The sequence below is a fragment of the Sinomonas sp. RB5 genome (assembly GCF_054063535.1).
In genome coordinates this window covers 1-108,343 of record NZ_JBSSGJ010000016.1, presented here as the reverse complement: position 1 = coordinate 108,343, position 108,343 = coordinate 1, and the positions used below count along the sequence as shown (strand labels likewise).

The 108,343-nt window shown below is 72.2% G+C and carries 87 protein-coding genes and 1 tRNA gene; 62 read left to right on the top strand and 26 right to left on the bottom strand.

Annotation, left to right across the window (positions count from 1 at the left end; all coding sequences use genetic code 11):
* The 5 genes from ACVWWH_RS16690 to ACVWWH_RS16670 form a co-directional block, all read right to left on the bottom strand.
* Positions 1–239: hypothetical protein (locus ACVWWH_RS16690; protein ID WP_457317315.1), on the bottom strand; the 239-nt coding region annotated here is incomplete at its 3' end.
* A gap of 134 nt (positions 240–373) precedes the next feature.
* Positions 374–805 carry a GNAT family N-acetyltransferase gene (locus ACVWWH_RS16685; protein WP_229710974.1) on the bottom strand — a complete coding sequence of 144 codons (432 nt, stop codon included), beginning with the start codon at positions 803–805 and terminating at the stop codon, positions 374–376.
* Between the two features lie 227 nt (positions 806–1,032).
* A complete protein-coding gene (locus ACVWWH_RS16680; protein WP_066498924.1) occupies positions 1,033–1,347 on the bottom strand; it encodes a hypothetical protein in 315 nt (104 codons plus the stop codon).
* A gap of 4 nt (positions 1,348–1,351) precedes the next feature.
* Positions 1,352–1,576, bottom strand: a complete 225-nt coding sequence (locus tag ACVWWH_RS16675; RefSeq protein ID WP_066498921.1) for a DUF3107 domain-containing protein — start codon at positions 1,574–1,576, stop codon at positions 1,352–1,354.
* A 72-nt stretch (positions 1,577–1,648) separates the two neighbouring features.
* The gene (locus tag ACVWWH_RS16670; RefSeq protein ID WP_084249517.1) at positions 1,649–2,230 is read right to left on the bottom strand and encodes a TetR/AcrR family transcriptional regulator; all 582 of its coding nucleotides are present in this window, start codon (positions 2,228–2,230) and stop codon (positions 1,649–1,651) included.
* 196 nt (positions 2,231–2,426) lie between these two features.
* Here ACVWWH_RS16670 and moeB point away from each other — a divergent pair, with 196 nt between their 5' ends.
* Positions 2,427–3,611, top strand: coding sequence for a molybdopterin-synthase adenylyltransferase MoeB (moeB, locus tag ACVWWH_RS16665; RefSeq protein ID WP_457317314.1), 1,185 nt, complete (start codon positions 2,427–2,429; stop codon positions 3,609–3,611).
* Positions 3,612–3,653: 42 nt separating this feature from the next.
* On the opposite strand, the gene ACVWWH_RS16660 is transcribed toward moeB, so the two are convergent.
* Complete coding sequence (locus ACVWWH_RS16660; RefSeq protein ID WP_457317313.1) at positions 3,654–4,997, bottom strand: glutamyl-tRNA reductase; 1,344 nt, start codon at positions 4,995–4,997, stop codon at positions 3,654–3,656.
* A gap of 108 nt (positions 4,998–5,105) precedes the next feature.
* On the opposite strand from ACVWWH_RS16660, the gene hemE reads away from it, so the two are divergent.
* From hemE to hemL, 9 genes are all read left to right on the top strand, one after another.
* The gene (gene hemE / locus ACVWWH_RS16655; protein WP_457317312.1) at positions 5,106–6,167 is read left to right on the top strand and encodes a uroporphyrinogen decarboxylase; all 1,062 of its coding nucleotides are present in this window, start codon (positions 5,106–5,108) and stop codon (positions 6,165–6,167) included.
* Complete coding sequence (gene hemG, locus ACVWWH_RS16650) at positions 6,167–7,690, top strand: protoporphyrinogen oxidase (protein WP_457317311.1); 1,524 nt, start codon at positions 6,167–6,169, stop codon at positions 7,688–7,690. Before hemE ends, hemG begins: the two co-directional genes overlap by 1 nt.
* An 87-nt stretch (positions 7,691–7,777) precedes the next feature.
* Positions 7,778–8,494, top strand: a complete 717-nt coding sequence (gene hemQ, locus ACVWWH_RS16645) for a hydrogen peroxide-dependent heme synthase (RefSeq protein WP_066498901.1) — start codon at positions 7,778–7,780, stop codon at positions 8,492–8,494.
* Positions 8,495–8,520: 26 nt separating this feature from the next.
* The gene (locus tag ACVWWH_RS16640) at positions 8,521–9,795 is read left to right on the top strand and encodes a ferrochelatase (RefSeq protein WP_457317316.1); all 1,275 of its coding nucleotides are present in this window, start codon (positions 8,521–8,523) and stop codon (positions 9,793–9,795) included.
* A gap of 2 nt (positions 9,796–9,797) precedes the next feature.
* Positions 9,798–10,784: a hydroxymethylbilane synthase gene (gene hemC / locus ACVWWH_RS16635; protein WP_066498897.1), complete on the top strand. Its 987-nt coding sequence runs from the start codon at positions 9,798–9,800 to the stop codon at positions 10,782–10,784.
* A complete protein-coding gene (locus ACVWWH_RS16630; RefSeq protein WP_457317310.1) occupies positions 10,784–11,680 on the top strand; it encodes a uroporphyrinogen-III synthase in 897 nt (298 codons plus the stop codon). Before hemC ends, ACVWWH_RS16630 begins: the two co-directional genes overlap by 1 nt.
* A gap of 18 nt (positions 11,681–11,698) precedes the next feature.
* Entirely contained in the window at positions 11,699–12,679 is a 981-nt protein-coding gene (gene hemB / locus ACVWWH_RS16625; protein ID WP_457317309.1) for a porphobilinogen synthase, read from the top strand.
* Positions 12,680–12,718: 39 nt separating this feature from the next.
* The gene (locus ACVWWH_RS16620) at positions 12,719–13,768 is read left to right on the top strand and encodes an LLM class flavin-dependent oxidoreductase (protein WP_447419351.1); all 1,050 of its coding nucleotides are present in this window, start codon (positions 12,719–12,721) and stop codon (positions 13,766–13,768) included.
* A gap of 71 nt (positions 13,769–13,839) precedes the next feature.
* Entirely contained in the window at positions 13,840–15,153 is a 1,314-nt protein-coding gene (gene hemL / locus ACVWWH_RS16615) for a glutamate-1-semialdehyde 2,1-aminomutase (RefSeq protein ID WP_457317308.1), read from the top strand.
* Between the two features lie 33 nt (positions 15,154–15,186).
* Here hemL and ACVWWH_RS16610 read toward each other — a convergent pair whose 3' ends face one another.
* Entirely contained in the window at positions 15,187–15,867 is a 681-nt protein-coding gene (locus tag ACVWWH_RS16610; protein ID WP_066498879.1) for a LysE family translocator, read from the bottom strand.
* A gap of 81 nt (positions 15,868–15,948) precedes the next feature.
* Between ACVWWH_RS16610 and ACVWWH_RS16605 the strand changes: the two genes are divergently transcribed.
* Complete coding sequence (locus ACVWWH_RS16605; RefSeq protein WP_218030604.1) at positions 15,949–16,404, top strand: Lrp/AsnC family transcriptional regulator; 456 nt, start codon at positions 15,949–15,951, stop codon at positions 16,402–16,404.
* A 94-nt stretch (positions 16,405–16,498) separates the two neighbouring features.
* On the opposite strand, the gene ACVWWH_RS16600 is transcribed toward ACVWWH_RS16605, so the two are convergent.
* The 4 genes from ACVWWH_RS16600 to ACVWWH_RS16585 form a co-directional block, all read right to left on the bottom strand.
* Positions 16,499–17,236 (bottom strand): amino acid ABC transporter ATP-binding protein, encoded by a 738-nt coding sequence (locus tag ACVWWH_RS16600; protein WP_457317307.1) that lies wholly within the window; start codon positions 17,234–17,236, stop codon positions 16,499–16,501.
* Positions 17,233–18,009 (bottom strand): amino acid ABC transporter permease, encoded by a 777-nt coding sequence (locus tag ACVWWH_RS16595; RefSeq protein ID WP_066498873.1) that lies wholly within the window; start codon positions 18,007–18,009, stop codon positions 17,233–17,235. Before ACVWWH_RS16595 ends, ACVWWH_RS16600 begins: the two co-directional genes overlap by 4 nt.
* Before the next feature lie 28 nt (positions 18,010–18,037).
* On the bottom strand, positions 18,038–18,991 hold the full coding sequence (locus tag ACVWWH_RS16590) for a substrate-binding periplasmic protein (RefSeq protein WP_457317306.1): 954 nt from the start codon (positions 18,989–18,991) through the stop codon (positions 18,038–18,040).
* 329 nt (positions 18,992–19,320) lie between these two features.
* Positions 19,321–20,028 (bottom strand): 3'-5' exonuclease, encoded by a 708-nt coding sequence (locus ACVWWH_RS16585; RefSeq protein ID WP_066498868.1) that lies wholly within the window; start codon positions 20,026–20,028, stop codon positions 19,321–19,323.
* Positions 20,029–20,132: 104 nt separating this feature from the next.
* Here ACVWWH_RS16585 and ACVWWH_RS16580 point away from each other — a divergent pair, with 104 nt between their 5' ends.
* Genes ACVWWH_RS16580 through ACVWWH_RS16570 form a run of 3 tightly spaced genes read left to right on the top strand, consistent with a single transcriptional unit; the run spans position 20,133 to position 27,195 of the window.
* The gene (locus ACVWWH_RS16580; RefSeq protein ID WP_066498865.1) at positions 20,133–20,552 is read left to right on the top strand and encodes an MGMT family protein; all 420 of its coding nucleotides are present in this window, start codon (positions 20,133–20,135) and stop codon (positions 20,550–20,552) included.
* Entirely contained in the window at positions 20,549–23,803 is a 3,255-nt protein-coding gene (locus ACVWWH_RS16575) for an ATP-dependent helicase (protein ID WP_457317305.1), read from the top strand. The genes ACVWWH_RS16580 and ACVWWH_RS16575 overlap by 4 nt, the downstream gene beginning before the upstream one ends.
* On the top strand, positions 23,800–27,195 hold the full coding sequence (locus ACVWWH_RS16570; protein ID WP_457317304.1) for an ATP-dependent helicase: 3,396 nt from the start codon (positions 23,800–23,802) through the stop codon (positions 27,193–27,195). Before ACVWWH_RS16575 ends, ACVWWH_RS16570 begins: the two co-directional genes overlap by 4 nt.
* Before the next feature lie 57 nt (positions 27,196–27,252).
* Here ACVWWH_RS16570 and ACVWWH_RS16565 read toward each other — a convergent pair whose 3' ends face one another.
* On the bottom strand, positions 27,253–28,341 hold the full coding sequence (locus tag ACVWWH_RS16565; RefSeq protein WP_457317303.1) for a phosphotransferase: 1,089 nt from the start codon (positions 28,339–28,341) through the stop codon (positions 27,253–27,255).
* A gap of 103 nt (positions 28,342–28,444) precedes the next feature.
* Between ACVWWH_RS16565 and nudC the strand changes: the two genes are divergently transcribed.
* From nudC to ACVWWH_RS16545, 4 genes are read left to right on the top strand one after another with little or no spacing between them, the layout of a single operon-like run.
* Positions 28,445–29,527, top strand: coding sequence for an NAD(+) diphosphatase (gene nudC, locus ACVWWH_RS16560; protein ID WP_084249515.1), 1,083 nt, complete (start codon positions 28,445–28,447; stop codon positions 29,525–29,527).
* Positions 29,524–31,647 (top strand): ATP-dependent DNA helicase UvrD2, encoded by a 2,124-nt coding sequence (locus ACVWWH_RS16555; RefSeq protein ID WP_457317302.1) that lies wholly within the window; start codon positions 29,524–29,526, stop codon positions 31,645–31,647. Before nudC ends, ACVWWH_RS16555 begins: the two co-directional genes overlap by 4 nt.
* The gene (locus ACVWWH_RS16550; protein ID WP_457317301.1) at positions 31,637–32,251 is read left to right on the top strand and encodes a M48 metallopeptidase family protein; all 615 of its coding nucleotides are present in this window, start codon (positions 31,637–31,639) and stop codon (positions 32,249–32,251) included. The genes ACVWWH_RS16555 and ACVWWH_RS16550 overlap by 11 nt, the downstream gene beginning before the upstream one ends.
* Before the next feature lie 9 nt (positions 32,252–32,260).
* The gene (locus ACVWWH_RS16545; protein WP_066498852.1) at positions 32,261–32,461 is read left to right on the top strand and encodes a hypothetical protein; all 201 of its coding nucleotides are present in this window, start codon (positions 32,261–32,263) and stop codon (positions 32,459–32,461) included.
* 73 nt (positions 32,462–32,534) lie between these two features.
* On the opposite strand, the gene ACVWWH_RS16540 is transcribed toward ACVWWH_RS16545, so the two are convergent.
* Complete coding sequence (locus ACVWWH_RS16540; protein ID WP_457317300.1) at positions 32,535–34,007, bottom strand: zinc-dependent metalloprotease; 1,473 nt, start codon at positions 34,005–34,007, stop codon at positions 32,535–32,537.
* Positions 34,008–34,234: 227 nt separating this feature from the next.
* Here ACVWWH_RS16540 and ACVWWH_RS16535 point away from each other — a divergent pair, with 227 nt between their 5' ends.
* The 3 genes from ACVWWH_RS16535 (at position 34,235) to ACVWWH_RS16525 (ending at position 38,705) form a co-directional block, all read left to right on the top strand.
* The gene (locus ACVWWH_RS16535) at positions 34,235–35,404 is read left to right on the top strand and encodes a YlbL family protein (RefSeq protein WP_457317299.1); all 1,170 of its coding nucleotides are present in this window, start codon (positions 34,235–34,237) and stop codon (positions 35,402–35,404) included.
* Between the two features lie 167 nt (positions 35,405–35,571).
* Positions 35,572–38,565 carry a UPF0182 family membrane protein gene (locus ACVWWH_RS16530; protein ID WP_066498850.1) on the top strand — a complete coding sequence of 998 codons (2,994 nt, stop codon included), beginning with the start codon at positions 35,572–35,574 and terminating at the stop codon, positions 38,563–38,565.
* Positions 38,566–38,631: 66 nt separating this feature from the next.
* A tRNA-Met gene (locus ACVWWH_RS16525) sits at positions 38,632–38,705 on the top strand.
* Positions 38,706–38,790: 85 nt separating this feature from the next.
* Here the strand turns inward: ACVWWH_RS16525 and ACVWWH_RS16520 are convergent.
* Both ACVWWH_RS16520 and ACVWWH_RS16515 read right to left on the bottom strand, forming a co-directional pair.
* Positions 38,791–39,582: a PspA/IM30 family protein gene (locus ACVWWH_RS16520; RefSeq protein WP_457317298.1), complete on the bottom strand. Its 792-nt coding sequence runs from the start codon at positions 39,580–39,582 to the stop codon at positions 38,791–38,793.
* Positions 39,583–39,644: 62 nt separating this feature from the next.
* Positions 39,645–41,672, bottom strand: coding sequence for a TPM domain-containing protein (locus ACVWWH_RS16515; RefSeq protein WP_457317297.1), 2,028 nt, complete (start codon positions 41,670–41,672; stop codon positions 39,645–39,647).
* Between the two features lie 255 nt (positions 41,673–41,927).
* Between ACVWWH_RS16515 and ACVWWH_RS16510 the strand changes: the two genes are divergently transcribed.
* From ACVWWH_RS16510 to ACVWWH_RS16495, 4 genes are all read left to right on the top strand, one after another.
* Positions 41,928–43,607 carry a trypsin-like peptidase domain-containing protein gene (locus ACVWWH_RS16510; RefSeq protein ID WP_457317296.1) on the top strand — a complete coding sequence of 560 codons (1,680 nt, stop codon included), beginning with the start codon at positions 41,928–41,930 and terminating at the stop codon, positions 43,605–43,607.
* A gap of 276 nt (positions 43,608–43,883) precedes the next feature.
* Positions 43,884–44,684 carry an electron transfer flavoprotein subunit beta/FixA family protein gene (locus tag ACVWWH_RS16505; protein ID WP_457317295.1) on the top strand — a complete coding sequence of 267 codons (801 nt, stop codon included), beginning with the start codon at positions 43,884–43,886 and terminating at the stop codon, positions 44,682–44,684.
* Between the two features lie 11 nt (positions 44,685–44,695).
* Entirely contained in the window at positions 44,696–45,673 is a 978-nt protein-coding gene (locus ACVWWH_RS16500; RefSeq protein ID WP_457317294.1) for an electron transfer flavoprotein subunit alpha/FixB family protein, read from the top strand.
* Complete coding sequence (locus ACVWWH_RS16495) at positions 45,673–46,473, top strand: PIG-L deacetylase family protein (protein ID WP_457317293.1); 801 nt, start codon at positions 45,673–45,675, stop codon at positions 46,471–46,473. The genes ACVWWH_RS16500 and ACVWWH_RS16495 overlap by 1 nt, the downstream gene beginning before the upstream one ends.
* Before the next feature lie 4 nt (positions 46,474–46,477).
* Here the strand turns inward: ACVWWH_RS16495 and ACVWWH_RS16490 are convergent, their stop codons facing one another.
* Positions 46,478–46,945 (bottom strand): tRNA (cytidine(34)-2'-O)-methyltransferase, encoded by a 468-nt coding sequence (locus ACVWWH_RS16490; RefSeq protein ID WP_447419332.1) that lies wholly within the window; start codon positions 46,943–46,945, stop codon positions 46,478–46,480.
* Positions 46,946–46,980: 35 nt separating this feature from the next.
* Positions 46,981–47,934: a J domain-containing protein gene (locus ACVWWH_RS16485; RefSeq protein ID WP_457317292.1), complete on the bottom strand. Its 954-nt coding sequence runs from the start codon at positions 47,932–47,934 to the stop codon at positions 46,981–46,983.
* A gap of 72 nt (positions 47,935–48,006) precedes the next feature.
* Between ACVWWH_RS16485 and ACVWWH_RS16480 the strand changes: the two genes are divergently transcribed.
* Positions 48,007–48,960 (top strand): diacylglycerol/lipid kinase family protein, encoded by a 954-nt coding sequence (locus ACVWWH_RS16480; protein WP_457317291.1) that lies wholly within the window; start codon positions 48,007–48,009, stop codon positions 48,958–48,960.
* Here the strand turns inward: ACVWWH_RS16480 and ACVWWH_RS16475 are convergent.
* Positions 48,935–49,369 (bottom strand): hypothetical protein, encoded by a 435-nt coding sequence (locus ACVWWH_RS16475; RefSeq protein ID WP_169803075.1) that lies wholly within the window; start codon positions 49,367–49,369, stop codon positions 48,935–48,937. The genes ACVWWH_RS16480 and ACVWWH_RS16475 overlap by 26 nt on opposite strands.
* A 93-nt stretch (positions 49,370–49,462) precedes the next feature.
* Here ACVWWH_RS16475 and ACVWWH_RS16470 point away from each other — a divergent pair, with 93 nt between their 5' ends.
* Entirely contained in the window at positions 49,463–50,140 is a 678-nt protein-coding gene (locus ACVWWH_RS16470; protein ID WP_457317290.1) for a helix-turn-helix transcriptional regulator, read from the top strand.
* Between the two features lie 49 nt (positions 50,141–50,189).
* Entirely contained in the window at positions 50,190–51,416 is a 1,227-nt protein-coding gene (locus ACVWWH_RS16465; protein ID WP_457317289.1) for a cysteine desulfurase family protein, read from the top strand.
* A gap of 415 nt (positions 51,417–51,831) precedes the next feature.
* Here ACVWWH_RS16465 and ACVWWH_RS16460 read toward each other — a convergent pair whose 3' ends face one another.
* Entirely contained in the window at positions 51,832–53,082 is a 1,251-nt protein-coding gene (locus ACVWWH_RS16460) for an NAD(P)/FAD-dependent oxidoreductase (RefSeq protein ID WP_066498816.1), read from the bottom strand.
* A gap of 61 nt (positions 53,083–53,143) precedes the next feature.
* Between ACVWWH_RS16460 and mnmA the strand changes: the two genes are divergently transcribed.
* From mnmA to ACVWWH_RS16420, 8 genes are all read left to right on the top strand, one after another.
* A complete protein-coding gene (mnmA, locus tag ACVWWH_RS16455; protein ID WP_457317288.1) occupies positions 53,144–54,391 on the top strand; it encodes a tRNA 2-thiouridine(34) synthase MnmA in 1,248 nt (415 codons plus the stop codon).
* Positions 54,392–54,510: 119 nt separating this feature from the next.
* Complete coding sequence (locus ACVWWH_RS16450) at positions 54,511–55,626, top strand: metallophosphoesterase family protein (RefSeq protein ID WP_457317287.1); 1,116 nt, start codon at positions 54,511–54,513, stop codon at positions 55,624–55,626.
* A gap of 233 nt (positions 55,627–55,859) precedes the next feature.
* Positions 55,860–57,491 (top strand): ABC transporter substrate-binding protein, encoded by a 1,632-nt coding sequence (locus tag ACVWWH_RS16445; protein ID WP_457317286.1) that lies wholly within the window; start codon positions 55,860–55,862, stop codon positions 57,489–57,491.
* Positions 57,492–57,574: 83 nt separating this feature from the next.
* Positions 57,575–58,663 (top strand): ABC transporter permease, encoded by a 1,089-nt coding sequence (locus tag ACVWWH_RS16440; RefSeq protein WP_066498806.1) that lies wholly within the window; start codon positions 57,575–57,577, stop codon positions 58,661–58,663.
* Positions 58,663–59,691, top strand: coding sequence for an ABC transporter permease (locus tag ACVWWH_RS16435; RefSeq protein WP_141305437.1), 1,029 nt, complete (start codon positions 58,663–58,665; stop codon positions 59,689–59,691). The genes ACVWWH_RS16440 and ACVWWH_RS16435 overlap by 1 nt, the downstream gene beginning before the upstream one ends.
* Complete coding sequence (locus tag ACVWWH_RS16430) at positions 59,688–61,394, top strand: dipeptide ABC transporter ATP-binding protein (RefSeq protein ID WP_066498802.1); 1,707 nt, start codon at positions 59,688–59,690, stop codon at positions 61,392–61,394. The genes ACVWWH_RS16435 and ACVWWH_RS16430 overlap by 4 nt, the downstream gene beginning before the upstream one ends.
* A gap of 121 nt (positions 61,395–61,515) precedes the next feature.
* Positions 61,516–61,932 carry a chorismate mutase gene (locus ACVWWH_RS16425; protein WP_066498801.1) on the top strand — a complete coding sequence of 139 codons (417 nt, stop codon included), beginning with the start codon at positions 61,516–61,518 and terminating at the stop codon, positions 61,930–61,932.
* Positions 61,929–62,945 carry a hypothetical protein gene (locus ACVWWH_RS16420; protein ID WP_457317285.1) on the top strand — a complete coding sequence of 339 codons (1,017 nt, stop codon included), beginning with the start codon at positions 61,929–61,931 and terminating at the stop codon, positions 62,943–62,945. Before ACVWWH_RS16425 ends, ACVWWH_RS16420 begins: the two co-directional genes overlap by 4 nt.
* Positions 62,946–62,960: 15 nt before the next feature.
* On the opposite strand, the gene ACVWWH_RS16415 is transcribed toward ACVWWH_RS16420, so the two are convergent.
* Positions 62,961–63,848 carry a cytochrome c oxidase assembly protein gene (locus tag ACVWWH_RS16415; RefSeq protein WP_084249512.1) on the bottom strand — a complete coding sequence of 296 codons (888 nt, stop codon included), beginning with the start codon at positions 63,846–63,848 and terminating at the stop codon, positions 62,961–62,963.
* Between the two features lie 165 nt (positions 63,849–64,013).
* On the opposite strand from ACVWWH_RS16415, the gene mtrA reads away from it, so the two are divergent.
* The 7 genes from mtrA (at position 64,014) to secA (ending at position 74,610) form a co-directional block, all read left to right on the top strand.
* Positions 64,014–64,688: an MtrAB system response regulator MtrA gene (gene mtrA, locus ACVWWH_RS16410; RefSeq protein ID WP_066498799.1), complete on the top strand. Its 675-nt coding sequence runs from the start codon at positions 64,014–64,016 to the stop codon at positions 64,686–64,688.
* Between the two features lie 36 nt (positions 64,689–64,724).
* Positions 64,725–66,746, top strand: coding sequence for an MtrAB system histidine kinase MtrB (gene mtrB / locus ACVWWH_RS16405; RefSeq protein ID WP_457317284.1), 2,022 nt, complete (start codon positions 64,725–64,727; stop codon positions 66,744–66,746).
* Positions 66,746–68,461: an LpqB family beta-propeller domain-containing protein gene (locus tag ACVWWH_RS16400; RefSeq protein WP_457317283.1), complete on the top strand. Its 1,716-nt coding sequence runs from the start codon at positions 66,746–66,748 to the stop codon at positions 68,459–68,461. The genes mtrB and ACVWWH_RS16400 overlap by 1 nt, the downstream gene beginning before the upstream one ends.
* A 258-nt stretch (positions 68,462–68,719) precedes the next feature.
* The gene (locus tag ACVWWH_RS16395) at positions 68,720–69,604 is read left to right on the top strand and encodes a ComF family protein (protein WP_457317282.1); all 885 of its coding nucleotides are present in this window, start codon (positions 68,720–68,722) and stop codon (positions 69,602–69,604) included.
* 149 nt (positions 69,605–69,753) lie between these two features.
* Positions 69,754–70,479 (top strand): ribosome hibernation-promoting factor, HPF/YfiA family, encoded by a 726-nt coding sequence (hpf, locus tag ACVWWH_RS16390; RefSeq protein ID WP_066498793.1) that lies wholly within the window; start codon positions 69,754–69,756, stop codon positions 70,477–70,479.
* A gap of 108 nt (positions 70,480–70,587) precedes the next feature.
* Complete coding sequence (locus ACVWWH_RS16385) at positions 70,588–71,847, top strand: winged helix-turn-helix domain-containing protein (RefSeq protein WP_457317281.1); 1,260 nt, start codon at positions 70,588–70,590, stop codon at positions 71,845–71,847.
* Between the two features lie 60 nt (positions 71,848–71,907).
* Positions 71,908–74,610 (top strand): preprotein translocase subunit SecA, encoded by a 2,703-nt coding sequence (gene secA, locus ACVWWH_RS16380; RefSeq protein WP_066498790.1) that lies wholly within the window; start codon positions 71,908–71,910, stop codon positions 74,608–74,610.
* Between the two features lie 76 nt (positions 74,611–74,686).
* Here secA and ACVWWH_RS16375 read toward each other — a convergent pair whose 3' ends face one another.
* Both ACVWWH_RS16375 and ACVWWH_RS16370 read right to left on the bottom strand, forming a co-directional pair.
* Positions 74,687–75,217 (bottom strand): Rv3235 family protein, encoded by a 531-nt coding sequence (locus ACVWWH_RS16375; protein ID WP_066498785.1) that lies wholly within the window; start codon positions 75,215–75,217, stop codon positions 74,687–74,689.
* A gap of 114 nt (positions 75,218–75,331) precedes the next feature.
* Entirely contained in the window at positions 75,332–76,087 is a 756-nt protein-coding gene (locus tag ACVWWH_RS16370; RefSeq protein WP_457317280.1) for a LysM peptidoglycan-binding domain-containing protein, read from the bottom strand.
* A 160-nt stretch (positions 76,088–76,247) separates the two neighbouring features.
* Between ACVWWH_RS16370 and ACVWWH_RS16365 the strand changes: the two genes are divergently transcribed.
* The gene (locus ACVWWH_RS16365) at positions 76,248–76,799 is read left to right on the top strand and encodes a hypothetical protein (RefSeq protein ID WP_457317279.1); all 552 of its coding nucleotides are present in this window, start codon (positions 76,248–76,250) and stop codon (positions 76,797–76,799) included.
* Between the two features lie 78 nt (positions 76,800–76,877).
* Here ACVWWH_RS16365 and ACVWWH_RS16360 read toward each other — a convergent pair whose 3' ends face one another.
* Positions 76,878–77,099 (bottom strand): helix-turn-helix domain-containing protein, encoded by a 222-nt coding sequence (locus ACVWWH_RS16360; RefSeq protein WP_066498778.1) that lies wholly within the window; start codon positions 77,097–77,099, stop codon positions 76,878–76,880.
* A 149-nt stretch (positions 77,100–77,248) separates the two neighbouring features.
* Between ACVWWH_RS16360 and ACVWWH_RS16355 the strand changes: the two genes are divergently transcribed.
* The 4 genes from ACVWWH_RS16355 to ACVWWH_RS16340 all read left to right on the top strand — a co-directional run bounded on the left by ACVWWH_RS16355 (position 77,249) and on the right by ACVWWH_RS16340 (position 85,765).
* Entirely contained in the window at positions 77,249–77,890 is a 642-nt protein-coding gene (locus ACVWWH_RS16355; protein WP_066498776.1) for a hypothetical protein, read from the top strand.
* Positions 77,887–79,209, top strand: a complete 1,323-nt coding sequence (locus ACVWWH_RS16350) for an AAA family ATPase (RefSeq protein WP_457317278.1) — start codon at positions 77,887–77,889, stop codon at positions 79,207–79,209. Before ACVWWH_RS16355 ends, ACVWWH_RS16350 begins: the two co-directional genes overlap by 4 nt.
* A gap of 54 nt (positions 79,210–79,263) precedes the next feature.
* A complete protein-coding gene (locus tag ACVWWH_RS16345; protein WP_457317277.1) occupies positions 79,264–84,171 on the top strand; it encodes an NAD-glutamate dehydrogenase in 4,908 nt (1,635 codons plus the stop codon).
* Positions 84,172–84,292: 121 nt separating this feature from the next.
* Complete coding sequence (locus tag ACVWWH_RS16340) at positions 84,293–85,765, top strand: sensor histidine kinase (RefSeq protein ID WP_066498769.1); 1,473 nt, start codon at positions 84,293–84,295, stop codon at positions 85,763–85,765.
* A 124-nt stretch (positions 85,766–85,889) separates the two neighbouring features.
* Here ACVWWH_RS16340 and ACVWWH_RS16335 read toward each other — a convergent pair whose 3' ends face one another.
* Positions 85,890–86,138 carry a WhiB family transcriptional regulator gene (locus tag ACVWWH_RS16335; RefSeq protein WP_066498767.1) on the bottom strand — a complete coding sequence of 83 codons (249 nt, stop codon included), beginning with the start codon at positions 86,136–86,138 and terminating at the stop codon, positions 85,890–85,892.
* 265 nt (positions 86,139–86,403) lie between these two features.
* On the opposite strand from ACVWWH_RS16335, the gene ACVWWH_RS16330 reads away from it, so the two are divergent.
* Positions 86,404–86,880, top strand: a complete 477-nt coding sequence (locus tag ACVWWH_RS16330; protein ID WP_457317276.1) for a hypothetical protein — start codon at positions 86,404–86,406, stop codon at positions 86,878–86,880.
* Between the two features lie 9 nt (positions 86,881–86,889).
* On the opposite strand, the gene ACVWWH_RS16325 is transcribed toward ACVWWH_RS16330, so the two are convergent.
* Positions 86,890–90,984 (bottom strand): FtsK/SpoIIIE domain-containing protein, encoded by a 4,095-nt coding sequence (locus ACVWWH_RS16325; RefSeq protein ID WP_457317275.1) that lies wholly within the window; start codon positions 90,982–90,984, stop codon positions 86,890–86,892.
* Between the two features lie 203 nt (positions 90,985–91,187).
* On the opposite strand from ACVWWH_RS16325, the gene glf reads away from it, so the two are divergent.
* The 10 genes from glf (at position 91,188) to ACVWWH_RS16275 (ending at position 103,972) form a co-directional block, all read left to right on the top strand.
* Positions 91,188–92,375, top strand: a complete 1,188-nt coding sequence (gene glf, locus ACVWWH_RS16320; RefSeq protein WP_066498762.1) for a UDP-galactopyranose mutase — start codon at positions 91,188–91,190, stop codon at positions 92,373–92,375.
* Positions 92,372–94,429 (top strand): glycosyltransferase, encoded by a 2,058-nt coding sequence (locus tag ACVWWH_RS16315; protein WP_457317274.1) that lies wholly within the window; start codon positions 92,372–92,374, stop codon positions 94,427–94,429. Before glf ends, ACVWWH_RS16315 begins: the two co-directional genes overlap by 4 nt.
* Positions 94,401–95,297: an ABC transporter permease gene (locus ACVWWH_RS16310; protein ID WP_066498752.1), complete on the top strand. Its 897-nt coding sequence runs from the start codon at positions 94,401–94,403 to the stop codon at positions 95,295–95,297. Before ACVWWH_RS16315 ends, ACVWWH_RS16310 begins: the two co-directional genes overlap by 29 nt.
* Before the next feature lie 21 nt (positions 95,298–95,318).
* Complete coding sequence (locus tag ACVWWH_RS16305) at positions 95,319–96,074, top strand: ABC transporter ATP-binding protein (protein WP_066502520.1); 756 nt, start codon at positions 95,319–95,321, stop codon at positions 96,072–96,074.
* 14 nt (positions 96,075–96,088) lie between these two features.
* On the top strand, positions 96,089–97,576 hold the full coding sequence (locus tag ACVWWH_RS16300; protein ID WP_457317273.1) for a glycosyltransferase family 39 protein: 1,488 nt from the start codon (positions 96,089–96,091) through the stop codon (positions 97,574–97,576).
* A 127-nt stretch (positions 97,577–97,703) separates the two neighbouring features.
* Positions 97,704–98,723: an ABC transporter substrate-binding protein gene (locus ACVWWH_RS16295; protein ID WP_457317272.1), complete on the top strand. Its 1,020-nt coding sequence runs from the start codon at positions 97,704–97,706 to the stop codon at positions 98,721–98,723.
* A 7-nt stretch (positions 98,724–98,730) separates the two neighbouring features.
* Positions 98,731–100,884: an acyltransferase family protein gene (locus tag ACVWWH_RS16290; protein ID WP_066498742.1), complete on the top strand. Its 2,154-nt coding sequence runs from the start codon at positions 98,731–98,733 to the stop codon at positions 100,882–100,884.
* A complete protein-coding gene (locus tag ACVWWH_RS16285; RefSeq protein WP_457317271.1) occupies positions 100,865–102,484 on the top strand; it encodes a hypothetical protein in 1,620 nt (539 codons plus the stop codon). Before ACVWWH_RS16290 ends, ACVWWH_RS16285 begins: the two co-directional genes overlap by 20 nt.
* Before the next feature lie 10 nt (positions 102,485–102,494).
* On the top strand, positions 102,495–103,514 hold the full coding sequence (locus ACVWWH_RS16280; RefSeq protein WP_218030572.1) for a glycosyltransferase family 2 protein: 1,020 nt from the start codon (positions 102,495–102,497) through the stop codon (positions 103,512–103,514).
* Positions 103,511–103,972 carry a GtrA family protein gene (locus tag ACVWWH_RS16275; RefSeq protein ID WP_457317270.1) on the top strand — a complete coding sequence of 154 codons (462 nt, stop codon included), beginning with the start codon at positions 103,511–103,513 and terminating at the stop codon, positions 103,970–103,972. The genes ACVWWH_RS16280 and ACVWWH_RS16275 overlap by 4 nt, the downstream gene beginning before the upstream one ends.
* Here the strand turns inward: ACVWWH_RS16275 and ACVWWH_RS16270 are convergent.
* Positions 103,953–105,992: a DUF6541 family protein gene (locus tag ACVWWH_RS16270; RefSeq protein WP_457317269.1), complete on the bottom strand. Its 2,040-nt coding sequence runs from the start codon at positions 105,990–105,992 to the stop codon at positions 103,953–103,955. The two genes, ACVWWH_RS16275 and ACVWWH_RS16270, sit on opposite strands and share 20 nt — an antisense overlap.
* A 102-nt stretch (positions 105,993–106,094) precedes the next feature.
* On the opposite strand from ACVWWH_RS16270, the gene ACVWWH_RS16265 reads away from it, so the two are divergent.
* Genes ACVWWH_RS16265 through ACVWWH_RS16255 form a run of 3 tightly spaced genes read left to right on the top strand, consistent with a single transcriptional unit; the run spans position 106,095 to position 108,188 of the window.
* Positions 106,095–106,874 (top strand): glycosyltransferase family 2 protein, encoded by a 780-nt coding sequence (locus ACVWWH_RS16265; protein ID WP_066498727.1) that lies wholly within the window; start codon positions 106,095–106,097, stop codon positions 106,872–106,874.
* Entirely contained in the window at positions 106,871–107,302 is a 432-nt protein-coding gene (locus ACVWWH_RS16260; protein WP_084249507.1) for a DUF2304 domain-containing protein, read from the top strand. The genes ACVWWH_RS16265 and ACVWWH_RS16260 overlap by 4 nt, the downstream gene beginning before the upstream one ends.
* Positions 107,292–108,188: a glycosyltransferase family 2 protein gene (locus ACVWWH_RS16255; protein WP_447419294.1), complete on the top strand. Its 897-nt coding sequence runs from the start codon at positions 107,292–107,294 to the stop codon at positions 108,186–108,188. The genes ACVWWH_RS16260 and ACVWWH_RS16255 overlap by 11 nt, the downstream gene beginning before the upstream one ends.
* Positions 108,189–108,343 lie beyond the last annotated feature (155 nt).

Sequence of the window (108,343 nt, the reverse complement as noted above, 5' to 3'; positions counted from 1 at the left end):
TGGGCGATGTTCCCGCTGAGGCGGGTGGGCTGGCCGTGGCGGCCCTCGAGGGGCTCCTCGGCGATCTCGGCGGCGAGCCGGTCGACCAGGACGGCCCGGAGGGCGGCGCTGTAGGCGTCGAAGTCGGCCAGGGCCTGCAGCGCCCGCGAGGTCCCTCCTGGGCCAGCCAGGGCCTCGGCGGAGACCTCGAGACCACCCGCGAGGACATCGGGGAACCGCGACGCGAACCCCAGCTCCACCACCGCACCCACCACGGTCTCACCCCCCCAGCACCGACTCCAGGCAAAGATTCGAAGATATGTTCTAATACTATCGTCTCGAGGGATGCAGGTCCATGGTCGGGGGCAATGCCAGTGGCGCTGGCCCGGTTCGGCTAGTCCCGAGGGCCGACCTCGCGCCGCATGAAGACGCGCGGCCAGCGGGTCAGCCGGAGCGATTCTTCCTCGGCGCGGATCCGCACGAGTCCCGGACCCAGGGCCGGGGTGTCGATCGGGCGGAAGCCGAGGCGCCGGTAGTACGGCGCGTTCCAGGGCACCGAGGCGAACGTCGAGAGCGTCAGGGCCGGGACGCCGTGGCACTCCGCCCATCGAGAAGCATGGTCCAGCAGCGTCCGGCCGATGCGCCGGCCGGCGTGCGCAGGATGCACCGAGACCTGCTCGATGTGCAGGCAGCCGTCGACGAGGCGGGCCACGAGGTACGCCACGGGTGCGTCCTCACGGTCGGCCGCCACCCACGCGAGTCCCTCCTCGCGGTAGTGGTGGAGTGCCTCGACCGTGGGCGGCTCATCGTCTGCGATCTGGGCCATGCCGCGGCCCCGGAAGGCCTCCCCGGCCGCACGCTCAATGGCCTGGAGGGCGGGTAGTTCGTCGCGTCGGACGGAACGGATTCGCATTGCTCCATCATGGCCCGGACTGCGGCGCGGAAGCCGGATCGGCAGCGGCCGCCGGGCTTCCGGCGACCCAGCGACAGCAGAGGCGCGGACGGCGGCGGGTGGCAACCACCCGCCGTCGTCCGCGCCTGCGAAAAGCCGGTTCAGCTGCGGCGGAGGATCTCCGTGAGGGCCACGACGTCCCGCTTCGTGCGGCGGCGGCCCACCAGCACCGGCACGCAGACCGCGGCGGCGATGCCGACCGCCATCGGAAGCACCCACGGCATCCACGTCAGGCCGGCGATGTAGCCCGTGCCTGCGAAGACGAGGATGATCCACGTCAGGCACGCAGACGCGACCGCGGCGCCGACCGGGAGCATGATCCCGTAGGCGTCGTGGTGGTGGTCGGTGGCCCAGGCGATGAAGCCCGCGGCAGCCACCACGAGGATCACGATGACGAGCGACCAGACCGTTTCCATGCTGTCAGAGGGCGCCGAAGCCCACGCGGCGCTGCTCCTGGGCGCCGAGCTCGACATAGCCGATGACGGCGGACGGCACGATCACCTGGCGGCCCTTCTCGTCCTCGAGCCGCAGCTGCTTGCCGTCGGCGAGCGCCTCGGCCACGAGCTTCGCGACCTCATCCGCGTCCTTGTTCGACTCGAGGATGATCTCGCGGCCGATGTTCTGGATGCCGATCTTGATTTCCACGTGACTCCTTGTGTCGGTGAAGGCTGGAACGGAACCGGGCCGGCATGGGCCGCCCGCCTCCCTATGAGTACCTTAGGCCTCTTTGGGGAAGCGCGAGATCCCCTTCCATGCGAGCCGCGCCACCAGGTCCGCCGCAACGTCGATGTCGAGGGAGGACGACTTCTCGAGCCAGTACCTCGCGCTCACCTGGGCCAGCCCCGCGAGGCCGCGGCCCAGGAGCTGGGCCTCGAGCAGCGGGAGCTTCGTGTCCGAAGCGATGACCTCGGCGATGGCCTCAGAGAATCCCCGGTTGAACGTCTCGAGGCGCGAGGCCACGTCCGGGTCGTTGACCAGGTCCGACTGGAAGACGAGGCGGTGCGCCTGATCGTCCGCGGCGATGAAGTCGAAGTAGGCGCGGATCACCGCGTTCACGCGCTCGCGGTTGTCGGTGGTGGAATCCAGCGCCGCGCGCATGAGCTCGGTCAGCGTGCCGAGATGGCTGTCCAGGAGCGCGATGTACAGGTCGCGCTTCGAGGGGAAGTGCTGGTACAGGACGGGCTTGCTGACCTGAGCGGTCTCGGCGATCTCGTCCATGGCGGCGCCGTGGTAGCCGTTGGCCGCGAAGACCTCGAGGGCGGCTGCCAAGAGCTGGGCGCGCCGCTCGTCGCGTGGCATTCGGGGCGAGCGCGGGGTCGTGGCTCGCGGTTCGGTACTCACTGAAGATGCCTTTCGGGTGGTCCGGGCCTGTGGAGCGTGGCCCAAACGGTAGTCCCACTCTACCCGGCGGTCATGACCCCACGCCGAATCGGTGACCGTCCCACCGCGTGGGCGCCGCTGGGTGCGCGCCCGCGATCGGGCCTAGATTGGGGGCATGGCCACCTCGCAGTCACCGATTCTTCCCCCGCTCGTCGAGCCGGCCGCGGAGCTCACCCCGGAGGAAGTCCAGCGCTACTCGCGCCACGTCATCATCCCGGAGATCGGCGAGATCGGGCAGCGGCGCCTCAAGAACGCCAAGGTCCTCGTGATGGGAGCCGGGGGACTGGGATCGCCCGCCATGCTCTACCTCGCCGCCGCGGGGGTGGGGACCCTCGGGATTGTCGACGACGACACCGTCGAGCTGTCCAACCTGCAGCGCCAGGTCATCCACGGCATCTCCGGCGTAGGCCGCCCCAAGGCAGAATCGGCGCGGGACGCGATCCTCGAGCTCAATCCGCACGTGGAGGTCCGCCTCCACGAGGTCCACCTCGATTCCTCCAACGCCCTCGAGATCTTCGCCGACTACGACCTCATCCTCGACGGCACCGACAACTTCGCGACGCGCTACCTCGTGAACGACGCCGCCGCCATCCTCGGCAAGCCGTACGTGTGGGGCTCGATCTTCCGCTTCGACGGACAGGTGAGTGTGTTCTGGGCCGAGCACGGGCCCACCTACCGTGACGTCTTCCCCGAGCCGCCGCCGGCGGGCTCCGTGCCCTCCTGCGGCGAAGGGGGCGTGTTCGGCATGCTGTGCGCCGCGATCGGCGCCTCCATGGTCACCGAGGCCGTCAAGCTCATCACCGGCGTGGGCACGACGCTCCTCGGCCGCGTGCAGCTCTACGACGCGCTCACGGCGACCTGGCGGGAGATCCGCGTCGCGAAGGATCCCGACGCCGTTCCGATCACCGAGCTGACGGACTACGAGGCGTTCTGCGGGGTTGCTCCCGCTGCCGATCCGGGAAGGGACCGCACGGTGACCGCAGGGCAGCTCGCCACGATGCTGGCGGCCCGCGAGGCAGGGGTGAGGGACTTCGAGCTCATCGATGTCCGCGAGCCGGGAGAGGCATCCATCGTGTCCATCCCCGGCGCCCGGCTGATCCCGCAGGGGCGCCTGCTCTCCGGCGAGGCCTGGGGCGAGGTCCCGCGGGACCGCGAGGTGGTCTTCCACTGCAAGGGCGGGGTGCGGTCGGCGAGCGTGCTCGCGGCCGCCATCGACGCGGGCTTCTCCAAGGTCCGTCATCTCGACGGGGGAGTGCTCGCGTGGGTCCGCGAGATCGAGCCGGAGAAGCCGGTCTACTGAGGCGGTACGCCGGTCTGCGGGGGCCAAGGCCCCCGTGGTGGCTCAGACGGCGCGGGAGTGGTCCACCGGGCAGTCGGCGTCCCCGGCGGAGGCCGCTGCCGGGCCGGCGCCGTTCGTCGGGGCGACCATCCCCGGGATGGCCACGCTGATGCCGTAGAGCGCCTCGAGCGCCGCGAGGTACTCGCTCTCACGGCCCTCGGCCGCGAGCTGCTTGGCCCGGACCGTCGGGGTGTGGAGGAGCTGCTTGACCATGCGGCGCATGGCGAACTCCACCTCCTCGGCGGCGGCCGTGCAGCCGTGGCGCGCGCGGACCTTCTCGATCTCGGCATCGAGCACCGCCATCGTGTGGCGGCGCAGGGCCACGATCGCGGCGTCGGCCTGGCGGGCCTGGCGCTCGGCCTCGAAGTCGGAGGCCGCGGCCGAGACGATCGCGCTGGCCTGGGCCAGGGACTCGGCCTGCTCCTCGGGCGCCGCGAGACGGACGGACTCGAGCGTGATCAGTTCCACCCCGTCGAGCGTGCCCACCCCCGGATCGAAGTCGTGGGTGAGGGCGAGGTCGATCACGACGAGCTGCTGCGGCGAGTCCTCTCGGATCGCGGCGAGCTCGACGGCCTCCATGGGGTTGTCCGAGCCGCTGCAGCCGATGAGCACGTCCGCCTCGGCGATGGCCTGCGGCAGGCCGCTGGCGTTCACGGCGATCCCGCCGCGGGCGGCCGCGAACTCGCGGGCACGGCCGGAGGAAGAGTAGACGGAGACCTGCGCGACGCCGCGCTCCTTCAGCAGGGCCATCGTGGCCCCGGCATAGGCGCCGGTGCCGAAGAGCACGGCCTTCTTGCCGTCCCAGGAGCGCTCCTCGGCGAGGTCCTCGGCGAGGTCGAGCGCCACGGAGACGATGGACAGGCCGCGGCTGCCGAGCGCCGTCTGGGTGCCGACCTCCTTGGCCGTCTTCGACGCGTTCTGGAACAGGCGCACGAGCGCGGGGCTCGCCGTCCCCTGCTCCTGGGCGGAGATGAGGGCGCGGCGGACCTGGCCGGCGATCTCGCGCTCGCCCACGACTGCGGAATCGAGCCCCGAGCTGACGGAGAAGAGGTGGCGGGTCACTTCGCGGCCCTGCGCGAGGGCGAACGCCCGGGACACCCGGTCCTCGGGGATGCCGCTGCGCGCGCTGATCTCGGAGATGATCGCGGACCGTGCGGCCTCCACGTCCTCGTGGCTCGCCGCCTCGGCGTAGATCTCGTAGCGGTTGCAGGTCGCCAGCACCACGGCGCCCTCCAGGGCGGGGGAAGAAGCGGCCCCTGCGGCCACGGAGATAGCGCCGGTGCTCAATTGGGCAACGGTCTCAAGGTCGGTGTCGGCGTGAGTCGCCGTGAGGGAGAAAACAACCACAGCCCTGCCATCATAGCTTTTCGCTCGGCTGTAGAAAACGTCGTCTGCAGCACACAACTGTGACAGCGTGTCGCCAAGGGCCTTGGAGGCGTTTGAGACAATCGGCCCATGACACTCAGCCCAGACCACCCGCTCAAGGACGGACGGACGGCGCAGTCGCCGCTCATCACGGCATACCGCGGGGGCCGGCCGAGCCGGAAGCCCGTCTGGTTCATGCGCCAAGCCGGCCGCTCGCTGCCCGAGTACCGCAAGGCCCGCGAGGGGGTGGGCATGCTCGAGGCGTGCCTGCGGCCCGAGCTCGCCGCGGAGATCACCCTCCAGCCGGTGCGCCGGCACGACGTGGACGCCGGGATCTTCTTCTCCGACATCGTCATCCCCCTCAAGCTCGCCGGCGTGGACGTGGACATCGTCCCCGGGGTGGGGCCCGTCCTGGCGAACCCCGTCCGCACCGAAGCGGACGTCGCCGCGCTCCCGCGCCTCACCGACGCGGCCCTCGAGCCGATCCGCGAGGCCGTCCGCCTCACCGTGGACGAGCTCGGCACCACCCCGCTCATCGGCTTCGCCGGTGCCCCGTTCACGGTGGCGGCCTACATGGTCGAGGGCCGCCCGTCGCGCGACCACCTCGGTCCCCGAACCATGATGCACGGCGATCCGGGAACATGGGCGGCGCTCATGGCCTGGACGGCGGACGCCTCCGGGCGCTTCCTGCGGGCCCAGATCGAGGCGGGCGCCTCGGCGGGGCAGCTCTTCGACTCCTGGGCCGGCTCGCTCGGCCTCGAGGACTACCGCCGCTTCGTGGCCCCGTACTCGTCCCAGGCGCTCGACCACGTGCGCGACCTCGGCGCGCCGCTCGTCCACTTCGGCACCGGCACCTCCGAGCTGCTCGGCGCGATGTACGAGGTCGGTGTCGACGTCGTCGGCGTCGACTACCGGCTGCCGCTGCACGAGGCGAACCGCCGGCTGGGCGGCCGCGTGGTGCTCCAGGGCAACATCGACCCCGCACTCCTGGCCGCGCCGTGGAACACCCTCGAGGCGCACGTCCGCGATGTGGTGAAGGGCGGCGCCTCGGCCCCGGGCCACGTGGTCAACCTCGGCCACGGCGTCCCGCCGGAGACCGACCCGGACGTCCTGACCCGCGTGGTCGAGCTCGTCCACTCGATCACCTACTGATGCCCGGCAGCGTCGGCCCCGGCAGCAGCGCCGCACGGCCGCCCCGCGCACTCGTGGCGGGCGGGGGCATTTCCGGCCTGGTCGCGGCCCTCGAGCTGCGGCGGGCCGGCCTCGAGGTGACGGTGCTCGAGGCCGGCACCCGCTGGGGCGGGTGCATCGGGGAGCACGAGGTGGCCGGGCTGACGCTGGACAGCGGGGCGGAGTCCTTCGCGACGCGCACCGATGCCGTCCGCACCCTCGTCCAGGAGGTCGGGCTCGGCGGCGACATCGTGGCGCCCCACCCCGCCGGTGCGTGGGTCCTGCTGCCCGACGGCCCCCGGGAACTGCCCAAGACCGGTGTCCTCGGCATCCCGGCGAACCCCTGGGACCCGGAGGTCCGCAAGGCCCTGGGCCTGCGCGGATCGGTGCGCGCCTCCCTGGACCGGTGGCTCCCCGTGCGGAAGCCGGGCGGGCAGGCCAGCGTGGCCGACCTCGTGCGGGCCCGGATGGGTCGGCGCGTCCTCGAGCGCCTCGTCGCCCCCGTGGTGGGCGGCGTCCACTCCGCGGATCCGGCGATGCTGGACGCCGACATGGTCGCCCCGGGCCTCCGACGACTCATGGCCCAGGAAGGTTCCCTCGCGGCCGCCGTCGCCGTGCAGCGGGGAGCCTCCCGGGGGCAGAAGGCCGGCTCAGCGGTGGCGGGCATCAGCGGCGGCCTCCACCGCATCGTCGCTGCGCTCGTGCGCAGGCTCGAGGCGGACGGCGTCCGCCTCGAGCTCGGCCAGCGCGTTGACCGGCTGGACCGCTCCGCGGGCGACGGCGGCGCGCCGCTGTGGCGGGTGGGCGCGGTCGCGCCGGCGGGCGACGGGCCGGAGGACGTCCCGGCGCGCCCCGAGGAGGTCTACGAGGCCGAGGTGGTCGTGGTCGCGCTCGGTGGCCCGGCCGCCGTCGAGCTCCTCTCCGACGCCGTCCCGGCGCTCGCCGGCCAGGAGCCGGTGCCCGGGCCAGAGGTCAAGCTCGTCACGCTCGTCCTCGACTGCCCGGCGCTCGACGCGCGCCCGCGCGGGACCGGGGTGCTCGTGGCGCCGCAGGTGCCGGGCATCCGGGCGAAGGCGCTGACGCATGCGACGGCCAAGTGGGACTGGCTCGCGGCCCGGGCGGGGGAGGGGACGCACGTGGTGCGGCTCTCCTACGGCCGCGCGGGGGACCCGCCGGCTGGGATCGCCGAGGCCGGGGCCGAGCCCGAGACCGACGACGAGCTGTTCGCGGCGGCCGTCCAGGACGCCTCCGCCCTCCTCGGCGTGGCCGTCTCCCCGGACGACGTCCTCGGCTGGGACGTGGTGCGCTGGGAGGGCGCCCTCCCGTTCGCCACGGTGGGCCATCGGGACCGCGTGGCCGCGATCCGGAGGCTCGTCGCCGCCCAGCCCGGCCTCGCCGTCGTAGGCGGCTGGGCCGCGGGGAACGGCCTCGCCGCCGTGATCCCGGACGCGCGCTCGCAGGCCGCGGCCGTCGCGTCCGCACTGGCGCGCACCGGGCCTGCCTGAGCCCCGCCGATGTGATCTTCGTCACTTCTACACCCTGTAGAACATTTGAATTCGATTTGGCCCACCCGAAGGAGCACACTGGTCACCATGAGCCACACATCCGTCGAATCTGTCACCAAAGCCGCGGGCGAGGGTGACGCTGCAGAGCAGCAGTTCTTCACCCTCTGGACCGTGTTCCGCCGCGTCCCGGGCGCTGCCGCCCCCGCGGGAAGCGCCGTGACCGAGTTCGAGTCGCTCGTGGCGCGCCTCGCGTCCGCGGGCGTCACCGTCCGCGGCACCTACGACGTCTCCGCGATGCGCGCCGACGCCGACATCATGGTGTGGCTGCACGGGCCGCAGCCGGAGGCGCTCCAGCAGGGCGTGCGCGATATCCGCCGCAGCGAGCTCTTCGACGGCACCGAGATCGCCTGGTCCGCCATGGGCGTGCACCGCGAGGCCGAGTTCGCCAAGGGCCACACCCCCGCGTTCTCCCGCGGGGTCGAGCCGAGCACGTGGCTGACCGTGTACCCGTTCGTCCGCTCCTACGAGTGGTACCTGCTCCCCGCCGACGAGCGCGCCCGCATGCTGCGCGACCACGGCATGCTCGGACGCGACTTCCCGCAGGTCCTGTCCAACACCGTCTCCGCCTTCGCGCTCGGGGACTGGGAGTGGCTCCTCGCGCTCGAGGCCCCCGAGTTGGTGGACCTCGTGGACATGATGCGCCACCTGCGCTACACCGATGCCCGCAACCACGTCCGCGAGGAAGTCCCGTTCTACACCGGGCGCCGCATCTCCGCGGCCGAGATCGCAGAGGTGCTCGCGTGAGCGCGGAGTCCACCGGCACCTTCGGGATCACGGTCGACGGCGCCGCCGCACCGCTCGCTGTCAGCACGGCGACGAACCCCGTCACCGAGGCCGGCCGCGCCGCTCCCGCCGAGTACGACGCCATCCTGCTGGCCTCGTTCGGCGGTCCCGAGGGCCAGGACGACGTCATCCCGTTCCTGCGCAACGTCACCCGCGGCCGGGGCATCCCCGACGAGCGCCTCGAGGAGGTCAGCCACCACTACCGGGCGTTCGGCGGGATCAGCCCGATCAACGCCCAGAACCGCGAGCTCAAGGCGGCCCTCGAGGCCGAGCTCGCTGCCCAGGGCATCGACGTCCCGGTGTACTGGGGCAACCGCAACTGGGACCCGTACATCCCGCAGACGCTCCAGGAGATCTACGAGGCCGGGCACCGCAAGGTCCTCATGCTCACCACGAGCGTCTACTCGTGCTACTCGAGCTGCCGGCAGTACCGCGAGGACATCGGCGTGGCCCTGACCGAGACCGGCCTCGCCGGCCGCCTCCGGGTGGACAAGATCCGCCAGTACTTCGACCACCCCGGCTTCGTGGCCCCGTTCGTCGAGGGCACCGCCGCCGGGCTCAAGCAGGTCCGCGAGGCCCTCGACGCCGCCGACGGCTCGCGCGACGGCGAGATCCGCGTCCTGTTCTCCACGCACTCGATCCCGACCCGCGACGCCGAGGCCGCCGGCCGTTCCGAGGGCGAGCCGCGCACGTTCGAGGGCGGCTCGGCCTACGTGGCCCAGCACCTCGCCAACGCGCGGGCGATCATGGCCGCCGTCGGCGCCCCGGAGGTGAAGTGGGACCTCGTGTACCAGTCCCGCTCGGGCGCGCCGCACATCCCGTGGCTCGAGCCCGACATCAACGACCACATCACCGCGATCGCCCCCGGCCAGGACGGCGCTTCCGCCGTCAAGGGCATCGTGATCGTCCCGCTCGGGTTCGTGAGCGACCACATGGAGGTCGCGTGGGACCTCGACACCGAGGCCCTCGAGACCTGCTCCGAGCTCGGCATCGAGGCCGTCCGCGTCCCCACCCCGGGGGTCCACCGCGACTTCGTGGCCGGCCTCGTGGAGCTGCTCCGCGAGCGCATGGCCCAGGGCACCGTGGCGGACCGCCCGCACGTGAGCGACCTCGGCCCGTGGTACGACGTGTGCCGGCCCGGGTGCTGCGCCAACTTCCGCGCCGACAAGCCGGTCATCTCCGAGGAGGGCGTCGAGCTGGGCACCGCCCACGACCCGCGCCCGGAATCGGCCGCGCTCCAGCCGGACGGCGGCGAGAGCTGAGCATGTCGGTCCGCATCGGAACCCGCGGGAGCGCGCTGGCCCTGACCCAGTCGCAGCAGACCGCGGACCTGCTCGCCGCGGTGGGCGGCTTCTCGACCGAGCTCGTGCGCATCCGCACCGAGGGGGACGTCAAGACCGGCTCACTCGCCTCCCTCGGCGGCACGGGCGTGTTCGTGGCTGCCCTGCGCGAGGCGCTCCTGGCCGACCGCTGCGACGTCGCGATCCACTCGCTCAAGGACCTCCCGACCACGGGCGAGCCCGGGCTCTCCGTCGCGGCCATCCCCGTCCGCGCCGACGCACGCGACGTCCTGTGCGCGCGCGACGGCCTCACCCTCGACCGGCTCCCCGCCGGATCGAAGATCGGCACCGGGTCGCCCCGGCGCGCGGCCCAGCTGCGCGCCCTGCGCCCGGACCTGGAGGTCCTCGACATCCGCGGCAACGTGGACACGCGTCTCGGCCGCGTCCCGGGCCTTCCGGGGAATGCGCCCGACGCACCCGGCGACCTCGACGCGGTCGTCCTCGCCGCGGCCGGCCTCGCCCGCCTCGGCCGCACCGAGGTGGTGACGGAGTACTTCGAGCCCGACACCATGCTGCCCGCGCCCGGCCAGGGCGCCCTCGCGGTCGAGTGCCGGCTCGGGGACGCGCCCGAGCGTCCCGCCCACGGCGGCGCCGCCACCGCGGAAGGGGTGCTCGCCCAGGCGCTCGCCGCGATCGACGACGCCGACACCCGCCTCGCCGTGACCGCCGAACGGGCGCTCCTGGCCCGCCTCGAGGCCGGCTGCGCCGCCCCGGTCGGCGCGTTCGCGCGGCGCAAGGGCAGCATGCTGCACCTCGACGCGATCGTGTGCGCGGTGGACGGCACGAAGTCCCTGAGGCTCGCCCGGGCCACCGACGGACTCACCGAGGTCGGCGCGACACTGCTCGGCGTCGAGCTCGCGGAACAGCTGCTCGAGCAGGGCGCCGCGGAGTTCGCGGACCTGGGCGCCTGATGGCGCCACCGGACGCAGGCGCGCCGGCGCTGGCGGGGCGCCGGGTGCTGCTCACGCGCAGCCCCGACCGGGCCGGAGCGATGGCCCGTGCGCTCGCCCAGGCCGGAGCGGAGCCGCTCCTGCTCCCCGTCATCGACTTCGAGCGCACCGAGGAGCCGGCCGCGCTGTCCGCGGCCCTCGACCGGCTCGCCGCCGGGGAGTACGCGTGGCTCGTCGTCTCGAGCATCACCACGGTGCGCGCGCTCAAGGAGGCCGCGGCCGGCCGCGGGACCACGCTCGGCGAGCTTGTCCCGGAGGCGGTGCACGTCGCGACCATCGGGCCGAGCTCGCGCCGGGTCCTCGAGGCCGAGGGGCTGCGGGTGGACCTCGCCCCGGGCGACCGGCAGTCCGCCGAGGGGCTCGTCGAACTGTGGTCCTGGCTTGACGACGGCGCTGCCGGGGCCGATGGTGCCGGTGTCGCCCGCGTCCTCGTCCCGCAGAGCAACCTCGCCGCGCCCACGCTCGCCGACGGCCTGGCGGCCAAGGGCTGGGCGGTGGAGGCGGTCACCGCCTACCGCACCGTGGACTACCCGGCCGACCCGGCCCGGCGCCTCACCGCGGTGCTGGCGGTGGCCGCGGGCGAGGGCGGCGAGGAGGCGCCCGGCGTCGTCCTCACCCCCCACGAAGCGAACGGCGAGCTCGCCGCGGGCCGGATCGACGCCGTCGTCGCCGCCTCGCCGAGCGCCGCCCGGAGGATCCACGAGACGCTGCGCCCGCTCGAGGCGGTCCAGCTCATCGCGATCGGCGAGCCGACCGCCGCGGAACTGCGTGCCCTCGGCCTCGCCGTCGGTGCGACCGCCGTGACCCCCACCCCGGAGGGGATCGCGGAGGCCGTGGCGCGCTCGCTGTACCGCTGACCCCACGAAGGAGACACCATGGGCTTCCCGACCCACCGCCCCCGCCGACTGCGCCAGACCCCGGCGCTGCGCCGGCTCGTCGCCCAGACGCGCCTGCACCCCGCCGAGCTCATCCTCCCCGCCTTCGTCCGCGAGGGCCTTTCCGAGCCCTCGCCGATCCAGGCCATGCCCGGCGTCGTCCAGCACACCCTGGACTCGCTGCGGCGCGCCGCCGCCGAGGCGGCCGAGCTGGGCCTCGGCGGGATCATGCTCTTCGGCGTGCCCGAGGAGCGCGACGCCGAGGGCTCCGCGGGCCTCGACCCAGACGGCGTGCTCAATGCCGGCATCCGCGCCGTCCGCGAGGAGGTCGGCGACTCCCTCGTGGTGATGAGCGACGTGTGCCTCGACGAGTTCACCGACCACGGCCACTGCGGCGTCCTCGATGCCGAGGGCCGGGTGGACAACGACGCCACGCTCGAGATCTACGGCCGCATGGCCGTGGCCCAGGCCGAGGCGGGCGCCCACGTCCTCGGCCCCTCCGGCATGATGGACGGCCAGGTCGGCGTGATCCGGCAGGCGCTCGACGCCGCGGGCCGGCAGGACGTGGCGATCCTCGCCTACGCCGCCAAGTACGCCTCGCCGTTCTACGGCCCGTTCCGCGAGGCCGTGGATTCCCAGCTCAAGGGCGATCGCCGCACCTACCAGATGGACGCCGCGAACCGCCGCGAGGCGATGCTCGAGGTGGAGCTGGACCTCGAGGAGGGCGCGGACATGCTCATGGTCAAGCCCGCCATGAGCTACCTCGACATTCTGGCCGACGTCGCGGCCATGAGCCCGGTGCCCGTGGCCGCGTACCAGATCTCGGGGGAGTACTCGATGATCGAGGCCGCCGCCGCGAACGGGTGGATCGACCGGCAGGCCTCGATCCTCGAGTCGGTGCTCGGCATCCGCCGCGCCGGCGCGAACATGGTGCTCACCTACTGGGCCCCGGAGATCGCCGGCTGGCTCAAGGAGTCCTGAGCCGGGAATGGACGGGACCGCTGCGGAGTTTCAATGCATATGCATGGAACCAGTGAGAAGCCTCCCGTCCTCCTCGGCCTGAACACGTTCGGCGACGTAGGCCTCGGGCCCGATGGCGCCCCGAAGCCCGAGGCCCAGGTGATCCGGGAGGTCGTCGAGGAGGGCGTCCTGGCCGACCAGGTCGGCCTGCACTCCTTCGACGTCGGCGAGCACCACCGCAGGGACTTCGCGGTCTCGGCGCCCGAGGTGGTCCTCTCCGCGATCGCCGCGAAGACCGAGCACGTGCGCCTCGGCTCCGCGGTCACGGTGCTCTCCTCGGACGACCCGGTCCGGGTCTTCCAGCGGTTCGCGACGCTCGACGCCGTCTCCTCCGGCCGCGCGGAGGTCATCCTCGGCCGCGGCTCCTTCATCGAGTCCTTCCCGCTCTTCGGGTTCGACCTCGAGGACTACGAGACGCTGTTCGAGGAGAAGCTCGAGCTCTTCGACCGCGTCCGCTCGCAGAAGCCGGTCCACTGGCAGGGCCGGCACCGCGGGCCGATCAGCGGGCTCACGGCCTACCCCCACGTCGAGGAGGGCCTCCTGCCCGTGTGGGTCGGCGTGGGCGGGACCCCGCAGTCGGTGGTGCGCGCCGCGCACTACGGCTACCCCGTGAGCTTCGCGATCATCGGCGGCGAGCCTGCCCGCTTCGCCCCGTACGTCGAGCTCTACAAGCGCTCGCTCGAGAAGTTCGGCAAGCCGTACACCATGCTCGCCACCCACTCGCCGGGCCACGTCGCGGACACCGACGAGCAGGCCCGCGAGGAGCTCTTCCCGCACTGGCTCGCGATGCGCAATCGGCTGGGCGAGGAGCGCGGCTGGGGCCCCGGCAGCCGCACGGAGTTCAACGCCCAGGCCTCCCGCCCCGGCGCGCTCTACGTCGGCTCGCCGGAGACGGTGGCCCGGAAGATCGCCGACACCCACCGCGCCCTCGGCACCGAGCGCTTCGACCTCAAGTACTCCAACGGCACCCTGCCGCACGGCGCCATGATGAAGAGCATCGAGCTCTACGGCACCAAGGTGGCACCCCTCGTGGCCGACATGCTCGCCTAGGTGCCGCACCCCACCTCGGCGAGCGGCCGGCGTCGGGCCGGACGGGGGCCCGCGGATGGAAGAATAGGGGCATGACCACCTCCGAGGACCTCTTCGCCCGCGCCCGCTCGCTCATGCCCGGAGGGGTGAACTCGCCCGTGCGCGCGTTCGGCTCCGTGGGCGGCACGCCGCGGTTCCTCGTCTCCGCCCAGGGCGCGTACGTGCACGACGCCGACGGGCGCGACTACGTGGACCTCGTGTGCTCGTGGGGCCCTGCGCTCCTCGGCCACGCCGTGCCCGAGGTGCTCTCGGCCGTGCACGCCGCCGTGGACCGGGGCCTCTCCTTCGGCGCCTCGACGCCGGACGAGGCCGCGCTCGCCGAGCTCGTGATCGGGCGCGTGCCCGCGGTCGAGCGCCTGCGCATGGTCTCCACCGGCACCGAGGCGACCATGACCGCGATCCGCCTCGCCCGGGGCTTCACCCACCGCGACCTCATCGTGAAGTTCGCCGGCTGCTACCACGGCCACGTGGACTCGCTGCTCGCCGCGGCCGGGTCGGGCCTGGCGACGCTCGCCCTGCCGGGGTCCGCGGGCGTCACCGCCGCGACCGCCGCCGAGACCCTCGTGCTGCCGTACAACGACCTCGCCGCGGTCGAGGCCGCCTTCGCCGAGCACGGGCCGCGGATCGCCGCCGTCATCACCGAGTCCGCCCCGGCCAACATGGGCGTCGTCACCCCGGGGGAGGGCTTCAACGAGGGCCTGCGCCGCATCACCGCCGAGCACGGCGCCCTGCTCATCGTGGACGAGGTGCTCACCGGCTTCCGCGTGGGGCCCGCCGGCTACTGGGGCCTCACCGGGCAGCGCGAGGGCTGGGCGCCGGACCTCTTCACCTTCGGCAAGGTGATCGGCGGCGGCATGCCCGTCGCGGCACTCGGGGGCCGCGCCGAGATCATGGAGTACCTCGCCCCGCTCGGTCCCGTCTACCAGGCCGGCACCCTGTCCGGGAACCCGGTGGCGATGGCCGCCGGAGTGGCGACTCTCTCCCTGGCCACCGATGCCGTCTACGCCCACATCGACGCCCGCTCGGCCGAGCTGTCCGAGGCCGTCTCCTCGGCGCTGTCCGCCGAGGGCGTGGACCACTCGATCCAGCGGGCCGGCAGCCTGTTCTCCGTCGCGTTCGGCACCTCCGAGCGCGGCGTGCACAACTACGCCGACGCCCAGACGCAGGAGGCGTACCGCTACGGGCCGTTCTTCCACTCGATGCTGGACTCCGGGGTGTACCTGCCCCCGAGCGTCTTCGAGGCCTGGTTCCTCTCCGCGGCCCACAACGACGCGGCGATGAACCGGATCTACGACGCCCTCCCGGCCGCCGCCAAGGCCGCCGCGACGGCGCTGCCGGGCGCGTAGCCGGCCCGGCAGGTTCTGGGCGGGGTCCGGCGCTCAGGCGAGCGCGGGGCCCACGAGCGCCACGGCCTGCTCCGCGAGCAGGAATCCGCCGATGCCGAGCATGAGCACCCCGCTGACGAGGGTCACGGCCTGGGCGCGCCGCGGCTTCGCGGCGAGGAGGCGCCGCGCGCCCACGGCGACGAGGCTGTAGACCACCGCGGTGAAGGCCAGATGGGTCAGCCCCATCGCCGTGGTCTGCGCGACCACGGGCAGGGCCGAGTCCGTCCTGACGAACTGCGGCATGATGGCGGCGAACAGGAGCAGGGCCTTCGGGTTGATCCCGCTCGTCCCGAGCCCCTTGAGGAAATCGAGCGCGGGCCGGCCCGGCCGCACGGCGTCCTCGAGCCGCTCCCCGGAGGGCAGGACCGTGCCGCCCGCCGCGGCGAAGCCCGCGCGGCGCCACCCGCGGGCGGTCGCGGCCCCGAGCCAGAGCAGGTAGACGGCGCCCGCCGCGGAGAGCCACGCGACCAGGTCGGGCCGCGCGGCGAGCAGCACGCCGAGGCCGGTGGCCACGAGCGCGGTGTGCACCACGTAGCCGGCACAGAGCCCGGCGACGGAGGGCACCGCGGACCTCGCCCGCAGGCCGGCCGCGATCGTGTATGCCCAGTCGGCGCCGGGCGTGAGGGCCAGGGTGAGGGAGATGCCGGCGAAGCCGAGGAGGGGGCTGAGGTCCATGGCGCAAGACTACGGAGATCGTCGCGAGAAGTGCTCACCGATTTGTGGCAGCCTGCGAGCTGCTCGGGATAGATTCTGATGGTGATCGACGCACTCGACAGAAGTATTTTGCGCACCCTCCAGCAGGATGGCCGGATGACGGCCACGGCCCTCGCCGCCGAGGTGGGCCTGACGGTCGCCCCCTGCCACCGCCGGCTCAAGGACCTCGAGCAGTCGGGGGTGATCCGCGGCTACCGGGCGGAGGTGGACCCGGCCAAGGTCGGGCTCGGGTTCGGCGCCATGGTGTTCGTGACGCTGCGCGAGACCTCGAGGGAGGCGATCCGGGCCTTCGAGGATGCCGTGGTGGCCGAGCCGCAGATCATCGAGGGCTACCGCCTCTTCGGCGACCCCGACTTCCTCCTCCGCTGCGTCGCCGAGGACCTCCCCGCGTACCAGCGCCTCTACGACGAGCACCTCGCCGCGCTGCCCGGGGTCGCGAAGCTGACCTCCACCATCGTGATGCGCGACCTCAAGGGCACCGGCGGCCTGCCGCTCTAAGCGCTGCCGCCGGCTGCCGGCACCACGGACGACGGCGGGGTCCCCACCCGAGTGGGGACCCCGCCGTCGTGCGCGGTGCTGCCGAAGCGGACGGTCAGAGCACGTCGCTGAGGAAGCGCTTGAGCCGGTCGGTCTGCGGGTCGTCGAAGATCCGCTCCGGGGCTCCGGTCTCGACCGCCACACCGCCGTCCATGAACATCACGGTGTCCGAGACGTTGCGCGAGAAGCCCATCTCGTGGGTCACGACCACCATGGTCATCCCGCCCTCGGCGAGGTCCGCCATGAGCGCGAGGATGCCCTTGACGAGCTCCGGATCGAGCGCCGAGGTCGCCTCGTCGAAGAACATGACCTCCGGCTTCATCGCGAGCGCGCGGGCGATCGCGACGCGCTGCTGCTGGCCGCCCGAGAGCGTCCCCGGCCGGACACCGGCCTTGTGCTTGAGGCCGACGAGGTCGAGCTGCGTCAGCGCCTCCTCGCGGGCCTGCTCCTTGGGCAGCCCGCGCAGCTTCCGCAGGGCGAAGGCGACGTTCTCGCCGACGCTCTTGTGCGGGAAGAGGTTGAACTGCTGGAAGACCATGCCGATGCGGCGGCGGAGCTCGTCCGGGTTGTCCTTCAGGACGGACCTGCCGTCGAGGAGGATGTCCCCGGCATCCGGTTCGATGAGCCGGTTCATGACCCGCAGGAGGGTCGACTTGCCCGACCCCGAGGGGCCGATGACCGACGCCGTGGTCCCGGCCGGGACCCCGAGGTCGATGCCACGGAGCACCTTGTTGCTGCCGAAGGCGAGGTGGATGCCCTTCGCCTCGAGCGATCCAGAGGAGAACTGGCTCATGCCTGGGCTCCCTTCCCGACGACGGCGGCGGCCTCGTCCGGTTCGGCGCGCTCGGCGCGGTTCTTGGCGCGGCCCGTGCGCAGGCGCGCATCGATCCAGTTCACGAGGTGCGTGAGCGGGATCGTCATGACCAGGTAGAAGATCCCGGCGGCGACGTACCCCGAGAGGTTGCCCGTGCGGGCCGCCTCGTCCTGGCCGATCTGGAACAGCTCACGCTCGGAGGAGAGCAGCCCGAGGGTGAACACCAGCGAGGAGTCCTTGATGAGCGCGATGAACTGGTTCACGAGGGCCGGCAGGACCCGGCGCACGCCCTGCGGCACGACGATGAGGCGCATCGACGGCCCGTAGGCGAAGCCCAGTGCCCGGGCTGCCTCGAGCTGGCCCTTCTCCACACTCTGGATGCCCGAGCGGAAGATCTCGCCGATGTAGGCCGCCGAGATGAGCGACAGCGCCGCGACCCCCATGGGGTACGGGCTCGTGATGCCGGTGAGCTCGCGGACGATCGGACCGAACCCGAGGCCGATCGCGAGGATGGTCAGGATCGCCGGGAGTCCACGGAAGATGTCCGTGTACACCCGGGCGATCCATCGCGCCACAGGATTCCGGGCGATGCCCATGAGGGCGAGCAGCATCCCGAGGACTGTGCCGATGATCCCCGAGGAGAGGGCGAGCACGAGCGTGTTCGGGAGGCCCACCGTGAAGAGGGAGGGCAGGACCTCGCCGATGACCTTCCAGTTGAAGAAGGTGTCGCCGAGATTGGCCAGGTAATCCATGGGGCTCCTGTCTGCGCGCTAGGCGGCGTTACTTGGCGGCGCCGACCTGGACGGCCTTGCTGCCCGGCTTCCAGCCCTCGGGCGTCTGGTCCTTGAGGGTCTTGCGGTCCGGGTACCACTGGGCGGTGAGCTTGGACCAGGTGCCGTCCGCGATCACGGCATCGAGGGCCGAGTTCAGCGCGTCCGTGAGCGGCTGGTTGTCCTTCGCCACGGCGTACGCGGTGAAGTTCTGCGTGTTGACCTTCTTCTGCGCGATCGTGGTGCCGTCACCGGGCTTGACCTGGCCCTCCGCCTGCTGGGAGGGGGCGACCCAGGCGTCGACCTGGCCGCTCTTCACGCTCGCGTAGACCGTGTTGTAGTCCGGGAAGCGGACCGGGTCGAGCTTGAGGGTGTTGGTGACGAAGTCGTCCTGGACGGTGCCCTGGACAACGCCGATGCGCACGCCCTGCTTGAGGTCGTCGAAGGACTTCACCTTGGCGCCGTCCTTGGTGACGATCGCCATGTAGCCGAAGTCGTAGCCGTTGGTGAACCCGACCGTCTGGCGGCGGGAGTCAGTGGTCGAGATCGAGGACGAGCCCATGTCGAACTGCTTCGTCTTGACCTGGGCCAGCAGGCTCTGGAACTTCGTGGAGACGAACTCGACCTTCAGCCCCAGCTTGGCCGCCATGGCCTTGAGGAGCTCGTTGTCGTAGCCGGTGAAGTTGCCGCTGCTGTCGATGAAGATGTTCGGCGGCGCGTCGGAGAGCGTGCCCACCTTGATCGTGCCAGGGGTGATGAGGCCGAGCTTGGACTTGTCGATCTTGTCCAGCGGGGTGACCGAGGCGGTCGTGTACTTGTCCGTGGACTGCTGGTCGCTGCCCTTGAGCGCGTCCGTCGGCGTGCCGGAGGCGGAGCTTCCGCCGCCGCCGCACGCGGCGAGCGAGAGGGCGAGGACGGCCGCGACGGGCGCGGCGGCAAGCCACTTGGGTGCCTTGAGCTTCATGGAGCCTTCGCTTTCTGATGTGCATGCAGGACGCGCAGCATCCACGTGCGGTCGGCACGTCGAGGGCGTCTGGGCTGCATTCCATTATGAAGGACGGGCCTTCGGGGCCCCTCTCCAGAACACATGACGAAATATTCTCGGCCGGATCGAAGGATGTTCGGCCTCGCGTGGCAGCGCAGGTGCCGGTGGCGACCCAGGGGAGGTCCGCGTGAATTACGGACGGCGGCGCACGGCGGCGCGAGCCCGCAGCGGCTCTGTGACTTCCCTCTCAGGCCCCTGGGCTGTTACATGCTGTGCTGCTAGAAGCTGTGCTCCTGCAAGCTGGGCTGCTAGAAGCCGGCCTGCCCCGCGTCATGCGGCGCGAGCACGGGCCAGTCGCCCTCGACCACCGCGGCGGGCTTCGTCCGGCGCAGGTAGGCCTGGAAGTCCGCGGCCTGCGCTGCCGACCAGTCCACCTGGCTGCGGTGGAGGTGCGCCGCGGGGCGGTCGAGCTCCGGGAACCGGCCGGCCATCGCGTCGAGCAGCTGGGCCGCGGCGAGGGCGTCCGCAGCGGAGCTGTGCGCGTCGGTGAGGATGACGCCGTACTGTTCGCAGAGCGCCCCGAGGGTTCGCTTGCCCTTGCGGTACCGCTCCACCTGCTTGTTGATGACGTACGGGTCCAGGACCGGGAACCGGGTGAGCTGGGGGAGCCCATGGCGCGCGCACTCCGCCGCCATGACCGTGAAGTCGTACGCCGCATTGAAGGCGACGACGGGAACGCCGCGGTCGAAGAGGGCCTGCAGGGTCGTCGCGACCTCTGCAACGACCTCGCGGGCGGGACGGCCCTCCGCGCGCGCCTTCTCGGTGGTGACCCCGTGGACCTCGGCGGCCTCGGCCGGGATCTCGACGCCCGGATCGGCGAGCCACTCGTGCTCCGACTCGATGCTGCCGTCCGGCCCGAGCACCACGATGCTCGCGGTGACGATGCGCGCGGCGCGGGAGTTGCGCCCGGTCGTCTCGAGATCGAACGCTGCCCTGGTCTGCGTGCTCCACGTCATGGGGAACACGCTATGCGGCAGGTCCGACACTTCTCGCGCAGGCACGCCGGGCGCCCCGGCGGGGCAGCGCGGGCCGGCGCCCGGCGGCCGTTAGGGTGGGAGGCATGCGGGAGGAGTTCGTCGAGGCGGTCCTGGCCGTCGTCGACCTCGTGCCCCCGGGGTCGGTGCTGGCCTATGGCGATGTCGCCGAACTCCTCGGCGCCGGCGGCCCCCGGCAGGTAGGCTCCGTGATGTCGCGCTACAGCGGCGACGTCGGCTGGTGGCGGGTGCTCAAGGCCAATGGTGCCGCCCCCGAGTCCCATGAGGAGCGCGCGCTGCGGCACTACCTCGCAGAAGGGACGCCGCTGCGAGGCGACCCGCACCGCGGACCGTGGCGGGTCGACATCGCCCGGGCACGCTGGGCGCCCACGGACAGCGAGCTCGACGCGGTCGAGGAGATCGCCGAAGCGCTCCAGCGCGCTCTTCGCCGGACTTCGGGCGCCGAGGCAGAACTGTCGGACCCCGACGGTGGAATGGAACCATGACAGCGATCGCCACCCCGGCCGCGGCACCCGTTGCCCGGACCGCGCCCGCGGGAGCGGCCCCGCAGCTGACCCTCCTCGCTCCGAAGGGCCGTGCGGATGCAGTGCCCTTCTCGCCCTCGCCCGACCAGGAGGCCGTGCTCGCCCTGCGCCCGGGAAGCGGTCCGGTGCTCGTGTGGGGTGCTCCCGGTACCGGCAAGAGCCGGGTCCTCGTGGAGGCGGCCGCGGCCCGGGTGGAGCGCGACGGCCTCGATCCGGCGGGAGTCCTGCTCCTCGCCCCGGCACGCGCAGCCTCTGCGCGGCTGAGGGACGCGTTCACTGCGCGCCTCGACCGCAGCCTGAGCGCCCCTCCGGCGCGCACCTGGCAGTCCTACGCCTTCGACCTCATCCGGCGGGCGCGGGCCGAGGGGCGGATCGACTGGCTCACCCGCCCCCCGCGCCTGCTGTCCGGGGCGGAGCAGGACCTCATCGTCAAGGAGCTGCTGGAAGGGCACCGCGCCTCAGGCCGCGGACCCGCGTGGCCGCAGGGGTTCGAGGCGGCCCTGTCCACCCGGGGATTCCGGCACGAGGTCCGGGAGCTGTTCGACCGGGTCACCGAGTACGGCACGACGGCGGACGAGCTCGCTGATCTCGGCGCCCGCGCAGGGCGCCCCGAGTGGGTCGCGGCCGCCCAGCTGTACACCGAGTACCGGGACGTCCTCGAGCTGCGCATGCCTGAGGCCTTCGATCCCGCAGGGATCATCACGGCGGCCCGCATGATCCTGCTCGAGGATCCCGAGCTGCTCGCACAGGAGAGGGCCCGCCTCGGCCTGATCTGCGTCGACGACGTCCAGGAGTCCAGCCCGTCGGTCCTGGAACTCCTCGCCGTCCTGGGCCAGGGCCGCGACCTCATCGCGACGGCCGCCCCCGACGTGGTGGTGCAGGGCTTCCGCGGGGCGCGGCCCGGCCTCGTGCCCAGCCTGCGGGCCCTCCTCGGCACCGTCACGGAACTGTCGCTGGGCACCTCGCACCGGCTGCCGGAGGGGATCGCCGAGGCGTGGCGGGGGGTCGCGCAGCGGATCTCCGCCGTGCCCGGGGGCCAGGCGGCCCGCCGGCTCGTTCCGCCGCCGTCCACCAGGGAAGAGGAGGGGACGGCGCGGCCCGCCGCCGAGGCGCACGTCCTGCACTCCGCACTCCACGAACTGCGCTACCTCGCCCACCGAATCCAGGAGGCGCGCCTGCTCGGCGCGGTGGAGTACGGGCAGATGGCGGTCATCGTCAGGTCCGGCGGCCGGCTCGAGCAGATCCAGCGCTTCCTCTCCGGCCAGGGGATCCCCGTCAAGGTCCCCGTGGCCGAGACCGCGGTGCGCGATGAGGCGGCCGTGCGGCCGCTGCTGACGGCGTTCCGCGTCGCCCTGCGGCCCGAGGAGCTGACCGCGGAGACGGCGGTCGAGCTGCTGACCTCCCGCATCGGAGGTGCAACCGCGCTGGAGCTGCGGCGCCTGCGGCAGTCCCTCCGGCAGATCGAGCTCGCGGCCGGCGGGGGACGCGCGAGCGACGCACTCCTCGTCGAGGCACTCGAGGTCCCGGGCGCCCTCGACCCGCTCGGCGTCGAGGCCAGCGCCGCGCGCCGGATCGCCCGCATGATCGCCAAGGGGCGGGCGGCCGCCGAGGAGCCCGGGGCCACCGCCGAGACCGTCCTGTGGGCGCTCTGGGACGCGGCGGCCCTCTCGAAGCGGTGGTACGCCCTGGCTGTCTCGGGCGGCACTCTGGGTCTGCGCGCGGACCGCGACCTCGACGCCCTCATGGCCCTCTTCCACACCGCCGAACGGTACGTCGACAGGCTCCCCGGGGCGTCTCCCGCGCAGTTCCTGGACTACCTCACGGAACAGGAACTGCCCATGGACACCCTCGCGCCGCGCGCCCAGGCGGAGGATGCGGTCGAGCTCCTCACCCCCGCCAGCGCCGCCGGCCGCGAATGGCGGCTGGTCTTCGTCGCCGGGCTCCAGGACGGCGTCTGGCCGAACACGCGGCTGCGCGGCGAGCTCCTCGGCAGCACCCTCTTCGCGGACTGCCTCGACCTCGGCGTGGTCTCGGCCCTGCTCGTGCCGACCCGATCGCGGCTCCAGGACATCCGCTACGACGAGCTGCGCTCCTTCTCCGCCGCGATCTCGCGCGCGACCGAGCGGCTCGTGTGCACCGCGGCATCCACCGAGGACGAGGTCCCCTCCCCGTTCCTGGACTACGTCGCTCCGCTGCCGGTGGGCGTCACCGTGCGGCCGTACAGCGAGGTGCCCCGCACCCTCGGGCTCAGGCCGCTCGTCGCGGAGCTCCGGCAGTCTGTCGAGGCCGACGACGCCGACGCGCCCTACGCCGCAGCGCTGCTCGCCGCACTGGCCGCCGCCGATGCCCCCGGCGCCCATCCCGGCCAGTGGTACGGGCTCGCTCCCTTGAGCAGCACCGGCCCGGTGGTACCCGAGGACGGCACCGTCTACGTCTCCCCGTCCAAGGTAGAGACCGCCACCAAGAACCCCTTGGACTGGTTCGTCTCCGCGGCCGGCGGCGAGGCGGCCACCGACTTCGCCCGGAGCCTCGGGACCCTCGTGCACGCGATCGCGCAGGACCTCCCCGAGGGGACCTCGGCCGACTACCTCGCGGAGCTGAAGCGGCGCTGGGCGAGCCTCGGCCTCGCAGACACCTGGGAGGGCGAGCTCGACTTCGAACGCGCGCAGGCGATGGTCCGCAAGCTCGCCGAGTACGTCCGCGTGAACGGGCGGGAGCTCCTCGGCGTCGAGGTCGACTTCGAGGCCTCCCTCGGGTCCGTCGGCACGGCCGAGATCGCTGCCCGCACGGTCCTCCGTGGACAGGTGGACCGGCTCGAGCTCGACGAGGACGGCCGGCTGGTGGTCGTCGACCTCAAGACCGGGCGCCGCAAGCCGAAGGCAGCGGACCTCGAACAGCATGCCCAGCTGGCCGCATACCAGGTCGCCGTGGTTGCGGGCGCCTTCGGCGAGGACGCGGCCCTGAACCGGGGTCCTGTCCCCGGCGGTGCCGAACTCGTCCAGCTGGGGGACGGGACGGTCAAGCTCACCGTCCAGCAGCAGGCGGCCCTCGAGGATGCCGCCTGGGCCGTCCAGCTGGTCGAGCGGGCCGCAGAGGTCATGGCCGGGGACCACTTCGAGGCCCGGCACGAACCAGGCGGGGGTTTCACCGGGGGCTGCCGGCTCCCCGACATCTGCCCGCTCTGCGCCCGGGGACGGCAGGTGACCGAGTGAGCGAGGCAGCACTCCCGCAGACCGCCGCCGAGCTGCCCGAGCCGCGCTTCAGCCCCGAGGAGCTCGCCGACCTGCTGGGCCAGCACCGTCCCACGGCCCAGCAGTCGGAGATCATCTCCTCGCCCCTCGCCCCGCGCCTGGTCGTGGCCGGGGCGGGATCCGGCAAGACCGCGACCATGGCGTCCCGCGTGGTCTGGCTCGTCGCCAACGGCTGGGTCCGGCCGGACGAAGTCCTCGGCGTGACCTTCACCCGCAAGGCGGCAGGGGAGCTCTCGGCCCGGATCCGCGCCCAGCTCGCCCGCCTCGCGAGGCTCGCCCAGCGCGGCGCCGAGGGCATCGCGGCGGCAGCGGGCGACCAGCAGGCGATCGACCCGACGGTGTCCACCTACCACTCGTTCGCCAACACCGTCGTGCAGGACCACGGGCTCCGGCTCGGGATCGAGCGCGACGCGGTGCTGCTCGGGCCCGCCCAGTCCTTCCAGCTCGCCGCCCGCGTGGTCGAGGCCTACGACGGGGGCACCTGGGACGGCTTCCCCGCCAAGAGCAGCCTGATCGCCGCGGTGCTCCAGCTGGCCAGCGAGTGCGCCGAGCACCTGCGCGAGCCCGGAGACGTCGCCGCATGGCTCGACGAGGAGTCAGCGCGGCTGCAAGCGCTTCCCACGGGCGGTCGGGGAGGAAGGCAGCCGGCCGGTGCCGCAGCGCTCGTGACGACCCTGCGCACGCGCGCCCTCGTCGCGGGCCTCGTGGAGCGCTACGCCGCGGCGAAGCGCGAGCGCGGCGTCCTGGACTACGGCGACCTCGTGGCCCTCGCCGCGCGCATCGCGGCAACGGTGCCGGAGGCCGGCACGCTCCTGCGCAGCCAGTACCGCACCGTCCTCCTCGACGAATTCCAGGACACCTCCCACGCCCAGCTGGTGCTGTTCTCCTCCCTCTTCGGGGACGGCCACGCCGTCACCGCCGTCGGCGACCCCAACCAGTCGATCTACGGCTTCCGCGGCGCCTCCGCCGGCCAGCTCGAGAGCTTCCCCCGGGTGTTCCCACGGCGGGAGGGCACCGGCCTCGCCCCCGCATGGACCAGCCACCTGACCACGGCATGGCGCAACTCGACTACGGTCCTCGCCACCGCCAACACCGTGGCCGGCCCGCTCGCCTCGCCCGCGGCCTACCTCACCGGCGCCCCCGGCATCGAGGTCCAGCCGCTCGAGCCCCGTCCCGGCGCGGGCCCCGGCCGTGTGCGGCTCGGCCGCTTCGTCGACGAGCTCGACGAGGCGCGGGCCGTGGCCGACGAGCTGCAGGCATTCACGCGCGACTGGGCCGTGGGCGCCGAGCAGGTGTCCGGCCCCGGTCCGACGATGGCGGTCCTGTGCCGGAAGCGCTCGCAGTTCGCGGCGCTCCGGGGCGAGTTCGAGCGCCGCGGCATGCCGTTCGAGGTGGTCGGACTGGGCGGCCTGCTCGACACTCCCGAGGTCATCGACATCGTCTCGACGCTGCGGGTCATCGCGGACCCTGGCCGATCCGACGCGCTCATGCGGCTCCTGGCCGGGGCGCGCTGGCGGATCGGGCCGGCCGACCTCATGGCCCTCGCCGACTGGTCCCGCCACCTCGCAGCCCTCCGTTCCGCCGCCGCCCGGCCCGAAGAGCAGGACCTCGATGCCGCGGGCACGGTCGAGGAGGCCCTCATCGAGGGGGACCTGGCCGAGGCCTCCAGCCTCGTGGAGGCCATCGACCGGCTGCCCCGGCCAGGGTGGACGTCCGGGGCAGGCAGGCAGCTCAGCCCCGAGGCGCTCTCCCGCCTGACGCGGCTGCGCGACGAGCTGCGGATGCTGCGCACCGTCTCCGGGGACGATCTCGGCACCGTGGTCTCCCACGTCGAGCGCGCGCTCCTGCTCGACATCGAGCTCGCCGCCAGGCCAGGCGCGTCGGTCCACCAGGCGCGCCGCAACCTGGACGCCTTCGCCGAGGCGGCGGCGTCGTTCCTCGCCCAGTCGTCCGAGCCCGGCCTGCTCGCCTTCCTCGCGTGGCTCGAGGTCGCCGCGCGTGAAGAGTCCGGGCTCGACATGGCCCCCAGCGAGCCCTCGCCCGGGGCGATCCAGCTCCTCACGGTCCACGCCTCCAAGGGGCTCGAGTGGGACGCGGTCGCCGTGACGGGACTCAACCGCGGCATGTTCCCCTCGGGGGGCAACGACCGGTGGACGGTCGGGCAGTCCGCGCTGCCCTGGCCCCTGCGCGGAGACCGGGCCGACCTGCCCGCGTGGGACACGGACCAGCCGGACCAGAAGGGCTGGGTCGACGCGGAGAAGCAGCTCGCAGAGGACGCCACGGAGCACGCCGAGCGCGAGGACAGGAGGCTGGCCTACGTCGCGTTCACCCGCGCCAGGTCGCTCCTCGTGGCCACCGGGTTCGCCTGGAGCAGCACCCGATCCAGGCCCATGCCCGCGTCGCCGTTCCTCGAGGAGCTGCGCGAGGACGCGGACCGCCACGGCTTCGAGGTCCTGGCCTGGGCGGAGGACGCCGACCTGCCGGAGCAGAACCCCCTGCAGGCCCTGGCCCAGCGCTCGCTCTGGCCCTATGACCCGCTCGAGGGGCCAGTCGATGCTGCCACCGGGGCCCGCCACAGCCTCTCGCCGGGCCGCCGCGGGGCCCTCGAGGCGGCGGCGCACCGCGTCCTCGAGATGATCCACGACGGCGGCGCCGGTCCGCACCTCCCGGCCCCGGGGGCCCCCCGGCAGGCCGAGTGGGCGCGCGAGGCCGAGCTGCTCCTGGCAGAACAGGCCCGCGCCCACGTGACCTCGGGCGTGCGGCTGCCGGAGCACGTCTCGGCGTCCACCCTCGTGGCGCTCGGCGAGGACCGCGAGGCGGTCGTCCGCCAGCTGCGCCGGCCCGTCCCGCGCCGGCCCGGAATGGCTGCGCGGCGGGGGACGGCCTTCCATGCCTGGGTCGAGGAGCACTTCGGCACCAGCGCCATGCTGGACCTCGAGGGCTTCGACAGCTCTGACGAGTACGTGGACGAGGCCTACGAGCTCGGCACCCTCGTGGAGGCCTTCAAGCGCACCGAATGGGCGAACCGGAGTCCGGCCCACGTCGAGGTGCCGATCGAGACCAAGGTGGGGCCCGTCGTCGTGCGCGGACGCATCGACGCCGTGTTCCGCGACGCCGACGGCCGGTGGGACCTCGTGGACTGGAAGACCGGAAGGGCCCCGAAGGGCGCCGAGGCGAGGGCACGGTCCGTGCAGCTGGCCGTGTACCGCTTGGCCTGGTCGCGCCTCACGGACACCCCCGTGGAGGAGATCAGGGCCGCCTTCTGCTACCTCGCCGACGGCACGGTCGTCCGCCCCGAAGCGCTCGCCACAGAGGCAGAGCTCGAAGCGATCGTGGCCTCGGCGCTGCAGTGACCCCCCAGCACCGCCTGGGGCGCCGGGTGGGCGGGCGCGGGGTGGGCGGGGGCGGCCTCAGTCCTCGCGGCGCCCGTCGGTGATGAGCGGGAGCGCATCGGTCGCCGGTGCAGGGTCCGCCGTGCGCGGAATCTCGGCCGCCGGCCGGCCGTTCTCCGGCGCAGGGGCCTCGGTGCCCTCGCCGCTTCCGTCGTCCGCCGCTGCGGCGCGGGCGGACTCGGCCTCCGCAGCCTCGCTGGCCTCGATGTCGGCGGCAAGCTCGGCGAGCATGGCCTCGGCGTCCCGCGCGACCTCCTGGTCGCCGAGGGCGAGGGCCTTCACGAGGTACTGCGCGAGGGCAAACTCCGCCGCCAGGGCCGCGCGCCGGGCGAGCTGCGGGTCCACCGGCTCCTTGCGGGCCTCGTGGTAGGCCGCGAGCACCGCGTCGATGAACTTCGGCTCGTTCGACCCGACGAGCCAGGCGATGTCGTCGGCCGGATCGCCGATCCGCAGGTCGGTCCAGCCGGTCACGGCGGTGACGCGGTCGTCGTCGATGAGGAGGTTGTCCTCGTGGAGGTCGCCATGGACCACGGTCGGGTTGAACCGCCAGAGGGTGACGTCCTCCATGGCCTGCTCCCACCGGCGCAGGAGCACCGCGGGGATCTTGCCCGTGGTGGCCGCCTGGTCGAGCTCGTTGAGGCGGCGCTGCCTGAACCCGTTGGCCGTGTAGGAGGGCAGGTCCGCGCTGTCGACGAGCTCCTGGGGCAGGCCGTGGATGGCGGCGAGCGTCCCCCCGATCTCCCGCGCGAGCCGGTCGCTGCCCGAGGCGAGCGCGTCGAGGTCCCGGACCGTCCCGGTGAGATTGGTGTAGACGCACGTGGTGAGCCCGTCCATGCGCACCGTGCCGGCCACCGCCGGCATCTGGAACGGCAGCTCGGCGCGCACGGCGGGGTCGAACGCCCGCAGCACCGTCATCTCGGTCTCGAGGCGTGCGCTGGCCTCCGTGCCCCGCGGGCAGCGGATGCGCCACGCGCGCCCGTCCGCGGTCTCCAGAAGGGCCGCATCGAAGTCGGTGGCGTCATCCGGGGACGCCGCCACGGCGGTCGGCTGCAGCCCGGGGACGGCGGCGGTAGCGATGGCGGCCAGCTCGAGCGGAGTGCGTTTCACCTTCTCCACGCTAGCCCGCTGCGCCGCCGCGGGCACGGACCCACGCCGAACCGGCGCCCCGCCGGTTGTGCGAGTGTCGGAGGGGCTCAGTACCGTAGTGGGTATGACTTCCGGCTCGTTCCCGCCTCCCCAGCCCTCGGCCACCGCCGGCACCGCGCTCTCGGCGTTCGAGGGGACGGGCCAAACTGCCGGACTGCTCGCCGACCGGCTCCTCCCCACGGCGGCGGAAGCGCTCGACCGCCGGTCCGCCGACCGCGCCGACCCCGAATTCCTCGGCCAGCTCGTGCGCCAGCCGGGCACCCTCGCGGTGCTCTACTCGCAGCGGCGGGCCGCGCACGACGGCGGGCACCTCGCCTTCCTGCCCGCCCGGTCCCTGCCGGCGGAGTGGCTCGAGGGCCTCGTCGTCTACCTCGGCCGGCTGCCGCAGGAACGGACCACCGCCCACGCCGCGCCGGGCTCCGACATCGTCCTCGTGGTCCTCGACGAGCCGGTCGAGCCCGTGTCTGCGGTCATGTCGGAGCCCGCGGGGGAGGGCGCCGGGCTGCTGCCCGAGGAGACGAACTGGGCCGGCTTCCGCGAATCGGGCCCCGGCCTGGACCTCGTGGAGGCGGGCATCCTGCTGGAGGCGACCGCCATCGCGAACTGGCACGCCTCACACCCCCGGTGCCCGCGCTGCGGCGCGCCCACACAGGTGATCCAGAGCGGCTGGGTGCGGCAGTGCCCCGAGGACGGCTCGGAGCACTTCCCCCGCACGGACCCGGCGATCATCGTGACCGTCGTCGGCCCGGGCGACCGCGTGCTCCTCGCGACCGGAGCGCGCATGCGCTCGACGATGTTCTCGACCCTCGCGGGCTTCGTCGAGCCCGGCGAGTCCCTCGAGCAGGCCGTGGCCCGCGAGGTCCTCGAGGAAGTCGGGGTCCGCGTGACCGAGTGCCAGTATCTCGGCTCGCAGCCCTGGCCCTTCCCTGCCTCCCTCATGCTCGGCTTCACAGCCCGCACCCTGGACGAGGTCGCCGAGCCGGACGGCACCGAGGTGCTCCGCGCCCGCTGGTTCACCCGGGACGAGCTGGCAGCCGCGGCCGGCTCCGGCGAGATCGACCTGCCCAGTCGGCTGTCCATCTCGCGGGCCCTCATCGAGAGGTGGTTCGGCGGCCCCATCACCGCACTGGAGGCGGCGGCCCAGTGAGCGGGGCCGAGTCCGCCCAGACCGCGGGAGGGACGCTCGAGGAGCGGCTCCTCGCCGGCCTCGACGAGGAGCAGCGCGAGGTCGCGACCACCCTGCACGGGCCGGTGTGCGTCCTGGCCGGGGCAGGCACCGGCAAGACGCGGGCGATCACCCACCGGATCGCGTACGGCGTCCACTCGGGCGTCTACTCGCCCCAGCGCCTCCTTGCGGTCACGTTCACCGCGCGGGCCGCCGCCGAGATGCGCAGCCGCCTGCGCGACCTCGGCGTGGGGGGAGTGCAGGCCCGCACGTTCCACGCCGCGGCCCTGCGGCAGCTGCAGTACTTCTGGCCGCAGGCCGTGGGGGGCTCGCTGCCGAGCCTCCTCGAGCACAAGGCCCAGGCCATCGCCGAGGGCGCACGGCGCCTGCGCCTCACCGTGGACCGGGCCGCGATCCGCGACCTCGCCTCGGAGATCGAATGGGCCAAGGTCTCGATGCTCACGCCCTCCACCTACCTCGAGGGCGCCGCGGGAAGGGGAGAGCCCGGCGGCCTCCAGCCGGCCACCGTGGCGCGGCTCTTCGAGGCCTACGAGGACGTCAAGGTGGACCGGAACCTCATCGACTTCGAGGACGTCCTGCTCATCACGGTCGGCATCCTGCAGGAGGACCCGAAGGTCGCCGCGACCGTGCGCGAGCAGTACCGCCACTTCGTCGTCGACGAGTACCAGGACGTCTCCCCGCTGCAGCAGCGCCTCCTCGAGCTGTGGCTCGGCGGCCGCGAGGAGCTGTGCGTGGTCGGCGACGCGAGCCAGACGATCTACTCGTTCACGGGCGCCACGAGCACCCACCTGCTCGAGTTCGGCAAGCGCCACCCGCAGGCGGCCATGATCCGGCTCGTGCGGGACTACCGCTCCACGCCGCAGGTGGTCCGCCTGGCCAACGACCTCCTCGCGGCCCGCCGCCCCGCGGGCCCCGCGGCCGATGCCCGCTGGGCGAAGCCGCTGAACCTCATCGCCCAGCGGCCCAGCGGGCCCGAGCCCGAATTCGCCGAGTGCGCCGACGACGAGGCGGAGGCGTCCGCCGTGGCCCGCAGGATCGCCGCCCTCGTCGCGGCGGGCACCGAGCCCAAGGACATCGCGGTGCTCTTCCGCACCAACGGCCAGTCCGAGGCGTTCGAGCAGGCCCTCGCCGCGGCCGGCATCGGCTACCAGCTGCGCGGCGGCGAGCGGTTCTTCAACCGCCGCGAGGTCCGCGACGGGCTCCTGCAGCTCCGCGGTGCCGCCCGCGCCCAGGCGGACGACGGCGTGCCGGTGGCGCAGCGGGTGCGCGATGTCCTCTCCTCGCTGGGCTACTCCGAGCAGGCGCCCGCGGGCGGGGGCGCCACGCGCGAGCGCTGGGAGTCGCTTGCCGCCCTCGTGGCCCTCGCCGACGAGCTCTCCGCCGCGCGGGGCGAGGGGTTCGGGCTGCCCGAGTTCGTGGCCGAGCTGCAGGAGCGGGCCACGGCCCAGCACGCGCCGGCCGTCCAGGGCGTGACGCTCGCGTCGCTGCACGCCGCGAAGGGCCTCGAGTGGGACGCGGTGTTCCTCGTGGGGCTGAGCGAAGGCCTCGTGCCGATCTCCTTCGCCGACACGCCCGTGACGGTGGACGAGGAGCGGCGCCTGCTGTACGTCGGGATCACCCGGGCCCGGGAGTTCCTGCACCTGTCGTGGTCCCTGTCCCGCACCCCGGGCGGGCGCGCGCACCGCCGTCCGTCGCGGTTCCTCGACGGCCTGCGGCCCGCGGGCTCGACCTCCTCGCACGCCGAGCGCAGCCCCCGCAAGCGCCGGGAGCTGAAGGGGCCCACCACGTGCCGCGTGTGCGGGACGATCCTCTCGACCGGGGCCGAGCGGAAGGTCGGCCGCTGCTCCGGGTGCCCGCCCACCTACGAGGAGGCCACGTTCGAGGCGCTGCGCGCGTGGCGCCTCGAGCAGGCGCGCGAGGCGGACGTGCCGGCCTTCGTCGTGTTCACGGACGCGACCCTGACGGCCATCGCGGAGGCGAAGCCCTCGAGCCTGGACGAGCTGTCCCAAGTGGCCGGTGTGGGGCGGGCCAAGCTCGAGCGCTACGGCGAGGCAGTCCTGGAGCTCATCCGTGGCGCGTGAGGGCCGGCGCGCCGTCCCCGGCCAGGGCGCGCTCCCGCTGGGCGGGGACGGCCCGCGCATCGAGGTGCGCCGGTCGGGCCGGCGCAGGAAGACGGTCTCCGCCTTCTGGGAGGGCAGCACTGCGGTGGTGGCGATCCCCGCCACCTTCACACGGGCCCAGGAGGCGCACTGGGTCGAGCGCATGGTCGAGCGGCTCCAGCAGGACACCGCGCGCCGCCGCGGCGCGCACTCGGACGAGGCCCTCGCCGAGCGCGCCGCCGGGCTGTCGCGGCGGTACTTCGGCGGCCGGACCGAGCCCGCGTCCATCCGCTGGGTCACGAACCAGCGCCGCCGGTGGGGCTCCTGCACGCCGAGCCAGCGGACCATCCGCCTCTCCCACGAACTGCAGGGCATGCCGGAGTGGGTGGTCGACTACGTGATCGTGCACGAGCTCGCCCATCTGCTCGTCTCGGGCCACGGCCCCCAGTTCTGGAAGCTCGTCGAGGCGTATCCGAGGCTCGCGGAGGCGAAGGCCTTCCTCGCCGGGGTGGCGTTCGCCGGTTCCCAGCGCGGGGACGCCGAGGGCAGCGGCTGGGACCTTATCGACGACGAAGAAGACGCCTAGAATCGCGCCATGAGCCAGCTTCCTGCCAGCTACGCCAAGTACCTCGAGGGCCGCAGCGCCGAGTTCATCGACACGGTCCGCCCCGTGCTGCTCCAGTCAGCCGCGGACGCCGTGTGCGGCGTCCATGTGGTCATCAACGAGCCGCACGAGCTCCAGGCCCATCTGGACGAGTCGGTCCCGTTCGGCCAGATCACCGAAGGCATCGACTGACACACGGAGCCGGCCGCGTCGCGCGGCCGGCTCCGTGAGTGTCTCTGCCGTTCCCCCTGAGGGTTGCCCCCTGCTAGGCGCGGGGCGCACCCGGGGGAGTGCCGCCGTCGTCCGTCCCGTCGCCATCCTCGGGACCGCCGCCGTCCTCGCGACCGCCGCCGTCACCGCGCTGGCCGTCCGCCTCGGAGGAGTCCGCCGGCTCGTCGAAGCCGCCGGCGAGGAGCTTCTCGAGAGCCTCGTCCACCTCCGAGCCCTGCGCCTCTGCCTGGGAGCGCCGGGCGGAGAAGCCCTGGGGGTCGTCGAGGTCCTCGGCGGTGGGGAGCAGGTCCGGGTGCTTCCAGATCGCGTCGCGCCCCGCGATCCCGCGCTCGTCGCCGAGGGACTTCCACAGCGTGGCAGCGTCGCGCAGCCGGCGCGGGCGCAGCTCGAGCCCCACGAGCGAGGCGAAGGCGTGCTCCGCCGGCCCCCCGGTGGCACGGCGACGCCGAACAGCCTCGCGGAGCGCCGCTGCCGAGGGCAGCACCCCTTCGGTCGCCGTGGCGGTGAGCTCGTCGACCCACCCCTCGACGAGGGCGAGCGCCGTCTCGAGCTTGGCCAGGGCGGCATCCTGCTGCGGAGTGCGCTGCGGCATGAACACGCCGCCCTGGAGTGCCTCCTGGATCGACTCCGGGTTGCCCGGATCGATCCCGTGGGCGAGCTCCTCAATCTTGGACACGTCGATGTGGATGCCGCGCGCGTAGTCCTCGATCGCGCCGAGCAGATGGGCGCGCAGCCACGGCACGTGCATGAACAGGCGCGCGTGGGCTGCCTCGCGGACCGCCAGGTAGAGGCGGACGTCGCCTTCCGGCAGGCCCAGTCCCTCGCCGAACTTCGCGACGTTCGCCGGCAGCAGCGCCATCTCGAGGTCGACCAGCGGGACGCCGATGTCGGAGGAGCTCACGACCTCGCCCGAGAGCGCGCCGATCGCCGCGCCGAGCTGCATGCCGAAGATGGCCCCGCCCATGTTGGTGAGCATGGAGGACGCGCCGCCCAGCATGCCCTTCATCTCCTCGGGCATCTGCTCGTTCAGCGCGGTCGAGAGCGCGGTGGCGATGCTGTTGGCGACGGGCTCCGTGAGCCGGCGCCACGTCCCCATCGTGGCCTCGATCCACTCGGCCCGGGACCAGCCGCGGCCGATGATGCCCGTGCCTGGAAGGTCGGTCGCCTGGTCCAGCCAGAGCTCGGCCAGCCGCAGGGCCTCGTCCACGTCGCGGTTCTGCGCCGCGGAGACCGAGGGGTCCGAGGTCGCGGCCGCGGTCCGGCGGGCGTGGTCGTGCGCCAGCTGCCAGTTCACCGGGCCCTCGCCGCCGGGGGCCGACATCATGGCCTGGACCTGCTCGAACATCTGGCGCAGGAGGTTGGGGTCGCTCGGGAGGCCGGCCGCCTTGGCGATCTCCGTGGGGTCGAATCCCTCGGCGCCCGCACCGCCCATGAGCCTGCCGAAGAGCTCGGACAGCGGGTCCTGGGGCTCGTCGTCGTGGCCCGAAGGCTTCTCTGGTGTGGTCATCGTGCCGCCGATCAATGCTGGTGGTAGGGACATCCTCACGGTACCGCGGTGCTCGCCGACGTGTCTCCGGCGGGCGGCTCCCTTTCGCTGACGGCACACCGCCCTGCACGGCGCACACGTCCGCGGCATCGTAGGCTGGGGCGTGCCGCCGCGGAGGTCCGCGGCGGCCGCGTCCGCCGGTCCCGGCGGTGCGAGGCGGTGCGAGCACCTGGAAGGCGGCGCGAGACGTGGTCAATCCCCCCGCAGTTCCCGAGAAGGACGGCGGGCAGCCGGACGGCGGGCGGCCGGAGGAGGGCCGGGCCGAGGACGGCGCGGCCGCACCCCGCGCGGCCCGCTCCCCGAAGGCGGCGGGCAGCGGCCGCACCTTCGCCGCGGTGACCTCGGGCCTCGCGGCGCTCGTGCTGGGCGCCACGGTGGTCTCCGTCCCGGTTCCCTACGTGGTGGAGTCGCCCGGACCGGCGTACAACACCCTCGGCCAGACGGGCGGCAAGGACGTCATCTCGATCAGCGGGCATCCCTCGTACCCGGCCAGCGGCTCCCTCGACCTCACGACGGTGTACGTCAACGGGGGGCCCAACAGCGACGTCGGCCTGATCGACCTTGCGCGCTCGTGGTTCGACCATTCGCAGGGCATCCTGCCCCAGCGGGTCGTCTACCCGCCCGGGACCACGCGCCAGCAGGTCTCGGACGAGAACGCCTCGCTCATGCAGGACTCGGAGCAGACGTCGGTCGCCGCCGCGCTCGGCGCCCTGGGCATCCAGTACGACCAGCAGCTCAACGTCGCCTCGATCGCCGACGGGTCGCCGTCCTCCGGGAAGCTGAAGGTGGGCGACAAGCTGGTCAGCGTCGGCGGCCAGAAGGCCACCTCCCTCGCCGTGGTGCAGCAGACCCTCGCCGCGGGGAAGGGCGCCCCGGTCGAGGTGGTGGTCGACCGCGGGGGAGCGCCGGCGACGGCCACGGTGACGCCCGCCCAGAACCAGGGCAGGTGGATCCTGGGTGTGGGCATCCGCTACACCTACAGCTTCCCGTTCGACGTCCAGATCGAGCTGGACCGGGTCGGCGGCCCGAGCGCAGGCATGATGTTCGCGCTCGGGATCATCGACAAGCTCACCCCGGGAGACCTCACCGGAGGCAAGAACATCGCCGGGACCGGGACCATCGACCCCGACGGGTCGGTCGGCGCGATCGGCGGGATCGACCAGAAGCTGGTCGGCGCCCGCGCTGCCGGTGCCACACTCTTCCTGGCGCCCGCGGCCAACTGCAACGAGGTGGTCGGGCACATCCCCGACGGTCTCGCGGTCGTCAAGGTCTCCACCCTCAGGGAGGCGCGCTCCGCGGTGGAGGCCTACGCGCAGGGCAGGGCCCCTGCGTCCCTGCCGCAGTGCACCGCCGGCTGACGGAGCCTGCGGGGCCGAGCCGAGGCCGAATCGTTATCGCGCACCCGCGCGGCACGGGGAACTGTGGTCCCGCGTCAGGCGTGCTTGACTAAGAGCAGCGCCGTGCTCCGCATGCGTGTCCGCGGAGCCGGGCGCCGACCCATCGAGCCCAGAGCAAGAGGTACGCCGTGACATCCCGCCCCGAAGGCAGACCGACCGCACTCCGCCGCCGTCGGGGCGCCCTGATTCCGACGATCGTCATCGTGGTCGTCATCGCGGTCGGGTTCGTCATCTTCTCCGGCGTGTACACGGACATCCTGTGGTTCCAGCAGCTGGGCTACCTGCAGGTCTTCCTCCGGCAGAACGCCATCCGGGCCGCCGTCTTCCTCGTGGCCGGGCTCGTGATGGCCGGGGCGGTGTACGGCGTGATGCGGGCCGCGTACCGGGCGCGCCCCGTGTACGCCCCGGATCCGTCCAGCCACGACACGATGGCGCGCTACCAGGAGCAGCTCGAGCCGGTGCGGCGCATCGTCATGGCCGCGGTGCCGATCGTCTTCGGCCTCTTCGCCGGGGCGGCGGCAGGGAGCCAGTGGCAGAAGGCCGCGCTCTTCTTCAACCAGGTCGGGTTCGGGGTGCAGGACCCGCAGTTCCACCTCGACATCAGCTTCTACACGATGACCCTGCCCTTCCTGGGCACGGTCGTGGGCTTCCTCCTCGGCGTCGTCGTCATCGCGGGGATCGCGGGCGTCCTCACGCACTACCTCTATGGGTCGATCCGCATCAGCGAGAGCGGGGTCTACATGGCCCGCGCGGCGCAGCTGCACCTCGCGATCTCGGGGGCGGCGCTCCTGCTGCTCATTGCCGTCAACTTCTGGCTGGACCGCTACAGCGCGGTCTTCGACTCCTCGGGCCGGGTGTCCGGTGCGCTCTTCACCGACGTCAACGCGGTCATCCCGACCAAGGCCATCCTCGCCGTGGCCGCCGCGATCGTCGCGGTCCTGTTCATCGTCGCCGCGGTCATCGGGCGCTGGCGCCTGCCGCTCATCGGCACCGCCATGCTCGTGATCACCGGGATCCTCGCCGGCGGTGTCTACCCCTGGGTCATCCAGCAGGTCCAGGTGCGCCCCTCTGAGCAGAGCGCCGAGGCCCCCTACCTCGAGCGGAACATCAACTCGACGCGGTCCGCCTATGGCCTCGACAAGGTCCAGGTGCAGGACTACAAGGCCACCACCGATGCGACCCCGGGCGCGCTGCGTCAGGACGCCCAGACCACCGCCAGCATCCGGCTGCTCGACCCGACCCTCGTGTCCCCGACCTTCCAGCAGCTCGAGCAGTACCGGCCGTACTACCAGTTCGCCCCCTCGCTCAACGTGGACCGCTACTCGGTGAACGGCAAGACCCAGGACACCGTGATCGCGGTGCGCGAGCTCAACTCGCAGGGCCTCTCGCCCAGCCAGCAGTCCTGGTACAACAACCACATCGTCTACACCCACGGCTACGGCGTCGTGGCCGCCTACGGCAACACGGCCACGGTGGACGGCAAGCCGGTGTTTATGGAGTCGAGCATCCCCTCGACCGGGGTGCTGGGGACCGACTCGACGTACCAGCCGCGGATCTACTTCGGCGAGTACTCGCCCGACTACTCGGTCGTCGGCGGCCCCGCCGGGACCCAGCCCCGCGAGCAGGACAAGCCCCAGGGCAGTGCGGGGGACACCCAGTACACCTTCTCGGGCAACGGGGGCCCGAACGTGGGCAACATCTTCAACAAGCTCATGTACGCGATGAAGTTCCAGAGCACCGACCTCCTCTTCTCGGACGGCGTGAACCAGGACTCCCAGATCCTGTACGACCGGAACCCGCGCGACCGGGTGCAGAAGGTGGCCCCGTACCTGACCATCGACGGGAACGCCTACCCGGCCGTGATCGACGGACGCGTGAAGTGGATCGTGGACGGCTACACGACGAGCCAGTACTACCCGTACTCGCAGCAGCAGCAGCTCCAGCAGATCACCGCCGACTCCCAGACGGCCGCGGGGCGCGCGAGCCAGCTGCCGCAGGCGACGGTCAACTACATCCGCAACTCGGTCAAGGCGACCGTGGACGCGTACGACGGCTCGGTGACGCTGTACGCCTGGGACGACCAGGACCCGATGCTCAAGGCCTGGCAGAAGGTGTTCCCGAGCACCGTCAAGCCGATCTCGGACATGTCCGCCGGCCTGATCAGCCACGTGCGCTACCCCGAGGACCTGTTCAAGGTCCAGCGGGAGCTGCTCACCCGGTACCACGTGACCGATCCGGGCGACTTCTACAAGAACAACGACGTCTGGAGCGTGCCCAACGATCCGACCGTGAAGTCCGGAGGCGTGAAGCAGCCCCCGTACTACATGACGCTGCAGATGCCGGGCCAGCAGACCCCGTCCTTCCAGCTGACCTCGAGCTTCATCCCCCAGACGGTCGAGGGCGGGTCCTCCCGGGAGGTCATGTACGGCTATCTCGCCGCGGACTCCAATGCCGGGAACAAGGCCGGCGTGAAGGGGAACGACTACGGGAAGCTGACGCTGCTCAAACTCCCGACCGACACATCGGTCCCGGGCCCGGGGCAGGTGCAGAACACGTTCAACTCGGACACCAACGTCTCCCAGGCGCTCAACCTCCTGCGTCAGGGCGCCTCCGAGGTGCTCAACGGCAATCTCCTGACGCTGCCCGTGGGCGGGGGCCTGCTCTACGTCCAGCCCGTCTATGTGAAGTCCACGGGCTCGACCTCCTACCCGACCCTCCAGCGCGTGCTCGTGGCCTTCGGGGACAAGATCGGCTTCGCTCCGACCCTGGACAAGGCGCTTGACGATCTCTTCGGCGGGAATTCGGGCGCCAAGGCGGGCGATTCGGGCAACAACGGGCAGGCCGGCGCGACCCCGAGCCCGCAGCCGTCCGGCGGAACGGGGACGTCCCAGACAGCCCAGGCGGATCTGCAGGCAGCCCTGCAGGATGCGAGCCAGGCCATCAAGGACGGACAGGCCGCGCTCGCGGCGGGCAATTTCGCGGCCTACGGCGACGCGCAGCAGAAGCTGAGCGCCGCCGTGCAGCGGGCGATGGACGCCGAGGCGAAGATCGCAGGGTCCGGCGGCGGCACGTCCGGCTCGTCGACCGCGAGCCCCGCGCCGAGTCCGACGCCGAGCAAGTAGGCACCCGGCGGACGGCCCGGCAGGATTTGGCCGACGTCCGCCCCGCTGCTAAAGTTGAAGGCACGCCGCGGGGTGGAGCAGTTCGGTAGCTCGCTGGGCTCATAACCCAGAGGTCGTAGGTTCAAATCCTGCCCCCGCAACTCCCACAGTGAGGCCCCGGACCATCTGGTCCGGGGCCTCACTGCATGTCCGCGGTGCCGCAGCCCGGCAAGGCTCCCGTCCGCCTCAGCGCCTGTCGGCGTCGGCTTCCTCGACGGCGGGGGCCGCGGCGGGCTGGCCGGTTCCGGTGCCCAGGGCTGCCGAAGGGGCACCCTGCTTGAGGGCTGCGAGGCGCGCCTCGATCTCGGTCTGCTCGCCCAGGTCCTCGAGCTGGTTGAACTGGGCGTCGAGGCTCGAGGCGGCGAGCTCCTGCTGGCCGCGGACCCTGGCCTCTTCGCGCCGGACCTTCTCCTCGAAGCGTGCGACCTCGCTCGTCGGGTCCATGATGTCGATGCTCTTGAGGGCATCGCTGACCTGGGTCTGGGCCTGGGCGGTCTTGGCCCTGGCCACGAGCTCGTTGCGCTTGGCCGTGAGCTCGTTGAGCTTGCCCTTCATCTGGTCGAGGCCGGTCTTGAGGCGCTCGACGACCTCGTTCTGGGTCGCGATCGTCGGCTCGGCGGCCTTCGCCTCGTTCTCGGAGGACATCTGGTGCTGGATGGCGACCTTCGCGAGGTTGTCGAACTTCTGCGCGTCCGCGGTGTTGCCGGCGGCGCGGAACTCATCGGCCTTGCGGGAGGCCGCGAGGGCCTTGCTGCCCCAGTCCTGGGCTGCCTTGACGTCCTCGGCGTGGTCGTCCTCGAGCATCCGGAGGTTGCCGATGGTCTGGGCGATGGCCGCCTCCGCCTCGGCGATGTTGTTCGTGTAGTCCCGGACCATCTGGTCCAGCATCTTCTGCGGGTCCTCCGCCTGGTCCAGCAGCGTGTTGATGTTCGCCTTGGCCAGCTGTGCGATGCGCCCGAAGATGGACTGCTTTGCCATGGTGCTCCCTTTCGTGTGGTTGAAAGTCACTGGTGGAAAGCCTCTGCGTTCCCCCGTGCGGCCTAGAAGCTGCCGCCGTCGCCGCCGAAGTCGCCTCCGCCGCCGAATCCTCCGCCCCCTCCGCCGCCCCAGCCGCCACCGAACCCGCCGCCGCCCCAGCCACCGCCGCCGTGGTGGCCTCCGCGCAGGATCGAGTCGATGATGATCCCGCCCAGCACCGCGCCGCCCAGGCCTCCGCCACCGAACATTCCGCCGCCGCCCGGGCCGCCGCCCCAGCCGGCGAACTGGTCGACATCGTGCTGGGCGAGCTGCGCGGCCTGCGCGGCGAGCGCATTGGCCTGCTGGGCGTAGGCAAGCGCGGTGGTGGGATCCGTGCGCGAGATCGAGAGGGCATAGTCGAGGTTCCGCTGGGCTTCAGCGAGCCGCGTCCTGGCCTCTGTGCCGACGCCGCCGCGGCGCGCAGCGATGTAGTCGCTCGTGGCACCGATCTGGGCCTGGGCTGACTGGATGGCCTGCTGGAGGGACGCAGCGGCCCTCTGGGCCTGCTGCTCGCGGTCGCGGACGCCCGTGAGGGCCGTGTCGAGCTGGGTGTGGGCCGCCTCGATGCGCTGCAGGGTGGCGATCGGATCCGGCTTCTCGGCCGTCATCTCGCGCTGGGCAGTGTCGAGTGCTGCTTCGACAGCGGCGATCGGACCCGCGAGTTCGGGGTGGTCACCCTGCCCGGCCAGGGCCCGGGCCTGGGCGAGGTCGGCCCGGGTGTCCGCGAGGGCGGCGTCTCCCTTGGCCCGTGCATCATCGAGGGCCGTGGCTGCCTTGCCGATCGCCTCGAGGAGGACCCGGGCCTGGTGGAGTGCCTCCTCGGCCGCCCGCACCGCGACGGCCGCTGGGCTCGTCTGCCCTTCGCCGAGCCTCTCCCGCGCCGTGCCGGAGGCGTTCGCGACGAACGAGAGGCGCTCCTGGGCCTGCGTGACGTTGTCGGCCACGTGCTTGACGGCGGACTCCGCGTAGGCAGCCTGAAGGCGTGCCAGCGTCTCCTTCTGCGCGGCGAGGCGGGACTCGGCCTCAGCAGCGCCGGTGGCGACCTCGGCGAGGGCCTGCGGGGCGTTCCGCTCGAGCTCGCGGAGGGCGTCGAAGTCGGCCTTCTGCTCCGCGAGCGAAGCGATGGCCGCCTCGGAGCGGTGGATGATGTCCCCGAGCCATTGGCGCTGCTGCGCCTCGGTGTCGGGGAGGTGGTCGTCAAGCTGCTGCTGGAGCTTGAAGGACTCGGCCAGGTGTGCCTTGGCCTCGGCGAGGGCCCGGGTGAAGTTGCCCACGGCGTCCGAGCCGTAGGAGGCCTCGGCGAAGCCGAGCTCCTGTTCGCTCGAGCGGACCGCGTCGTCGGCCCGGACCAGGAGCCCGGCCGCCCGTGTGCGCAGCTCGTCCACGCTGAGCGATGCGAGCGGGTCGGGCTCGCCCTGGGCCGACCGGGCCTGGTCCGGAGACTGGGCCCACGAGCCCTTGCGCCTGCGGGAGATGAGGTACGCGGCGCCGGCCCCGACGAGCACCACGCCGCCGCCCACGAGCCACGGCACCGCTCCCGAGCCCGAGGAGACGTTCCCGCTGCCCCCGGCGGCGGCATCGCCCGTGGCCTTGGCGGTGTCGATGGCTGCCTGGGCGTAGTCCTTCTTGCCGCCGGCGAGGTTCGGCGTGACAGCGTTCTGGGCGATGGCCGGGACCTTCGGGTAGACAGCAGCGTTCTGGGTGTTCGCCACCAGCTGGAACTGCCCGGACGTTGCGATGGCGAGGAGCACGTCGGAGCCGCCCATGCCCGTGTTCTTCGCGACAGCCTGGGCCCAGGCCGTCCGGTCGCTCGGGTTGGTGAAGGAGTCCACGATGACCACGTAGAGGTTCACGCGGTGCTGGGAGAGGAGATCCGAGATCGCCTTCTGGACCTCGCCCTTCCGCGGTCCGAGCGCACCCTGGGGATCCACGATGTTCGTCCCGGAGGGGATCGTCACGGGGTCGGTGGCCCAGGCGGGCGCCGTGGCCGGGACGAGCAGGAGGAAGGCCGCCGCGAGGCCGGCAAGGAGGGTCTTCACGGTCGAGCGCATGCGCTAATCCTTCGCCTCGTTCGGGGGCGTAGGCCCCGCTCCGCGCAGCTTCCGGCAGCGCATCACGCCGCCGGCGGCTGTCTCACGTACCTTGATTCTAGGGGTGCCCGCAGTGGCCCGCACGGGCGGGCACTGCGCCGGGAGTGAAACGGGATCTCTTTCGGCGGACTCCCAGCAAGCTTCCAGAGAACAGAAGCGTCCAGCACAGCTTGGGGGACCATAGTGGATAAGGAGTTCAGGGAAAGGACATCAGTGATGAACGAGAGCGATCCCCGTCCGGCACAGTCCGGCTCGGGAGCCCCCGACCCCCGCGACCATGCCGGTGGGCCCGTGCAGCAGCCGGCGGTTCCCCCTGCCGGCGAGCCGGGGAGGGAGCAGGGCGGCCAGCAGGCGCAGGGCCCCGCCTCTCAGCAGCCGACGCAGCCTCAGGGCCCGCGCCCCCACCAGGACCAGCCCACCCAGCCGATTCCGCCGTACGGCCAGCAGGCCCCGCAGTACGGCCAGCGTGCGCCGCAGTACGGCCAGCAGGGCCCCCAGCAGGGCGCGCAGCACGGCCCGCACTATGGGCCCCAGGCCCCGCAGTACGGCCAGCAGGCCCCGCAGTACGGGCAGCGTGCGCCGCTGTACGGGCCCCCGCAGGGGCCGGCGCCCTACGGCCAGCCGCAGTATGGGCAGCAGGGCCACCCGGGCAACCAGGGGAACTCGTTCTTCCGCCCCGCGAGCCAGCGTCCCGGGCAGAAGGGGCGCTGGGGGACCGGAGTGCTCGTGGGCGGCATGCTCGTCGCGGGCCTCGTCGGCGGCGGAGTCGCGGCCGGGACGGCGAGCCTCTGGGCCCCCCATCTCACGAGCTCCGCGTCCCAGTCGCAGGACTCGAGCCCGGTGATCGTGAACAACCAGGACAGCGTGAACGCCGTCACCGCGGCCGCCGCGAAGGCCTCCCCGAGCGTCGTGACGATCGGCGTCTCCTCTGGCAACTCCTCGGGCACCGGGTCGGGCGTCGTGCTGGACAACCAGGGCCACATCCTCACGAACACGCACGTCGTGACCCTCGACGGCCAGGTGGCGAATCCGACCATCGAGGTCCGCGCGAACAACGGCTCGGTCTACAAGGCCTCGGTGGTCGGAACGGATCCCCTCAGCGACCTCGCGGTCGTGAAGGTCGACGGCGCGAACCTCACCCCGGTGACCTTCGGCGACTCCGGCAAGCTCAACGTCGGTGACATCGCCGTGGCGATCGGTGCCCCCCTGGGCCTGGACAGCACGGTCACGGACGGCATCGTCTCGAACCTCAGCCGGACGATTTCCGTCCAGTCCTCGGCGGCGCCCAACGGCGGCGACAACTCGCAGGACAACGGCGGCCAGGGCTTCCAGTTCGCGCCCCCCGGCGGCGGCCAGGCGCAGCGCCAGTCCGCCCAGAGCACTGTGAGCCTGAACGTCATCCAGACCGACGCGGCCATCAACCCGGGCAACTCGGGCGGCGCGCTCGTCAACAGCCAGGGCCAGCTGATCGGCATCAACGTGGCGATCGCCTCGACCGGGTCGGGTTCCGGCGGCAGCTCGGAGTCGGGCAACATCGGCGTCGGCTTCAGCATCCCCGCGAACTACGCGCACCGCATCGCCAATGAGCTGATCGCCAACGGGAAGGCGACGCACGGCCAGCTCGGCGTCTCCGTCCAGTCCCAGTCCGCCAGCGGCACCAGCTCGGCCTTCTCCACCGGCGCCCAGGTCGTGTCCGTGACCTCCGGCTCGGCGGCGGACAAGGCGGGCATCCACCAGGGCGACGTGATCACGAAGTTCGCCGGCCGTCCCATCGGCGACGCCTCCGAGCTCACGGCGGCGGTGCACGAGCAGGCGCCGGGCTCGACCGTCAAGGTGACCGTCCTGCGCAACGGCCAGTCCCAGGACATCGACGTCACGGTGGGCGCCGCCCAGTAGCCCACCGCCCCTTCCCGAACCCCGCACGACGGCGCGCCCCGGCACTGAGCCGGGGCGCGCCGTCGGCCGTCGGGGGAGTCCCCGGCTCGAGGACCGGGCCGCACAGGGACACAGAGTCGGGCTGGGGCAGCGCATTCGGCGGCGCGTGTGGTTAGCTAGGGCGTGCCCGGCATGCACGCCGCGCGCGGCGCAGTTGCGCCCGCAGGCGATCCGGGCGCACCTGCCACGGACGGTCCCCGCCCGTGGCACGTACGCGAGCATGGAAGGCCTTGGACCGTGGGAGACACCCTCAAGATCGTCGTGCTGGTCAAGCACGTCCCTGATGCGCAATTCGACCGTCACATCGGCCCTGAGCGCACCCTCGACCGCTCCGAGAGCATCCTCTCCGAGCTGGACGAGTACGCCCTCGAGGCCGCGCTGCAGCTCACGGACGCCCGCGGGGGCGACAAGGGCGGCAACGAGGTCATCGCGCTGACCATGGGCGGCCCCGACGCCGCCAACGCGCTGAAGAAGGCCCTCCAGATCGGCGCGAGCTCCGGGGTGCACCTCATCGACGAGGCGCTCGCGGGCTCGGACGCGTGGGCCACCTCGCTCGCGCTGGCCACTGCGATCCGCTCCCTCGGCGACGTGGACCTCGTCATCACCGGCATGGCCTCGACCGACGGCGAGACCTCCCTCGTGCCGGCCCAGCTCGCCGAGCACCTCGGCCTGCCCCAGCTGACGTTCGCGTCCTCGCTGGAGGTCTCGGGCCGCACCGTGGCGATCCAGCGCGACGGCGAGGGCGTGACCGAGACCGTGGAGGCCGAGCTGCCCGCCCTCGTCTCCGTCACCGACCAGGCCAACGAGCCGCGCTACCCCAACTTCAAGGGCATCCTCGCGGCCAAGAAGAAGAAGATCGCCACGCTCTCGCTCGCCGAGGTCGGGCTCGACGCCGGCCAGGTCGGCGCCGCGGGATCGCTCACCGCCGTGGAGTCGGCCCAGCCGCGCCCGCCGCGCGCCGCCGGCACGATCATCACCGACGAGGGCGACGCGGGCGTCAAGCTCGTCGACTTCCTGGCCGCGCAGAAGCTCATCTGAGGGAGAAGGCAATGACCGAAGCGAATGTCCTGGTGGTCCTCGACGGCGTCGGGGAGTCCCTGAAGAAGTCCCAGCTCGAACTCCTCTCCGCCGGGCGCCTCCTCGGCACGGTGTCCGTGGCCGCGACCGCCCCCGTCGGCGAGGCCGTTCTCGTCCAGCTGCGCGAGAACGGCGCGGCCGCCGCCTACGTCCCCGACGGGGCCGACCTGTCCGAGTACCTCGTGGGGCCCACCGCGGCGTGGCTGGCCGAGGTGGTCTCTGCCTCGGAGGCGCAGGGCCGGCCGGTCCGCGCCGTGCTGCTCGACAACTCGCCGACCGGCCGGGAGACCGCGGCCCGGCTCGGCGTGCGCCTCGGCGCCGGCGTCATCACCGATGTGGTGGGCCTCGAGCCCGACGGCACGGCCCACAAGTCCGTCCTCGCGGGCTCCTACGAGGACCGCGCGCGGGCCACGAGCCCGGTCTCGATCCTGACCCTCAAGGCGAACCTCGACCTCGGGAGCCCCGCCGCGCCGGCCCCCGGCGCCGCCGCCGTCACCCCGGTAGCAGTGCCCGCGGACGCGCTGACGCGTTCCGCCCGCGTCACGGGCCGGGCCGCGAAGGTCAGCTCGGGGCGCCCCGACCTCACCGAGGCGCGCGTCGTCGTGGCCGGCGGCCGCGGGACGGACGGCGACTTCGGGCCGGTCGAGGAGCTCGCCGATGCGCTCGGCGGCGCGGTCGGCGCCTCGCGCGCTGCTGCTGACGCCGGCTGGGTCAGCCACGACCTGCAGGTCGGCCAGACGGGCAAGACCGTCTCGCCGCAGCTGTACATCTCCGCCGGCATCTCCGGGGCCGTGCAGCAGAAGGCCGGCATGCAGACCGCCAAGGTCATCGTCGCGGTCAACTCCGATCCCGAGTCGCCGGTCTTCGAGATCGCCGACTTCGGCGTGGTGGGCGACCTGTTCGAGGTGCTGCCGCAGGCGACCGCCGAGATCAAGCGGCGCCGCGGCTGATGGCCCCTGCCGAGACCGCCGGCGCCCGCGGCGCCTCCGGGGCGGCGGGACCGTTCGACCCGGAGCGCCACCGGGTGCGCCGCGTCGTCGCGTTCGGCGCCCACCCGGACGACCTCGACTTCGGCGTCTCCGGCACCGTCGCGGCCTGGACGGCGGCCGGGGTCGAGGTGCACTACTGCATCATGACCGACGGCGACGCGGGCGGCTTCGAGCCCGAGCACCGCGCGGGCATCGTGGCGATGCGCCACGAGGAGCAGCGCGGTGCCGCGGCCCTCGTCGGCGTCACCGACGTGCACTTCCTCGGCTACCGGGACGGGTACCTCGAGCCCACGCACGAGGTGATGCGCGACGTCGTCGAGCTCGTGCGGCGGGTGCGCCCCGACATCGTGCTCGCGATGCACCCCGAGCGGAACTGGGACCGGATCCAGAAGTCCCACCCCGACCACCTCGCGTGCGGCGAGGCGGTCACGCGGGCGGTGTACCCGGCCCTCGAGAATCCGTACGCGTACCCCGAGCTGGCCGAGGCCGGCCTGGATGCCTACCGGCTCCCGTGGCTGTGGCTGTATGCCGGACCCCGGGAACGCACCAACCACTACACGGATGTCAGCGGCTTCGTGGACACGAAGATCGCAGCGCTCCAGATCCACATCAGCCAGCACCCCGACGTCGCGGCCATGGAGGAATCGGTGCGCTCGCGCATGCGCGAGTCCGCGCGCGAGGCCGGCCTCGCCCCGGGTGCGTCCGCCGAGGAGTTCCACGTCGTCTCCGTCAACAACCCGGAGACGATCGCGGGCTTCTGAGCTCTCAGAGCTGGGCGCCGGCGTAGCCGTTCTGCCGCCAGGCCTCGTACACGGCGATCGAGGCGGAGTTCGCGAGGTTGAGCGAGCGCCGCGACGGGAGCATCGGCAGACGCACGCGCGCCGTGACCCGGGGATCGTCGAGGACCTCCTGCGGCAGGCCCACCGACTCGGGCCCGAAGAAGAGCACGTCGCCCGGCGCGTACGCCACGTCGGCGAACGGGGTGTCGCCGTGGGACGTGAAGGCGAAGACCCGCGCGGGGAGCAGCGCCGCGAAGGCGTCCTCGAGCGTTGCGTGGACGGTGACGTGGGCGAGGTCGTGGTAGTCGAGGCCAGCGCGGCGAAGATTGGCGTCCTCGAAGTTGAACCCGAGCGGCTCGACGAGGTGCAGGTGCGAGCCGGTCACGGCGGAGAGCCGGATGGCGTTGCCGGTGTTGCCCGGGATCTCGGGCGTGTAGAAGAGGATGCGGAACACGCCTTCCATCCTAGGCGGGCCCGGGCGCCCTCCCGTCAGTGCAGGCCCGTGAGCAGCCGGGCGAGCGCCGGGACGAGGACCACGTTCGGCTGCGGCCCGGACGAGAGGAAGAAGGTGAGCTCGCGGACGAACTTGGAGGCGTTGAGCGGCTCGACGAGGGCGCCCGCGCCGCGGCGGACGTCGATGACGGGCTCATGCGGGTTCTCGTCCGGGGTCTGGACGAGGATGTAGCCCTGCACGTTCAGCTCGCCGAACACGTCCTGGAAGTCGCGCACCTGCTCGGCGAGCCGGGGTGGCGCCACGGTGCGGGAGCCGTGGATGAGGTGCGCGCCGTCCCACGCGTAGTTCCCCCGGGGCACGAGCATCGAGTCGACGAGGGCGAGCCGATAGCCGGCGAGGACGGCGTGCGCCACGTGGGAGGCGTCCCGGGGGGAGCGCAGCCCGTTGAGCAGCCGCGCCGAGGGGATGGTGCCCAGGATGCGCCGTCGGATGAGCGCGGCGGTGCGCTCCTCGCGCTGGATCCTCGCCTCGGCCCCGAACAGTCCGCGCCGGCGGGGCACGCCGTGCTCGGCCCGTGCGGCGACCGCGGCCGGCAGGAGCGGCACCGTGCCGGGCTCGAACGGGGGGACGTAGACAGCCGGCTCGCCCGCCGGGTTCCGCTGGCCGCCCGCTCGCGGGGCCGGCCTCGCGGTGAAGCCGGCCGCGCCGGGGCGGCCCTCGGCGGACGACGCCGCGCCGGCACCTTCCGCGGGGCGGCCCCCCTCCCGCTGGGGCGAGGACGTGAAATAACTGCGGTCGTAGGCTGCGCGGGCGCGCGGGTCGGAGAGCACCTCGAAGGCGAGGGTCACCCGGCGGAACTCGACGACGTCGCCCCCGTGGTCGGGGTGGTGCGCCCGGGCGGCGCGCCGGTAGGCGCGGCGGATCTCGCCCTCGCTCGCGGTCACGGGCACGCCGAGCACCTCGTAGTGGGACGGCACGTGCGCGGGCATGGGTCCATCGTAGGGGCGGACGCCGGGCACGCCGTCCCGCACGGAGGGGGGACCGCTGTGATAATCGCGCACATGACCCTTCCCGAGGCCTCTCCCGCAAGGATCACCCTCGCCGTGAACCCCGCCGCGCACGCCGGTCTCGGGGGCCGGCGGGGCAGCGAGGCGGCGGCGGCCCTGCGCTCGCGCGGGGTGGCCGTGACGGAGCTGCGCCGGGAGAGCGCGGCGGAGCTCGCCGAGGCCGTCGCCACGGCGCTGCCCGCCTCCGACGCGGTGGTCGCGGTGGGCGGCGACGGCGTCGTCAACCTCGTCGCCAACGTCCTCGTGGGCACGGCCGTGCCCCTCGGGGTGATCCCCGCCGGGACGGGGAACGACGTCGCGCGCCTGCTCGGGATCCCGCTCGACTCGGTGCCGGCGGCCGTGGAGGTGCTCCTCGCGGCCCTCGAGGCCGGCCCGCGCCGCCTCGACCTCGGCCGCATCGACTGGGCCGGGGGGCGGCGCCACTACGTGGCCGTGGCCTCGGCCGGCTTCGACGCGCGGGTGAACGAGCGCGCCAACGCCTGGTGCTGGCCGCGGGGCAGGGCCAGGTACGTCCTCGCCGTGCTGCGCGAGCTCGTCTCCTTCCGGCCCATCCCGTTCGACCTCACGGTCGACGGTGTGGCCCGCACCCAGCGGGCCATGCTCGTGTCGGTGGCGAACGGACCCTCGCTCGGCGGCGGCATGCGGGTCGCGCCCGCCGCCCGGGCGGACGACGGCGCGCTGGACCTCTTCGTGGTCGGCCCCCTGTCCGTTCCGGCCTTCCTCGCTGTCTTCCCGAAGGTGTTCCGGGGAGCCCACGTGGGGCACCGGGCCGTTGGGCTCAGCACGGCGCACAGCGTGCGGCTGGCCGCGCCGGGCCTGGTGGTCTACGCGGACGGGGAACGGGTCGCCTCCGGGGCCGTGGACATCAGCGTGGTTCCCCGCGCCCTGGCCGTCCTCGCAGCCCCGGCGCCCGACCCCGCCGTCAGGCCCGGCGGGCGAGCCGGCTGAGGGCGAGCGCTCCCACGAGCAGGCCGAAGTCCCGCAGCGCGACGTCGAAGCCGTGCCCGAGCACGAGCAGGTCCGCGATGATGCCGGCGAGCCACAGCGCGACGACGAGCGATCCCCAGCGCGGGGTCCACGCCACGAGGAGGCCGGCGACGATCTCGACGATGCCCACGATGTGCATGAAGGTCTGGGCGCCGATCGGGACGATCGCGGTGGCAACCGGGGCGAGGTAGTCCGGCCAGTAGGTCAGGAGGTTGAAGAACTTGTCGAGCCCGAACAGGATCGGGGCCACGACATAGAGGGTCCTGAGCATGAGGTACGCCTGGTCGGCGGGGGCGAGCGAGCGCACGCGGCGCGCTGCGCCGCCGGCTCCGGGCAGCCGTCCGTGGTGCGAGGCTGAGGTGGCGGACATGGCCTTCTCCCTTCGATATAAATGGTGTTTCGAATTTTAGACTCCTTTCGGATCTAAAACAATGGATCCCAGTTTTGGATGTAGGATGGGTGTATGGCTGGACCCACCTGGCGCCAGCGCCTCGGCGCGCTGGCCGCGCTCGGCGAGGACCGGCGTCGTGCGCTCTACCTCTACGTCCGCGCCGCCGGGCGGCCTGTGGGGCGCGACGAGGCCGCCGACGCGCTCGGTGTCTCCCGCGCGGCCGCGGCCGCGCACCTCGACCGGCTCGTGGACGACGGCGTGCTGTCCGCCACGTTCGCCAAGCCGTCCGAACGGCGCGGGCCCGGGTCCGGCCGCCCCTCCAAGTTCTACGAGGCCGCCCTCACCGAGGTCGTCGCCGCGGTGCCCGAGCGCTCCTATGAGCTGGCCGGCGACCTCCTCGCCGCGGCGGCCGAGCGGTCGATGGCGGCCGGCACGCCCATGACCGAGGCCCTCGCCGCGGTGGGCCGGGAGGCGGGGGAGGCCCTCGGAGCCGAGTACGGGAGCATCGGCGCAGTCCTCGGCGCGACGGGCTACGACCCGGTGCCGGGCGAGGGCGGATCCATCGAGCTGGGCAACTGCCCCTTCCACCGCCTCTCGCGCGGGCACCGCGAGGTGGTCTGCAGCCTCAACGGCGCCCTGCTCGCCGGCGCGCTGGCCGGGTGCGCGGACGCCGAGCACGCGGTCGAGGCCGTGGAACCGGGCGCTGGCGGCCACGCGTGCTGCGCCCGGATCGTCCCGCGAACGGCCTGAGGCGAGGCCGCCGGGCGGAGCCTGCGCCCGCGGCGCCTACAGTGGAGATGTGGCTGTCTACCTCGACCACGCGGCGACCACGCCCGTGACCCCCGCCGCCCTCGCCGCCTACACGGGCCAGATCGCCCGCGGCGGCAACCCGTCCTCCCTGCACGCCGCGGGGCAGGCCGCCCGGCGCGTGCTCGAGGACGCCCGCGAATCGCTCGCCGCCTCCCTCGGGGCCCACCCGACCGAGATCGTCTTCACCTCGGGAGGAACCGAGGCGGACAACCTCGCCCTCAAGGGCCTGTACTGGGCCCGACATGACGGGGACCCGCGGCGCCGGCGCATCCTCTGCTCGAGCGTGGAGCACCACGCGGTCGCGGACACCGTCGAGTGGCTCGAGGCGCACGAGGGTGCGGAGGCCGTGTGGCTGCCCTGCGACCGGGCGGGCGTCACCAGCATGGACGCCCTTCGCGCGGAGCTTGAGCAGGACCCCGGCTCGGTGGCGCTCGTGGCGCTCATGTGGGCCAACAACGAGGTCGGCACCGTCCAGCCGGTCCACGAGGCCGTCCGCCTCGCCGCGGCCCACGGCGTGCCCGTCCACGTGGACGCCGTCCAGGCCTTCGGGCACCTCCCCGTGGACTTCGCAGGATCCGGGCTGGCCACCCTCGCCGTGAGCGGCCACAAGCTCGGGGCCCCCGTGGGGACCGGCGCGCTCGCGGTCCGCCGCGACGTCGCCCTCACGCCCCTCCTGCACGGCGGCGGCCAGCAGCGCGGCCTGCGCTCGGGCACGCTCGACGCCGCGGGTGCCGCCGCCTTCGCGGTCGCCGCGGGCGACGCCGTCTCCCGCCTTCCCGAGGAGGCCCGGCGGCTCGCAGGGCTGCGGGACAGGCTCCTGGCGGGAATTGAGCGCGAGGTGTCCGACGCCGTCGTGAGCGGTCCCGCCGAGCGTGGGGAATCCCCGGCGCGGCTCCCCGGGGTCGCACACGTGACGTTCCCCGGATGCGAGGGCGACTCGCTGCTGTTCCTGCTCGACATGGCCGGGATCGCCACGTCCACCGGTTCTGCCTGCACGGCCGGGGTGCCGCGGCCCTCCCACGTGCTGCTCGCGATGGGCCGCTCGGAGGAGGAGGCGCGCGGCTCGCAGCGGTTCAGCCTCGGCTGGAACTCGACCGAGGCGGACGTCGATGCCCTCCTGAAGGCCATCGGCCCCGCGGTGGAGCAGGCCCGGGCCGCGGGCATGGCCGGGCACCCGAGCCGCATCGAGACCGCGAGCACCCGCGGCCGCCGCTGACCCCCCCCTGGGAGTCACCTTCTGAAGGTCACCTCCTGAAAGTCACGTCCTGAAGGTCACCGCCTGTGAGTCAGCTTCTGAAAGTCACCTTCTGGAGGTCACCTTCTGTGGGGCAGCTTCTGAAAGTCACCTCCCGCGAGTGCTCGCCGAGGTGAACCGGGCGGCCGACGGCGAGTGGCGGCGTCGTGCGCGTCGAGCACCGCCCCGGCGGCTCGCCGCCGGAGCCCACGCCCGGCGCCAGGGGGACGAGATCGACCTGCTTTGGGGCACCATGCGGTCCGACACGCCGTCCCCAGAGCCGACACGCCGGACCGAGTGCGAGAAAGCCGGTCGGATCCGTCCGCCCGCAGGAGCTGACCTTCAGGAAGTGACTCCCAGAAGCTGACCTTCAGGAGGTGACTCCCAGATGGGGCGGCTAGAGCCCGGCGAGTTCGGCGAGCGGAACCGACGGGTCCGCGAGCCGGCGCTGGTCGAGGCGGGCGCGGGACGCAATGAGCGCCTTGATGGCCTTCTGCTGCCGGGGGACGTTGACGTTCATCCCGCCCACGAGCGCGCCGTCGCGCACCCACAGGGCCACGAAGCCCTCCCGGGCGGCCTCGGCGGTCGCAATCGAGCCGCGCAGCACGAGCTCGGCGCCGTGCACGAGCTGCCAGTAGCCCGAGTACTCCATGCTCAGACCTGCCTGGTCGGTATAGAAGTACGGGGCGAGGTCCAGCCGGGCCTCCTGGCCGAGCATCGACCGTGCCGCGACCTTCCCTCCGTTCAGCGCATTGGACCAGTGCTCGCTGCGGACGTGGTCTCCCGTGAACGGCTGGAGCGAGTTCGCCACGTCGCCCGCGGCGTAGACGTCCGCTATCCGGGTGCGCAGCGACGCGTCGGTCACGATCCCGTTGCGCACCGGGAGGCGGGCCTCCTCGGCGAGGTGCGTGTCCGGCTCCACCCCGACGGCCACGACCACGGTCTCCGCCGCGATCCGCTCGCCGGTGTTCAGCACCGCGGCGGCCACGCCGTCACCCTGGGGCGCGCGGACGAACTCGACCGGGTGGCAGCCGAGCCGGAAGGCCACGCCCTCGGCCTCGAGGGCACGGCGGAACACGTCTCCGAGCGCCGGCTCGAGCTGCCGGAGCACGGTGGTGTGGCGGCCCAGCACCGTGACCTGGTTCCCGTACTCCCGGGCCGCCGCGGCGACCTCGAGCCCGATCCAGCCCGTTCCGACCACCGCCACGCGCCGGTCCCCGGCCGAGAGCGCGGAGCGCAGGGCGACCGAGTCCTCGAGCCTGCGCAGGCTGTGGACGCCCTCGAGGTCGGCGCCGGGCACGTTGAGGCGCCGCGGCTGCGCGCCGGTGGCGATGAGCAGTTTCGAGTAGGGCAGGAGGGCATCGTTCTCGAGCCGGAGCATGCGGGCGTCGGGGATGATCTGGGCCGCCCGCTCGCCCAACAGGAGCTCGACGCCGTTCTGGTCGTACCACGCCGGCGGATTGACCTCGAGGTCCGCGTCGGCGCCCGCGCCCTTGAGGAACTCCTTCGACAGCGGGGGCCGCAGATAGGGGGCCCGCCGCTCGTCGGCGACCACCTGCACGGGCCCGCGGTAGCCTTCCTCGCGCAGCGTCTTCGCCGCGCTCCCGGCCGCGAGGCCCCCGCCGGCGATGACGATCGGATGCTCCATGTGCCCTCCCTGCCGCCGAGGATCGGGGCGGCCCGGCCGCCCCCGACGCTAGAATAGACCGGTGCGAGTTCTGGCAGCCATGAGCGGGGGAGTGGATTCCGCCGTCGCCGCCGCCCGCGCCGTCGAGGCGGGGCACGACGTCGTCGGGGTCCATCTGGCCCTCAACCGCATGCCCGGCACCCTGCGCACCGGTTCCCGCGGATGCTGCACGATCGAGGACTCCAACGACGCCTGGCGGGCGTGCGACAGGCTCGGCATCCCCTTCTACGTCTGGGACTTCTCGGAACGGTTCAAGGCCGACGTCGTCGACGACTTCGTGGCCGAGTACGCCGCGGGCCGCACCCCGAACCCATGCATGCGCTGCAACGAGCGGATCAAGTTCGCCGCGCTCCTCGAGAAGGCTCTCGCCCTCGGCTTCGACGCCGTCTGCACGGGCCACTACGCCAAGGTGCTCCGGGCCGCGGACGGCAGCCCCGAGCTGCACCGCGCCGCGGACTGGGCCAAGGACCAGTCCTACGTCCTCGGCGTCCTCACCGCCGAGCAGCTCGAGCACTGCCTCTTCCCGCTCGCGGACACCCCGAGCAAGGCGGAAGTGCGGGCCGAAGCGGAGCGCCGCGGCCTCTCCGTCGCGAAGAAGCCGGACAGCCACGACATCTGCTTCATCTCCGACGGCGACACCCGAGGCTGGCTCGCCGAGCAGATCGAGATGGAGCCGGGCGACATCGTCGACGAGACGGGTGCCAAGGTCGGCGAGCACGCCGGCGCCAATGCCTTCACCGTGGGCCAACGCAAGGGCCTGCGGCTGGGCCGCCCGGCGCCCGATGGGAAGCCGCGCTTCGTCCTCGAGATCCGGCCCAAGGACGCCACGGTCGTCGTGGGGCCGGAGAAGCTCCTCGCGGTCGAGTGGATCCGCGGAATCCGCCTCTCGTGGGCCGGCCTGCCGCCGGCCGGGGCGGAGGCCGGGGAGGAGTTCGCCTGCGAGGCCCAGGTCCGTGCCCACGGTGACCCGGTGCCGGCCCGTGCCCGGGTCGAGCCGGCCGACGGCGGCCCTGCCGACGGTGAGCCTGCCGACGGCGGGACGGCCGACGGCGGGACGGCCGGCGGCGGGCCTGCCGACGGCGGGACGGCCGACGGCGGGACGGCCGGCGGCGGGCCTGCCGACGGCGGGCCGGGCCCCGTCCTGCATCTCACCCTCGACACGCCCCTGCGCGGGGTCGCCCCGGGACAGACGGTGGTCCTGTACCAGGGCACGCGTGTCCTCGGCCAGGCCACGATCGACGCGGCCAGGGCCCTGGACCGCGTCGGCTGACCGCCCCGTCACGCCTGCGCAGACGCTGTTCTCCCGCCGTACACCTGCGCGACGCCCCTGCAGCACCTCGGCTGGCTAGCCTGCCCCTGTCCAGCCAGCCCTGCAGAGGAAGAAGCGCCATGCCCGCCCAGACTCACCGTTTGCGCTCTGACCGTTCGCGCGCCCGCCGTTCGTGCGCCCGCCTCGCGGCCGCAGCCGCCGCGGTCGCCCTCGCGTCTGCCGCAGCGTCCGTCCTGCCCTCGGCGGGCCTCGCCGCCCCGGCCTCCGCCGCGCCCGCGGCGACCGCCCCCGCGCCCAAGCCCGCCTTCAGCTTCGCTGTCATCGGCGACACCCCCTACGGTGCGGCAGCCCTCGCGGACTTCCCCGCCCACGTCGCCCAGCTCAACGCGGACACGTCCCTGGACTTCGTGATCCACGTCGGCGACATCAAGAACGGCTCGACCGTCTGCTCGGACGCGTACTTCGCCCAGATCCGGGCGGATTTCGACGCGTTCACCCACCCGCTCGTGTACACGCCGGGCGACAACGAGTGGACGGACTGCCACCGAACCAACAACGGCGCCTACAACCCGCTCGAGCGCCTCGCGAAGATCCGCCAGATGTTCTTCAGCACCCCAGGCACGACGCTCGGGGCCACGATGCCGGTCGCGAGCCAGGCAGCCCTCGGCGTGCCCGAGAACGTGTCCTTCACCAGGAACCGCGTGGCGTTCGCGGCGATCAACGTCCCGGGCAGCAACAACGCCTCCCAGCCGTGGACCGGTCTCGGCAAGACCGCCGAGACCCCCGAGCAGGCCGCGGAGGTGCGTTCCCGCACGGCGGCGGACATCGCCGAGGTCCGCCAGACCTTCGCCCAGGCGAAGCAGCGCCACGACCGCACGGTCGTGATCTCCCAGCAGGCCGACATGTTCGACCCGACCTACACGCCGACGCCGGAGGACATCAGCGCGTTCACCCCGCTCGTGCAGGCCCTCGTGGACGGGGCCTCGGCCTTCGACGGCGAGGTGTACCTGTTCAACGGCGACAGCCATGTCTACAACTCCGACCGCCCGCTCGCGGCCGGCTCGGCATGGCTCGCGCGCTACGGCGTCCAGGGCACCGCGGACAACCTCACGCGCGTCACGGTCGACGGCTCCTCGAACGCGACCGACTACCTCAAGGTGGACGTCGCCGCGGACGGCGACGCGGCGAAGGGCCAGCCCGTGCTCAGCTGGCGGCGCGTTCCCTTCACGCAGTAGCGCAGGCACACCGCGGACGACGGCGCGCGGCGGGTGCCGCCGTCGTCCGCGGCGCCGCGGGGGAGCCCGCCGACGGGAGAAAGGTCACCGTTAGGTCTCGATTGATTCAAACAAGTCCTTCATTTCACGAAATCAGTGATTGAATCGATGGCATCACGACTGTGCCTTGGGTCACGCCCGCGCGTGCCCGCGTGGGGGAGGGCACGGCCACTTTCGACAAGAAAAGGTCATTGATGTCTCAGACCAGATTTGCCGTGCGGAGCGCCATCGCGCTCGCCGGCGTCACCCTGCTCACGCTCACGGCGTGCACCGGGCCTTCCGGAGGATCCTCCTCGAACAGTTCGGCCTCGAGCGGACCCATCACGGTCGGCACCACCGACAAGGTCACGTTCCTCGACCCGGCAGGGTCCTACGACAACGGGTCGTTCATGGTCATGAACCAGATCTACCCGTTCCTGCTCAACTCCAAGCCCGGCAGCGCAGAGCCGCAGCCGGACATCGCGGAGTCGGCCTCGTTCACCTCGCCGACCGAGTACACCGTCAAGCTCAAGAGCGGGCTCAAGTGGGCCAACGGCGACACGCTTGACTCCACCGACGTGAAGTTCTCCTTCGACCGGCAGGTCAAGATCAACGACCCCAACGGCCCCGCCTCGCTCCTCGACAACCTCGCAAGCGTCGACGCCAAGGACGCCACCACGGTCGTGTTCCACCTCAAGAAGGGCAACGACCAGACCTTCCCGCAGGTGCTCACCGGCCCGGTCGGGCCGATCGTCGACCACAACGTCTTCCCGGCCGACAAGGTCATGAACGACGAGGACATCATCTCGAAGAAGGCCTTCGCGGGCCCGTACACGATCTCCTCCTACCAGAAGAACCAGCTCGTGTCCTTCAAGGCGAACCCCGACTACAAGGGCCTCCTCGGCAAGCCGGCCACGGACACGGTCAACCTCAAGTACTACTCGGACTCGAACAACCTCAAGCTCGATGTCCAGCAGGGCAACATCGACGTCGCCTGGCGCTCCCTCGCCGCCACCGACGTCGACAGCCTGGCCAAGGACAACAAGGTCACCGTCCACAAGGGCCCCGGCGGCGAGATCCGCTACATCGTGTTCAACTTCGACACGATGCCCTTCGGCGCCAAGACCCCCCAGGCCGACCCCGCCAAGTCCCTGGCCGTCCGCCAGGCGATGGCGGACCTCGTGGACCGCGACGCGATCGCGTCCCAGGTCTACAAGGGCACCTACACCCCGCTGTACTCCTACATCCCGGACGGCTTCCTCGGCGCCACGACCCCGCTGAAGTCGATGTACGGCGACGGCAACGGCAAGCCCAGCGCGGACAAGGCCAAGAAGGCCCTCACCGACGCCGGCATCACGAGCCCGGTGACGCTGAACCTGCAGTACAACCCGGACCACTACGGCAAGTCCTCGGGCGACGAGTACGCCCTGGTGAAGCAGCAGCTCGAGGCCGGCGGCCTGTTCAAGGTCAACCTCCAGTCCACCGAGTGGGTCACCTATTCCAAGGACCGCACCAAGGACGTGTACCCGATGTACCAGCTCGGGTGGTTCCCGGACTTCTCCGACCCGGACAACTACCTCACGCCGTTCTTCACCGAGAACAGCTTCCTGAAGAACCACTACACCAGCACGGCGGTCCAGGACCTCATCTCCAAGGAGGCCACCAACCCGGACAAGAGCTCCCGCTCCCAGCAGCTCGGGCAGATCCAGGACGACGTCGCCAAGGACCTCTCGACCCTGCCGCTGCTGCAGGGCTCGCAGGTCGCCGTGTCCGGAACGAGCGTCAAGGGCGTCGACTCGACGCTGGACCCGTCGTTCAAGTTCCGCCTCGGCGTCCTGAGCAAGTAGGCGGCACGGACAACAGCTAGACCAACGCGGCGGCGGGATGCACAACCGGCATCCCGCCGCTGCGGTGCGGAGGAACCCCCACCATGACTGCATTCACCGAGGCACCCCCAGAAGCCGCGGGTGTCCCAGAGCCCGTCGCCAAGACCAAGGGCGGCGGCCTCCTGACCTACCTTGTGATCCGCTTCCTGCTGATCATCCCGACCATCCTCATCCTCGTCACCATGGTCTTCTTCCTCATGAGGATCACCGGAGACCCGATCACCGCCGCGCTCGGCGGCCGCCTGCCGGCCGACCAGCTCCAGCAGCGCATCCACGAGGCCGGCTACGACCGGCCGATCATGGTCCAGTACTTCGAGTACCTGGGCCAGATCTTCACCGGCAACTTCGGCCGCACCATCTCCGACAACCGGGCCGTGACGGACATGCTCGCAACCTTCGGCTCGGCGACGCTCGAGCTCGCGGTCAACGCCGTGGTCGTCGCGCTCATCGTCGGCATCCCGCTCGGGATGGTCGCCGCCCACCGGCGGGACAAGGGCTCCGACGCCGTGCTGCGCGTGCTCGCGATCCTGTTCTATGCCACGCCGGTCTTCTTCGCCGGTCTCCTGCTCAAGCTCGTCTTCGGCGTCTGGCTCGGCTGGACGCCCATCGCCGGTCGGGCCACGACGACGACCGAGCTCGCGCTGACCCAGCTGTCCGCACCCACGGGCATCTACTGGCTCGACGCGCTCCGCAGCGGCAACATGGCCGCATTCTGGGACGTCGAGCAGCACGCGATCCTCCCGGGGCTCGCCCTCGGGCTGCTCACGGCCGGCGTCTTCCTGCGGCTCGTGCGGACCAACCTCATCGGCACCCTCGGCAAGGACTACGTCGAGGCGGGCCGGTCACGGGGCGTGAGCGAGTTCCGGCTCGTGACCAAGCACGCCTACAAGCCCGCGCTCATCCCGATCATCACCGTGATGGGCCTGCAGATCGCGCTCCTGCTCGGCGGCGCGGTCCTCACCGAGACGACCTTCGAGTGGAAGGGCCTCGGCTTCCAGCTGGCGCAGTACCTGACCGCCCGTGACTTCGTCGCGGTGCAGGGCATCGTCGTGCTCCTGGCGGTGATCGTGGCCGTCACGAACTTCATCGTGGACGTCATCGCCGCCCTCATCGACCCGAGAGTGAGGTACTGATGACGGCCCCCACCCCGACTGGCTCCTCCGCCGCGGTTCCGCAGATCGAGCGGAAGGACCCGCTCTGGACCAAGATCCCCGTGCTAGCCCAAGTCCGCATGAGCGTGGGCGTCCAGCGCACCATGCTCATCGCGGGCCTGGTCCTGACCGGCATCTTCCTGCTCTGCGCGATCCTCGCCCCGCTCATCGCCCCCTACGGGTACTCGCAGCTCGCGGATGCCAGCGGCAACTTCCCGACCCAGGACCCCCCGAGCGCCCAGCACATCTGGGGCACCACGGTCGGCGGCTTCGACGTGTTCTCGCGCGTCGTGTGGGGCACGCAGACCGCGATCCTCGTGATCATCGTCGCCGTCATCCTCTCGATCTTCGCCGGCGTCGCGCTCGGCCTCGTCTCCGGCTACGTCGGAGGGTGGCTCGACAGGATCCTCGTGGTGGTCGCGGACGCCGTCTACGCGTTCCCCTCGCTGCTCGTCGCCATCGTGATGTCGATCGTCATCAGCCACGGGCAGTCCAGCCTGTGGGGCGGCATCATGGCCGCGGCGATCTCCATCACCGTGGTCTTCATCCCGCAGTACTTCCGCGTGGTGCGCGCCGAGGCGATCCGCCTCAAGGCCGAGCCGTTCGTGGAGTCCGCGAAGGTGATCGGTGCCTCGAGCTGGAGGATCATGGCGCGGCACGTGTTCCGCAACGCCACCCGCAGCATCCCGCTCATCTTCACGCTCAACGCCTCGGAGGCCATCCTGACCCTCGCGGGCCTCGGCTTCCTCGGGTTCGGCATCGAGCCCACGAGCGCTGCCGAATGGGGCTACGACCTCAGCAAGGCGACCTCGGACGTGACGGCGGGAATCTGGTGGACCGGGGTCTTCCCCGGCCTCGCCATCGTCCTGACGGTCCTCGGCCTCACCCTCGTGGGCGAGAGCATGAACGACCTCGCCGACGCCCGGATCCGCACCCGAGGCAAGAAGAAGAGCGCGGCCAAGGGCGCGAAGGTCGCCACGGCCCCCAGCTCGGAAGGAAGCCCAGCATGAGTGAGCAGCTCGACGTGGCACCCGCAGCCGGGTCCACCGCCACGGTCCTGGACATCGACAACCTCGAGGTGACGTTCGCCACCGACTCCGGCCCCGTCAACGCGGTGCGCGGCGTCAGCCTCGACGTCCGCGCCGGCGAGGTCGTCGCCGTCGTCGGCGAGTCCGGCTCGGGCAAGACCGTCACGGCCAAGACGATCCTCGGCCTCCTCCCCGAGACCGCGACGCGCTCCGGCGCCGTGGTGATCAACGGGCACAACGTGGTCACGGTCAGCGCGGGCAAGCTCCGGGAGCTGCGGGGCCGGGACGTGGCGATGGTGTTCCAGGAGCCCTCGACGGCGCTGAACCCCGTCTTCACGGTTGGCTGGCAGATCGCCGAGGGCATCCGCGCGCACCATGGCCGCGACGGGAAGAGGATCTCGAAGAAGGAGGCCAGGGAGCGGGCCATCGAGGCCCTGCGCAAGGTCGGCATCCCTGATCCCGAGAAGCGCGTCGACTACTACCCGCACCAGTTCTCGGGGGGCCAGAAGCAGCGCGTGGTCATCGCCGCCGCGCTCGCGCTCGACCCCGAACTCATCGTGGCCGACGAGCCGACGACGGCGCTGGACGTCACCGTCCAGGCCGAGATCCTCGAGCTCCTGCGCGACCTGAGGGACCTGTACGGGACCTCGATCGTGCTCATCACCCACAACATGGGTGTCGTGGCGGACCTCGCGGACCGCGTCGTCGTGATGTACCAGGGCGAGGTCGTCGAGGAGGCACCGGTCCGTACGCTCTTCGCCAGCCCGCGCGAGGACTACACGCGCCGCCTGCTCGACGCCGTGCCCCACCTCGGGCGGGACTCGGCCTCCGAGGGCGCCACCGAGCGCCTGCGGCAGGACGGGGAGGTCCTCGTCGAGGCCACGGGGCTCGACATCACCTACCCGGGGCGCCTCGGCACGCCGCCGTTCCGCGCCGTGCAGGACGTGTCCTTCACGGTGCGCGCCGGCGAGGTGTTCGGGCTCGTGGGGGAGTCCGGCTCGGGCAAGACGACGATCGGCCGGGCGATCGCCGGGCTCAACCGCGCCACCGGCGGGAGCCTGAAGGTGCTCGGGCACGAGATGGTCGGGTTCAGGGAACGGGCCTTCAAACCGGTCCGCAAGGACATCGGCTTCGTGTTCCAGGATCCCGCGGCGTCCTTCAACCCCCAGCTCACCATCGGCGAGTGCATCGCCGAGCCGCTCATCGTCCACCTGGACCTCGATTCCGCGCAGGTGAGGCGCCGCGTCGGCGAGCTGCTCGAGTCCGTGCAGCTGCCGGCATCGTACGCGGCCCGCTACCCGCACGAGCTCTCCGGGGGCCAGCGCCAACGGGCCTCCCTCGCGCGCGCCCTCGCGCTCGAGCCGAAGCTGCTGGTGGCGGACGAGCCCACCTCGGCCCTCGACGTCTCGGTGCAGGCGAAGGTGCTCGAGCTGTTCCGCGAGATCCAGGCCGAACTGGGCTTCGCGGCGCTGTTCATCAGCCACGACCTCGCCGTGGTGGACCAGCTCAGCCACTGGGTCGGCGTGCTGTACAAGGGGCGCATGGTGGAGCAGGGGATCGGCAGCCAGGTCATGGGGGCACCCCAGCATGACTACACGAAGCGGCTCATCGCCTCGCTCCCGGTCCCGGACCCCGTGGAGCAGGCCGAGCGGCGCCGGGCGCACCGGGCCCTCCTCGGGAGCTGATGCGGACGGCGGCCCCGTTCCGCCACCGCGCACAGCGGCCCCTCGCCCGGACACGGGTGGGGGGCCGCGGCCGTCCCGTCACGGAAACCCGGCGCCGCCGCGGCCCCATAGACTGGAGACCATGACCGAGCAGCGACCTGACACCGACGTCGAGACGACAGAAATCCCGCGCGGCGGCTACGATCCGAGCGCCAGTTCGCTGACGGGCCACGTCGATCCGGCCGTCATGGCGGAGCTCCTCTCGATCCGCTCGAGCATCGACAACTTCGACGCGACCCTCGTCTACCTCCTGGCCGAGCGCTTCAAGGTCACCCAGCGGGTCGGGTTCCTCAAGGCCCAGCACCATCTCCCGCCGGCGGACCCCGACCGGGAGGCCGCGCAGATCGCCCGCCTCCGCCGCCTGGCCGAGGAGGCCCAGCTGGATCCGGCCTTCGCCGAGAAGTTCCTGAACTTCATCATCAGCGAGGTCATCCGCCACCATCAGGCGATCGCCGAGGACCATGGGCAGGGCGCGGCGCCCGCGGACGCGGGCGCGTGACCGGCCAGGTCACCGCGACGGCGCTGGGCGACTGGCCCGGCACTGATCCGCTCGAGGCCGCCAGGGCCATCCGCGGCGAGCTCGGGACGCCGCACCTGCCCGTCCTGGCTGAGCTGCCGGACCGGGGCGTCGGATCGGACCCGGTGGGCCGGACCGCCTCGATCCTCGCCGACCTGCACGCCGACGTCCAGCCGCACGGGTGGCGGCTCGTGCCCCAGCCCGGGCTCGATGCGGCCCGCGCCGCCTCCGCCCTCTCCACCGACCTCAACGTGCTCGCGGACGTGGTGGGGCATGAGGAGCGCAGCGCGGACGCGCTCCACGTGCGCGTGCTCGGCCCGCTGAGCCTCATGGCAGGGCTCTACCTGCCCTCCGGCGAGCGCGTCCTCGTGGACCACGGGGCCCGGCGCGACGTCGCGCAGTCACTCGCGGCCGGGCTCGCGCCGTTCCTCGACCGCGTCGGCCGGGCGGCGCCGGGGGCGCGCCTCACCGTGCAGCTGGACGAGCCGGACGCGGCGCGCGTGCTGGCCGGGCTCCTCCCGACGGCGAGCGGCTACCGCACGCTGCGGTCGGTGCCCGCGGAGGAGGCGGGGCTCGCCTGGGCGTGGGCCGCCGAGGCGCTGCACGCGGCGGGCGCGGAGGCCGTCGTCGTGAACCTCCCGGCGTGGGAGGCGCCGATCGGGCGGGTGCTCGACGCGGGCGCCGACGCCGTGTCCCTGCCGATCGCGGACCTGACGGTGCCGCAGTGGGAGCAGCTGGCCGGCGCCGTCGAGGCGGGCGCAGGGGTCTGGCTCGGCGCGGTCTCGCACGACGCCGCGGCCCGGCCCCGCACGCGCGCGCTCGCCGAGCGCGTGCTGCGGCCGTGGCGCCAGCTCGGCCTGCCGCTCTCCGCGCTCGACGCCGTCCGCGTCACCCCGGTGGGCGGCCTCGCCGCCCTCTCTCCGGCCGAGGCGACGGCGCTGCTCACCGCCGCGGTCAAGGTCGCCGACGCGGTGAACCAGATCGCCCTCGGCTGAGCCCAACCCGGGGGATCAGCCGTTGCGGCGGCGCAGGTGCTCCTCGGCGAGCGCGTCCATCTGCTCGTCGGTCAGCTCGTCGAAGGACCGCGCCTCCCGCCGGTCGCTGCGCGAGAAGCGCACGAACATGAGGATGATGACCGGGATGTCGACAGCCTCGGCGATGAACCACAGGAGGTCCCCGGCCAGCTGCTGGTCCCGCAGCGGCGAGGGGAACCAGGAGGGCGCGCCTGCCGGCCACGTCGAGACGCCGTCGAGCACCGTCGGCGCGAGGCGGAGGAAGATCCCCGGGATCGCGTCCGCGAGGAGCTCGATGAAGACGTAGACGAACTCCAGGACGATGAACGCGCTCGAGCGCTCGAAGGACTCGGCCTCCGTCAGCGGCAGCGCGAGGACGAGGCCGACGAGCGGGACCAGGACGCTCAGCGCGCCGCTCACCACCGGCTGGGAGCGGTAGAGCGCCAGCAGCGGGGTGAGGAACGTGCCGAAGAGCACGAGCCCGATGATCGGCGCCACGAAGGCATTGCCGAGGATGCGCACGGCCCGGCTCTGCATGATGCTCTCCAGGCGCGCGCGCCCGGCGTCCCCCAGCGCCGCCTGAGCCAGGCCCACCGGGCGCCCGAGCCCGGCGAAGAGCGGGACGACGAAGAACATGAGCGCGATCTTGAGCGTGAAGGCCCACCGCAGCGAAGACCCGTAGGCCCCGGTGAACCCGCAGGCGAGCACCAGGTACGGCACGAGGCCGAGGACGTAGAAGCACAGCGCCCGCCACAGGGGCCAGGCGATTCCGCGTCGCCGCGCCCTGGCCATCCCGATCCCGTACAGCGCCGCGGCCGCGAGGGCCAGCAGGGCCGCCGCGGGGTCGAGCGCGAACGAGGCCAGCACAGTGGTCAGGGGAGGCACAGGGCGCAGTCTAGATCGCTTCGCTGGGACGGCGCTGGAAACGCCCGGGCCCCGCCCAGGCGACGGTGGGCGGCGGCGCGCCGCCTAGAATGGACCAAACGCATGCCCGGCCCGGCAGGGCCCGGATGGTCAGCGACATCGCGCAGTTGGGGGAGAGTGGAAGGCATGAAGGCACGCATTCTGGTCGTCGACGACGACGAGGCCCTGGCCGAGATGATCGGCATCGTCCTGCGCAACGACGGATTCGATCCCGTCTTCTGCGCCGACGGCGCCCAGGCCCCCGACGTGTTCCGGGCCCAGAAGCCGGACCTCATCCTCCTCGACCTGATGCTGCCCGGGCTCGACGGCATCGAGGTGTGCCGGCAGATCCGGTCGGAATCGGACGTTCCGATCGTCATGCTCACCGCCAAGTCGGACACCTCGGACGTGGTGCGCGGCCTCGAGTCGGGGGCGGACGACTACGTGCCCAAGCCGTTCAAGCCGGCCGAGCTCGTGGCCCGGGTCCGCGCGCGGCTCCGTCCCGGTGAGACGAAGGCGCCCGAGACGCTGCGCATCGGCGAGGTCACGATCGACGTCGCAGGGCACACCGTCAAGCGCGGCGACGAGTACATCTCCCTCACACCGCTCGAGTTCGATCTCCTCGTGGCGCTCGCCCGCAAGCCCTGGCAGGTCTTCACCCGCGAGCTGCTGCTCGAGCAGGTGTGGGGCTACCGCCACGCGGCGGACACGAGGCTCGTCAACGTCCACGTCCAGCGCCTGCGCTCGAAGATCGAGCGGGATCCCGAGGCCCCCGAGGTCATCCTCACGGTGCGCGGCGTCGGGTACAAGGCCGGGAGCTAGCACAGGGCACGCACGCCGCGCGCCAGAACGAGAACCATGGACATCGAGCAGGACCACCGCACGCCCCCCGGGACGCCCCCCGCGGGCGCCGGCGCCTCCCCCGAGGAGGCCCCCCGCGACGGCGAGCCGAACGCGCCCCGCGCGCAGGCCGGGCTGGGCGGATCGGCGCGGTCCGGCTCGCGGCTGCGCCTGGCCTGGGGCCTCGCCCGACGGTGGGCCACGAGGCGCAAGGTGGGGGACCGGGCGCGGATCGCGGCCAAGCGCGCCCGCGTCCTCGGATTCCGGGCGTTCCGCGCCGGGTTCCGCGGACTGCGGAACATCGGGCCGGCCCTCCTCGCGGCCCGGGGCGGGTTCGCGCGCCGCTGGCGGCGGTCCCTCCAGTTCCGCACCGTGCTCGTCACGCTCCTGCTGACCTTCGTCTCCTTCCTGGCGGTGGGCGCCTACCTGTCGAACCAGATCGCGAACAACCTCTTCCAGGAGCGCCTCGCGCAGGCCGAGGTGCAGACCCGCCAGTCGGTCCAGCAGGTCCAGGAGACGTTCGACGGCGCTCAGGTCACCGACCAGCAGGGCGTCCTCAAGCTCGTCAACGACACCCTCAACCAGCTTGAGAACCGTGAATCCGGGACTCCGCGGCAGTACGTGTTCCTGGCCGTGCCGAACCAGGACCAGCCGCGCAACCGCTGGGTCGACTCCCGCGCCTCCTACCTGCGGACCGAGAACGACATCCCGCAGAGCCTGCGGGACGCCGTCCAGCACTCGCAGCAGGAGCAGTACTGGCAGTCCATCCCGCTGACGGTGGACAACCGGATCCACCCGGCCATCGCGGTCGGCAACAAGGTCAGCTTCGGCGGGACCGTGTACGAGCTGTACCTCATCTACGACATCGAGACGGCGCAGCAGACCCTCGACGACATGCAGAACGTGCTGTGGTTCGGCGGCATCTTCCTGCTCCTGCTCATCGGCGCGATCACCTGGATCGTGACCCGCGGCGTCGTGTCCCCGGTCAGCCACGCCGCGGCCGTGTCGGAGAAGCTCGCCTCCGGCCAGCTCGAGGAGCGCATGGCGGTCGAGGGCGAGGACGAGGTGGCGCGCCTCGGCGCCTCGTTCAACCACATGGCCGCGAACCTGCAGGAGCAGATCACCGCCCTGGCGAACCTCTCCCGCATGCAGCAGCGGTTCGTCTCCGACGTCAGCCACGAGCTCCGCACCCCGCTGACCACCGTGCGCATGGCCGCCGAGGTGCTCTACGACGCGCGCGACACCTTCAATCCCGTCACGAAGCGCTCCGCCGAGCTGCTCTACAACCAGGTGGAGCGGTTCCAGGCCCTGCTGAACGACCTGCTCGAGATCTCCCGCTTCGATGCCGGCGCGGCGGTGCTCGACGCCGAGCCCCAGGACCTCGTCCTCGTGATCCGCACCGTCATCGAGACCGCGGCGCCCATCGCTGCGGCCTGCGGCTCCGAGGTGCGCTTCTACACGCGCTCGCCCAGCATCGTCGTGGAGATGGACGGGCGGCGGATCGAGCGCGTGCTGCGCAACCTGCTGCTCAACGCCCTCGAGCACGGCGAGGGCCGTCCTGTCGAAATCTTCGTTGCCGCGAACGCCGATTCGGTGGGGGTGTCCGTGCGGGACCACGGCATCGGCATGTCCCCCTCGGAGGCGGCCCGAGTGTTCGACCGCTTCTGGCGCGCCGACCCGGCCCGTGCCCGCACCACCGGCGGCTCGGGCCTGGGCCTGTCGATCGCCACCGAGGACGTCAAGCTCCACAACGGCTGGCTCCAGGCCTGGGGCAAGCCCGGAGCTGGCTCCTGCTTCCGCCTGACGCTGCCGCTGCGTGCGGGAGCGGAGATCGTCGAGTCCCCGGTCGCGCTCCAGCCGGCCGACGGCGACGTGGTGCTGGTCGAGGAGCAGTCGACGCGCGGCGTCGTCCTCGGCTCGTTCCACGCCGCGGGCGGCACGGCGGCGGACGACGGCGGGCCCTCGCCTGCCCCTGCTCCGCCGCCGGGGGAGCCGGGCACGCCGCCGGGGGAGCCGGGCACAGAAGGGGAGGAGGCGTGATGCGCCGCTCCGTGCCGGCCGCCCTCGTCGCGATGCTGCTCGCCCTCGTCACCTTGGCGGGCTGCGCCCAGATCCCCACGACCGGCACCGTCGGCAAGAGCCGCGACAGCGCCGTGACCCTCGGCAATGCACCCCAGATCATCCCGCCCGGGCCCCGCGACGGGGCCAGCCCGCAGGCCATGATCGAGGGCTTCTTCAACGCCGGCAGCGGCTACCAGAACGACTTCACGGTCGCGCGGCAGTTCCTCGCGCCCGCGCAGGCGGTGTCCTGGAAGCCCAGCGACCGGACCCTGGTCTACCGGGGCAGCGCGACCGTCGTGGCGACCGGGAAGGAGAACCAGTACCGCTACGAGTTCGACCTCGCCTATTCGGTGGACTCCCAGGGCATCACGACTCCGTTCCCGCCGGGCACCAAGGAGCACATCGACGTCACGCTCTCCCAGGTGGACGGCCAGTGGCGCCTGTCCGGCCTCCCGGACGGCACGGCCATCCCCGAGGAGACGTTCAAGGCGCTCTACCGGCCCTTCCCCCTGTACTTCTACGACCCCTCCTTCACGACGCTCGTCCCCGACGTGCGCTGGTTCATCGACAATACGGGGGTCGCGAAGTCGCTCGTGAGCGCCCTCATCGCGGGCCCGGCGCCCTACCTGCGCTCGGCCGTGGCGAGCGCGTTCCCGCAGGGCATCCGGCTCGAGCGCGAATCGGTGCCGATCGTGGACAACACCGCCCAGGTCGATCTGACGCCCGAGTTGAGGGACGCCTCGTTCACGGACCGGCAGCGCATGCGCTACCAGCTCGTGCGGACCTTCTCGGGGATCAGCTCCGTCGTGGACGTGACGCTGCGCTCGAACCAGGCCGATGTGACCCTCGAGGACCCGACGACGGGCAAGTCGGTCCCCGAGCCGACCGTCGACCCCAAGGTGCCGGTCTGGCAGGTGGGCATCGCCGGCGGCGAGCTCGTCCAGTACGCGAGCCGGCAGGCCACCAGGATCGACGGTCTGCGCAGCGTGGCCCCGCTCGGACCGCACGATCCCGCCGCGGCCGCCTCGCAGCACGTCTATGCCTTCCTCGGCGCCAAGGGCCTCTATTCCATCGTCCCGAACCAGGCCCCGCGGCTCCTCGACTCGCGGACCAGCTTCAGCCGGCCGTCGATCGATCCGTTCGACTGGGTGTGGACGGCCGGTCCGGGCGGCGCCGGCGCGACCGAGGCCGTGGCCTACAAACCGGTCGGGGCCGCCGAGGGTGCGGCCGTGCCCAAGGCGACGCTGACGGCCCCGTGGCTCGCGGGACGGACGGTGGAGGACCTGCGCGTCTCCCGCGACGGCACGCGCGCCCTCATCCTCTCGACCCAGGGCAACTCGACGTCGCTCCAGCTCGCCGGCGTGCAGCGGGCCGCTGACGGCACCCCGCGGGCGCTCTCCGAGCCGATCACGCTCTCGACCACCGAGAAGAGCCCCCGCCGTGCGGTCTGGGTCGACGACACCACGATCCTCGTCTCGGGGGTGTCCGCCAGCGATGCGGTGGCACCCGAGCTTGTCTCGCTCAAGGGCGGAGATCCGCGGCAGCTGCCGCAGCTGCCCGGGATCGAGGCGATCTCGGCCGGCAACGGCGACCAGGAGATCTACGCCCAGACGCCGGCGGGGGTCTTCGCGCTCGTGCGCACCACGTGGACCGAGCTGGGCAAGGGCGTCGAGGGCCTCTCCTTCGCCGGATAGCCGCCCCTGGCGCGTTCGGTGCGGGCGCGTTGTCCACATGGGGCACCGGAGCGCTGGCCCCCGGCCCCGCCGCCCCGTGAGGCTGGAGGCATGCACCCGCTCCGTCCCGATCGCCAGTGCCTTTCTCCGCGGGACGCGCCACCTCCGCGGGACGCGCCACCTCCGCCGGGCGCGCCACCTCCGCATCGGCCCGAGCCGATTGCCGCCGGGCGGCACGCGGGGCGCCCTGCGCACCCGGCGCTGCGGCTGCTCGACGGCGTGGGGGCCGCGGCGAAGGACGTGCTCGGGCTCCTCGTGCCCGTCGACTGCGTCGCCTGCGGCGCCCCCGATCGAGAGCTCTGCGCCGTCTGCGCGAGGCAGGTCCGCCGCCTCACGGCCAGGCCGGCCCGCGTCGAGGACCACGCGCCGGCGCTGATCGAAGCAAGCGGCCGCGTCCTGCTGCCGGCCGTGTCCGCCGGACCGTACCGCAACGAGCTCTCGCTCGCGCTCCTGGCCTTCAAACGGCACGGGAGCGCCGTCCTGGCCGCCGAGCTCGCCGCCGCCCTCGCACGGGCCCTGGCCGCCGCGGCCGGTTCCGCTGGGCTCGGCACTGCGGCGGACGGCGGCGTGCTCCACGTGCCCGTGCCCACGAGCGCGGCGGCGTTCCTGCGGCGGGGCTTCGATCCGCTGCAGGTGCTCCTCGCGCGGGTCCGGCGCGACGGCCGCATCCCGCCCGGGACCCTGTGGGCCGAAGCGCTCGCGCCCCGCAGGCGCGGTCCGCGGGAGCGGCTCGCTGCGGTGGCGCGCGCGGTCGCGTCCCCGGGCGGAGGGTCGCAGAAGGGGCTCGGCCGCTCCCAGCGCCGCGCCCGCGTCTCCGGGTCGCTCGCCGCCCGCGGACATGTGCGCGTGCGGGGACAGGGCGCCCGGGTACCGGAGGCCGGCCGCACCGTCCCATCCCTCCAGGGGCGCCGCTGCCTCGTCGTCGACGACGTCCTGACCACCGGTGCGACCGCCCGGGAGGCGACCCGCGCACTCGAGGCCGCCGGCGCCGTCGTCCTCGGCCTCGTGGCCCTCGCGCACGTGCCGCTGCCCGACGCCGGGGCCCGGAGGTCGGCCGGTACGCTCCCAGCGGACACACAGCGGGAGGATGCCAACGGGGGGTGAATAAAGCGTGACGATCCACTAACGTCGGTGGTGGGTCCTTTAGCCAGAAGGACCTGTCGATAGCGGCTCAGGAAAGGGGCTCGACTGTCTGACGACGGAGCCTCTGGACGCCGGTATGCGGCTGAACTCAGAAGTATCTGGAGGGCACCATGGAGTTCAACATCAGCGGTCGCAACCTGACTGTGTCGGATCGCTTCCGCGAGTACGCAGGTGAGAAGCTCGAGAAGATCGGTGCGCTGGCTGACAAGGTCCAGCGCGTCGATGCGAAGTGCTCCAAGCAGAGCAGTGCGAAGACCGGAGGAGACCAGCTCACCGTCGAGCTCACGGTCACCGGGCGCGGACCGGTGATCCGGGCCGAGGCCACCGCTCCGGACAAGTTCGCTGCCTTCGACCTCGCCTACGGGAAGCTCCTTGAACGCCTCCGGCGGGCGAAGGACCGCCGCAAGGTCCACCACGGCAAGCACACCCCCGTCGGGGTCAACGCGGCCACCGCCTCCCTCCCGGTGGTCAGCGGCAGTACGCCGATCTACGCCGAGCACGCCCTCGAGGTTCCCTCCTCGGAGGCCCAGGCGCCGTCGCCCTACGAGGTCGAGAACGACATCCCGGCCGGCGATTCGCCCGTGCTCATCCGCCGCAAGGTGTTCCCCGCCGCCACGCTCACCCTCGATGACGCGGTGGACAACATGGAACTCGTCGGCCATGACTTCTACCTGTTCATCGACGCGGACACGAACACCCCCTCCGTGGTCTACCGCCGCCGTGGATGGACCTATGGCGTCATCAGCCTCGACCAGGCCTGTGAGCCCGGAGCGGCCAAGGTCGAGGAGAAGATCCTCGCGTACCGCTCCGACGATGCCGGTGCCGTTGTCTCCTGATCCTGCGCGCACGGCCGCGGCCCCGGACGCGGCATCCCCGGCAGCGGCGGTCCCCCTGGGGGCCGCCGCTGCGGCGCGCCGGGCCGAAGCCGCCGGCGTCCGCACCGCATGACGGCGCGGCTCACCCTCGCACAGGCACGCCGGGTCGCGCTCGCCGCGCAGGGCCTCCACCGCCCGCGCCCCACCGGCCCCGTGTCCGCCCGGGCACTCGTGCGCGCCTTCGAGGCGCTGCAGCTGGTCCAGATCGATTCCGTCAATGTGCTCGTCCGGAGCCACTACCTGCCGTTCTTCTCGCGCCTCGGACCGTATGACCGGCAGACGCTGGACCGCCTCTCGGCCCGCAGCCCGCGGCGGATGCTCGAGTACTGGGCGCACGAGGCGAGCTTCATCCGGCCCGAGCACTTCGACGCCCTGCGCCTGTGGCAGCGGCGGGCCTGGGTGGGCGCCCACGAGATGGACGCGGACGCCCGCGAGGACCTCGCTGCGCGCATCCTCGCGGTGCTCGGCTCGAGCAGGCCCCTCACAGCCGGGCAGCTGGCCGACCGCCTGGGGCATGTCGAGGAGCGCCGCCGCGACCAGTGGGGATGGAACTGGAGCGCAGTCCAACGCGTCCTGAGCCACCTCTTCGAAGTCGGCACGGTCGCCTCGGCGGGCCGGTCTGGCGCCTTCGAGCGCCGGTACGCGCTGACCGAGGACGTGCTGCCCCGGGCCCTGGTGCACGAGGAAGGGCTGGGCCGGGACGAGGCGATCCTCGCGCTCGTGCGCTGCGCGGTCGAGGCACACGGGATCGGCACCGCGCGCTGCTTCGCGGACTACTTCCGCCTTCCGGTCCGCGCCACGGAATCCGCTCTGGCCGTCCTGGCCGCCGAGGGGAGCATCGAGGAGGTCCATGTCGACGGATGGGAGGGCAGGACCTTCCTCGCCGCCGGGCGCCCGATACCCCGCGCCGCGACAGGCAGGGCGCTCCTGAGTCCCTTCGACTCCCTCGTGTTCGAGAGGCGGCGCCTCGAGCGACTCTTCGGCTTCCGCTACCGTCTCGAGATCTACACGCCCGTGCAGCGCCGCGAGTACGGCTACTACGTGCTGCCCTTCCTGCTGCGCGATGCCATGGCCGCCCGCGTGGACCTGAAGGCGGACCGGAGCGCAGGGGTCCTTCTCGTGCAGGCCACCCACGGGGAACCCGGTGCCCCGCCGGACACGGCAGGCGAGCTCGCGGAGGAACTGCGGCTGCTGGCAGACTGGTTGGAGCTCGACCAGGTGCGTGTGGCGGACCGCGGCAGTCTCGCCCCCGCGCTCGCCCGCGCCGTCGGGCCCGTCCGCGGAGGGCGGAACCTGCACGGGGTTCCGCGCGTGTCTCCCGTAGACTGAATCCCGCCGCAGCGCACGAGACGCTGCTGCACACGCCATTGACAAGGGAGCGAACGCCACGTGGCAAACCTTCTCGAGAAACTCCTGCGCACCGGCGACCGCCGGACGCTCAAGCAGCTGCGCGTCTACGCGGACGCCATCAATGCGCTCGAGGACGAGTTCAAGGCCTTCACGGACGCCGAGCTGCGCGCGGAGACGGACCGGCTGCGCGAGCGCCACACCGACGGCGAGAAGCTCGACGACCTGCTGCCGGAGGCCTTCGCCGCCGTGCGCGAGGCTGCCGGCCGCACCCTGGGCATGCGCCACTTCGACGTCCAGCTCATGGGCGGGGCGGCGCTCCACCTCGGGAATATCGCCGAGATGAAGACCGGTGAGGGCAAGACCCTCGTGGCGACTGCGCCCGCCTACCTCAACGCGCTGTCTGGCAAGGGCGTCCACGTGGTCACCGTGAACGACTACCTCGCGGAGTACCAGTCCGAGCTCATGGGGCGCGTGTACCGCTTCCTCGGCATCTCGAGCGGCTGCATCCTGGCCAACATGGACCCGGCCGAGCGCAAGAAGCAGTACGACGCCGGCATCACCTACGGTACGAACAACGAGTTTGGCTTCGACTACCTCCGCGACAACATGGCCTGGGACAGCAACGAGCTCGTCCAGCGCGGCCACCACTTCGCGATCGTGGACGAGGTGGACTCCATCCTCATCGACGAGGCCCGCACCCCGCTCATCATCTCCGGCCCTGCGCAGGGAGACGCGAACCGCTGGTACTCCGAATTCGCCAAGCTCGCCCTGCGGCTCGGCGAGGACGACTACGAGGTCGACGAGAAGAAGCGCACGGTGGGCGTCCTCGAGCCCGGCATCGAGAAGGTCGAGGACTACCTCGGCATCCACAACCTGTACGAGTCGGCGAACACCCCGCTCATCGGATTCCTCAACAATGCCATCAAGGCCAAGGAGCTCTTCAAGCGGGACAAGGACTACGTGGTCCTCGACGGCGAAGTGCTGATCGTCGACGAGCACACGGGCCGAATCCTGCCCGGACGCCGCTACAACGAGGGCATGCACCAGGCCATCGAGGCCAAGGAGGGGGTGGAGATCAAGGCGGAGAACCAGACCCTCGCCACCATCACCCTCCAGAACTACTTCCGCCTCTACGAGAAGCTCTCCGGCATGACGGGCACGGCGGAGACCGAGGCCGCCGAGTTCATGAGCACGTACAAGCTCGGGGTTGTGCCGATCCCCACGAACAAGCCCATGGCACGCATCGACCAGTCCGACCTCGTGTACAAGAACGAGATCGTCAAGTTCGACGCCGTCGTCAAGGACATCTCGCGCAGGAATGCGAAGGGCCAGCCCGTGCTGGTCGGCACGACGAGCGTCGAGAAGAGCGAGTACCTCTCGAAGGCGCTCGCGAAGGCCGGCGTCCGCCACGAGGTCCTCAACGCGAAGAACCACGCCCGGGAGGCCGCCATCGTGGCCCAGGCCGGCCGCAAGGGCGCCGTCACGGTGGCCACCAACATGGCCGGACGCGGCACCGACATCATGCTCGGTGGCAATGCCGAGTTCATGGCCGTGGCCGACCTCGCCGGGCGGGGGCTGGACCCCGAAGAGAACTCTGCCGAGTACGAGGCGGCGTGGCCCGCCGCGCTGCAGGCGGCCAACGAGGCCGTCAAGGCCGAGCACGAGGAAGTCCTCGCCCTCGGCGGCCTCTACGTGCTGGGCACCGAGCGCCACGAGTCCCGCCGCATCGACAACCAGCTTCGTGGCCGCTCCGGCCGTCAGGGCGACCCGGGCGAGTCGCGGTTCTACCTCTCGCTCACGGACGACCTCATGCGCCTCTTCGGCACTGGCGGTGCCGAGCGGCTCATGGCCTCGAGCCTGCCGGACGACACGGCGCTCGAGTCGAAGATGGTCTCCCGCGCGATCCAGTCCGCCCAGGCGCAGGTCGAGGGGCGCAACGCCGAGCAGCGCAAGAACGTGCTCAAGTACGACGACGTGCTCAACCGCCAGCGCGAGGCGATCTACGGCGACCGGCGCCGGATCCTCGAAGGAGACGACCTGCACGAGAAGGTGCAGTTCTTCCTCGAGGACACGCTCACGGCGATGATCGAATCGGCCACTGCGGAGGGCAACGGCGACGACTGGGACTTCCACGCCCTGTGGTCGAACCTGCGCACGATCTTCCCCATCTCGATCACTCCCCAGGACGTCATCGACGAGGCGGGCGGCAAGCCGCGCGTCACCGTGGAGATGCTCAAGGAGGAGATCATCTCCGACGCGAAGCTCCTCTACGCCGAACGCGAGGCCCAGATCGGACCGGACACGATGCGCGACCTGGAGCGCCGGGTCGTCCTGTCCGTGATCGGGCGGAAGTGGCAGGAGCACCTCTACGAGATGGACTACCTCAAGGAGGGCATCGGCCTGCGGGCCATGGCGCAGCGCGACCCCCTGGTGGAGTACCAGCGCGAGGGCTTCGCCATGTTCCAGACGATGATGGAGGGCATCCGCGAGGAGTCCGTCGCGTTCCTGTTCAACCTCGAGATCGAGCAGACCGAACAGGCCGAGGCACCGGTCCAGCCCGCGCGGCTCGAGTACTCGGCTCCCGCCGAGGACGGCACCACCGAGACGCACGTGGAGCAGGCCCGCTCGCGCGCCGCCGAGAACGGCGGCGGCTCCCGGGCGACCGGCCAGAAGCCCGCACAGAAGAAGGGCGGCTCGCGGCCGGCGTCCAAGAACGCTCCGGGGCGTCGGTCCAAGCGCTGATCCTTCAGCGGACGGCCGGCGGCCCATCTCTCGGGATGGGCCGCCGGCCTTTTCCGTCCGCTCTGCCCACGGTCCCTCAGCCGATTTCGAGCGCCGTGACCTGCCATCCCGAGCGGGCGGCCTCGAGGCGCAGTGCCACGGCGCGGCAGCGCGCGGCGTCCGCCACGACGACGGCGGCCTCGTAGAGCCCGGGTTCGATCAGGCTCGCGTGGGAGGACCTGATCGTGGTGGCACGGTGCGCACGTGCCGAGGGCCCCGAAGCCCCCTCCCGGGCGGCGCGGCTGAGGTCCGCCCGCAGCTGGACAGAGGCCAGCAGATCGCGGTGCAGCCACGGTGTGAGCTGCTGGACCGGCCGCGTCCCGGCGAGGACCTCCATCGTCGCCCGCGTGATCGCTGCCGCGAGCCTGCGCACCTCTTCGCCCTCATGCGCGCCAGGGAGTGCGCGCAGACGCCTGGCGGGGCGCTGTGCCGGTTCGGCGGCGAGTGCGGAGGTGCCCGAGGTCCGCGGTGTGCCCTTCCCCGGATCGGGGTGCGCGCGGTGGAGGCGCAGTACGTCCTCGGTGCGGGGGCCGGTCTCGACGAGTTGGGGCAGGGTGCGTGGAGCCATGGCGGTGAGGTCCTTCTGGTGGGGCCGGCGCAAGGGCGCGCGGCAGGGAGGGCTGCCCCGGTACTCGTGGGCGCGGTCCGGCGGAGGCTGCGCCTTCGCCGTTGGTCCCGGGTCTCAGCGCGGCGGGACGAGAATCTGGCCCGGGCGGATCAGATCGGGATTGCCGCCGATGATTCCGGCGTTGGCCTCGTACCAGGACGGCCATGCCTGCGCGATGTCGAGGTCGGTGGCGCCGGCCCCGAGATGGCGCGCCACGATGGTCCACAGGCTGTCGCCCGGGCGGACCTCTACCTGTGAGGTGTGGGCCGGCGGGCGCAGAGGCTGCTGCACGAGCGGGCCCGGATCTGTGGGCGGGGCGGCGGGCACCCAGCCTGCTTCCGGGGCCGGCGGCGCGACGGGAGCGGACGCCGGAGTGCCCTGCACCGCCGCCGCCGGGCCCGAGGCCGCGGGACGCCAGGCCGGGTCGGGGAGGCTGTCGGCGTGGGCGGCGGGCACGGCGACGAGGCCCAGCCCCAGCATCGCCATCGCGAGGCGCCGCATGAACGCTGGCGCGAAGCTGCCCACACGCCGGGACGCCGTCGACGCCCCGGCGGCGGCGAGCAGGGCCGACGCGATGGCGAAGCCCATGGACAGCAGCCACCAGGCCACGACCGCGAGGCCGACGAGGGTCGCGACGAGGCCGAGGAGGACGTCCACGCTGGGGAGGGCATCGAGCGCGCGCGGCGCGATCCGGAGCCGGCTGCCCGAGGCGCCTGGTGCGAGGTCCCGGGCCAGCGAGCTTCCTGCGGCCACGAGCACCGCCCCCAGTGCCAGCACGGCTGCGGCCACGAGGCCGTCCGCCGCGGCCTGCTGCCGTGGTGTGTTCTCCATGGTCCCCCCTCAAACGTCTTCTTCAGACCTATTTGATGCTGTTTGATGCAATTTGGTGCACTTTGCAACGTTGAAGCAAGTTTGATCATGATGGCGTCGGTTTGTCCAGAGATCTTCCTCAATGGGTCGTCGACGTGAAGGGAGCGGTAGGGTGAGCGCCATGCGCTTGGACAACCTGTTCTCCGACTTCGAGGCGCAGCTCGCTGCCGCGGGCCAGCTGGAGCTGGAGGCGCAGGTGGCCGACCTCGCGCGGGCCGAAGCCGCCGGGATAGGCCTCGCCGAGCGGCTGCGGGGCCACGGTGCAGCGCCGCTCGCGCTCCTGCTCGCCGGTGGGGTCCGGTTCCGGGGACGTCTGGCCCACGTCGCGTCCACCTGGCTCGCCCTGGATTCCGGCCCCTACTCCGTGCTCGTGCCGCATCTCGGCATCGTGACCATCGAAGGGCTCGGACGTGCGGCCGTTGCCGAGGGCTCCGCGGTCCGGCGCGCGCTGTCCCTCGGCTCGGGACTGCGGGCGATTGCGCGGGATCGCTCTCCCGTGGCCTGCTTCGTGGATGCGGGAGCAAGCGAGCCGCTCACGGTCGCGGGCACGCTCGATACCGTCGGCGCGGACTATGTCGAGATCGCTGCGCCGCGGGCGCACGATGGGGGAGCAGCCCGCGGGCTGTGGGTCGTGCCCTTCGCACGCCTCATCGCGGTCCGCTCGGGCGGCTAGCGCGGGGCCGGCAGGCTCGCCCGCTCATGGGGCGCCCGTGGCGGGCGCCGGCGGTCGGCAGGGCGTCCCCGGGACCGGTCAGGCGCCGGTGTGGTCCCGCCGGTTCTCGGCGAGCATCCTCTCGGCTTTGGCGTAGCTCTCCTGGATGTACTCCTCGAGCTTGACGTCCTCGACGCGCCACTGACCGCGTCCGCCCACCTGGATGGCCTTGAGCTCGCCGCTGCGCACGAGCGCATACGCCTGGGCTGCGCTGATCTGGAGCTGATCGCAGACATCTGCGAGCGTCAGGAAGCGGGGCATGGATCCATTCTGCCACCGCCCTGGAGGGGACCGGGGCAGTTATCCACAGTTTGGCGCGATGGTGCCCTGTGACTTGGGTCCGGCGCCGCTCCCGGCGAGAATGGCGCCGGGGGGCCGGCTGGCGGCCTGCGTACTGGAGGGGGAGAGCAATGCCTGCTGCCGATGGGGCTCGCGGGGCCCGGCTGGCGAAGCCGTCATGGAAGGACCCGCGCCTGCTGGTCGGGCTCCTGCTCGTCGCGGCCTCGGTCGCAGGAGTAGTGGCGCTCGTCGACTCAGCCCAGAGGACGGTGGCGGCCTACGCCGCGAAGGAGGACATCGCCGTCGGCCAGACGGTCGATCCGAGCAGGCTCGTCCGCGTCGACGTCCGCCTCGGGGATGCGGAAGGACGGTACCTCACGGCGGGGCGCCTGCCGGAGGGCAAGGTGGCGCTCCAGCGGGTGTCCAAGGGCGATCTCGTGCCCGCGTCGAGCCTCGGCGAGCCGCACGCCGTCGACCGCAAGCCGGTCTCGATCAGCGTGGCGCAGCCGCTGCCCGCGGAAGCCGCGGCGGGATCGCGGGTCGACGTGTGGGTTGCCCTGCCGGACGGGAGGAACGGATTCTCCGAGCCCAAGCGCCTCGTGACCGGCGCCGAGATCGCCCACATCGAGACGGCCTCCTCGGCGCTCGGCGGAACCCGCGAGACGACTGTCCTCGTGCTCGTCGAGGATGCGAAGCTCGCCCAGGTCCTCGGCGCCCAGGCGAACAGCGCGAAGGTCTCGCTCGTGTGGAACCCCGCGGGCGGCTCCCGATGAGCATCCCCGTCGTCACGGTCGGGGCCGGCCAGGCCGAACTCGTCGGGTCCCTCGAGCGCCTGCACGGGCCGGTCACCGTGGTGCGGCGCTGCTCCGAGCTCGCCGAGCTCGTCGCGGCCTGCCAGACGGGCCTGGCCAGGGCTGCGGTGATCGCCGGCGCCACCCAGGAGGTTACCGCGACCCTCGTCGACAGGCTCGGAGCGGTCGGGGTCGCCCTCGTGGGCCTCACCGACGACGACGCCGAGCGGGTGCGGCTCGCCGGACTCGGAGTGCTCGCGGCCTCCGAGGCCGTTCCCGCCCAGGATCTCGCCCGCCTGATCGGCCAGGCCGTCGAGGCGGCTGCAGCGCTCGGTCCAGGACGGCCCGGGTCCTCCTTCGCCCTCGCCGGGGCGCCGCCCACCTTCGGTGCGGATGCGGACGCGGATGCGGAGGATCCGGAGGAGGGGCCGGAGCCGGGCGAGCTGGGACAGATCATCGCGGTCTGGGGCCCGATCGGCTCGCCGGGCCGGACCACGATTGCCGTCAACTGTGCCGCAGAGCTCGCCGCGGACGGCCGCAGCGTGATCCTCGTCGACGCCGATACCTACGGCTCCTCCGTGGCGGCCGCACTCGGCCTCCTCGACGATTCGGCCGGCCTCGCCCAGGCCTGCCGGCTCGCGGACCAGGGCCTCCTCGACCGCGCCTCCCTCGAGCGCGTCGCGAGCCCGGTCGTCACGGGCGCAGGCACGCTCCGCGTCCTCACAGGCCTCACCCGGGCCGACCGCTGGCCCGAGCTGCGCGCGGCCGCCTTCGGTTCCGTGCTCGAACGCTGCCGGGAACTGGCCGAGTTCGTCGTCGTGGACCCCGGATTCTGCCTCGAGGCCGATGAGGAGCTCAGCTTCGACACCATGGCGCCCCGCCGCAACGGGGCGGCCCTGCGCGCGCTCGAGCTCGCCGACCGCGTCCTGGCCGTCGGTTCTGCCGACTCCATCGGCATGCCCCGCCTGGTGCGTGCGCTGGCCGACCTCGAACAGGCTGTCCCGGGCGCGGTGCCCACGGTCGTGTTCAATCGGCTCCGCGCGTCCGCCGTGGGGCGGTTCCCGGAGCGTGCGCTGCGGGATGCATGGGAGCGGTTCGGCCCCGGACTGCCCATCGCCGCGATGGTGCCGCACGACGCCGAGGCCGCGGACGCTGCGCTGCTCGCGGGCCAAGTGCTCCTGGAAGCGGCCCCCGAGTCTGCGATGCGGCACAGCATCGCAGAGCTCGTGTGTGCACCTCGACAGCGAAATCGAAGATTCGCTGGCCTACGTGCCAAAGCTGGCTCGGCAGCACCGCGCTAGGCTCGGATCAGAGGGCTGCGAGGTGGCAGCCACATGCACCGGAGGCGAGCCAGAGTGTCGACAGGTACTGCCCAGCAGACCCCGTTCCCATCAGCGGACCAGGAAACCAAGTTCCTCGCGGACTACTACGAGCACCTGGCCGAGGAAGACCGGCAGGCGTACCCCGGCGAAGCCCTTGCGGACCGGGCCCGCGAGCACTGGGCGGTCGCCGAGGGCCGCGAGACGGGCACCGCGAACATCGCCGTCGTCGACGAGGGCGGCCGCAGCGTCGTCTACATCGTCACGGACGACATGCCCTTCCTGGTCGATTCCGTCAGCGCGGAGCTCGGGCGCCAGGGCGCACCCATCCATCTCGTCGTGCACCCCATGTTCGTGGTGACCCGCCGCAAGAGCGACGGCGGCCTCGTCGCCGTCCAGCGCGTGCCCGCCCAGTGGGGCATGTCGAGCGGCGACACGGCCACGATGCCCCTGCTGAGCGCTCTCGTCGCCGACGGCGACAACGCCACCCACATCGAGTCGTGGATCGCCATCGAGACGAACCGCGCCTCCGCGGCAGCCAAGACGCAGCTCGTGGACGGGGTCCGCCGCGTCCTCGGCGACGTGCGCGCGGCCGTGGAGGACTGGCAGCCCATGCGCTCCAAGGCGCTCGAGATCGCCGAGGGCCTCGGCTCCGTCGCCGGCGCCGAGGACATCCCCGACCTCGTCCCCGCGCAGGAGCTCCTGCGCTGGCTCGACGCCGGGAACTTCACGTTCCTCGGCTACCGCGAGTACGACCTCACGACGGTCGACGGCGAGGATGTCCTCGAGCTGGTCGAGGGCAGCGGGCTCGGGCTGCTCCGGGGCGACGCCGGGCACGCGCTCCAGCACCTCACCGTCGAGGGGCAGGAGCACGCCCGCGAGCGCAGGGCGCTCGTGATCACCAAGGCCAACTCCCGCAGCACCGTGCACCGGCGCGCCTACCTGGACTACATCGGCATCAAGCGCTTCGACGTGGCGGGGAAGGTCGACGGGGAGCGCCGGTTCATCGGGCTCTTCGCCTCGAGTGCGTACACCCAGTCCGCGCGGACCGTCCCGATCGTGAAGGACAAGATCGAGAAGGTTATGCGGAGCTCGGGCTTCCCCGCCGACTCCCACTCGGGCAAGGACCTCCTCGCCATCCTCGAGACGTACCCGCGCGACGAGCTCATGCAGATCGACACGCAGACGCTCCTCGACACCGTCACAAGGATCCACCGGCTGCAGGAGCGTCGCAGGACCCGGCTCTTCCTACGACCGGACATCTACGGACGGTTCATGAATGCGGTCGTGTACCTGCCCAAGGACCGGTACAACACGGCGGTGCGGCGCCGCATCGAGCAGGAGCTCGGGAAGGAGTTCCACTCCGACTCGATCGACTACGACTCGCACATGAGCGACTCGGCGCTTGCGCGGCTGTACTTCCGCATCCGCCTGCCGAAGGCGACTAGCGCTGCCGATCTGCGCGCCGTCGACCGGGACGCCCTCGAGCAGCGCCTCGTCACCGCGACGCGCTCCTGGAGCGAGGGCATCGCCCAGGTCCTGCACGAGAACCGGCCCCTCGAGGCTGCCGAGCACCTCGCGGCCGTCTGGGGTGAGGCGTTCCCGGCCTCCTACCGGGTGGACTTCACCATCGAGGACGCGCTCGAGGACATCACGCGCTTCGAGGACTACGCCGCGAGCCGCGCCGCCGGCGCTGCGGAAGCCGCCGCCGAGTCCGGCACGGGCGAGCGGCCGGCCGTCTACGTCTACCTCCCGCAGGGCGACGGCGAGGCGCTCGAGGAGGACGCCCGGGTCAAGCTCTACCTCTTCGAGCCCCGGAGCCTCAGCCAGATCCTGCCGTACTTCCACAACCTCGGCCTCGAGGTCCTCGACGAGCGCCCGTTCGAGATCGAGACGGGCGACAGCCGGGAGTTCTTCCTCTACGACCTCGGGCTGAAGTACCCGGCCGGGATCGACCCCGTCTCCACCGGAGACCTCCTCGCCGAGTCGTTCGGGCAGGCGCTCGCGGGGGAGACCGAGTCGGACAGCCTGGACCGCCTCGTGCTGAGGGAGGGCCTGCGCTCCCGCCAGACGCAGATGCTGCGCGCCTACGCGAAGTACATGCGCCAGATCGGGAACTCGAACTCCTTCGGCTTCATCGCCGACACCCTCCTGGGCAACGCAGAGGTCACCCGGCGCCTGGTGGGGCTCTTCGAGGCCCGCTTCGACCCCGAGCTCTCCGACGAGGAGCGCGCCCGCCGCAGCGCCCAGGTGAAGGAGGAGCTCGGCGCCGCCCTCGAGCAGGTCCCCACGCTGGACGCCGACCGCCTCCTGCGCGCGTTCATCAACCTCATCGAGTCCACGCTGCGCACCAACTACTACCTCGGCCGTCCGTACCTGAGCTTCAAGTTCAGCCCGGGCCTGATCGAGGGCCTCCCCTCGCCCAAGCCGGCGTACGAGATCTGGGTGTACTCCCCGCGCGTCGAGGGCGTCCACCTCCGCTTCGGCAAGGTGGCCCGCGGCGGCCTGCGCTGGTCGGACCGGCGCGAGGACTTCCGCACGGAGATCCTCGGCCTGGTCAAGGCCCAGGTCGTGAAGAACGCGGTGATCGTGCCCACCGGCGCCAAGGGAGGCTTCTACGCCAAGCGGCTCCCGGACCCGGCGCAGGACAGGGCGGCGTGGCTCGCCGAGGGCGTGGAGAGCTACAAGACGTTCATCCGCGGCCTGCTCGACATCACGGACAACCGGGTCAGCGAGGCCGCCCCGGGCGCGGCCGGGGACGAGGCGGCGGTGACCGAGAAGGTCGTGCCGCCGGCCGGCGTCGTGCGCCACGACGACGACGATTCCTACCTCGTCGTCGCGGCGGACAAGGGCACCGCGAGCTTCTCCGACATCGCCAACGGCCTCTCCCAGGAGTACGGCTTCTGGCTCGGCGACGCCTTCGCCTCCGGCGGCTCCGTCGGCTACGACCACAAGGCCATGGGCATCACGGCACGGGGCGCCTGGGAGTCGGTCAAGCGGCACTTCAGCGAGATCGACGTCGACACCCAGGCCGAGGACTTCACCGTGGTCGGCGTCGGCGACATGTCGGGGGACGTCTTCGGCAACGGGATGCTCCTCTCCGAGCACATCCGGCTCGTGGCGGCCTTCGACCACCGCCACATCTTCCTCGACCCGACGCCCGACGCCGCGGCCTCCTTCGCCGAGCGGCGGCGCCTGTTCGACCTTCCGCGCTCGTCCTGGGACGACTACGACCGGGACCTGATCAGCGCCGGCGGCGGGGTGTACCCGCGCACCGCCAAGTGGATCCCGGTCACGGACGAGGTGCGCCGGGCGCTCGGCCTGCCCGAGGGGACCACGCAGCTGAGCGTCCCCGAGATGCTCCGGGCGGTGCTGCTCGCACCGGTGGACCTCTTCTACAACGGCGGGATCGGCACGTACGTCAAGTCCAGCGCCGAGACGAACGCAGAGGTGGGCGACAAGGCCAACGACGCGATCCGCGTGGACGGGCGCGACCTGCGGGTGAAGGTGGTCGGCGAGGGCGGCAACCTCGGCTTCACGCAGCAGGGCCGGATCGAGGCCGCGCTGCAGGGCGTCATCATCAACACGGACGCGATCGACAACTCGGCCGGCGTCGACACCTCCGACCACGAGGTCAACATCAAGATCTTCGTCGACCGCATGGTCGCCGCGGGGAAGCTGCCCGCCGAGGAGCGGGCTGCGTTCCTCGCCACCATGACGGACGAGGTGGGGCGCCTGGTGCTCGCGGACAACATCGACCAGAACATCCTGCTCGTGAACGACCGCGCCCGCGTCGTGGAGTGGAGCCCGAGCTTCGAGCGCCTCATGGACTGGCTCGAGGAGGAGGCCGACCTCGACCGCTCGCTCGAATCGCTGCCGACCACCGCGCAGCTGCACAAGCGGCTCGAGCAGGGGCAGGGGCTCACCGCCCCCGAGCTGTCGGTCCTCGTCGCCTACGCCAAGATCGAGCTGACCGAGGCGCTGCGGGACAGCGACCTCGCCGACGATCCGTGGTTCCGCAGCACGCTGCGCGAGTACTTCCCGGTCGAGCTGGCGGAACGCTTCGACACGGACCTCGACAGCCACCCGCTGCGGCGCGAGATCATCGCCACGGTGGTCGCGAACGACATGATCAATCTCGGCGGCATCACGTTCGCCTTCCGCACCATCGAGGAGACCAGCGCGACGCCGGCCGCGGTCGCCAAGGCGTTCGTCGCGCTGCGCGAGGTGTACCGGCTGGACGAGATGACCGAGGCGCTCAACGCGTTGCCGGCCTCGTTCCCGACCGAGCACTGGACGGCCATCCACCTGGACATCCGCCGGCTCCTGGACCGGGCGGTCCGCTGGCTCATCCACCAGGGGGCCACCGGTGGGCCGATCGCGCAGGTCGTCGAGGACTACGGCACGCCGCTGGCGGCCCTGCGCGCGAGGCTGCTCGAGTACCTGCGGGGCCAGGACGCCGAGCGCGTCGCCGCGTGGCTGGACCGGGCGCGCTCCTGGGGGCTGCCGGAGGAGCTCGCCCACCGCTGGGCGGAGCTGTTCGAGAGCTACGCGCTGCTCGACGTCGCCCGCATCGCCCAGACCAGCGGTGCCTCGATCGAGCAGGTCGCCGGGGTGTACTACACGGTCTTCGACCGGTTCCGGGTCGACGGGCTGCTCGAGCGCATCACCGCCCTGCCGCGCCGGGACCGCTGGGAGGCGCTCGCCCGGGCCGCGCTGCGCGATGACCTCTACAGCACGGTGGCCGACTTCACCCGGTCGATCATGGACGCCGCGCCGGACACGCTCGAGCCCGAAGAGCGGCTGGCCGTGTGGGAGGAGGAGAACCGCGAGCAGCTCAACCGGGCGGCGGCGATGTTCGCCGAGGTCAACTCCCTCGAGCGCGACGACATCGCCTCGCTCTCGGTAGCATTGAGGCTGCTGCGGTCGATCGTGCGCTCGTAGGGCGCGGACGCCGGAGGCCGCGGGGGCCCTGCCCTCGCGGCCCTCGCGTCCCCGCGGCCAGCGGGAGCCCGGCAGGCGGGTGTCCCGGGCGCTGACGAAAGCGGGAAACGAGGCAGTGCAGGTGGCCATCTTCACGGATCCGATCAGGGAGCACGCCGACCTCGGTCCGGGGGACGCCGAGTGGCTGCACCTGCTGGTCGGGGACTGGCAGCTCGTGGCCGACCTCGCCTTCGCCGACCTCGCCCTGTGGTTCCCCCATCCCGACGACGGCTACATCGCCCTGGCCCATGTGCGGCCGTCGACCACGCACACGGTCTTCCACAGCGACTTCGTGGGGGAGCGCATCCGCTCCGACCTCAAGCCGCTCGTCGACCGGGCGTGGAACAGCCAGACGATCGAGCGCCACCACGAGACGAGCTTCAACTCGGAGATGGCTCTGCGCGTCGAGGCGGTGCCGTTCGTGCGCAACGGCCGCACCCTCGCCGTCGTCACCTCCCACCTCGACCTCTCGAGCTCGCGCATGCCGAGCCGGCTCGAGCTCACGTACCGCCAGTGCGCCTACGACCTGCTGCGCATGGGCACCCTGGGCCTGTGGCCGGACTTCGCCTCCCCGACGGGATCGCGCCGCGGTGCCCCGCGTGTGGGGGACGGCCTCATCCGGCTCGACGCCGACGGGGTGGTCCAGTACGCGAGCCCCAACGGGGTCTCCGCGTTCCGTCGGCTCGGAGGCATCGAGTCCCTCGAGGGGCGCTCGCTCGCCGAGGTCACGACCGGGCTGCTCAAGGACCGACGCCTCGTCGACGAGACGCTCCCGCTGGTGGTGACCGGGCGCATGCCCTGGCGCAGCGAGATCGAGTCCCGCGGGGTCAGCCTGTCCCTGCGTGCCATCCCGCTGCGCGACGAGCATGAACGCTTCGGGGCGCTCGTCCTGTGCCGCGACGTCTCGGAGCTGCGCCGCCGTGAGATGGAGCTCGTCACCAAGGACGCCACCATCCGTGAGATCCACCACCGGGTGAAGAACAACCTGCAGACGGTCGCCGCGCTCCTGCGCATGCAGTCTCGCCGGATGAAGAGCGAGGAGGCGAAGCAGGGGCTGGAGCAGGCGATGCGCCGCGTCGCGACGATCGCCCTCGTCCACGAGACCCTGTCCCAGGGACTGACCCAGACCGTGGACTTCGATGAGCTGATCGGCCGCCAGTTCCGCCTCTCGGCCGAGGTCGCCACCGAGGGCCAGCACGTGGCCACGGAGCGGAAGGGAGACTTCGGGGACCTCCCGAGCGACTTCGCGACGCCGCTGGCACTCGTCATCAACGAGCTCGTGACCAACGCTGTGGAACACGGCCTCGCGGACCGTTCCGGCACCGTGTGGCTCACCGCCGACCGTCGCCGGGACGACGCCGGGGCCGAGGAGCTCGAAGTCACCGTGGAGGACGACGGCGTCGGGCTGCCGCCGGGGCAGGCCCGGCACGAGGGACTGGGCCTGCAGATCGTGCGGACCCTCGTCACGAGCGAGCTCGCGGGGACGATCTCCTGGCACGAGCGCGAGGGCGGCGGAACCGTCGTGAAGATCGTCCTGGGGCTCGACCAGGGCTGAACCGGCCCGGCCCGCGGCAGCCCGGGCTGACCCCGGCGCATAGAGAAGCCGCCCGCCGCGGCCCCTCGGGAGGGGCAGCAGCGGGCGGCGGAAGCGTCTGTGCGGGCGAGCCTGGGGCGGTGCCTCAGGAGGCGCGGCGCGCGCGGGCCGCGCGGCGCTTGAGCGCCCTGCGCTCGTCCTCGCTCATGCCGCCCCAGACCCCGGCGTCCTGACCGGACTCCAGGGCCCACTGCAGGCAGGTGTCCACGACGGGGCAGCGGCGGCAGACGCTCTTGGCTTCTTCGATCTGAAGGAGGGCTGGCCCGGTGTTCCCGACAGGAAAGAACAGTTCCGGATCCTTGTCGAGGCAGGCCGCGCGATCACGCCAGTCCATGGTGGTAGAGCAACTCCGTTCTTGGGGGACGAGCGGCTTGTGAAAACATTCACGAGTCCGTCCAAAGCAAAGGGGCCTGTGGGGGCCCCGCGGTCAACTTCATTAAGGTTGTCACGTTAACTGGGTGTAAACAAGGGGTCGAGGGCAGGATTCGGGCCCCGGGCGAGAGGGATGCGTCACACCTTCGCCTCCGCCCGAGACCGCCTGCGGGGACGCCACGGGACCGGCTGGGCTCCGAGGGAGGAGCCTCGGGTATCGTGCGGGTGTGCCTACCCCAGACGCCCCGTCGTTCCACCGCCCCTGGACCCTCGCCGTGCTCGTGGCCGTCGTGCTGCTCGAGGCGGCGGTCCTCGTGGGCTTCGCGGTCTTCTACGCGGTAGAGCTCCTGGCCGGCAACGCCGAGACGTCGCCCGGCGGGGCGGCATTCACCCTGGTGCTCCTCGCCGCCTTCGGGGCGTGGCTGGCCGCCGCCGGGGTGTTCCTGTGGCGGGGGCGCCGCTGGCCCCGGTCGGCCGCGCTCGTGGCACAGCTCTTCGCCCTCGTCATCGGCGTGCCGACACTCACCGGAGGCGTCGTAGTCCTCGGGATCGCCATCGTGGTCCCGGCGCTCGTGGCGCTCTTCCTCCTCTTCGAGAAGCGCGTCCTCGCCGTCACCCAGGGCAGCACCCGCGGCCGGAACCACGACGGCGCGGCACCCGAGCGGCCCGACGCCGGTGGGCAGGACGCCGGCGGTGCCAGCTAGGACTGCCAGCTAGGACTGCCAGGGCCGCCCGCCAGCGGGCCACGGCGCGGTGGCGTCCGAGTGCTGGTGCGGCACGCCGAGCTGCACGTCCGTCTGGCGGCCGTCGACGACGGCCACCCCGCGTCCGGGCGGGACACGTCCCGGAACATCGACCCGGACCCCGAGGGCGTCGCCGTCGCCCGGCGTCCGCGGGGCGATGAGGATGCCTGTCCCCGACGAGCGCGCCGCGAGGGCCAGCGGGCACCGCGCGTAGAGGCTGGCGCTGTAGCCCGCCGTGGCCACCATCCCCGCGCCGGCTTCGAGCAGCCGTGAGAGCAGCTGGTTCTCTGCCGGATCGAGGTGGTCGGCGTCGTCGACGAGGACCACGGTCCGCTCTGCGACGGCGGCTCCCGCTCCGGACCCGGCACATCGGTCGAGGACGGCCTGCCACTCCAGCTCCCGCGACCGCGGGTCCGCGGCGACGAAGTCCACAGCGGGGTTCATCGTCGGCAGGGCCGCGAGGAACGCGCTCTTGCCGGACCCGGGCGCCCCGAGCACGAGGAGCACCTCGCCGGAGGCGAGCCTGAGGGACAGCGGCGCCGCCTCGTCGCCTGCCAGCCCCACCACGAGGTGCCGGCCCGGCGGAGCTGCGACCGCTGCCGTGCCCGGCCCGGCGGCCCGCGCGAGCTCGGCGACCAGGGCTGCTGGGACGAGCGCCGGCAGCGGATCGACCCGGAAGGGTGCAGGCTCGCCGCCGGAGAGGGGGCGCGCCGACGGTCTGCTGCCGGAAGCCCGGGCGCCCCCGGGCGGAGGGCCGGCCATGCAGCACTGTGCAGCCAAGGGGGCGTCCCCGACCACGAGGGTCCCGGCCGCCGCCGCGCGGCCCACGAGCGCCGGCATAGCGGGAAGACGCGGCCACGACAGGCGCGCCTCAACGGTGGCCCCCCGTGGAAAGTAGACCCTGGCCGCCATGCCGCCGAAGATCCGTGACCCCACAAGCTCGCGCTCGCCGGCCGCCACGACGCTGAGTCTGGCCGCGTCCCCGTTCCTGACGAGGTCGCCGAGTCCTTCTTCCGCCCACGCCTGCGGACTCTGCCGCAGCGCTGAGACCCAGGCACCCCACGCGGAGACGACGATGACGAGCGGGACCGGAGCCGGCGCGCCGGGCTCCCTCAGGAGGCGCTGCGCGCACTCCTCACCCAGCCTCGCGACGACGCGCGCCGCCCGCCGCAGGTCTCCGAGGCTGACGTGGGCCCCCACCCGCGGATGGTCCCTCCACCCGGCGAGGGAGCCGTCCCCGTCGAGCAGGTACAGGTGGCGGACGGCCCCACCCTCGGCGAGCTGGCCGACGACCGCGGAGAGGGCCCCTGCCCCTCCGGCTGCCGGGGGCCCGACCAGCGCGAGGTGGCCGTGGGCTGAAGGGTCCCAGTCCAGTGGGGCGAGCCGCTGCTCGTGCGGGACATCGACGAGCCCCAGGTGGATGCGGTCCCGCAGCGTGTGCCTTTCACGGCCCGCCGGCATCCCTGCGGGCGTGTCCGCGCCCCGAGACCGGGCCGAGCAGGCGGCAGCCTCGGCGACGGTGAGCTCGTCCGGCAGGGGTGGTGCCACGGGCTTCCTGACGGGCGCGCCGCCGGCCGCGGCCCACGCGGTGCGCGCGGCCTCGACAAGGGGCCGTGCCGCCTCGGCCGGTGTCGGCGGGACCTCCAGGGCGTCGGCGCCCCCGTCCTCAGGCCAGCCATGGGCGTCAGCGATCCGCACGGCGGCGGGAGCCGCCGTGGACAGCCCGAGGGAGGCGGACTGGAAGGCCAGCGGCTCGTCACCCCCGACGGCGAGGTAGGCCCGGCCCGGGCGTCCAGCGGGGATCCGGGCCGCCAGCGGTGAGCCCAGGACATCCGAGGACTCGGCATCGTGCTGCATCCGCAGGACGATGCTCGTGGCCACGTTCGCCCGGATGTCCGCCGAGAGGGCACCCTGGGGGCGCTGCGTGGCCATGACGAGGTGCATGCCGAGGGACCTGCCCACGGTCGCGATGCGCATCAGCTCCGCCAGGGCGGCCGGGGCCTCCTCGACGAGCATCCTGAACTCGTCCACGACCAGCACGAGCCGGGGCAGGTCGTCGGCGAGGCGCGCGTAGTCGACCACGTCAGCCGCACGCACACGCCCCAGCATCCGCTCCCGCCGCTTGAGCTCGGCCCGCAGCGAGGCGAGGGCGCGGTCCATGCCGCCCCCAGCCAGATCGGTGACGAGGCCCACGCAATGGGGAAGGCCAGCGAGCGGCTCGAGGCCGGAGCCGCCCTTGAAGTCCACGAGCAGGAACGTGAGGCGGCCCGGCGAGTGCGTGGCGGCCGCGGCCGCCACGAGGGTGCGGAGGAACTCCGACTTGCCCGATCCAGTGGTGCCCGCCACGAGCAGGTGCGGCCCGTGGGCCACGAGGTCGAGCAGGACCGTGCCCCGCTCGGAGCGTCCGAGGGGGACCGTGACGCCCTCGCCGAGCGAACTCCTGGCCCAGGCTGCCGCGATCCCGCCGGCGTCGAGCCGCGCGAGCTCGTCGAGCCCGCACCGGTCGGGGATGCCGGAGTGCTCTGCCACGGGCGCCGATCGCCCGGCACGCCGCGCGGCGGCCTCGAAGGCGGCTGCGGGCATCAGGTCGGCAGCGAAGGGGGCCGCCGTCCCCTCCCGGACGAGGACCGAGCTGCTGCCGCCGAGCCGGACCCCCGTGTCCGCGGGCCTGGGCAGGCGGTCCACGGGCGCGACCACGGGCACGCCGCGGGCGAGCGCCGCGTGGACGGCCGCCGCGCACGTATCCGTGCCCGGAAGGACCATGAGGAGCCCGCGCGGGTGCATCGGCAGGGCGGCGTCGAGGCGTGCCTGCGTCGTGCGTGCCGGCAGGAACCTGAGGCGTGGAAGGAACCGGGCCGCCAGGCGCAGCCTGTCCGTGCCCCCGACGACGGCGATGTCCAGGCCCTCGGCGGCCGGCAGCCGGGCGAGCTGGAGGAGGAGCGATGCCATGAGTCCCTCGACCTGCTCCGCCCCGCCGTCGATCCCGAGGACTCCTCGGAGCGGCACGGTCACCGGGGCAGCGGAGAGCGTGGGCGGCGCGGCGCGGGATCCCTCGGGCTCGAGCACGATGTCCGCGGGCTGGTCCGCCGTCCCGAGGCGCACATGGACCGACCCGTCCTCGCCCTCTCCTCCGCTGCCCTCGCGCCGGGGTGCGACGCCGGAGGACCTCGCGAGGAGCCCGACGTCAGGTGCCCTCGCGCGCCGGCGTGCGGCATCGGCGTCGGCCGCGGACGCGAGCCGCCGCTCGAAGTCCCGCCGCGCCGACCGCCCCTCGAGGAGCGGGATGACGGCGGAGACCGCGGACACGGCGGTGAACGCGAGGAACATCCACATCCCGGTGGCGAGGGCGAGGGCCACGCCGACCCCCAGGGGGAGCACGGCCATGGTGACCATCGCTGCCCTGCGGGACGGCGGCGCGTGGCGGGCCACCCGCAGGGGCGCACCCGGGCCGGACCCGGCGGCGGCGTCGAGCAGGGCTTCCTCGGCTGCGAACACGAGCGTGCACGTGCCCGCTCCCAGGCGGAAGTCCTGGCCGACGCAGAGCTCGGCGCGCTGGACCCGACGCCCGCCGACCCAGACGCCGTTGGAGCTTCCGAGGTCGGTGACGGTGACTGCCGCGTCGGTCACCTCGAGGAGCGCATGGTCGCGGGAGAGCTCGGGATCCGGCAGCGTCAGGCAGCGGCCCGGGCCACCGGGGGCGCGGCCGAGCCTGAGGGTCCCCCGGCCGACCGGCACCACGGTCCCTGCCGCGGGCCCCGTGTGCACGACGAGCGAGAGCGGGGGAGGGGCCGGCCGGCCAGGACCGGTGCCGGCGCCGCGGCCGAGGAGGCCAGCGCCGGAAGCGACGAGGACCGCGCCGCTGACGAGGGGCGGCCGGCCCACCGCGAGGCCGGACAGGGACAGGCCCTCGACGGTGCAGTCCCCGCGGCCGTAGGCACGTTCCAGCGCCTCGGCGACGTCGGAGCCGGGCGAGCCCTCGGCCGCGTGGACCACCAGTTCCCGGCGGATCCGCCCCGCCAGCGCGCCGCCGGCGTCCGGTGAGATGAGCGTGCAGTGCAGTTCCATGGTCCCCCCGTGGGAGCGTCCCGTACCGTCCACCACGCTAGGCAGCGCGCCGCCGCCGGTGCCACGGCCAGGCTGCCCGTTGTGGACAACCCGGGCTCCGGCGATTCCGGGAAGCCGGAGCGGCTCGGGTAATCTGAACCCCGGACATCTCGGGTCGCTGCCCCACGCGCGGCGGCGCTCGGCTTTTCTCACAGGGAGACACCTTGACTGCAGACCTCGTCGTTGTCGGATCCGGATTCTTCGGGCTCACCGTGGCCGAGAGGGCAGCCAGCGAGCTGGGCCTCAAGGTCACCGTGATCGACCGGCGCCACCACATCGGCGGCAACGCCTACAGCGAGACTGAGGAGCAGACCGGGATCGAGGTCCACCGCTACGGTGCCCACCTCTTCCACACCTCCAACGAGAAGGTGTGGGAGTACGTCAACCGCTTCACGACCTTCACCGACTACGTGCACCGTGTGTACGGCGTCCACAAGGGCGAGGTCTTCCCGCTGCCGATCAACCTCGGCACCATCAACCAGTTCTTCCGGGCCAACTACACCCCGGCCGAGGCGCGCGCCCTCATCGCCGAGCAGGCCGGCGAGCTCGCGGGCACCGACCCGCAGAACCTCAACGACAAGGGCATCCAGCTGATCGGCCGCCCGCTGTACGAGGCCTTCATCAAGCACTACACGGGCAAGCAGTGGCAGACCGACCCGAAGGACCTGCCCGCGGGGATCATCTCCCGCCTGCCCGTGCGCTACACGTACGACAACCGCTACTTCAACGACACCTACGAGGGCCTCCCGACCCAGGGCTACACGGCGTGGATCGAGCGGATGGCCGACCACCCCAACATCGACGTCCGCCTCAGCACCGACTTCTTCGACGAGTCGCAGCCCATCAGCAAGGGCAACGTGGTCGGCAGCGTCCCGGTCGTCTACACCGGCCCGGTGGACCGCTACTTCGACTACGCCGAGGGCGACCTCTCCTGGCGCACGATCGACTTCGAGGAGGAGGTCCTCCCCACGGGCGACTTCCAGGGGACCTCGGTGGTGAACTACAACGATGCCGATGTGCCGTACACCCGGATCATCGAGCCGCGCCACTTCCACCCCGAGCGCAACTACCAGACCGAGAAGACGGTCATCATGCGCGAGTTCTCCCGCTTCGCAGAGAAGGGCGACGAGCCGTACTACCCGATCAACACCGAGGCCGACCGCGCGAAGCTGCTCGCCTACCGCGACCTGGCCAAGGCGGAGAAGGACGTCCTCTTCGGCGGCCGGCTCGGGACCTACAAGTACCTCGACATGCACATGGCCATCGGCTCGGCGCTGTCGATGTACGAGAACAGGATCAAGCCGCACTTCGAGGGCGGCCAGGCCCTCGTGAGCGGGGGAGTGGACGAGTGACGACGGCGGAGACTGCTGTCGCTGCCGGCTCGCCGGACGCCGCTTCCGACTGGCAGGAGATCCAGCGGGTCGTGCTGCCCGGCACCGGGCAGGAGGACGTGGTCCCCCTCTACGTGGACGCCGGCTCGTCGCACGGTGTGCGGCTCGTGGAGGACGACACCCTCTACCGCAAACCGCGGAAGCCGGACGAGAAGCTCAACCTCGTCTCGTCCCAGCCCGCGGAGGCGCATTACGAGGACTTCCTCTCGCGGGAGTCGATGGCGGTGCGGCCCGGCCAGCACGTCTCGTTCGGCACCTACTTCAACGCGTTCCCCGCGAGCTACTGGCGCCGGTGGACCGCGGTCCGCCGTGTGCGCCTCGTCGTGGAGACCGAGGGGCGCGGCACCGTCGTCGTGTACCGGTCCAACGCCAGGGGACACCTGCAGCGGGTGGCGTCCCACGCCGTCGACGGCCGCCAGCGGGCGGAGTTCGAGCTCGACCTCTCGCCGTTCGGCGACGGCGGCTGGTACTGGTTCGACCTGAACGCGAGCCGCGATGGGATCCAGCTCGTCCGCGCGCACTGGGACGCCCGTCCCGGGCGGACCCACACCAGTGTGCCGGCCCGGTCCGGATCGGTCCTGGTCGAGATCACGACCCTGAACAAGCCCGGGTACTGCATCGAGAACGCCAAGCAGTTCGCCGCCCACCCCGAGGTGCTCGAGCGCATCAGCGAGATCCTCATCGTCGACCAGGGCACCGACCACGTGCGGGACCACCCCGAGTTCGCCGCCGTCGAGGCGGCGCTCGGCGGCCGCCTGCGGGTGATCGAGCAGTCCAACCTCGGCGGCTCCGGCGGGTTCGCCCGCGGGATGTTCGAGGCCGTCGAGGGCGGCTACGACTACGTCCTCCTGCTGGACGACGACGTCGTCGTGGAGCCCGAGAGCATTGTGCGGCTCGTGACCTTCGCAGACCACTGCAAGAAGCCCACGCTGGTCGGCGGGCACATGTTCGACCTGCACGCCCGGACCATCCTCCATGCGTACGCCGAGGTGGTCGACCCCTACCGGATCACCCCGGAGATCCCCAGGGTCGACATGCGCCTGCGGCATGACTTCGTCGACTCGAACCTCCGTCAGACGCCGTGGCTGCACCGCCGGGCGGACTCGGACTACAACGGCTGGTGGATGTGCCTGATCCCGACCGCCGTGATCCGTGAGGTCGGCCTCTCGCTGCCGCTGTTCATCAAGTGGGACGACATCGAGTACGGGCTGCGGGCCAAGAAGGCCGGGTTCCCCACGGTCTCCCTCCCCGGGGCTGGCCTCTGGCACGTCTCGTGGGAGGACAAGCAGGACGACATCGGCTGGCAGGCCTACTTCTACGCCCGCAACCGCCTGGTCGCCGCGCTGCTGCACAGCCCGTTCGCCCACGGCGGCCGCGTGCTGCGGGAGTCGTTCCAGATCGACGTCAAGCACCTCTTCTCCATGCAGTACTACGCGGAGGCGCTCCGCTCGATCGCGCTCGCCGATGTCCAGCGCGGCCCCGAGTCGCTCCACGCCGACCTGCCGGTGAAGCTGCCCGACGCCGTCGCCCTTCGGTCGCAGTACAGCGAGGCGCAGTTCCGCGACGACGTCGACGAGTTCCCCGCGCCGCACAGCGCGGAGGCGCCCCGGGGCATCGACGCGGCGGGGTCGCCCACCAGGAAGGAGCTGATCCCGTGGGCCGCGAAGGCCTTCGCGCGGCAGCTGACCCGCGCGGTGGCGCCCGAGGCCGCGGAGCACCCGCAGGCCCACCTCGCCCACAAGGACAACAAGTGGTGGCGCCTGGCCAACTACGACTCCGTGGTGATCACCAACGCCGAGGGCACGGCGTCCTCGTGGTACCGTCGGCGCCCCGAGCTGCTCAAGCCCGGGATCGCCAAGTCCGCCGCGGTGCATGCCGGGCTGTGGCGCGACTGGGACGCCCTCGCCGCCCGCTACCGCGAGGCCGCGGCACGCGTGACGAGCCTCGAGGCCTGGCGCGCCACGTTCGCCGAGCACACCCGCAGCGATGGAGGAAGGAACCGTGGCAAGCACTGACGTCGAAGCGGGCCTGACCCAGCCGGGGCGCAGCGGGGGCCTCAGGGACGTCTACCGGAACCGCTTCCTGCTCAAGCTCCTGGTACGCAAGGAGATCAAGGTCCGCTACCGCGGCTCGGTCCTCGGCATCGTCTGGTCCTACATGCGGCCCGGCATGCAGTTCCTGGTGTTCTACATCGCCCTGGGGCTCTTCCTGAACGCCCAGGGGTCGACGCCGAACTACCCGATCTACCTCTTCGCCGGCATCGTCCTCGTGAACTTCTTCACCGAGGCCCTCGGCAATGCCACGCGGTCGATCGTGAACAACCGGGACCTCATCCGGAAGATCTACCTGCCCCGCGAGCTGTTCCCGGTCGCGAGTGTCTGGGTGTCCGCGGCACACTTCCTGCCCCAGGTCCTCATCCTCCTGGTCGTCTGCCTGTTCTTCGGCTGGCTGCCGACCGTGTGGTCGGTGCTGGCGGTAGTCGCGGCCTTCGTGATGCTGGCCGTCCTCGCCATCGGCCTCGGGCTGTTCTTCGGGGCGATCAACGTCTACTTCCGCGATTCGGAGAACCTCGTGGACCTGCTGATCATGATGGTCACGTGGGCCTCACCCGTCCTCTACCTGTGGAGCCAGGTGGAGCGGGTGCTGGGGGCGTTCTTCCCGCTCTACCAGCTCAATCCCATGACCATTGCCGTGGAGGTGTTCCACTGGGCCTTCTGGCGCCCGACCCTCGACGGCGCGCAGCTCACCGCGCCGTCGACGGCCACCGTGCCGGGGCTGTTCGAGCTGTGGTTCCCCCTCGCGGGCGTGGTGACCGTGGCCATCCTCCTGGTGGGGCAGTTCACGTTCTCGCGCCTGTCGGTCAAGTTCGCGCAGGAGCTGTGAATGACTGACCACACCGTCACGATGCAGACCGCCATCACGGTCCAGGGAGTCCGCAAGGAGTTCGTGCTCCGGCACACCCGCTCCCTCAAGGAGGCGGTCATGTGGATCCTCCGCGGCCGCCGCGGAGACATCTCCAAGAAGTTCGACGCCCTCAAGGACGTCTCCCTCCACGTGGAGGAGGGCGAGACCGTGGCCCTGATGGGCCTGAACGGCTCGGGCAAGTCGACCTTGCTCAAGCTCATCTCGGGGGTGCTGCAGCCGGACGCCGGGTCGGTGCGCACCCGCGGCCGCGTCGCCGGGCTCATCGAGGTGGGCGCCGGGTTCCACCACGACCTCAGCGGGCGGGACAACGTCTACCTCAACGGCGCGATCCTGGGGATGTCGGAGCAGCAGATCGACGCGATGTTCGACTCGATCGTCGAGTTCTCCGAGATCGGCGAGTTCATCGACACCGAGGTCAAGTTCTACTCCTCGGGCATGTACCTGCGCCTCGCCTTCAGCATCGCTGTCCACACGGATCCCGAGGTCTTCCTCATCGACGAGATCCTGGCCGTGGGCGACGAGCCGTTCCAGCGCAAGTGCATCTCCAAGATCAAGGAGCTCGCCGAGGCGGGGAAGACCCTGTTCGTGGTGAGCCACGACCTCGACCTCGTCTCGACCATCTGCGAGCGGGGGGTCCTGCTCGAGCACGGCAAGGTGATCATGGACGGCGAGGTGCACGAGGTGGTGAAGGAGCTCCGCCGCCGCAGCGCGGAATCCGCGGGCACGGAGGCGTGAGCCACGGTGGCGCCGTGCAGGAGACGCATGTCTCCCAGCGGTCGCGCCTGATTCTGCCCCTCGCGGCCGCGGCGTTCGCGCTCGTCACCCTCGTGCCGGCCTTCTGGGTGCCGAGCCTGTGGACCGATGAGGCTGCGACCGCGAGCGCGGTCCGCCGTTCGTGGCCCGAGCTGTTCTTCATGCTGGGCAAGGTCGACGTCGTCCACGGCCTGTACTACATGCTCGTGAAGTCGCTGACCGATGCGGTGGGCGTGAGCGAGCTGAGCCTGCGCGCCCCGAGCATCGCCGCGGGCGCCGCGGCTGCCGCGGCCCTGGCCGTGGCGGCCCGACGCCTCGGCGGCCCGCGCGCGGGGCTCGCCGCCGCCGCCGTGCTCGTCCTCCTGCCGCGGTTCCAGTTCGCGGCGACGGACGCGCGGTCCTACGTGCTCACGGTCCTGGGCACCTCGCTCTGCCTGGCGGCACTGGCGGCGCTGAGGGATTCGGGGCGGTGGCGCGCCGCCGTGGGCTTCGGCGCCGCGCTCATGGTGTCCACCGGGCTCTCGTTCTACTGCATCCTGCTCGCCCCGGTCGCGGTGCTCGCGGCCCTCGCCGACCGCAGCCTCCGTCCGCACTGGTGGAAGGTGGCGCTCGCCAGCGTCCCGGCCGCCGGGGTCGCGGCATGGGTCGCATCCCTCGCCTCGCGCCAGACGTTCCAGGTGGCCTGGATCCCTCCGCTCGACGGGCACGTGGTCCCCGAGATCTTCCTCCTGCAGTACTTCTCGCACGCCTCGATGTGGACCGACGCCGGCATCGTCCCGCGCGCGTCGGCCCCGCTCGTCGTCGGCATGGTGATGACCGCCGTCGCCGTGCTGGCGCTCGCGGTCTGGGGCACGGTCCGCCGCCCGCGCTCGTTCACCACCGTGCTCGGCCTCGGGCTCATCGTGGTCCCGCTCGCTGTGCTCCTCATCGGATCGGCCCTGATGGGCAGCTCCTACTACCTTCCGCGCTACCTGACCTTCACCGCGCCCGGGCTGTGCCTGCTCGCCGCCAACGGTGCCGTCTCCCTGAGCCGGGCCGCCGCGTCCCGCTGGGTCGCCGGCGCGGCAGCGCTCACGCTCGCCGGCGGGGCCGTCCTTGCCATCGCCGGGCAGCGTACGGAGTTCGCGCGGAGCCCCTCCGATGACTTCCGCTTCGTCGCTGACACGATCCGGGACCATGCCCGGCCGGGGGAGTCCTTCGCGGTCGCCGCGGGGGAGGACCTCTTCCTTGCGGCCTACCCCCGGCCCTTCGAGGGGCTCGTGGACCTCACCCGCGGCATCAGCGCCGCGCAGTGGGGCCTGATCTTCGATCAGCGGTTCCCGCTCGAGAGCCGATCGGCCCTCGTGGACCGGCAGAAGGTCGTCTTCGCCATCAGGCCGGTGGAGAAGCCCCAGGAGGAGCAGTTCCTCCGCAGCCGCGGGTTCACGGAACAGGCGCGCTGGACGGGCCCCGGCCACGTGGTCGTCAAGTTCGTCAAGCCTTGACCGCTACCATTGACTGGGTGCGCCGGCCCTTCCGGCGTTCGAGGAATGAAGGATGAGGAAGCGGATGCCGAAGCCCCCGACGACGTCGACCAGCTCTTGGAGCCGACGGGCGTTCTTGGCGGGCGGCGTGTCGCTGCCCTTCCTCCTGACCGGGTGCCTCGACAAGAAGAGCGCCGACCGGACCGCCGTCGAGGACAACTCCTTCCCGACGACCATCAGGCACGCCCTGGGATCCACCACCATCGAGGGGGAGCCGCGCATCATCGCCACCCTCGGGTGGTCGAGTGCAGACGTCTGCGTCGAGCTCGGCGTGCTGCCCGCCGGCTACCCGGTGGAGGCGCTGCGCGGCTATGGGACTCCGCCCTGGTTCTCCAAGGCCGTGAGCCAGCTCGACGCGCTCCTGCCCCGCAACTACCACGACGACGGCGGTGTGCCCTGGGGCGACCTGACCGACATCAAGCCCGACCTCATCCTCGCCGTCAACGCCGCCTTCGGGAGGGACGCGTCCGAGACAGCGGACATCTACACCCAGCTGACCAAGATCGCCCCCACCGTCGCGTGGCCCGGCCGCCCGAAGGACACCGACTGGCGGACGACGACGACGATGGTCGCCCAGGCGCTCGGCCGCAAGGACGCCGGCCGCTCGCTCGTGACCTCCACCGAAGGCGCCATCCGCGACGCGGCGGGCGCCTACAAGGACCTCGCGGGCGCCACCGTGCTGTGCCTGGAGGCACGCTCCGTGCCCGGAGCCTCGTTCGAGGTCCACACCCAGGACTCCAACGCCATGCGCGTCCTCGCGGACTTCGGCCTCAAGCCCGCGCCCGCCCTGGCGAGGATCGTCGCGGACGCCCAGCCCAACGGCGCGGGGTCCGGTCCCAAGACGGTCTACCTCGACGCGAACCGAGCCGACGAGCTCGTGGCGGATGTCGTCGTGGTCGGGGTCCGCCCGGACGAGCACAAAGACATCGCGGACGGCAAGACCCTGGCCGGGATCCCCGCCCAACGGCGCGGCTCGACCCTCCTGCTCAACACGGACCAGGACTTCCTCGCCCTCGTCGCCGCCTCGCCCACCTCCATCAAGTGGGCCATCCAGACGGTGATGCCCGGACTCGCCCGCTGCGCGTACCTCGCGCGCAGCGGCAAGTAGCGCCGCCGTGACGCAGACCGAGCCGGGGGAGCGGCGCTCCACGGAGCCGGCAGCCGCGGCCCCCGCCGCTCCGCGCACGGTCCGCAAGGACATCCAGGCCCTCCGGGCCCTCGCGGTGGCCGCCGTCGTCGTGAACCACGTGTGGCCCCGGCACCTCCCCGGCGGCTACGTCGGCGTCGACATCTTCTTCGTCATCTCCGGCTACCTCATCAGCAACCACCTCCTGTCGGAGGTCCGCCGGACGGGGACGGTCCGGCTCGGCTCGTTCTACGCACGGCGCGCCAAGAGGCTCCTCCCCGCGGCGCTCCTGGTCGGGCTGGTGGCCCTGGCGGCGGCGTACATCTGGCTGCCGTTCAACCGCTGGGCGGTCATTGCCCAGGAGACCATCGCGGCCGCCTTCTACGCCGAGAACTGGGTGCTGGCGGCCAAGTCGGTCGACTACTCGGCCCACAGCGAGGGCGCCTCCACAGTCCAGCACTACTGGTCGCTGTCCGTGGAGGAGCAGTTCTACCTGCTGTGGCCGCTCCTGCTCCTCGCCGCCTGGGCCGTGGCCAGGAGATTCGGCTTCCGCCACCACCGCAGCCTCACGCTCGCCTTCTCGCTCGTGGGGGCCGCCTCCTTCGCCTTCTGCATCTGGTACACGATGACGGACCGCAGCCCCGCGTACTTCGTCACCCCGGGGCGCGCGTGGGAGTTCGCGGCCGGCGGGCTCATCGCGGTCGTCGGCCACCGGCTCCGCGAGCGCGGCACACGGCCCCTGCCGATGCCCGTCAGGGGGATCCTCCAGACGGCGGGGCTCGTCCTCCTCGTCGTCGCGGCGCTCGCCTTCAACGAGACCACGCCCTTCCCCGGCTACCTCGCCGCCGTCCCCGTGGCGGGGACGGCGCTCATCATCGCGTCCGGGCCCCAGCGCCCCGGGTGGTCGCCCGTGCGCGTCCTTGAGAACAGGGCCGTCCAGTACGTGGGGGACATCTCCTACTCGCTATACCTCTGGCACTGGCCGCTCATCATCCTCGCCCCGGCGGTCCTCGCGAGGGAGGCCGGCACGGCCGACCGGATCGCCATCGTGGCCCTCTCGCTCGTGCTCGCCGCCGCCACCAAGCGCTTCGTCGAGGACCCGGGCAGGAGCCGGCTGCTGCGCGCCTCGTCCCCGCGGAAGGTGATCCTGGCGACGGCTGCGGCGATGAGCGCCGTGGCCGTCGCCGGACTGTCCCTGACCGGCGCCGCGTCCGCCGAGCAGGCGGCCCAGGAGCACCGGGCGGCCCTGCTGGCGAGCGGGGCGTGCTTCGGCGCGGCGAGCCTTGCCGATCCGAAGGGATGCACGGACCCCTTCGGTCCCGCCGAGGTCGCGAACGTCGGCGACGGCGAGGCCCCCTGGTTCAACGCCCCGGAATGCAGCCCGGCGCCCAACCCGGTCATGGCCGGCCAGCAGAGGGCCCTCCTGCGGTGCGACTTCACCCAGGGCCAGCCCGCCTCCGAGACGGTCTGGCTCGTCGGGGACTCCCACGCCGAACAGTGGAAGGCCGCGATCCACGAGCTCGCCCGGCAGCGACACTGGGTCCTCTACGAGAGCCTCGTCGGAGGATGCCCGCTCGTCGACGCCAAGCGCGTGGCGTTCATGGGCGTGCCGTCGGACAACCCGGCGCTGCAGCAGAAATGCCTGAGCTGGAGCCGCGACCTCGCCGCCAGGATCACCGCGGAACGGCCCAACCTGGTCATCGCGTCCACCTTCGCCAGCGGCGAGACCGTGGACGACGGCACGGGCCGGCCGCAGCTGGACCAGTACCGGTCCGCAGTCAGCCGCCGCTTCGTGCCCTGGGCCGCTGCCGGGTCCCGTGTCCTCGTGATCCGGGACACCCCCCTCACCCTCGACCATTCCACCCCCGACTGCGTCGCCCAGAATCCGGACGATCCGCAGAGGTGCTCGAACCCCCGGTCGGCGGCGCTTCCCCCGGACCCGCTGGCAGAGGGCGTCCGCGCGCTCCACGACCGGCGCCTCAGCGTCCTGGACCTCTCCGACCAGTTCTGCCCCGGGAATACCTGCTATGCGGTCATCGGCGGCGCCCACGTCTACTTCGACCGGGACCACGTCTCGCGCACCTACGTCAAGTCGCTCGTGCCCCTGGTCAGCAGGAGATTCGATGCTGCGGTCCACGGCTGAGCCGCAGGAGGCGGCCACGGGGGAGGCCGAGCGCAGGCCCCGCGGGGCCATCGCCGTCGCCGCGATCCTGTCCACGCTGGTGGCGCTCGTCCTCGTCGATGTCGTGGCGGACCCGCCGCCAACGCTCGTTCCGTACAGCACCGCGCTCGTCGTGGCCGCAGCCCTCGGTCTCCTCGCCCTCACGCCGCTGCTGCACACGGCCGCCGCGTGGTGCGCCGGCAGGCTCGACCGGATGCCCCGCCCGGCCCGGTGGACCCTCGCGGCAGCCGCCCTGCTGGTCCTCACGCTCGTTCCCGCGGTCATCGGACTGGCCGTCCGCGTGCCGCCGGGCTGGGATGCCGGAGCGGTCCTGGACACCGCGACGGCCTTCGCGCGGGGCACGCACTACGACTTCGCGGAGCAGTACTTCGCCTGGTACCCGAACAACCTCTTCCTGGCCCTCGCGCTCGGATGCTACTTCAAGCTCGTCGGCGCGTTCGGCGTGACGGACACCCTGGCCGCGGCGATCTGGCTGCACGCCCTCTTCATGGCCGTGAGCTCGCTCCTCGCCGTCCGCCTCGCCCGGCGGGTGGCGGGCCCGGCGGCCGGCGTGGGCACCCTGCTCGTCACCGTTCCGTTCGTGGCCCTCGGGCCGTGGAGCGGGGTCCCCTACTCCGACACGCTCTCGATGCCGTTCCCTATCGCCATCCTGCTCATCGCGGACGTGGCCCGCACCGCCCCCCGTGGGCGCTCGGTTCTGCTCTGGGCCGCGGTCGGCGTGCTCACCGCGGTCGGGGCGCAGATCAAGCCGACGGTGGTCTTCGCCCTCGCAGCGGCGGGGCTGACGACGATGCTCGCCTCGAGGGGGGCCCGCGAGTGGGTCCGGACCGCGGTGGCGGCGCTCGTGGCCCTCGCCTTCGCGGGCGCGGCGTTCTTCGGCAGCAGCGCGGCGGTCAGGGGCGCGCACGTCGTCCAGTTCAACCTCGACACCAATACGCAGGCAGTGCCGTTCACGCACTTCCTCAAGATGGGTGCCACGGGGCGGGGCGGCTTCAACGCGGACGACATCCGGAACACCCTGAGCACCCCGCCGGCAGACCGATTCGCCAACGGGCTCAATGGCTACCTCGACCGCGTCGAGGCCATGGGGCCTACGGGCTACCCGGGCTTCCTCCTGGACAAGCTCGGCTGGTCGCTCGGCGACGGATCGTTCTACGCCTGGGCGGAGGGGGTCACCCGGGAGAACCACAGCTTCCCCGCCCACGATCCGCTCAGCGAGCAGATCCGCCGCTTCTACACGTTCGACGGCGACGGCGCACCTTTCCTGCGCAGCGCCTGGCAGGCGGCATGGTTCGCCGTGCTCGCGGTCCTGGCCCTCTCGGCGCTGATCAGGGGCCCGGGCAGGGACGCCTGGGCGGGCACGGCCGGGCGGCTGGCCTTCCTGGCACTGCTGGTCTTCCTGGCCTTCTTCGAGAACAGGGCCCGCTACATCTACCTCTACGTCCCGGTGGTCGCGGTGCTCGTCTCGGCCGCGGTCGCCGACGGCCACGCCGCGCTCGCGCGCTGGCGCGCGAGAAGGCGCCCGGACCCGGACGCCGCCGGCCCCGCGGCCGTCTCGTAGAATCGTGAGCGTGCTTGAAAACATGGGGGACGCCGACCGACCGTCCGCCGGGCTCCTGAGCTTCGTCCTCCCTGTCCACAACGAAGCGGCGAACGTGCATCCCCTGCACGGGCGCCTCACCGCGATCGTCGAGCAGCTGGGCCACGAGGCCGAGTTCATCTACGTCAACGACGGCAGCACCGACGAGTCCCTTGCGGTGCTCCGCGGCCTCGCGCGCCGGGACCCGCGCGTGGTCGTGATCGACTTCTCGCGGAACTTCGGGCACCAGATCGCCGTGACGGCGGGCCTCGACGAGGCGCGGGGCGACGCCGTCGTCATCATGGACACCGACCTGCAGGATCCGCCGGAGGTGGTGTTCGACCTCGTGGCCGCCTGGCAGGGGGGCGCGGACGTCGCGTACGCCGAGCGGCGAACCAGGAAGGACTCCTGGTTCAAGCGCACGACGGCGTCCGCTTACTACCGCCTCCTGCGCAGGCTCTCCGACATCGACATCCCCGCCAACACCGGCGACTTCCGGCTCATCGACCGCCGCGTCGTCGAGGAGCTCAAGAAGTACCGCGAAGTGGACCGGTACCTGCGCGGGATGGTCAGCCATGTCGGCTTCACGCAGGTGGCGGTGCCGTTCGACCGCGACGAGCGGCTGCACGGCGAGACGGGCTATCCGATGGCCAAGATGCTCAAGCTCGCGGCGGACGGGATCCTCGGCTTCTCCACGTTCCCGCTCACCGTCATCTCCAGGATCGGCTTCCTCGCCTCGGGGCTTGCCGTCCTCGGCGCGCTGTACGCGCTCGCGATGAAGCTCTTCGCGCCCCAGAACGTCGTGGACGGATGGACCTTCATCGTCATGAGCGTGCTGTTCGTGGGCGGACTCCAGATCAGCATGCTGGGGATCCTCGGCCAGTACATCGGCCGCATCTACCGCGAAGTGCAGGACCGGCCGCTCTACACCGTGCGGTCGGTGTACCGGCACGGGGAGGGGCGGCCGACGGCGGGCGCCCCGAACGGCGCCGCGCGCGTCGGCGACGCATGACGCCGGACCTCCGGCGCCCGGGCCCTGCGGCGCTGGCGAGGCTCTTCCGCTTCGTGGTGGTCGGCCTCGTGAACAATGCCGTCGGCTACGGGCTCTTCGTCGTGCAGTCCCTCGCCGGGGTCGGGCACACCGAGGCCATGACCGTCAGCTACGTGGTCGGCATGGCCGTGAGCTTCTGGGGCAACCGCGCCTGGACGTTCGGCCACGACGGACCGCTCTGGCCCACCGTCCTGCGATTCCTCGGGGCGAACGCGGTCGGCTACGGTGTCAACTACGTCCTGCTCACTGCGCTCGTCGAGGGCTGGGGCTGGCCGCAGATCCCCGCGCAGCTCGCGGCCACCGCCGTGGTCGCGGCCTGCACCTTCACGCTCATGCGCCTCTGGGTCTTCCCACCAGCCGTGCGGGCGTCCCGCGGTGCGCAGGCGGCCGAGGAGGCCGCTAGGGGCAGTTCACTCTGAAGAGCCGCGCGTGGCCGACCTCGGCGACGAGCTTGACGCCAGGGGCGGAGTCCGTGGCCAGGTCGTTGAGCCCGACGAACGGGTCATCGGACGGGATGACGGTCTTGTCGCCGAAATCGAGCGCCCAGTAGGCCCGCAGCTCCTTGATCGCGGGGCACACCCGCGAGTTGTAGGCCGCCTCGTCCCAATGGTTGAGGACCATCGCCTCAGTGGGGTTCCGGTCGCCGAAGACGTGCGGGGCCACGGTGCGCCGGTCCTCGAGCGCGTACACGAGGGAGCCGCCCATGAGGGGGTTGGCCACGATGGTGTCGCCAGCAGGCACGATGCCCGGGACCTGCTGGAGCAGCGCGCGCTCGTCCGAGTCCACGAGCATCGAGTTGGCGTCGAGGGTGAAGACCTGGTGGATGCGGTCCTGGACGCTCGAGAGCGTTCCGCCCTGCGAGCCCACGCCCATCACCAGGATCACGAGGGAGACCACGATGGCGCTGATGCCCTGCCACCGTGGCGCGGCCGAGGCGGCGAGCCGGCTCAGGCGCTTCGTCCCGGCCGCCCATTCCCGCGCGAGCTCCAGGCCGGCGCGGAGGCGCCAGAGGAGCCACTCAGCGCCCAGGATGGCGACCGGAAGGGCCACGACGGGCAGGATGGCCGCGAGCCGGAAGCTGTCGTTGTACCAGACGCCCGTGAGGAAGGTGCGCAGCCAGCCCGGGTTCCAGCTCGAGACGACGACGTAGAGGGCGCCCCCGATCGCGTACATCGCCAGGACCCACCAGAGGCGGCGCAGCTGGCGGGCCAGCACGTACAGGCCGATGAAGGTCAGGGGGGTGAGGATCCAGGCGACCGTCGTCCCCATGGGGGCGTTCGCGAGGACCTCGCCGATGGCCCGCGCGTTGGACTGGAAGGGGGCCCACGGGGCGGCGCTCAGGCTCGGCCGCAGCAGGTACCAGATGCCGGCCACCCCGATGGAGTAGACCAGCGCGAAGGCGCCCCAGACGCGCAGGGCACGGCGCGACGTCGTCCGCTTCCGCCACGCGCCCCAGGTGACGAAGAAGCGCGCCCAGACCACCGGCACCGCGAAGCCGAGCAGGCCGATCGCCGTCGAGGGGTGGGTCAGGGCGAGGCCGGGGAAGGTCGCGACGAGGGCGAGGATCGGCGGAAGGGGCGAGGACGGCTGGCTGCGCGCCATGCCGAGGGCCTCGATCGCCAGCCCGAGCACGGCCGGCATGAGCGCGATCGCGGCATGGTTGGGGTACAGGACGCCGAACGCCACCATGAGGTAGGGGAAGGCGCTGAAGCCCGCCGAGAGCGCCCCGGCGGCCATGAGCGGAACCGGGCGGTATCCGACGATCCGGCTGATCAGGAACAGGCACGAGAGCGGCCAGACGAGGGCTCCGATGACGATCGTCGCGACGTTGACCACGACCGGCACGGGGCCGCCGGCCAGCTGGAGGATGAGCGCCATGGAGTCGTGCATCGCGGCCGGGTAGAACGAGTGGGACGCGTCGGTGAGGTTGCCCAGCGTGAGAGAGGACCCGTTGGCGTGGTCCTCGATGTAGCGGATCGCGTTGAGGTGGTAGATGTTGTCGAACGTCTGCGAGAAGTCTTCGGGGGCGCCGAAGCCGAGGATGTAGCGGCGGCCGATGACGAGGGCAGCGAACGCCACCGAGAGCGGCACTCCGGCCCAGACGATCCACCGGCCGAGGTCGAGGTGCGTGAGCGGACCGTTGGAGGCGAGGACCCCGCCGCCGTGACGCTGGGAGGACCGGCGGCGCCAGAGGATGCGCACGGCCAGGGTGCCGACGACCAGGACGGCCGAGACCACGAAGTAGACCACCGGGTTGAAGGGCAGCCGCACGAAGGGCGCCACCACGGCCGTGCAGCCTGCGACGGAGGCGGAGACCGGAGCGGCCAGCGCGGCGAGGTTCAGCCGCCTGACACCGGCCGCTGCGAGCACCGCCAGACCGGGCCCGAACATCACCACCAATGCTGCCGCGAAGGTCGGGATGGTCTGGATCCAGGTCATCTGGTGAGGCTCCTCGCGTCGGTCAACCCCCTAAGTATGCCCTGTCGTGCTGTGTCGGACGTGCAGAAGGGGGACCGGGGGCTCTTGGTATAGTTGCCAATCATGGGTACACCGAGGCGATCAGGCGCGCTCATCATCATGCCCGCCTGGAATGAGGCGGAAGCCATCGGCGGCACCATCCAGAACGTGAGGGCCATCGTCCCGCACCACGACATCCTGGTCGTGGACGACGGCTCGAAGGACGCGACGGCACGGATTGCCGCCGAAGCCGGAGCGGCGGTGCTGAGGCTGCCGTTCAACCTCGGCGTCGGCGGAGCCATGCGGGCAGGGTTCAAGTACGCGCTCCGGAACGGCTACACGCGCGCCATCCAGGTTGATTCCGACGGCCAGCACGATCCGCACGACATCGACCGGGTGCTCGCCGGGCTCGACGGCGCGGACATCTCGATCGGAGCACGCTTCGCCGGCCGCGGGACGTACGGCGCCAAGGGCCCCCGCCGCTGGGCCATGGTCGTGCTCGCGAGGGTCATCTCCGCGGTCGCCGGAACGCGCCTGACCGATGTCACCTCCGGCTTCCGGGCAGCGAACCTCAAGGCGCTGCACCAGTACATGGAGCACTTCCCGGCCGAGTACCTCGGAGACACCATCGACTCCCTCGTCGTGGCGGTGAAGTCGGGGTGCAAGGTCACCCAGGTCCCCGTCGAAATGAAGGCCCGGCAGGCCGGCACGCCGAGCCACAGCCCCTGGAAGGCGACCATCTACTTGGCCAGATCAGGTCTCGTGCTCTGCTTCGCGCTCGCACGCCCCCGCACCAAGATGCCCGCCGAGATCAGCGCGCCCGCCGCCGGCGACATCGCCGGGGAGACGGGGGCCTCCGCGTGAGCGTCGCCTTCTCCCTCGTCATCGCGATCGGGATGGTGCTGGCCGTTCTGGCCATGCTCCGTTCCGGCAAGCTGCGCGAGAAGTACGCCGTCCTGTGGCTCGTCGTCGGCGGGCTCACGATCATCCTGGGGATCTTCCCGGGGCTGCTGGACTGGGCAGCGTCCCTGGTCGGCATCAAGGTTCCGGCCAACCTCCTCTTCGCTCTCTCGATCGTGCTCCTCGTCGGCGTCGGCCTCCATGTCTCGCGCGAGCTCACGGTCCTCGAGGAGGAGACCAGGATCCTCGCCGAAGAGGTGGCCATCCTGCGCCAGTCCGTCGACGTGCTCCGCAGGACCGCCACGACCTCGGCCGAGATCCCCCAAGACCCGACCGCAGTGCACCATCCTGCACGCCCGATCGCATCAGAAGAGGTTGACAGTGACCATTGACGTGATGTTCCCCTACTACGGGGACGTTGCCATGATGAAGGCCGCCGTGGCCTCCGTGCTCAGCCAGGAGGACGAGGACTTCCGTCTGACCATCGTCGACGACGGCTACCCCGACGAGACGCTCCCGGAGTACTTCGCCAACCTGGTCGAGGGCGATCCGCGGGTGCGCTACTTCCGCAACGAGAAGAACCTCGGCGCCAACGGAAACTACAAGAAGTGCCTGTCCCTCGTCGAGCACGATGTGGTCGTGGTCATGGGCGCGGACGACATCATGCTGCCGAACTACATCGGCACGGTCCGCAAGGCGTTCCAGAACCCGGACGTGGCGATCGTCCAGCCCGGCGTCGAGGTGATCGACGAGAACGGCAGTGTCTACGAGCCGCTCGGCGACCGCGTCAAGGGCTTCCTGCGGAGGCTCGCCGTCGGCGGTTCGTCGGAGGCCATCATCGAGGGTGAGGCGATCGCGGAGAGCCTCATCACCGGCGACTGGCTCTACTTCCCCTCGGTGGCCTGGCGTGCCGAGGCGATCCTCAAGCACGACTTCCGCGAGCAGTACAACGTGGTCCAGGACCTCGCCCTCGCGATGGACATCATCATGGACGGCGGCAAGATGCTCGTCACCGACACCGTGTGCTTCCAGTACCGGCGCCACCGCGAGTCGGACTCCTCCGTGCGCGCCCTCGACGGGCGCCGGTTCGCCGAGGAGCGGGCCTTCTTCGACGAGTGCGCCGCCGACTTCGCCCGTCTGGGATGGACGAGGGCGGCCCGCGCGGCCCGCGTCCACCTGACCTCCCGGCTCAACGCGGTGTCGCTGACCCCCAAGGTCGTCCAGAAGCGGATGTGGCCCGGGCTCAAGAGGCTCACGGCGCACGCGCTGCGCCCCTAGGCGGCAGCTCCGCACGACACCGGCGGCGCCGGACCCGCGGGTCCGGCGCCGCCGGTGTCGGTGGGCGCCCGGCGCGTGGTGGCGGGCCGCCCCTGACCGGCGGGTGCCGGCCCGAACCCCCCACCCCCACCGCGGCGGCGGCGCACCCCCCCCCG

What these genes read in the sequence shown, in the direction of transcription:
- ACVWWH_RS16370 (WP_457317280.1), bottom strand. Translation starts at nt 76,087, where the DNA reads ATGGAGAACACACCACGGCAGCAGGCCGCGGCGGACGGCCTCGTGGCC.
- ACVWWH_RS16440 (WP_066498806.1), top strand. Translation starts at nt 57,575, where the DNA reads ATGACTGCATTCACCGAGGCACCCCCAGAAGCCGCGGGTGTCCCAGAG.
- mtrB (WP_457317284.1), top strand. Translation starts at nt 64,725, where the DNA reads ATGGACATCGAGCAGGACCACCGCACGCCCCCCGGGACGCCCCCCGCG.
- ACVWWH_RS16620 (WP_447419351.1), top strand. Translation starts at nt 12,719, where the DNA reads ATGCATGGAACCAGTGAGAAGCCTCCCGTCCTCCTCGGCCTGAACACG.
- ACVWWH_RS16575 (WP_457317305.1), top strand. Translation starts at nt 20,549, where the DNA reads ATGACAGCGATCGCCACCCCGGCCGCGGCACCCGTTGCCCGGACCGCG.
- hpf (WP_066498793.1), top strand. Translation starts at nt 69,754, where the DNA reads ATGGAGTTCAACATCAGCGGTCGCAACCTGACTGTGTCGGATCGCTTC.
- ACVWWH_RS16470 (WP_457317290.1), top strand. Translation starts at nt 49,463, where the DNA reads ATGGCTGGACCCACCTGGCGCCAGCGCCTCGGCGCGCTGGCCGCGCTC.
- ACVWWH_RS16680 (WP_066498924.1), bottom strand. Translation starts at nt 1,347, where the DNA reads ATGGAAACGGTCTGGTCGCTCGTCATCGTGATCCTCGTGGTGGCTGCC.
- ACVWWH_RS16670 (WP_084249517.1), bottom strand. Translation starts at nt 2,230, where the DNA reads ATGCCACGCGACGAGCGGCGCGCCCAGCTCTTGGCAGCCGCCCTCGAG.
- ACVWWH_RS16310 (WP_066498752.1), top strand. Translation starts at nt 94,401, where the DNA reads ATGGAGGAAGGAACCGTGGCAAGCACTGACGTCGAAGCGGGCCTGACC.
- ACVWWH_RS16475 (WP_169803075.1), bottom strand. Translation starts at nt 49,369, where the DNA reads ATGTCCGCCACCTCAGCCTCGCACCACGGACGGCTGCCCGGAGCCGGC.
- nudC (WP_084249515.1), top strand. Translation starts at nt 28,445, where the DNA reads ATGACTTCCGGCTCGTTCCCGCCTCCCCAGCCCTCGGCCACCGCCGGC.
- ACVWWH_RS16445 (WP_457317286.1), top strand. Translation starts at nt 55,860, where the DNA reads ATGTCTCAGACCAGATTTGCCGTGCGGAGCGCCATCGCGCTCGCCGGC.
- ACVWWH_RS16365 (WP_457317279.1), top strand. Translation starts at nt 76,248, where the DNA reads ATGCGCTTGGACAACCTGTTCTCCGACTTCGAGGCGCAGCTCGCTGCC.
- ACVWWH_RS16270 (WP_457317269.1), bottom strand. Translation starts at nt 105,992, where the DNA reads ATGACCTGGATCCAGACCATCCCGACCTTCGCGGCAGCATTGGTGGTG.
- ACVWWH_RS16500 (WP_457317294.1), top strand. Translation starts at nt 44,696, where the DNA reads ATGACCGAAGCGAATGTCCTGGTGGTCCTCGACGGCGTCGGGGAGTCC.
- ACVWWH_RS16430 (WP_066498802.1), top strand. Translation starts at nt 59,688, where the DNA reads ATGAGTGAGCAGCTCGACGTGGCACCCGCAGCCGGGTCCACCGCCACG.
- ACVWWH_RS16595 (WP_066498873.1), bottom strand. Translation starts at nt 18,009, where the DNA reads ATGGATTACCTGGCCAATCTCGGCGACACCTTCTTCAACTGGAAGGTC.
- ACVWWH_RS16545 (WP_066498852.1), top strand. Translation starts at nt 32,261, where the DNA reads ATGAGCCAGCTTCCTGCCAGCTACGCCAAGTACCTCGAGGGCCGCAGC.
- ACVWWH_RS16265 (WP_066498727.1), top strand. Translation starts at nt 106,095, where the DNA reads ATGGGTACACCGAGGCGATCAGGCGCGCTCATCATCATGCCCGCCTGG.
- ACVWWH_RS16590 (WP_457317306.1), bottom strand. Translation starts at nt 18,991, where the DNA reads ATGAAGCTCAAGGCACCCAAGTGGCTTGCCGCCGCGCCCGTCGCGGCC.
- ACVWWH_RS16540 (WP_457317300.1), bottom strand. Translation starts at nt 34,007, where the DNA reads ATGACCACACCAGAGAAGCCTTCGGGCCACGACGACGAGCCCCAGGAC.
- hemQ (WP_066498901.1), top strand. Translation starts at nt 7,778, where the DNA reads ATGAGCCACACATCCGTCGAATCTGTCACCAAAGCCGCGGGCGAGGGT.
- ACVWWH_RS16685 (WP_229710974.1), bottom strand. Translation starts at nt 805, where the DNA reads ATGGCCCAGATCGCAGACGATGAGCCGCCCACGGTCGAGGCACTCCAC.
- hemL (WP_457317308.1), top strand. Translation starts at nt 13,840, where the DNA reads ATGACCACCTCCGAGGACCTCTTCGCCCGCGCCCGCTCGCTCATGCCC.
- ACVWWH_RS16425 (WP_066498801.1), top strand. Translation starts at nt 61,516, where the DNA reads ATGACCGAGCAGCGACCTGACACCGACGTCGAGACGACAGAAATCCCG.
- moeB (WP_457317314.1), top strand. Translation starts at nt 2,427, where the DNA reads ATGGCCACCTCGCAGTCACCGATTCTTCCCCCGCTCGTCGAGCCGGCC.
- ACVWWH_RS16335 (WP_066498767.1), bottom strand. Translation starts at nt 86,138, where the DNA reads ATGGACTGGCGTGATCGCGCGGCCTGCCTCGACAAGGATCCGGAACTG.
- ACVWWH_RS16375 (WP_066498785.1), bottom strand. Translation starts at nt 75,217, where the DNA reads ATGGCTCCACGCACCCTGCCCCAACTCGTCGAGACCGGCCCCCGCACC.
- ACVWWH_RS16610 (WP_066498879.1), bottom strand. Translation starts at nt 15,867, where the DNA reads ATGGACCTCAGCCCCCTCCTCGGCTTCGCCGGCATCTCCCTCACCCTG.
- ACVWWH_RS16515 (WP_457317297.1), bottom strand. Translation starts at nt 41,672, where the DNA reads ATGCGCTCGACCGTGAAGACCCTCCTTGCCGGCCTCGCGGCGGCCTTC.
- ACVWWH_RS16360 (WP_066498778.1), bottom strand. Translation starts at nt 77,099, where the DNA reads ATGCCCCGCTTCCTGACGCTCGCAGATGTCTGCGATCAGCTCCAGATC.
- ACVWWH_RS16355 (WP_066498776.1), top strand. Translation starts at nt 77,249, where the DNA reads ATGCCTGCTGCCGATGGGGCTCGCGGGGCCCGGCTGGCGAAGCCGTCA.
- hemC (WP_066498897.1), top strand. Translation starts at nt 9,798, where the DNA reads ATGTCGGTCCGCATCGGAACCCGCGGGAGCGCGCTGGCCCTGACCCAG.
- hemB (WP_457317309.1), top strand. Translation starts at nt 11,699, where the DNA reads ATGGGCTTCCCGACCCACCGCCCCCGCCGACTGCGCCAGACCCCGGCG.
- ACVWWH_RS16385 (WP_457317281.1), top strand. Translation starts at nt 70,588, where the DNA reads ATGACGGCGCGGCTCACCCTCGCACAGGCACGCCGGGTCGCGCTCGCC.
- ACVWWH_RS16350 (WP_457317278.1), top strand. Translation starts at nt 77,887, where the DNA reads ATGAGCATCCCCGTCGTCACGGTCGGGGCCGGCCAGGCCGAACTCGTC.
- ACVWWH_RS16400 (WP_457317283.1), top strand. Translation starts at nt 66,746, where the DNA reads ATGCGCCGCTCCGTGCCGGCCGCCCTCGTCGCGATGCTGCTCGCCCTC.
- ACVWWH_RS16450 (WP_457317287.1), top strand. Translation starts at nt 54,511, where the DNA reads ATGCCCGCCCAGACTCACCGTTTGCGCTCTGACCGTTCGCGCGCCCGC.
- ACVWWH_RS16520 (WP_457317298.1), bottom strand. Translation starts at nt 39,582, where the DNA reads ATGGCAAAGCAGTCCATCTTCGGGCGCATCGCACAGCTGGCCAAGGCG.
- ACVWWH_RS16435 (WP_141305437.1), top strand. Translation starts at nt 58,663, where the DNA reads ATGACGGCCCCCACCCCGACTGGCTCCTCCGCCGCGGTTCCGCAGATC.
- ACVWWH_RS16510 (WP_457317296.1), top strand. Translation starts at nt 41,928, where the DNA reads ATGAACGAGAGCGATCCCCGTCCGGCACAGTCCGGCTCGGGAGCCCCC.
- ACVWWH_RS16580 (WP_066498865.1), top strand. Translation starts at nt 20,133, where the DNA reads ATGCGGGAGGAGTTCGTCGAGGCGGTCCTGGCCGTCGTCGACCTCGTG.
- ACVWWH_RS16285 (WP_457317271.1), top strand. Translation starts at nt 100,865, where the DNA reads ATGCTGCGGTCCACGGCTGAGCCGCAGGAGGCGGCCACGGGGGAGGCC.
- ACVWWH_RS16485 (WP_457317292.1), bottom strand. Translation starts at nt 47,934, where the DNA reads ATGCCCGCGCACGTGCCGTCCCACTACGAGGTGCTCGGCGTGCCCGTG.
- ACVWWH_RS16630 (WP_457317310.1), top strand. Translation starts at nt 10,784, where the DNA reads ATGGCGCCACCGGACGCAGGCGCGCCGGCGCTGGCGGGGCGCCGGGTG.
- ACVWWH_RS16480 (WP_457317291.1), top strand. Translation starts at nt 48,007, where the DNA reads ATGACCCTTCCCGAGGCCTCTCCCGCAAGGATCACCCTCGCCGTGAAC.
- ACVWWH_RS16600 (WP_457317307.1), bottom strand. Translation starts at nt 17,236, where the DNA reads ATGAGCCAGTTCTCCTCTGGATCGCTCGAGGCGAAGGGCATCCACCTC.
- ACVWWH_RS16585 (WP_066498868.1), bottom strand. Translation starts at nt 20,028, where the DNA reads ATGACGTGGAGCACGCAGACCAGGGCAGCGTTCGATCTCGAGACGACC.
- hemE (WP_457317312.1), top strand. Translation starts at nt 5,106, where the DNA reads ATGACACTCAGCCCAGACCACCCGCTCAAGGACGGACGGACGGCGCAG.
- hemG (WP_457317311.1), top strand. Translation starts at nt 6,167, where the DNA reads ATGCCCGGCAGCGTCGGCCCCGGCAGCAGCGCCGCACGGCCGCCCCGC.
- ACVWWH_RS16495 (WP_457317293.1), top strand. Translation starts at nt 45,673, where the DNA reads ATGGCCCCTGCCGAGACCGCCGGCGCCCGCGGCGCCTCCGGGGCGGCG.
- ACVWWH_RS16305 (WP_066502520.1), top strand. Translation starts at nt 95,319, where the DNA reads ATGCAGACCGCCATCACGGTCCAGGGAGTCCGCAAGGAGTTCGTGCTC.
- ACVWWH_RS16275 (WP_457317270.1), top strand. Translation starts at nt 103,511, where the DNA reads ATGACGCCGGACCTCCGGCGCCCGGGCCCTGCGGCGCTGGCGAGGCTC.
- ACVWWH_RS16325 (WP_457317275.1), bottom strand. Translation starts at nt 90,984, where the DNA reads ATGGAACTGCACTGCACGCTCATCTCACCGGACGCCGGCGGCGCGCTG.
- mtrA (WP_066498799.1), top strand. Translation starts at nt 64,014, where the DNA reads ATGAAGGCACGCATTCTGGTCGTCGACGACGACGAGGCCCTGGCCGAG.
- ACVWWH_RS16460 (WP_066498816.1), bottom strand. Translation starts at nt 53,082, where the DNA reads ATGGAGCATCCGATCGTCATCGCCGGCGGGGGCCTCGCGGCCGGGAGC.